108 protein-coding genes, 4 tRNA genes and 3 pseudogenes (2 of these 115 only partly in view) are annotated in these 113,347 nt (G+C 54.6%); 46 read left to right on the plus strand and 69 right to left on the minus strand.

The annotated features are described in order from the left end of the window. On the minus strand, positions 1-399 hold the 5' end (the start) of the coding sequence (gene tamB / locus N7V53_RS14235; protein WP_279793755.1) for an autotransporter assembly complex protein TamB. It extends 3,378 nt beyond the left edge of the window; only the first 399 of its 3,777 coding nucleotides appear in the window; its start codon is at positions 397-399; the stop codon falls past the left edge of the window. Continuing rightward, entirely contained in the window at positions 396-2,129 is a 1,734-nt protein-coding gene (gene tamA / locus N7V53_RS14240) for an autotransporter assembly complex protein TamA (RefSeq protein WP_023478416.1), read from the minus strand. Before tamA ends, tamB begins: the two co-directional genes overlap by 4 nt. Positions 2,130-2,375: 246 nt before the next feature. Between tamA and msrA the strand changes: the two genes are divergently transcribed. The 3 genes from msrA (at position 2,376) to N7V53_RS14255 (ending at position 4,968) form a co-directional block, all read left to right on the plus strand. After that, a complete protein-coding gene (gene msrA, locus N7V53_RS14245; RefSeq protein ID WP_279793756.1) occupies positions 2,376-3,020 on the plus strand; it encodes a peptide-methionine (S)-S-oxide reductase MsrA in 645 nt (214 codons plus the stop codon). Positions 3,021-3,076: 56 nt separating this feature from the next. Then, the gene (locus N7V53_RS14250) at positions 3,077-3,403 is read left to right on the plus strand and encodes a hypothetical protein (protein ID WP_279793757.1); all 327 of its coding nucleotides are present in this window, start codon (positions 3,077-3,079) and stop codon (positions 3,401-3,403) included. A 230-nt stretch (positions 3,404-3,633) separates the two neighbouring features. Further along, entirely contained in the window at positions 3,634-4,968 is a 1,335-nt protein-coding gene (locus N7V53_RS14255; protein ID WP_279793758.1) for a hemolysin family protein, read from the plus strand. Between the two features lie 75 nt (positions 4,969-5,043). Here N7V53_RS14255 and N7V53_RS14260 read toward each other — a convergent pair whose 3' ends face one another. Next, a complete protein-coding gene (locus tag N7V53_RS14260) occupies positions 5,044-5,250 on the minus strand; it encodes a DUF1107 domain-containing protein (RefSeq protein WP_023478541.1) in 207 nt (68 codons plus the stop codon). A gap of 336 nt (positions 5,251-5,586) precedes the next feature. Here N7V53_RS14260 and N7V53_RS14265 point away from each other — a divergent pair, with 336 nt between their 5' ends. After that, on the plus strand, positions 5,587-6,144 hold the full coding sequence (locus N7V53_RS14265; RefSeq protein ID WP_023478441.1) for a YtfJ family protein: 558 nt from the start codon (positions 5,587-5,589) through the stop codon (positions 6,142-6,144). Here N7V53_RS14265 and cysQ read toward each other — a convergent pair. Beyond that, positions 6,134-6,877 carry a 3'(2'),5'-bisphosphate nucleotidase CysQ gene (cysQ, locus tag N7V53_RS14270; RefSeq protein WP_023478483.1) on the minus strand — a complete coding sequence of 248 codons (744 nt, stop codon included), beginning with the start codon at positions 6,875-6,877 and terminating at the stop codon, positions 6,134-6,136. The two genes, N7V53_RS14265 and cysQ, sit on opposite strands and share 11 nt — an antisense overlap. Before the next feature lie 188 nt (positions 6,878-7,065). Here cysQ and N7V53_RS14275 point away from each other — a divergent pair, with 188 nt between their 5' ends. Continuing rightward, a complete protein-coding gene (locus N7V53_RS14275; RefSeq protein ID WP_279793759.1) occupies positions 7,066-9,009 on the plus strand; it encodes a bifunctional 2',3'-cyclic-nucleotide 2'-phosphodiesterase/3'-nucleotidase in 1,944 nt (647 codons plus the stop codon). Between the two features lie 37 nt (positions 9,010-9,046). On the opposite strand, the gene N7V53_RS14280 is transcribed toward N7V53_RS14275, so the two are convergent. Beyond that, the gene (locus N7V53_RS14280; protein WP_023478486.1) at positions 9,047-9,442 is read right to left on the minus strand and encodes a helix-turn-helix domain-containing protein; all 396 of its coding nucleotides are present in this window, start codon (positions 9,440-9,442) and stop codon (positions 9,047-9,049) included. An 83-nt stretch (positions 9,443-9,525) separates the two neighbouring features. Here N7V53_RS14280 and N7V53_RS14285 point away from each other — a divergent pair. The 3 genes and pseudogenes from N7V53_RS14285 (at position 9,526) to N7V53_RS14295 (ending at position 12,318) form a co-directional block, all read left to right on the plus strand. Continuing rightward, positions 9,526-10,390 (plus strand): annotated as a pseudogene (locus N7V53_RS14285) (SDR family oxidoreductase). Between the two features lie 64 nt (positions 10,391-10,454). Continuing rightward, a complete protein-coding gene (locus N7V53_RS14290) occupies positions 10,455-11,279 on the plus strand; it encodes an AraC family transcriptional regulator (protein WP_023478524.1) in 825 nt (274 codons plus the stop codon). 73 nt (positions 11,280-11,352) lie between these two features. Further along, positions 11,353-12,318, plus strand: coding sequence for a DMT family transporter (locus N7V53_RS14295; RefSeq protein WP_279793760.1), 966 nt, complete (start codon positions 11,353-11,355; stop codon positions 12,316-12,318). 27 nt (positions 12,319-12,345) lie between these two features. Here N7V53_RS14295 and N7V53_RS14300 read toward each other — a convergent pair whose 3' ends face one another. Then, positions 12,346-14,001 carry a methyl-accepting chemotaxis protein gene (locus N7V53_RS14300; RefSeq protein ID WP_279793761.1) on the minus strand — a complete coding sequence of 552 codons (1,656 nt, stop codon included), beginning with the start codon at positions 13,999-14,001 and terminating at the stop codon, positions 12,346-12,348. Positions 14,002-14,274: 273 nt separating this feature from the next. Between N7V53_RS14300 and ytfE the strand changes: the two genes are divergently transcribed. Continuing rightward, on the plus strand, positions 14,275-14,940 hold the full coding sequence (ytfE, locus tag N7V53_RS14305; RefSeq protein WP_279793762.1) for an iron-sulfur cluster repair protein YtfE: 666 nt from the start codon (positions 14,275-14,277) through the stop codon (positions 14,938-14,940). Between the two features lie 58 nt (positions 14,941-14,998). On the opposite strand, the gene cycA is transcribed toward ytfE, so the two are convergent. Both cycA and fklB read right to left on the minus strand, forming a co-directional pair. Beyond that, positions 14,999-16,411, minus strand: coding sequence for a D-serine/D-alanine/glycine transporter (gene cycA, locus N7V53_RS14310; protein WP_124970385.1), 1,413 nt, complete (start codon positions 16,409-16,411; stop codon positions 14,999-15,001). 296 nt (positions 16,412-16,707) lie between these two features. After that, on the minus strand, positions 16,708-17,328 hold the full coding sequence (fklB, locus tag N7V53_RS14315) for an FKBP-type peptidyl-prolyl cis-trans isomerase (protein ID WP_277173989.1): 621 nt from the start codon (positions 17,326-17,328) through the stop codon (positions 16,708-16,710). A gap of 263 nt (positions 17,329-17,591) precedes the next feature. Between fklB and N7V53_RS14320 the strand changes: the two genes are divergently transcribed. Further along, positions 17,592-18,233, plus strand: a complete 642-nt coding sequence (locus tag N7V53_RS14320) for a LysM-like peptidoglycan-binding domain-containing protein (RefSeq protein ID WP_279793763.1) — start codon at positions 17,592-17,594, stop codon at positions 18,231-18,233. Positions 18,234-18,254: 21 nt separating this feature from the next. On the opposite strand, the gene N7V53_RS14325 is transcribed toward N7V53_RS14320, so the two are convergent. The 5 genes from N7V53_RS14325 to rpsF all read right to left on the minus strand — a co-directional run bounded on the left by N7V53_RS14325 (position 18,255) and on the right by rpsF (position 20,832). Then, on the minus strand, positions 18,255-19,184 hold the full coding sequence (locus N7V53_RS14325) for a DMT family transporter (protein WP_279793764.1): 930 nt from the start codon (positions 19,182-19,184) through the stop codon (positions 18,255-18,257). Between the two features lie 208 nt (positions 19,185-19,392). Further along, positions 19,393-19,842 carry a 50S ribosomal protein L9 gene (gene rplI, locus N7V53_RS14330; RefSeq protein ID WP_042711846.1) on the minus strand — a complete coding sequence of 150 codons (450 nt, stop codon included), beginning with the start codon at positions 19,840-19,842 and terminating at the stop codon, positions 19,393-19,395. 41 nt (positions 19,843-19,883) lie between these two features. Further along, positions 19,884-20,111 (minus strand): 30S ribosomal protein S18, encoded by a 228-nt coding sequence (gene rpsR, locus N7V53_RS14335; RefSeq protein WP_005974788.1) that lies wholly within the window; start codon positions 20,109-20,111, stop codon positions 19,884-19,886. A gap of 4 nt (positions 20,112-20,115) precedes the next feature. Further along, positions 20,116-20,430 carry a primosomal replication protein N gene (priB, locus tag N7V53_RS14340; protein WP_023478447.1) on the minus strand — a complete coding sequence of 105 codons (315 nt, stop codon included), beginning with the start codon at positions 20,428-20,430 and terminating at the stop codon, positions 20,116-20,118. A gap of 6 nt (positions 20,431-20,436) precedes the next feature. Next, positions 20,437-20,832: a 30S ribosomal protein S6 gene (rpsF, locus tag N7V53_RS14345; RefSeq protein ID WP_023478405.1), complete on the minus strand. Its 396-nt coding sequence runs from the start codon at positions 20,830-20,832 to the stop codon at positions 20,437-20,439. Positions 20,833-21,099: 267 nt separating this feature from the next. On the opposite strand from rpsF, the gene N7V53_RS14350 reads away from it, so the two are divergent. Then, positions 21,100-21,312 carry a hypothetical protein gene (locus tag N7V53_RS14350; protein WP_279793872.1) on the plus strand — a complete coding sequence of 71 codons (213 nt, stop codon included), beginning with the start codon at positions 21,100-21,102 and terminating at the stop codon, positions 21,310-21,312. On the opposite strand, the gene yjfP is transcribed toward N7V53_RS14350, so the two are convergent. Continuing rightward, complete coding sequence (yjfP, locus tag N7V53_RS14355; protein ID WP_279793765.1) at positions 21,296-22,045, minus strand: esterase; 750 nt, start codon at positions 22,043-22,045, stop codon at positions 21,296-21,298. The genes N7V53_RS14350 and yjfP overlap by 17 nt on opposite strands. A gap of 214 nt (positions 22,046-22,259) precedes the next feature. Here yjfP and bsmA point away from each other — a divergent pair, with 214 nt between their 5' ends. The 3 genes from bsmA (at position 22,260) to N7V53_RS14370 (ending at position 25,079) form a co-directional block, all read left to right on the plus strand. Continuing rightward, positions 22,260-22,562: a biofilm peroxide resistance protein BsmA gene (bsmA, locus tag N7V53_RS14360; RefSeq protein WP_054803080.1), complete on the plus strand. Its 303-nt coding sequence runs from the start codon at positions 22,260-22,262 to the stop codon at positions 22,560-22,562. Between the two features lie 122 nt (positions 22,563-22,684). After that, positions 22,685-22,975: a DUF1471 family protease activator YjfN gene (gene yjfN, locus N7V53_RS14365; RefSeq protein ID WP_034811924.1), complete on the plus strand. Its 291-nt coding sequence runs from the start codon at positions 22,685-22,687 to the stop codon at positions 22,973-22,975. 169 nt (positions 22,976-23,144) lie between these two features. Next, positions 23,145-25,079: a methyl-accepting chemotaxis protein gene (locus N7V53_RS14370; RefSeq protein ID WP_279793766.1), complete on the plus strand. Its 1,935-nt coding sequence runs from the start codon at positions 23,145-23,147 to the stop codon at positions 25,077-25,079. On the opposite strand, the gene N7V53_RS14375 is transcribed toward N7V53_RS14370, so the two are convergent. After that, positions 25,076-26,695, minus strand: coding sequence for an isovaleryl-CoA dehydrogenase (locus N7V53_RS14375; protein ID WP_279793767.1), 1,620 nt, complete (start codon positions 26,693-26,695; stop codon positions 25,076-25,078). The two genes, N7V53_RS14370 and N7V53_RS14375, sit on opposite strands and share 4 nt — an antisense overlap. 192 nt (positions 26,696-26,887) lie before the next feature. Here N7V53_RS14375 and N7V53_RS14380 point away from each other — a divergent pair, with 192 nt between their 5' ends. Further along, on the plus strand, positions 26,888-28,177 hold the full coding sequence (locus N7V53_RS14380; protein WP_279793768.1) for an MFS transporter: 1,290 nt from the start codon (positions 26,888-26,890) through the stop codon (positions 28,175-28,177). Between the two features lie 131 nt (positions 28,178-28,308). On the opposite strand, the gene rlmB is transcribed toward N7V53_RS14380, so the two are convergent. After that, positions 28,309-29,040 carry a 23S rRNA (guanosine(2251)-2'-O)-methyltransferase RlmB gene (gene rlmB / locus N7V53_RS14385; RefSeq protein WP_023478470.1) on the minus strand — a complete coding sequence of 244 codons (732 nt, stop codon included), beginning with the start codon at positions 29,038-29,040 and terminating at the stop codon, positions 28,309-28,311. Between the two features lie 147 nt (positions 29,041-29,187). Next, entirely contained in the window at positions 29,188-30,942 is a 1,755-nt protein-coding gene (locus tag N7V53_RS14390; protein WP_279793769.1) for a methyl-accepting chemotaxis protein, read from the minus strand. An 860-nt stretch (positions 30,943-31,802) separates the two neighbouring features. On the opposite strand from N7V53_RS14390, the gene N7V53_RS14395 reads away from it, so the two are divergent. From N7V53_RS14395 to N7V53_RS14410, 4 genes are all read left to right on the plus strand, one after another. Beyond that, a complete protein-coding gene (locus N7V53_RS14395) occupies positions 31,803-32,348 on the plus strand; it encodes a YfaZ family outer membrane protein (RefSeq protein WP_279793770.1) in 546 nt (181 codons plus the stop codon). Between the two features lie 259 nt (positions 32,349-32,607). Beyond that, positions 32,608-34,605, plus strand: coding sequence for a choline BCCT transporter BetT (betT, locus tag N7V53_RS14400; RefSeq protein ID WP_279793771.1), 1,998 nt, complete (start codon positions 32,608-32,610; stop codon positions 34,603-34,605). Between the two features lie 99 nt (positions 34,606-34,704). Beyond that, a complete protein-coding gene (locus N7V53_RS14405; protein ID WP_076769000.1) occupies positions 34,705-35,226 on the plus strand; it encodes a DUF6882 domain-containing protein in 522 nt (173 codons plus the stop codon). Positions 35,227-35,799: 573 nt separating this feature from the next. Next, positions 35,800-36,084, plus strand: a complete 285-nt coding sequence (locus N7V53_RS14410; protein WP_023478429.1) for a hypothetical protein — start codon at positions 35,800-35,802, stop codon at positions 36,082-36,084. A gap of 53 nt (positions 36,085-36,137) precedes the next feature. Here the strand turns inward: N7V53_RS14410 and N7V53_RS14415 are convergent, their stop codons facing one another. After that, entirely contained in the window at positions 36,138-36,383 is a 246-nt protein-coding gene (locus N7V53_RS14415) for a biofilm development regulator YmgB/AriR family protein (protein ID WP_094192953.1), read from the minus strand. A 231-nt stretch (positions 36,384-36,614) separates the two neighbouring features. Here N7V53_RS14415 and N7V53_RS14420 point away from each other — a divergent pair, with 231 nt between their 5' ends. Beyond that, positions 36,615-37,004, plus strand: coding sequence for a hypothetical protein (locus tag N7V53_RS14420; RefSeq protein WP_279793772.1), 390 nt, complete (start codon positions 36,615-36,617; stop codon positions 37,002-37,004). Positions 37,005-37,079: 75 nt separating this feature from the next. Here the strand turns inward: N7V53_RS14420 and rnr are convergent, their stop codons facing one another. From rnr to nnr, 13 genes are all read right to left on the minus strand, one after another. Then, positions 37,080-39,515 (minus strand): ribonuclease R, encoded by a 2,436-nt coding sequence (gene rnr, locus N7V53_RS14425; RefSeq protein ID WP_124970421.1) that lies wholly within the window; start codon positions 39,513-39,515, stop codon positions 37,080-37,082. Positions 39,516-39,553: 38 nt separating this feature from the next. Further along, on the minus strand, positions 39,554-39,979 hold the full coding sequence (nsrR, locus tag N7V53_RS14430) for a nitric oxide-sensing transcriptional repressor NsrR (protein WP_023478375.1): 426 nt from the start codon (positions 39,977-39,979) through the stop codon (positions 39,554-39,556). Positions 39,980-40,131: 152 nt separating this feature from the next. After that, on the minus strand, positions 40,132-41,430 hold the full coding sequence (gene purA, locus N7V53_RS14435) for an adenylosuccinate synthase (protein WP_023478343.1): 1,299 nt from the start codon (positions 41,428-41,430) through the stop codon (positions 40,132-40,134). A gap of 104 nt (positions 41,431-41,534) precedes the next feature. Beyond that, entirely contained in the window at positions 41,535-41,732 is a 198-nt protein-coding gene (locus N7V53_RS14440; protein ID WP_023478406.1) for a DUF2065 domain-containing protein, read from the minus strand. A 71-nt stretch (positions 41,733-41,803) separates the two neighbouring features. Then, complete coding sequence (gene hflC, locus N7V53_RS14445) at positions 41,804-42,808, minus strand: protease modulator HflC (RefSeq protein ID WP_124970424.1); 1,005 nt, start codon at positions 42,806-42,808, stop codon at positions 41,804-41,806. Between the two features lie 2 nt (positions 42,809-42,810). Then, positions 42,811-44,067: an FtsH protease activity modulator HflK gene (hflK, locus tag N7V53_RS14450; RefSeq protein WP_279793773.1), complete on the minus strand. Its 1,257-nt coding sequence runs from the start codon at positions 44,065-44,067 to the stop codon at positions 42,811-42,813. A gap of 82 nt (positions 44,068-44,149) precedes the next feature. Then, positions 44,150-45,430: a ribosome rescue GTPase HflX gene (hflX, locus tag N7V53_RS14455; RefSeq protein WP_023478522.1), complete on the minus strand. Its 1,281-nt coding sequence runs from the start codon at positions 45,428-45,430 to the stop codon at positions 44,150-44,152. Between the two features lie 74 nt (positions 45,431-45,504). Then, positions 45,505-45,810, minus strand: a complete 306-nt coding sequence (hfq, locus tag N7V53_RS14460; RefSeq protein WP_023478362.1) for an RNA chaperone Hfq — start codon at positions 45,808-45,810, stop codon at positions 45,505-45,507. A gap of 96 nt (positions 45,811-45,906) precedes the next feature. Beyond that, the gene (gene miaA / locus N7V53_RS14465; protein ID WP_076769004.1) at positions 45,907-46,857 is read right to left on the minus strand and encodes a tRNA (adenosine(37)-N6)-dimethylallyltransferase MiaA; all 951 of its coding nucleotides are present in this window, start codon (positions 46,855-46,857) and stop codon (positions 45,907-45,909) included. Continuing rightward, a complete protein-coding gene (mutL, locus tag N7V53_RS14470; protein WP_279793774.1) occupies positions 46,850-48,727 on the minus strand; it encodes a DNA mismatch repair endonuclease MutL in 1,878 nt (625 codons plus the stop codon). Before mutL ends, miaA begins: the two co-directional genes overlap by 8 nt. 11 nt (positions 48,728-48,738) lie before the next feature. Beyond that, positions 48,739-50,067: an N-acetylmuramoyl-L-alanine amidase AmiB gene (gene amiB, locus N7V53_RS14475; RefSeq protein ID WP_279793775.1), complete on the minus strand. Its 1,329-nt coding sequence runs from the start codon at positions 50,065-50,067 to the stop codon at positions 48,739-48,741. 16 nt (positions 50,068-50,083) lie between these two features. Then, complete coding sequence (gene tsaE, locus N7V53_RS14480; RefSeq protein WP_023478430.1) at positions 50,084-50,545, minus strand: tRNA (adenosine(37)-N6)-threonylcarbamoyltransferase complex ATPase subunit type 1 TsaE; 462 nt, start codon at positions 50,543-50,545, stop codon at positions 50,084-50,086. After that, the gene (gene nnr / locus N7V53_RS14485; protein ID WP_279793776.1) at positions 50,538-52,049 is read right to left on the minus strand and encodes a bifunctional ADP-dependent NAD(P)H-hydrate dehydratase/NAD(P)H-hydrate epimerase; all 1,512 of its coding nucleotides are present in this window, start codon (positions 52,047-52,049) and stop codon (positions 50,538-50,540) included. The genes tsaE and nnr overlap by 8 nt, the downstream gene beginning before the upstream one ends. 14 nt (positions 52,050-52,063) lie before the next feature. On the opposite strand from nnr, the gene queG reads away from it, so the two are divergent. Then, a complete protein-coding gene (gene queG / locus N7V53_RS14490; protein ID WP_279793777.1) occupies positions 52,064-53,203 on the plus strand; it encodes a tRNA epoxyqueuosine(34) reductase QueG in 1,140 nt (379 codons plus the stop codon). A gap of 269 nt (positions 53,204-53,472) precedes the next feature. Here queG and N7V53_RS14495 read toward each other — a convergent pair. The 4 genes from N7V53_RS14495 to orn all read right to left on the minus strand — a co-directional run bounded on the left by N7V53_RS14495 (position 53,473) and on the right by orn (position 54,636). Further along, a tRNA-Gly gene (locus N7V53_RS14495) sits at positions 53,473-53,548 on the minus strand. Between the two features lie 73 nt (positions 53,549-53,621). Beyond that, positions 53,622-53,697 (minus strand) — tRNA-Gly (locus N7V53_RS14500). Positions 53,698-53,760: 63 nt separating this feature from the next. Further along, a tRNA-Gly gene (locus N7V53_RS14505) sits at positions 53,761-53,836 on the minus strand. Positions 53,837-54,090: 254 nt separating this feature from the next. Beyond that, positions 54,091-54,636: an oligoribonuclease gene (orn, locus tag N7V53_RS14510; protein WP_023478488.1), complete on the minus strand. Its 546-nt coding sequence runs from the start codon at positions 54,634-54,636 to the stop codon at positions 54,091-54,093. Positions 54,637-54,730: 94 nt separating this feature from the next. Here orn and rsgA point away from each other — a divergent pair, with 94 nt between their 5' ends. From rsgA to mscM, 3 genes are all read left to right on the plus strand, one after another. Beyond that, positions 54,731-55,786 (plus strand): small ribosomal subunit biogenesis GTPase RsgA, encoded by a 1,056-nt coding sequence (rsgA, locus tag N7V53_RS14515; RefSeq protein WP_279793778.1) that lies wholly within the window; start codon positions 54,731-54,733, stop codon positions 55,784-55,786. Between the two features lie 98 nt (positions 55,787-55,884). Further along, on the plus strand, positions 55,885-56,856 hold the full coding sequence (gene asd / locus N7V53_RS14520) for an archaetidylserine decarboxylase (RefSeq protein WP_124970445.1): 972 nt from the start codon (positions 55,885-55,887) through the stop codon (positions 56,854-56,856). A 22-nt stretch (positions 56,857-56,878) separates the two neighbouring features. Further along, entirely contained in the window at positions 56,879-60,211 is a 3,333-nt protein-coding gene (mscM, locus tag N7V53_RS14525) for a miniconductance mechanosensitive channel MscM (RefSeq protein ID WP_279793779.1), read from the plus strand. A gap of 87 nt (positions 60,212-60,298) precedes the next feature. On the opposite strand, the gene epmA is transcribed toward mscM, so the two are convergent. Further along, positions 60,299-61,276 carry an elongation factor P--(R)-beta-lysine ligase gene (gene epmA / locus N7V53_RS14530; protein ID WP_124970451.1) on the minus strand — a complete coding sequence of 326 codons (978 nt, stop codon included), beginning with the start codon at positions 61,274-61,276 and terminating at the stop codon, positions 60,299-60,301. Positions 61,277-61,583: 307 nt separating this feature from the next. Here epmA and frdA point away from each other — a divergent pair, with 307 nt between their 5' ends. The 5 genes from frdA to N7V53_RS14555 all read left to right on the plus strand — a co-directional run bounded on the left by frdA (position 61,584) and on the right by N7V53_RS14555 (position 65,491). Further along, positions 61,584-63,374, plus strand: a complete 1,791-nt coding sequence (gene frdA, locus N7V53_RS14535) for a fumarate reductase (quinol) flavoprotein subunit (protein WP_279793780.1) — start codon at positions 61,584-61,586, stop codon at positions 63,372-63,374. After that, positions 63,367-64,101: a succinate dehydrogenase/fumarate reductase iron-sulfur subunit gene (locus N7V53_RS14540; protein ID WP_054803043.1), complete on the plus strand. Its 735-nt coding sequence runs from the start codon at positions 63,367-63,369 to the stop codon at positions 64,099-64,101. Before frdA ends, N7V53_RS14540 begins: the two co-directional genes overlap by 8 nt. 10 nt (positions 64,102-64,111) lie before the next feature. Continuing rightward, positions 64,112-64,507 (plus strand): fumarate reductase subunit FrdC, encoded by a 396-nt coding sequence (frdC, locus tag N7V53_RS14545; RefSeq protein WP_054803044.1) that lies wholly within the window; start codon positions 64,112-64,114, stop codon positions 64,505-64,507. Positions 64,508-64,517: 10 nt separating this feature from the next. Further along, positions 64,518-64,877, plus strand: a complete 360-nt coding sequence (gene frdD, locus N7V53_RS14550) for a fumarate reductase subunit FrdD (RefSeq protein WP_279793868.1) — start codon at positions 64,518-64,520, stop codon at positions 64,875-64,877. 83 nt (positions 64,878-64,960) lie between these two features. Then, complete coding sequence (locus tag N7V53_RS14555) at positions 64,961-65,491, plus strand: lipocalin family protein (protein ID WP_279793781.1); 531 nt, start codon at positions 64,961-64,963, stop codon at positions 65,489-65,491. On the opposite strand, the gene sugE is transcribed toward N7V53_RS14555, so the two are convergent. Then, positions 65,488-65,805: a quaternary ammonium compound efflux SMR transporter SugE gene (sugE, locus tag N7V53_RS14560; RefSeq protein ID WP_023478475.1), complete on the minus strand. Its 318-nt coding sequence runs from the start codon at positions 65,803-65,805 to the stop codon at positions 65,488-65,490. The two genes, N7V53_RS14555 and sugE, sit on opposite strands and share 4 nt — an antisense overlap. Before the next feature lie 266 nt (positions 65,806-66,071). Between sugE and N7V53_RS14565 the strand changes: the two genes are divergently transcribed. Then, positions 66,072-66,671: a LuxR C-terminal-related transcriptional regulator gene (locus tag N7V53_RS14565; RefSeq protein ID WP_279793869.1), complete on the plus strand. Its 600-nt coding sequence runs from the start codon at positions 66,072-66,074 to the stop codon at positions 66,669-66,671. Positions 66,672-66,700: 29 nt separating this feature from the next. Here N7V53_RS14565 and ecnB read toward each other — a convergent pair whose 3' ends face one another. From ecnB to efp, 3 genes are all read right to left on the minus strand, one after another. Next, entirely contained in the window at positions 66,701-66,847 is a 147-nt protein-coding gene (gene ecnB, locus N7V53_RS14570; protein ID WP_023478333.1) for a lipoprotein toxin entericidin B, read from the minus strand. 108 nt (positions 66,848-66,955) lie between these two features. Continuing rightward, a complete protein-coding gene (locus N7V53_RS14575) occupies positions 66,956-67,087 on the minus strand; it encodes an entericidin A/B family lipoprotein (RefSeq protein WP_034811937.1) in 132 nt (43 codons plus the stop codon). Between the two features lie 57 nt (positions 67,088-67,144). Further along, positions 67,145-67,711 carry an elongation factor P gene (gene efp / locus N7V53_RS14580; protein ID WP_023478480.1) on the minus strand — a complete coding sequence of 189 codons (567 nt, stop codon included), beginning with the start codon at positions 67,709-67,711 and terminating at the stop codon, positions 67,145-67,147. Between the two features lie 41 nt (positions 67,712-67,752). Here efp and epmB point away from each other — a divergent pair, with 41 nt between their 5' ends. After that, positions 67,753-68,781, plus strand: a complete 1,029-nt coding sequence (gene epmB, locus N7V53_RS14585; RefSeq protein WP_279793782.1) for an EF-P beta-lysylation protein EpmB — start codon at positions 67,753-67,755, stop codon at positions 68,779-68,781. Between the two features lie 76 nt (positions 68,782-68,857). On the opposite strand, the gene N7V53_RS14590 is transcribed toward epmB, so the two are convergent. The 4 genes from N7V53_RS14590 to N7V53_RS14605 all read right to left on the minus strand — a co-directional run bounded on the left by N7V53_RS14590 (position 68,858) and on the right by N7V53_RS14605 (position 75,856). After that, positions 68,858-70,522 (minus strand): methyl-accepting chemotaxis protein, encoded by a 1,665-nt coding sequence (locus N7V53_RS14590; RefSeq protein ID WP_347882217.1) that lies wholly within the window; start codon positions 70,520-70,522, stop codon positions 68,858-68,860. A gap of 296 nt (positions 70,523-70,818) precedes the next feature. Continuing rightward, positions 70,819-71,172, minus strand: coding sequence for a DUF4156 domain-containing protein (locus N7V53_RS14595; RefSeq protein WP_023478338.1), 354 nt, complete (start codon positions 71,170-71,172; stop codon positions 70,819-70,821). A gap of 145 nt (positions 71,173-71,317) precedes the next feature. Further along, positions 71,318-75,337, minus strand: coding sequence for an Ig-like domain-containing protein (locus tag N7V53_RS14600; RefSeq protein WP_279793784.1), 4,020 nt, complete (start codon positions 75,335-75,337; stop codon positions 71,318-71,320). Between the two features lie 78 nt (positions 75,338-75,415). Further along, complete coding sequence (locus N7V53_RS14605; RefSeq protein ID WP_279793785.1) at positions 75,416-75,856, minus strand: hypothetical protein; 441 nt, start codon at positions 75,854-75,856, stop codon at positions 75,416-75,418. A 492-nt stretch (positions 75,857-76,348) separates the two neighbouring features. Between N7V53_RS14605 and N7V53_RS14610 the strand changes: the two genes are divergently transcribed. Continuing rightward, positions 76,349-77,044, plus strand: a complete 696-nt coding sequence (locus N7V53_RS14610; protein ID WP_161629330.1) for a winged helix-turn-helix domain-containing protein — start codon at positions 76,349-76,351, stop codon at positions 77,042-77,044. A gap of 88 nt (positions 77,045-77,132) precedes the next feature. Here N7V53_RS14610 and groL read toward each other — a convergent pair whose 3' ends face one another. Together groL and N7V53_RS14620 are read right to left on the minus strand one after the other, a co-directional pair. Continuing rightward, positions 77,133-78,779, minus strand: a complete 1,647-nt coding sequence (gene groL / locus N7V53_RS14615) for a chaperonin GroEL (protein ID WP_023478547.1) — start codon at positions 78,777-78,779, stop codon at positions 77,133-77,135. Positions 78,780-78,823: 44 nt separating this feature from the next. Further along, a complete protein-coding gene (locus N7V53_RS14620; RefSeq protein ID WP_007372708.1) occupies positions 78,824-79,117 on the minus strand; it encodes a co-chaperone GroES in 294 nt (97 codons plus the stop codon). A 237-nt stretch (positions 79,118-79,354) separates the two neighbouring features. Between N7V53_RS14620 and yjeH the strand changes: the two genes are divergently transcribed. Then, positions 79,355-80,611 (plus strand): L-methionine/branched-chain amino acid transporter, encoded by a 1,257-nt coding sequence (gene yjeH / locus N7V53_RS14625; protein ID WP_279793786.1) that lies wholly within the window; start codon positions 79,355-79,357, stop codon positions 80,609-80,611. 31 nt (positions 80,612-80,642) lie between these two features. Here yjeH and N7V53_RS14630 read toward each other — a convergent pair whose 3' ends face one another. Continuing rightward, positions 80,643-81,107, minus strand: coding sequence for an FxsA family protein (locus N7V53_RS14630; RefSeq protein ID WP_042718491.1), 465 nt, complete (start codon positions 81,105-81,107; stop codon positions 80,643-80,645). Between the two features lie 338 nt (positions 81,108-81,445). Here N7V53_RS14630 and aspA point away from each other — a divergent pair, with 338 nt between their 5' ends. The 5 genes from aspA (at position 81,446) to N7V53_RS14655 (ending at position 86,999) form a co-directional block, all read left to right on the plus strand. Beyond that, positions 81,446-82,882, plus strand: a complete 1,437-nt coding sequence (gene aspA, locus N7V53_RS14635) for an aspartate ammonia-lyase (protein WP_023478344.1) — start codon at positions 81,446-81,448, stop codon at positions 82,880-82,882. A gap of 115 nt (positions 82,883-82,997) precedes the next feature. Then, positions 82,998-84,299: an anaerobic C4-dicarboxylate transporter gene (locus N7V53_RS14640; protein WP_279793787.1), complete on the plus strand. Its 1,302-nt coding sequence runs from the start codon at positions 82,998-83,000 to the stop codon at positions 84,297-84,299. Between the two features lie 84 nt (positions 84,300-84,383). Further along, positions 84,384-84,707, plus strand: a complete 324-nt coding sequence (gene cutA, locus N7V53_RS14645; protein WP_023478491.1) for a divalent cation tolerance protein CutA — start codon at positions 84,384-84,386, stop codon at positions 84,705-84,707. Beyond that, entirely contained in the window at positions 84,683-86,377 is a 1,695-nt protein-coding gene (locus N7V53_RS14650; protein ID WP_279793788.1) for a protein-disulfide reductase DsbD, read from the plus strand. Before cutA ends, N7V53_RS14650 begins: the two co-directional genes overlap by 25 nt. 46 nt (positions 86,378-86,423) lie before the next feature. Then, positions 86,424-86,999 carry a transcriptional regulator gene (locus N7V53_RS14655; RefSeq protein ID WP_023478395.1) on the plus strand — a complete coding sequence of 192 codons (576 nt, stop codon included), beginning with the start codon at positions 86,424-86,426 and terminating at the stop codon, positions 86,997-86,999. Here N7V53_RS14655 and N7V53_RS14660 read toward each other — a convergent pair. Continuing rightward, a complete protein-coding gene (locus tag N7V53_RS14660; protein ID WP_279793789.1) occupies positions 86,996-87,601 on the minus strand; it encodes a LysE family translocator in 606 nt (201 codons plus the stop codon). The two genes, N7V53_RS14655 and N7V53_RS14660, sit on opposite strands and share 4 nt — an antisense overlap. Before the next feature lie 37 nt (positions 87,602-87,638). After that, entirely contained in the window at positions 87,639-88,484 is an 846-nt protein-coding gene (locus N7V53_RS14665; protein ID WP_279793790.1) for an AraC family transcriptional regulator, read from the minus strand. 182 nt (positions 88,485-88,666) lie between these two features. On the opposite strand from N7V53_RS14665, the gene N7V53_RS14670 reads away from it, so the two are divergent. Next, a tRNA-Phe gene (locus N7V53_RS14670) sits at positions 88,667-88,742 on the plus strand. A gap of 610 nt (positions 88,743-89,352) precedes the next feature. On the opposite strand, the gene N7V53_RS14675 is transcribed toward N7V53_RS14670, so the two are convergent. Together N7V53_RS14675 and N7V53_RS14680 are read right to left on the minus strand one after the other, a co-directional pair. Beyond that, positions 89,353-89,715 carry a hypothetical protein gene (locus tag N7V53_RS14675; protein ID WP_279793791.1) on the minus strand — a complete coding sequence of 121 codons (363 nt, stop codon included), beginning with the start codon at positions 89,713-89,715 and terminating at the stop codon, positions 89,353-89,355. A gap of 342 nt (positions 89,716-90,057) precedes the next feature. Further along, a complete protein-coding gene (locus N7V53_RS14680) occupies positions 90,058-90,390 on the minus strand; it encodes a hypothetical protein (RefSeq protein ID WP_279793792.1) in 333 nt (110 codons plus the stop codon). Between the two features lie 590 nt (positions 90,391-90,980). Between N7V53_RS14680 and N7V53_RS14685 the strand changes: the two genes are divergently transcribed. Continuing rightward, positions 90,981-91,298, plus strand: a complete 318-nt coding sequence (locus N7V53_RS14685) for a hypothetical protein (RefSeq protein ID WP_279793793.1) — start codon at positions 90,981-90,983, stop codon at positions 91,296-91,298. A 278-nt stretch (positions 91,299-91,576) separates the two neighbouring features. Here N7V53_RS14685 and N7V53_RS14690 read toward each other — a convergent pair whose 3' ends face one another. The 14 genes and pseudogenes from N7V53_RS14690 to N7V53_RS14755 form a co-directional block, all read right to left on the minus strand. Continuing rightward, positions 91,577-92,065 (minus strand): SMI1/KNR4 family protein, encoded by a 489-nt coding sequence (locus tag N7V53_RS14690; protein ID WP_279793794.1) that lies wholly within the window; start codon positions 92,063-92,065, stop codon positions 91,577-91,579. 94 nt (positions 92,066-92,159) lie between these two features. Next, positions 92,160-92,480, minus strand: a complete 321-nt coding sequence (locus tag N7V53_RS14695) for a hypothetical protein (protein WP_279793795.1) — start codon at positions 92,478-92,480, stop codon at positions 92,160-92,162. 354 nt (positions 92,481-92,834) lie between these two features. After that, positions 92,835-93,125: an SMI1/KNR4 family protein gene (locus N7V53_RS14700; RefSeq protein ID WP_279793796.1), complete on the minus strand. Its 291-nt coding sequence runs from the start codon at positions 93,123-93,125 to the stop codon at positions 92,835-92,837. Positions 93,126-93,573: 448 nt separating this feature from the next. Further along, entirely contained in the window at positions 93,574-93,903 is a 330-nt protein-coding gene (locus tag N7V53_RS14705) for a hypothetical protein (protein WP_279793797.1), read from the minus strand. A gap of 168 nt (positions 93,904-94,071) precedes the next feature. Then, positions 94,072-94,383, minus strand: a complete 312-nt coding sequence (locus N7V53_RS14710; RefSeq protein ID WP_279793798.1) for a hypothetical protein — start codon at positions 94,381-94,383, stop codon at positions 94,072-94,074. A gap of 458 nt (positions 94,384-94,841) precedes the next feature. Then, the gene (locus N7V53_RS14715; protein WP_279793799.1) at positions 94,842-95,432 is read right to left on the minus strand and encodes a DUF1629 domain-containing protein; all 591 of its coding nucleotides are present in this window, start codon (positions 95,430-95,432) and stop codon (positions 94,842-94,844) included. A 589-nt stretch (positions 95,433-96,021) separates the two neighbouring features. Beyond that, positions 96,022-96,459, minus strand: a complete 438-nt coding sequence (locus N7V53_RS14720) for a DUF6756 family protein (RefSeq protein WP_279793800.1) — start codon at positions 96,457-96,459, stop codon at positions 96,022-96,024. A 365-nt stretch (positions 96,460-96,824) separates the two neighbouring features. Further along, the gene (locus tag N7V53_RS14725; RefSeq protein ID WP_279793801.1) at positions 96,825-97,154 is read right to left on the minus strand and encodes a hypothetical protein; all 330 of its coding nucleotides are present in this window, start codon (positions 97,152-97,154) and stop codon (positions 96,825-96,827) included. 397 nt (positions 97,155-97,551) lie between these two features. Then, a pseudogene (locus N7V53_RS14730) lies at positions 97,552-98,133 on the minus strand (RHS repeat-associated core domain-containing protein); the annotation flags it as partial. A 259-nt stretch (positions 98,134-98,392) separates the two neighbouring features. Then, on the minus strand, positions 98,393-98,938 hold the full coding sequence (locus N7V53_RS14735; RefSeq protein WP_279793802.1) for an SMI1/KNR4 family protein: 546 nt from the start codon (positions 98,936-98,938) through the stop codon (positions 98,393-98,395). After that, a complete protein-coding gene (locus N7V53_RS14740; protein ID WP_279793873.1) occupies positions 98,932-99,315 on the minus strand; it encodes a hypothetical protein in 384 nt (127 codons plus the stop codon). Before N7V53_RS14740 ends, N7V53_RS14735 begins: the two co-directional genes overlap by 7 nt. 9 nt (positions 99,316-99,324) lie before the next feature. Next, a pseudogene (locus N7V53_RS14745) lies at positions 99,325-101,444 on the minus strand (RHS repeat-associated core domain-containing protein); the annotation flags it as partial. 193 nt (positions 101,445-101,637) lie between these two features. Beyond that, on the minus strand, positions 101,638-102,018 hold the full coding sequence (locus tag N7V53_RS14750) for a hypothetical protein (RefSeq protein ID WP_279793803.1): 381 nt from the start codon (positions 102,016-102,018) through the stop codon (positions 101,638-101,640). Between the two features lie 81 nt (positions 102,019-102,099). Beyond that, positions 102,100-102,570, minus strand: a complete 471-nt coding sequence (locus N7V53_RS14755) for an ester cyclase (RefSeq protein ID WP_279793804.1) — start codon at positions 102,568-102,570, stop codon at positions 102,100-102,102. 150 nt (positions 102,571-102,720) lie between these two features. Between N7V53_RS14755 and N7V53_RS14760 the strand changes: the two genes are divergently transcribed. Beyond that, entirely contained in the window at positions 102,721-103,101 is a 381-nt protein-coding gene (locus tag N7V53_RS14760; protein ID WP_279793805.1) for a helix-turn-helix domain-containing protein, read from the plus strand. A gap of 9 nt (positions 103,102-103,110) precedes the next feature. Here N7V53_RS14760 and N7V53_RS14765 read toward each other — a convergent pair whose 3' ends face one another. Next, positions 103,111-103,560 (minus strand): NUDIX domain-containing protein, encoded by a 450-nt coding sequence (locus N7V53_RS14765; RefSeq protein WP_279793806.1) that lies wholly within the window; start codon positions 103,558-103,560, stop codon positions 103,111-103,113. 140 nt (positions 103,561-103,700) lie between these two features. On the opposite strand from N7V53_RS14765, the gene N7V53_RS14770 reads away from it, so the two are divergent. The 3 genes from N7V53_RS14770 to N7V53_RS14780 all read left to right on the plus strand — a co-directional run bounded on the left by N7V53_RS14770 (position 103,701) and on the right by N7V53_RS14780 (position 106,214). Beyond that, positions 103,701-104,441: an SDR family oxidoreductase gene (locus tag N7V53_RS14770; protein ID WP_279793807.1), complete on the plus strand. Its 741-nt coding sequence runs from the start codon at positions 103,701-103,703 to the stop codon at positions 104,439-104,441. A 144-nt stretch (positions 104,442-104,585) separates the two neighbouring features. Further along, positions 104,586-105,197: a DUF2238 domain-containing protein gene (locus N7V53_RS14775; RefSeq protein ID WP_279793808.1), complete on the plus strand. Its 612-nt coding sequence runs from the start codon at positions 104,586-104,588 to the stop codon at positions 105,195-105,197. A gap of 69 nt (positions 105,198-105,266) precedes the next feature. Continuing rightward, positions 105,267-106,214, plus strand: a complete 948-nt coding sequence (locus tag N7V53_RS14780; RefSeq protein ID WP_279793809.1) for a nickel/cobalt transporter — start codon at positions 105,267-105,269, stop codon at positions 106,212-106,214. A 38-nt stretch (positions 106,215-106,252) separates the two neighbouring features. Here N7V53_RS14780 and proP read toward each other — a convergent pair whose 3' ends face one another. Continuing rightward, positions 106,253-107,755, minus strand: coding sequence for a glycine betaine/L-proline transporter ProP (proP, locus tag N7V53_RS14785; RefSeq protein ID WP_279793810.1), 1,503 nt, complete (start codon positions 107,753-107,755; stop codon positions 106,253-106,255). Positions 107,756-108,358: 603 nt separating this feature from the next. Here proP and kdgT point away from each other — a divergent pair. After that, a complete protein-coding gene (gene kdgT, locus N7V53_RS14790) occupies positions 108,359-109,354 on the plus strand; it encodes a 2-keto-3-deoxygluconate transporter (RefSeq protein WP_279793811.1) in 996 nt (331 codons plus the stop codon). On the opposite strand, the gene N7V53_RS14795 is transcribed toward kdgT, so the two are convergent. Beyond that, positions 109,351-110,232 (minus strand): diguanylate cyclase regulator RdcB family protein, encoded by an 882-nt coding sequence (locus N7V53_RS14795; protein ID WP_124970520.1) that lies wholly within the window; start codon positions 110,230-110,232, stop codon positions 109,351-109,353. The genes kdgT and N7V53_RS14795 overlap by 4 nt on opposite strands. After that, entirely contained in the window at positions 110,229-112,583 is a 2,355-nt protein-coding gene (gene crfC, locus N7V53_RS14800) for a clamp-binding protein CrfC (RefSeq protein ID WP_279793812.1), read from the minus strand. The genes N7V53_RS14795 and crfC overlap by 4 nt, the downstream gene beginning before the upstream one ends. Positions 112,584-113,191: 608 nt before the next feature. Between crfC and N7V53_RS14805 the strand changes: the two genes are divergently transcribed. Then, positions 113,192-113,347, plus strand: partial view of a zinc ribbon domain-containing protein YjdM gene (locus N7V53_RS14805; RefSeq protein WP_023478448.1) — the 5' portion only. It continues 180 nt past the right edge of the window; 156 of the gene's 336 nt are visible here — the first part of the coding sequence; its start codon is at positions 113,192-113,194; the stop codon falls past the right edge of the window.

A 113,347-nucleotide genomic window follows, 5' to 3' on the forward strand; every position in this document is an offset into this window, starting at 1 on the left:
GGTAATCGGATATGGCGTGGAGAGGTTCAGCGGCCCGCTATCTTCCTCTTCCACCTTCTGCGCAGGCGGCATCTTTTTGGTGTCGATCGCCACGTTGATATCTTTCAGCGACAGATCGTTGACGCAAACACTGCTGTTGCGCAGGCAGCCGAGGTTAAGCGCAAAGTGGATCTGCCCCGCGTCGACCGCCACGCCCGGCTGGGTATAACGGATATTTTTTAGCGACAGATCGCGCCAGCCGCCGGTAACCTGACCGATCTCCAGCCCCGGTACCCAGCGGTTCGCTGCTTTAAACAGCAGATGCAGGCCGCTGGTGGTGCCGACCAGAAAGATCGCCGTGCCCAGCAGTAACACAAGAAACGCCACCACGCCGAGGCTGATCTTCTTCCATAAACTCATAATTCTGGCCCCAACCCGATGTAAAACTGCAACCCGTGCTCCTCTTTATCGCCGACCGGTACCGCGAAATCGAGCTTGATCGGCCCGACCGGCGACTGCCAGCGCACGCCGACGCCGGTGCCGGTTTTAAAGTTGCTGCGGCGGATATCGCTCACCGCTTCGCCGCTGTCGACAAACACCGCGCCCCACCATTTGCCGGTGACGTTGTACTGATACTCCAGCGAGCCGGTCGCCAGTTTTGAGGCACCAATCAGTTTGCCGCGTTCGTTCTCCGGGGAGATCGATTTGTATTTATAACCACGAATGCTGCGATCGCCCCCGGCGAAGAAGCGCAGATCCGGCGGCACGCGCTGGAAATCACCGGTTTCGATCCAGCCAAGATTGCCGCGCGCGATAAAGCGGTGGCGATCGTAGAGCGTGCGGATCCAGACGTTTTGCGCCTGCAAGACGAGGAAGTCGACATCCGATCCCCAGGCGGTGTTGGAGTAATCGACCGAGTAGCGCTGGGAGTCGCCCCAGGTTGGCATCAGGCCGCCGCGCGAGCGGGTACGGCTAATCATCACGCCCGGATAGAGCAGCATGGTGGTGTTGGTGACGTTGGCCTGGGTAAAGTGATCGAGGCTCCAGCGTAGGTTAATCGCCCGCTGCCAGCCGCTGGAGAGATCCCAGTAGCGCGACAGCGCGAGCGTCGTTGAGTCCGCTTCCGTATCGTTAAGATCGGTGCGCTTAAACCCGCCCTGCACCAGGTAGTACTGCTCCAGCGGATTTTTCAGCAGCGGCATCTTGTAGCTGAAATCGAGCTGCTGCTCCGGCGCGGAGACGCTCATGCTGGTGGTAAAACTGTGGCCGTAGGAGTTGACCCACGGTTTTTTCCACGTCGCTTTGACGCGCGGCCCGACATCGGTGGAGTAACCGACACCGGTCTCAATGGTGTTTTCCGTGCGCGGCGAAACTACGCCTCTCAGCGGCAGCACTTTGGTCTTACGCGCTTTGTCGAACTCCGGCGCAACAATCACCGAGTTAAACCAGCCGGTGGCGGAGAGGCGGCGGTTAAGCTCGGCCAGATCCTGGGTCTGGTAATAGTCACCCTCGTGGAAAGGGATGAGGTTTTGCAGATACTCGTCGCGAATTTGCGAGCCCTGGAAGGTAACATCGCCGAAGCGGTAACGTTGACCGCTGTCATAGTCGATATCCCAGAACGCCTGGCGGCGATCCAGCGCAATGCCCAGCTGGCTTTTGTTGAACTGGCTGTCGAAGTAGCCTTTGCGCAGCGCGACGCTGGTCAGGGATTTTTTAAAGCTGTCGTAGTCGTGGTGGTTTAACACCGTGCCGATAGCCGGGCGCTTTTTCAGCAGCGAAAGGTAGTCGCTGTCGGTACGCGCGCCGCCGCGCAGGATCACGTTGTTACCGCCGATGCGCACAGGCTCACCCGCCGTAACACGGGCGATCAGCACCTGGCGCCCCTTCTCCGGCGGCGGACGCAGTTCGAAAACAATGGTTGGCTCGTAGTAGCCTAACGCTTTTAACCCTTCGCGGATGGCATCATCAACGCGCGCCTGGAAACGGCGGTCGGGCGTCACTTCATCACTCTGGATAGTCGACAGTTGGGCGCGCACATTTTTCTGCAGTTGCCCGGTTAACCCCTCAAGTTGCAATCGCACATTGGCGGCGAATGCCGTTTCGCTCACCAGCAACAAACCGGCAAAACATAAAAGACGGATCTTTGGCACGTTCTCTCCTGAATATCCTCGCTCCCACTCCTGGAAGGAAACGTAAGCGCAGCTCCGCGCTGGGCCTGATTGTGCCACGACAGCAGCAGCCAGGCTGATAAAAACCCGCATTATCGGGTTGAAAAACGGACGACTAGCCCAAAATTTCTTATGTTTAAATCTAGTCTGATTTAGGTCGTACATTGTGTTAAAACACCATCCTTAACACAACCCTAACCGCAATGACACTCGCCGGGAGGTATTACCGTGAGCCTGTTCGATAAAAATAACCTTGTTTCTCAGTCTGATGCTCTGCCCGGACGCCCGACGCCGATGCCTGTCGCCAGTTTACACGCTGTTAACGAGCACTCGATGACACACGTTCCGGAAGGGATGGAGGTGGCGATTTTCGCCATGGGCTGTTTCTGGGGCGTGGAACGCCTCTTCTGGCAGCGCGAAGGGGTCTACAGCACCGCCGCAGGCTACACCGGCGGCTACACGCCAAACCCGACCTACCGCGAAGTGTGCAGCGGCCAGACCGGGCATGCCGAAGCGGTACGCGTGGTTTACGATCCAAAAGTGGTGAGCTACGAGCAGCTGTTGCAGATCTTCTGGGAGAACCACGACCCAGCCCAGGGGATGCGTCAGGGCAACGATCGCGGGACGCAATACCGCTCCGCCATCTATCCGCTCACCCCGGAGCAGGACGCCGCCGCGCGCGAAAGCCTGTCGCGCTTCCAGGCCGCGATGCGTGAAGCGGGCGACGCGCGCACCGTCACTACCGAGATCGCCAGCGCCAAACCCTTCTATTACGCGGAAGATGAGCACCAGCAATATCTCTATAAAAATCCGCAGGGCTATTGCGGGATCGGCGGCATCGGCGTGTGTTTGCCGCCGCAGCTTAACCAGTAACGGGATAGTCGACCTGAAAAGGTCGGCTTTTTTTGGTGTTCATGGAAGTCAGATAAATGGAGCTATTTCAGCCGCTGCCTATATGGCCGATTATTATCTATTACACTCTTTCAATAGCGATATTCGCGCTACTTTTTACTATCAAAACTAAGATCAACAACAGAAATTATTATTGGCTCTTTGTGTTTTATACTTTTTTTGTCGTTGCGGTGGCTGCCATTCAGTTTTGTATTTTGATGCATGGCACCTCTTTTATGAAAGGCTTCTTGCATATCAATCTCGATGTCGATCGATACGACTCAATACGCTGGGGTGCCGGCTTTTTTGCCTTGATAAGCTATTTCGCTATGCCGCAAAACAAATACGTTAAAGTTGCCAAATAACCTTAATTATTGTGCGTAATTCTAACTATCAGGCGGTAAGTAATCCGGAAAAGACCCGATGTTTTTCTGCGCAGTAACAAAGCGACTACGCCTCTGGCAGCGTCACCGGAGCTTACGCTATACTAACGGCGCAATTGCCGGTCCACCGCTTCGGGCCGGCATTCATTGTGTTTACCACATGGATATTCCAAAAAAACCTTCCGAGGATCCGGTTAACAGCTGGATAAATTATGTTAAACAGTATCTTAGTCATACTCTGTCTGATCGCGGTGAGCGCGTTTTTCTCGTTATCTGAGATCTCGCTTGCCGCATCGCGAAAAATCAAACTTAAACTGCTTGCCGATGATGGCAACATCAACGCCCAACGCATCCTGAAGATGCAGGAAAATCCCGGCACCTTCTTCACCGTGGTGCAAATCGGCCTTAACGCCGTCGCCATTTTGGGTGGTATCGTCGGTGACGCCGCCTTCTCCCCCGCGTTTTACAATCTGCTGCTCAATGTCGTTTCACCGGAGCTGGCCGATCAGCTGAGCTTTATCATCTCGTTCACGCTGGTAACGAGTCTCTTCATCCTGTTTGCTGATTTGACCCCGAAACGCATCGGTATGATTGCGCCCGAAGTTGTGGCTTTGCGCATCATCAACCCGATGCGCTTCTGTCTCTTCGTTTTCCGCCCGCTGGTCTGGTTCTTTAACGGCATGGCGAACGTCATTTTCCGCATCTTCAAACTGCCGATGGTGCGCAAAGATGACATCACCTCTGACGATATCTACGCCGTGGTGGAAGCCGGTGCGTTAGCCGGGGTGCTGCGTAAGCAGGAGCATGAACTGATTGAGAACGTGTTTGAGCTGGAGTCGCGCACCGTTCCCTCGTCGATGACTTCGCGTGAAAACGTGATTTGGTTCGATCTGCATGAAGATGAGCAGAGCCTGAAAAACAAGGTATCTGATCATCCGCACTCGAAGTTTCTGGTCTGTAACGGTGATATCGACCATATCGTTGGTTATGTCGATTCGAAAGATCTGCTTAACCGCGTACTGGCGAACCAGAGTATGGCGCTGAACAGCGGCGTGCAGATCCGCACGACGCTGATTGTGCCGGACACGTTGACGCTCTCTGAAGCGCTGGAAAGTTTCAAAACTGCGGGGGAAGATTTCGCGGTGATCATGAACGAATATGCGCTGGTGGTCGGGGTGATTACCCTGAACGACGTAATGACCACGCTGATGGGCGATCTGGTCGGCCAGGTGGAAGAGATGATCGTCGCCCGTGATGAAAACTCGTGGCTGATTGACGGCGGTACGCCGATTGATGACGTGATGCGCGTGCTGGATATCGATGAGTTCCCGCAGTCCGGCAACTATGAAACCATCGGCGGTTTTATGATGTTTATGCTGCGTAAAATCCCGAAACGCACCGATGCGGTGAAGTTCTCCGGCTACAAGTTTGAAGTGGTGGATATCGATAACTACCGTATCGATCAGCTGCTGGTAACGCGAATTGATGCGCGCACCACGGTGCTGACGCCGAAACTACCGGATATGGAAGATAAAGGCGCGGCGTAAAGCCAGAAGCGGAAACATCAACGGCCCCTGTGGGGCCGTTTTTTATAGGACTTTATTACTGCATAGCACAACAGATTAAGCCATTTCGGTCTGCAGGCGCAGAACCTGGCGGTTAACTTCAGACATAACAGAAAAGTGCTGTTTGTCTTTCACTTTCGGCAGAAGGATTTTGCCCTTATCAAACTCGAAAGCGCCAACGTCCTTGATATACAACCGTCCACGGAACAGGATCTTGACGTACTTAGCCACCTGAAGTGGGTTGTAACGCTGGAAAATTTTCATTCTTCTATCTCTCCTGTAAAACAGATTACGCCCTTGCGGTACCACATTTGGTCCAACGTTGATGAGCGCAAATTTTGATGCCCAGTGACTATAGTCCACAACATGATCGATACATAGTCTGAATGGGTTTATTTACCTTTTGATGACAATTAATCAGAATTTTCTTTTCAAACCCTGAAACTTCGCAGTATAAGCCTACGTTTTTTAACCGATATGTGCGTTAACCCGCAAACTGGCATCCCGATTGCGGGAAAAGCGTATTGATCGCACATATGATTAAACTGCCGTACCGAGTGGTCGGATCACCTGCATATAAACATGAGAGACGGAGACACCATGACCCTACGTAACATTCTGGCAGCGACATGCTTGTTACTGCCGCTGGTCGCTTCAGCGCATAACTTTGAAACCAACCAGCGCGTGCCGCCTGTGGGCGTTGCCGACCGCGGGGAGCTGCTGCTGAATAATGACAAGTTTAGCTACAAAAACTGGAATAGCGCGCAGCTTGCTGGAAAAGTGCGCGTGGTGATGCATATTGCCGGTCGCACCTCGGCAAAAGAGAAGAATGCCGCGCTGATTGAGGCGATCAAAAGCGCCAACCTGCCGCACGACAGATACCAGACCACCACCATTGTGAACACCGATGATGCCATTCCGGGCAGCGCGATGTTTGTGCGCAGCAGCCTTGAGAGCAATAAGAAGCTCTATCCGTGGTCACAATTTATTGTCGACAGCGAAGGTTCCGTGCGTAAAGCCTGGCAACTGGAGGAGAAAGGCTCCGCGATTGTGGTGCTCGATAAAGAGGGTCGCGTCGAGTTTGCAAAAGATGGCAGCCTGAGCCAGCAAGAGGTGCAGCAGGTGGTTGCCCTGCTGCATAAACTGCTTAGTAAATAGAGACGCGAAAGCCGGGGTTGAGGAAGGATTCACGCGGGGTGTAATCGAGTGTGCGCCCCTTCCAGTCGTGAACGTGCGCCCCGGCCGCTACCGCCACCGCATGGCCGGCCGCCGTATCCCAGACGCTGGTCGGCCCAAAGCGCGGATAGAGCTGCGCTTTCCCTTCCGCCACCAGGCAGAACTTCAGCGATGAACCAATCGCCGTGGTTTGATGCTCGCCAAGCTGGTGCAGATACTCCTCCAGCTCCGGATCGTTCGAATGCGAGCGGCTGATAACCACCAGCGGCGGTCGCGCATCACGCACCTGAATCGGCTGGCGATGACCGCCCTCCTCTTTCCATGCGCTGCCCTCTGCGGCGGCGTACATCACATCAAGCACCGGGGCATAGACCACGCCCAGCACCGGTTTGCCCTGCTCAATCAGCGCGATGTTGACGGTAAACTCACCGTTACGCTTGATAAACTCTTTGGTGCCGTCGAGCGGGTCCACCAGCCAGAAACGCTGCCAATTCTGGCGCGTCTCCCACGCCGGGGGATCTTCTTCAGACAGGATCGGAATATCCGGGGCTAAAGCCTGTAACCCGCGCACAATCACATGGTGCGCGGCGATATCTGCCGCCGTCACCGGCGAGTCATCCACTTTACTGGTCACATCCATCGGCTGATGGCCGTCATACACCTGCATAATGGCATCGCCCGCGTCGCGCGCGAGCTGACAAATTGCATCTAACATATCCACCTCTCTCTGTGCAGTGGTGTGTAACTCATTGTTTTACTTATATCGCATTGCGCCGCGATCTGCCAACTGTGAGAGGGATTGCAGTTTTATTGCTCACTTTTATGGCACTATTCACAATTCTGTAAGCAACACACTGTACATAACAATTTCTTTTGTGGCTTAGATCGAAAAGGACGCCTCTGATGATTAAGTTTAGTGCAACGCTTTTGGCCACGCTGATTGCGGCCAGCGCGCAAGCGGCAACAGTGGATTTACGTATTATGGAAACCACTGATTTGCATAGCAATATGATGGATTTTGACTACTACAAAGATTCGGCAACGGAAAAATTTGGCCTGGTGCGCACCGCCAGCCTGATTAATGCCGCGCGCGGCGAAGCGAAAAACAGTGTGCTGGTCGATAACGGCGACTTAATCCAGGGCAGCCCGCTGGGCGACTATATGGCGGCGAAGGGGCTGAAAAAGGGCGATATTCATCCGGTCTACAAAGCGCTGAACACCCTCGATTACGCGGTCGGCAACCTCGGCAACCACGAATTTAACTACGGGCTGGATTACCTGCATATGGCGCTGGCTGGGGCGAAATTCCCCTATGTGAACGCCAATATCATCGATGCTAAAACCAACAAACCGCTCTTCACCCCTTATCTGATCAAAGAGACGCCGGTGGTGGATAAAGAGGGTAAAACGCACACCCTGCGTATCGGTTATATCGGCTTCGTGCCGCCGCAAATTATGGTGTGGGACAAAGCCAACCTGAGCGGCAAAGTGACGGTGAACGACATCACCGAAACCGCCCGCCACTATGTGCCGGAGATGCGCGCAAAAGGTGCCGATCTGGTAGTGGTCGTTGCCCACTCCGGCCTCTCGGCGGAGCCTTACCAGGCAATGGCGGAGAACTCCGTTTACTACCTCAGCCAGGTGCCGGGCGTTGATGCGATCCTGTTTGGTCACGCGCACGCCGTCTTCCCGAGCAAGGAGTTTGCCGCCATCAAAGGCGCGGATATCAGCAAAGGGACGCTGAACGGTATTCCGGCGGTGATGCCGGGCATGTGGGGCGATCACCTCGGCGTGGTCGACCTCGTGCTGAATAACGATGCCGGTAAGTGGAAAGTCAGCGACGCGAAAGCGGAAGCGCGACCGATTTATGACGCCGCCGCCAAGAAAGCGCTGGTCGGCGAAGATGCGAAGCTGGTGCAGATCCTCAAGCACGATCACGATGCTACACGCGAGTTCGTCGGTAAACCGATTGGCAAATCGGCAGACAACATGTACAGCTACCTGTCGCTGGTGCAGGACGATCCGACCGTGCAGGTAGTGAACAACGCGCAGAAAGCCTATGTTGAGCACTTTATTCAGGGCGATCCGGATCTGGCGAAACTGCCGGTGCTCTCTGCCGCTGCGCCGTTTAAAGCGGGCGGGCGGAAAAACGATCCGGCCAGCTTTGTTGAAGTGGAAAAGGGGCAGCTCACCTTCCGTAACGCCGCCGATCTCTACCTCTACCCCAATACGCTGGTGATGGTGAAAGCGACCGGCAAAGAGGTGAAAGAGTGGCTGGAGTGCTCCGCCGGGCAGTTCAACCAGATCGATCCCAATAGCGACAAGCCGCAGAACTTAATCAACTGGGACGGGTTCCGCACTTATAACTTCGACGTTATCGACGGCGTGAAGTACCAGATTGATGTCACGCAACCGGCGCGCTATGACGGCGAGTGCCAGAGCATCAATCCCAAGGCGGAGCGCATTAAGAACCTGACCTTTGACGGCAAGCCTGTCGATCCGAATGCGGTCTTCCTTGTTGCTACCAATAACTACCGTGCTTACGGCGGCAAGTTTGCCGGTACCGGCGACAGCCATATCGCCTTTGCCTCGCCGGATGAGAACCGCGCGGTGCTGGCGAAGTGGATCAGCGATGAGACGCAGCGCGCAGGGGAAATCCACCCGGCGGCGGACAACAACTGGCGTCTGGCACCGATCAGCAGCAGCCACAAGCTGGATATTCGCTTTGAAACTGCGCCAACGGAAAAAGCGGCGGCGTTTATCAAAGAGAAAGCGCAGTACCCGATGCAAAAAGTCGGCAACGACGAGATCGGTTTCGCGCTCTACAGCATCGATTTACGCAAGTAAGCAGGTCACCCGCCGCCAGGCACCGGCGGCGGGTTGATTACGCCACATCGCGTTCGCGGTGATGGGCCAGCACCTCGGGTAAGTTCAGCTCAATCCAGTCTGCCAGCGCGGCAACCTTTTCACTCACCTGCTCGCCGAGCGGCGTCAGGCTATATTCAACATGTGGCGGCACCACCGGAAAGGCGACGCGATTCACAAAACCATCCTGCTCCAGCCATTGCAGGCTCTGCGCCAGCATCTTCTCACTAACGCCGCCCATCTTGCGGCGCAGATCGCTAAAGCGGTGCGTTCCTTCGCGCAGGGCAACCAGAATCAAGACGCCCCAGCGGCTGGTGACGTGTTTCAGCACATCCCTGGAGGGGCACTGCTCGGCGAAGAGATTGCCGTCGCGCATCTGTTCGCTCAGGGTTTGCGGGCGAGTTTGCTGTTTCATACTTACCTTTTTGTACGTACTTACTAAAAGTTAGTTAGGGTGCTAGCCTACCACAACACTTACCCCCACGCAGGAGAAACATCATGATTGCACTCACCGGCGCCACCGGCCAACTCGGCCAGTTTGTTGTAGAAGCCCTGTTAAAAACCGTTCCCGCAAAAGAGATTGTTGCCATCGTGCGTAACCCGGCGAAAGCCGAAGCGCTCGGCAAACAAGGCCTTATTGTTCGCCAGGGCGATTACAACGATCAGGCCGCCCTCACTCAGGCGCTGGCGGGCGTCGAAAAACTGCTCCTCATCTCCAGTAGCGAAGTTGGTCAGCGCGCTGCGCAGCACCGCAATGTGATCAACGCGGCGAAAGCCGCAGGGGTGAAATTTATCGCCTACACCAGCCTGCTGCATGCCGACACCTCACCGCTTGGCCTGCACGTTGAGCATGTGGAAACCGAAAAGCTGCTCGCCGAATCCGGCATCCCGTTTGCCCTGCTGCGTAACGGCTGGTACAGCGAAAACTACCTCGCGAGCGCACCGGCGGCGCTGGCGCACGGCGTCTTCCTCGGTGCGGCGGGCGAGGGCAAAATCGCCTCGGCAACGCGTGCCGATTATGCCGCGGCGGCTGCGCGCGTCATCAGCGAAGAGGGTCACGCTGGCAAGGTTTATGAACTGGCAGGCGACAAGGCCTGGACGCTGAGCGAACTGGCGGCACTGCTGAGCGAGGCCAGCGGTAAAAAGGTGGTTTACCAGAACCTGAGTGAAGCGGATTTTGCCGCCGCGCTGAAAGGCGCAGGTTTGCCGGATGGGCTGGCAGAGATGCTGGCGGATTCCGATATCGGTGCCTCGAAAGGCGGGCTGTTTGACGACAGCCAGACCCTGAGCAAACTGATCGGTCGCCCGACAACCTCGATCGCCGACAGCGTTAACGATCTGCTGTAACGTTAATAATTGGTGAAATTTTATAGCCTCTCACCGGGTCATCCCTAATAATAGAGGGCATGTTCCGGGGGAGGTGAAGTGTGGAAGGCGTACCTGAGCAGTTTATTGATGAGCGCGACAGCGCGCGGTTTCGCCACCTGGCGCAGTTGCCGGGGGTGGAGTTGTACCATGCGCACATCTCCCGCTACGCCTTTGAGCCCCATACCCATGAAGCGTTTGGCATTGGCGCGATTGAATCCGGTGCCGAGCGCTTTCGCTATCGCGGGACGCAGCATGTCGCCCCGACCAACGCGATCGTCACCATGAACCCCGATGAGATCCACACCGGCGAAGCGGTAGGTGAAGAGGGGTGGCGCTACCGCATGGTCTATCTTGACCCCGATCTGCTCGAGCAGGTGACCGGCGTGCGTCACTGGTGGTTTCGCGACGTTACGCGGCTCGACGCGCTGCGCGCCCGCCAGATCTGCGGCCATATTTATGCCCTCTGGCACACCGACGATCCGCTGGCGCAACAGGGCGTGCTGCTCGATCTGATCGATACCTTTCGCCCGCTGGCGCAGCACGCGCCGCAGCGCCCGGAAGGGGCGCACCGTTTTGAGCGGGTGCGCGAGTATCTGCATGACAACTATATGCGCAGCCTGACGCTCGACGATCTGGCCAGCGTCGCGGCGCTCAGCCCCTACCATTTCCAGCGCCAGTTCAAAGCCCATTTTCACGTCACGCCGCACCAGATGCTGATGGCAATCCGCCTGTGGCGCGCCAAGCATTTTCTCACCCAGGGGATGCCTGCGGCAGATGTCGCTGCCCTCACTGGCCTGACGGATCAATCCCACCTCACCCGCGCCTTCACCCTGCGCTACGGCATTACCCCGGTACGCTACCAAAAGCAGGTTGCGCGCCGATAATGCGCAATCTCCTACAATACGCCCCCACCCTGCTCCCCTACACTGGTGTCAACCAGATAAAAGAGGTGAAGAGATGGTAAGTGGTGTGTTGTATGCCTTGCTCGCCGGGCTGTTTTGGGGGCTGATTTTTGTCGGGCCGCTGATCGTGCCGGATTACCCGGCAGCCCTGCAATCGACGGGGCGCTACCTGGCGCTGGGGCTGATCGCGCTGCCGTTAGCGTGGCTCGGGCGCGCGCGTCTGCGCCAGTTAACGCGAAGCGACTGGTGGACGGCGCTGTGGCTCACGTTAATGGGCAATCTGATCTACTACGTCTGCCTTGCCAGCGCTATCCAGCGCACCGGTGGCCCGGTGTCGACGATGATTATCGCCACGCTGCCGGTGGTGATCCCGGTGTGTGCCAACCTGCTCTACAGCCAGCGTGACGGCAAACTCGCCTGGGGCCGGTTGCTACCGGCGCTGATTGCCATCGCTATCGGGCTGGGGTGCGTGAACGTTGCCGAACTGCGCCAGGGCATTGCGGATTTTAGCTGGAGCCGGTATGGCTCAGGGATTGCGCTGGCCTTTGTTTCGGTGGCCTGCTGGGCGTGGTATGCGCTGCGTAACGCGCGCTGGCTGCGGGAAAACCCGGATAAGAACCCGATGATGTGGGCAACGGCGCAGGCGCTGGTGACGCTGCCGTTGTCCCTGGCAGGCTATCTTGCGGCGTGTCTGTGGCTTGACGTTCAGCAGCCCGACTTCGCGCTCCCCTTCGGCCCGCGCCCGCTACTGTTTATCGGCCTGATGTTCATCATTGCGGTGCTCTGCTCGTGGGTGGGCGCGCTGTGCTGGAACATTGCCTGCCAGCGCCTGCCGACGGTGATTGTCGGCCCGCTGATTGTCTTTGAAACCCTTGCCGGGCTGCTCTATACCTTCCTGCTGCGCCAGAGCCTGCCGCCGCTCTTAACCCTGATCGGTATTACCCTGCTGATTGGCGGCGTGGTGATGGCGGTGGTTTCGAAGCCGAAGAAAGCCCGCATCACTCAGATTGAGCAGCCATAAAAAAACCCGGCTTACGCCGGGTTTTAATCAGAAGGTTTCCCAGTTGGCTTCGTTAACGCCAGCCGTGGCCGGTGTCTTCGCCATCGCAACCGGCGAGCGCAACGCAGGACGCTGAACGTCACGGCTGCGGTTCACTTTGAACACCGCAACGGTTTCGGTCAGGCGAGCGGCCTGCTCTTCCAGCGCAGCGGCCGCAGCGGCGGACTCCTGCACCAGCGAGGCGTTCTGCTGGGTCACGCGATCCATCTCGGCAACAGCCTGGCCAACCTGGTCGATACCACGGCTCTGCTCATCGGACGCAGAGGAGATTTCGCCCATGATATCCGTCACACGCGTTACCGCGCTGACGATCTCAGCCATGGTTTCACCGGCTTCGTGTACCAGCGCCGAACCGGCGCTTACGCGGTTACCGGAGTCATCAATCAGCCCTTTGATCTCTTTCGCGGCCTGCGCGCTGCGCTGTGCCAGCGTACGCACTTCACCTGCCACCACGGCAAAACCACGACCCTGCTCACCGGCACGGGCAGCTTCAACTGCGGCGTTCAGCGCCAGGATGTTGGTCTGGAAGGCGATACCGTCGATCACGTTGGTGATCTGGGCAATTTTGCTGGAGCTGGCGGCGATTTCGTCCATTGTACGCACCACGCCATCCACCACTTCACCGCCTTTCTTCGCGGTACCGGACGCGTTAAGCGCCAGCTGCGTTGCCTGACGGGCGTTGTCGGCGTTCTGTTTCACCGTTGCGGTCAGCTGCTCCATGCTGGCTGCGGTCTCTTCCAGCGAGGCCGCCTGCTGCTCGGTACGCGAAGAGAGATCGTTGTTACCGATAGAAATCTCACCGGCACCGGTATAGATCGTGTCTGCGCCATCGCGCACCACGCTGACGGTTTTCACCAGCGACTGCTGCATCTCCTGCACGTTCTGCGCCAGACGCGCCATCTCGTTGGAGCCTTCGGCGTGGATCGCGTGGGTCAAATCACCGGTAGCGATATGGCGAATGTGGCTCATCACTTCATGCAGCGGCTTCAGCAGCACGCGCTGCATTGCCACCCAGCTCATGGCGATAACAGCCAGCACGACGATCATCACTGCCGCCAGGATCCAGAGAATGCGGATGTAGTCATGTTCGTTCTGCTTCACACCTTCGCTGGCAAGCTTAGCCTGCTCGGCGCGCCAGGCGCGGTAGCTCTTCTCCATCCCTTCCTGTTTTTTCTGCGCATTCTGACGGAACATATCTTCCAGCTTACCGGCCAGCAGCAGGCGGTTCATTTCAGTCAGCGTTGCGTGGTAGGTGCTGTACTGCTTCTCCAGCTCGTCAGAGAGCGCCTGATCCATACCCGGCGTCTGCGGCAGCTTGTAGTAAACATCGTAATGCTGCTGCGCCTGGTTAAGCAGGTCGGTGGCGTTTTGCACCAGTTCACCGAGCTGACCGCCGTTAATCTGGCTGGCGGTGCTGCTCTGTAAGCGCAGCATGCCGCGGTTCAGGGTCACACGCGCCTGGTTGAGGCTGATCCACGCATCGGTAAATTCGGATACGTTCTGGCTCGATACCTGAGAAACATTGAAGTTGTGCTTGTCATTGTTTAGCGCACTAATGAAAACGCCAGCTGAAATCAGCTGAAGTGCGCCAAGCACAACTAAAACCATGATTAATAAAGTTATAACTTTGATACGTTTGAACATCGTCGGCCTTTATTGCGTACAGAATATTGTCAGAACAGAGACTATCGGCAGCGATGAAAAGTTGTTTAATGTCAATAATTTGCCCTATCCAAAACTTTCCAGAAAAAGTAATTGTATTCAATGTGTTAATTTCGAAAGATTTTTTGTGATGCGTATCACGGTTTTTCACGCAAGAAAGGAATAAGGAGTGCCCCGTTCTCCGTAAGGGGTATATCATCGCGATAAAGATGCATTTAAAATACAACTTATAGACTCCACGATGAGGTAACTGCTATGGCTTTCCGCGATCAACCGCTGGGCGAGCTGGCGCTCTCCATTCCACGCGCTTCTGCCCTGTTTCGTAAATATGATATGGATTACTGCTGCGGCGGTAAGCAGACGCTGGGCCGCTCGGCGGCGCGTAAAGCGCTCGATATCGACGCCATTGAAGCCGAACTGGCGAAACTTGCTGAGCAGCCTCTCGACAAGGAGTGGCGCACGGCACCGCTGGCAGAGATCATCGACCACATCATTGTGCGTTACCATGATCGCCACCGCGAACAGCTGCCGGAGCTGATTCTGCAAGCCAGCAAAGTGGAGCGCGTCCACGCCGATAAGCCGAATGTGCCGCGCGGGTTAACCAAATACCTCACCATGCTGCACGAGGAGCTCTCCAGCCACATGATGAAGGAGGAGCAGATCCTCTTCCCGATGATTAAACAGGGCATGGGTGCGCAGGCGATGGGGCCAATCAGCGTGATGGAGAGCGAGCACGATGAGGCGGGCGAGCTGCTGGAGGTGATTAAGCACACCACGCAGAATGTGACGCCACCGCCGGAAGCCTGCACCACCTGGAAGGCGATGTATAACGGTATCAACACGCTGATTGATGATTTGATGGAACACATCAGCCTGGAAAATAACAACCTTTTCCCGCGTGCCCTCGCAGGTGAAAAATAAAAAGACGCCCGAGAGCGTCCTTGATATGGAAGTTTAGAGCCGCCTCGCGGCTCTTTTTTTATGGCTTGCGGTTAGCAATGCGCTTCTTCCCGGCAAAGAGCCAGCCCGCGCCCAGCACCACGAACCACAGCGGCGTCACGAGCAGCGCCTGGCGAGTGTCCGCTTCTAGCGTCAGCAGCACCAGCACAAACAGGAAGAACGCCATGCACACCCAGCACATCACTTTGCCGAGCGGCATTTTGTAGATCGATTTTTCGTGCAGCTGCGGGCGCTGTTTACGATAGACCAGATACGAGCAGAGAATGATCGTCCAGACGAACATAAACAGGATCGCCGATACGGTGGTGATCATGGTGAACGCCGCAATCGCGCTCGGGTTGAAATAGAGCATCACCACACCGCCCAGCAGGCAGATGCAGGAGAAGGTGAGCCCTTTCGCCGGTACCGCGCGTTTAGAGAGTTTGGCGAACGCTTTCGGTGCCACGCCATCCTGCGCCAGGCCAAACAGCATACGGCTGGTGGAGAAGACGCCGCTGTTGGCGGAAGAGGCGGCAGAAGTCAGCACCACAAAGTTGATGATGCTCGCTGCTGCCGGAATGCCGACCAGCACGAACAGCTCAACAAACGGGCTCTTATCTGCAACCACAGAGCTCCATGGCGTGACCGACATAATCACGATCAGCGCGAAGACGTAGAACATGATGATACGAATCGGAATCGAGTTGATGGCGCGCGGCAGGGATTTCTCCGGATCTTTCGTCTCCGCGGCGGTTGTGCCGACCAGTTCGATACCGACAAAGGCAAACACCGCGATCTGGAAGCCTGCAAAGAAGCCGCTGATACCTTTCGGGAACCAGCCGCCCTCATTCCACAGGTGGCTGAACGAGGCTTCAACGCCGGTCGGCGATTTGAAATGCATCAGCACCATACCGACGCCGACGATAATCAGCGCCACAATGGCGACGATTTTGATCATCGCGAACCAGAACTCCATCTCGCCGAACATTTTCACTGTCGCAAGGTTGAGGCTCAGTAGCACGACGACCACGGCCAGCGCGGCGACCCAGTCGGCAAGGCCGGGGTACCAGAATTGTGCATAGGCGGTAATGGCGACCACGTCCGCCATGCCGGTGACGACCCAACAGAACCAGTAGGTCCAGCCGGTAAAGTACCCCGCCCACGGCCCGAGCAGGTCGGCGGCGAAGTCGCTAAAAGATTTATATTCGAGGTTGGAAAGCAGTAATTCGCCCATCGCACGCATAACGAAAAACAGCATAAAGCCGATGATCATATAAACGAAGATGATTGACGGACCGGCGAGGCTAATTGTTTTGCCGGAACCCATAAATAAACCGGTACCAATGGCACCGCCAATAGCAATTAGCTGAATATGCCGGTTCGTAAGATTACGCCGTAGCGACTGTTCAGCCGGAGCCGCATTATCAGCGTCGGCTTTAACTTGATCTACCATGTTGTTTTCCTGTCTGTGTTGTTGGGCTCTGCTGGCCTTTACGTGTCTGCTTCGTCCTTAATGGACGGATCGATATTAGGTAAGAATCGGCGGGATGAATACTCTGAATTAAATTGAATGTTAAATATTTGTTTAAAGTGAGTGTTATATCACCTGGCAAATGCGAAACAGCTCACAAAAATACACCTGATTGTGCGCTTTGCAAGATAATATATTGCTAATAGTTCTGTTTACCAACGATTCACGAAGTTAAAACCCCTCTCCTCTATTAAAAGAGAGGAGTTTTGCGCCGAAACTTACAGAATTTCCAGCAGTTCCACTTCAAACACCAGCGTGCTGAATGGCGGGATGGATGCGCCAGCGCCGCGCTCGCCGTAAGCGAGGTTGTGCGGAATGGTCAGTTCCCATTTGGAGCCAACCGGCATCAGGGTCAGGGCTTCGATCCAGCCAGCGATCACGCCGTTAACCGGGAATTCAGCCGGTTCGCCGCGCGCGACGGAGCTGTCAAATACGGTGCCGTCGATCAGCTTACCGGTGTAGTGGACGCGTACACGGTCGGTGCGCGCCGGGATAGCGCCTTCGCCCTGGGTGAGAACGCGGAATTGCAGACCGGATTCGGTGCTGTTAACGCCTTCGCGCTCGCGGTTTTCATCAAGGTATTTCACGCCTTCTGCCGCCATCTCTTCGAAACGGGAGCGACGAACCGCGTCAGCACGTTCGTGGATTTCACGCAGCGCGCGATGAACAACGTCTACCGGTACAGCAGGCTGTTTGCCCGCCAGCGCATCGGCGATACCCGCGACCAGCGCTTCCGGTAACAGCCCCTCTAACCCGGATTCGCTCAGCTGCTGTCCTACCTGCAAACCAATGCCGTAGCTGGCTTGCGCTTCGATCGTGTCAAAAGTTGGGGTGGTCATGGGTTTTCCTTCCATCGCTTTTTAAAGTAGCGCGCAGCATAACAGCCGCCCTGGGCCGGGCACAACTTTGTCACGGGAAAGATGACAAAAGCGCGCGAAAGGGAAAGAATGGTTCACGTTAGCAAAACCCTGCATTGTGGTGACAAAATAGTACTTTATATGGGCTTTCATGCGCTTAAACGCCGCGAACGCCAATGCAGGAAGATAAAGTGTATATACTCAACGAGACAGGATATTAAATGACGCGGAGCAGGAGGAGAGCCATGCCCGGGCGATTTGAACTGAAACCTACCCTTGCGAAGATCTGGCATGCCCCGGACAATTTTCGCCTGATGGACCCGCTCCCGCCCCTTCACCGCCGCGGCCTGATTCTGGCGGCGCTGCTGGTTATTATCGGCTTTCTGCTGCCGACAACGGATGAGAGCGTGCCGCAGCGCAGCAGTGAGGCGCGCGATGCGCAGCTCGATCTGCAAAACTCGCCGAATGTCGCGCCGCCGCAGGTGGTCAACGATCCGCAGCTCAACGCCCCCAGCGCGGAAGCGTCGATGCAGCAGCAGGAGTCGATTGAGCAGCAGCCTTCAACCGAGCAGCAGCCCACCGCAGAGCAAAACAGCCAGCCGCTGGCGACCAACAGCGGCATTGAGCAGCAGTGGCGCACCTACCGGGTGGGCGAAGGGAAAACTCTCGCGCAGCTGTTCCGCGATCATAATCTGCCGCCAACGGATGTCTATGCGATGGCGAAGGTTGAGGGCGACGGCAAGCCGCTCAGCAATCTGCAAAGCGGCCAGATGGTGAAGATCCGCCAGAACGCCAGCGGCGTGGTCACCGGCCTAACGATTGAGACCAGCGGCCAGCAGGTGCTCTTTACCCGCCAGCCGGACGGCAGCTTTATCCGCGCCCGCTAAACTTTATGCGCCGGGCAGCAATTACCCGGCGCGCTTATTGACCCACGCGATCCCCGTACAGACCAGCACCAGCGCGACAGCGTATTTCCACTCCAGAATATTCTCGCCGAGGAAGATGGCCGACAGCACCGAGCCTGCCACCGGAATCACAAAGTTAAAGGGCGCTATCATGCTGACGCGGTTCACTTTCAGCAGCGCGCTCCAGAGAGCGAAGGCGACAGAAGAGAGCAGCGTCAGGTAGGCGAGCACCGCGACCGCCGCCGCGCTATCCATCACCAGCGTTCCGCCCGTAAAATAGCCGCCCGCCAGCAGCGCCAGACCGCCTATCGCCAGCTGCCAGCCGGTCATCACCGTTGGATCGACCGTTTGCGAAATCCGCTTACCGTACAGCGTGGCGGCAGAGAGGATAAACGCCGCCAGAATGACAAAGCCGTCGCCCTGCCAGACAAAGCGAAAATCCGCCAGCCCGCCGTGGAAGCTCACCAGCATCACGCCCGCGAAGCCCAGCACGCAGCCGAGCGTTTTGTTGTAGCTCAGCTTGTCATTGTGATAGATGAAGTGCGCCAGCAGCACGCTGAAGAAGGTGCCGGTAGCATTCATGATCGATCCGTTCACCCCCGTCGTATAGGCAAGGCCAATATAAAAGAAGGTGTATTGCAGCGAGGTCTGGGTCAGCCCGAGCAGCGTCAATTGCCCAAACTGCGAAGCGCTAAGCCTGGCGATCGGTTTACGCTGCGCCAGCGCGAATAGCAGCAGTAGCGCCCCGGCAAAGAGAAAACGGTACCCGGCAAACACCACTTTGGAGGGGATGTCGTCGGTAGCGATATGGAACAGTTCATAGCCGCTTTTGATCGCCGGATAGGAGCTACCCCATAACAGACAGCAGAGCGTGGCGCAGGCGTAAGCGATATGACGACGGGCAAAAACGGGGGCAGGCAGAGGGGAGTCCATGGCTAATCTCAAAAAATAAAATTGCGTTTCAATTTAGTATCTGAGAATGCGGCGTAAATAGCTACCGGGAAAGACGGGAATTGTCGGCGGAGCAGAAAAGCAAAACGCCGGCACAAGGCCGGCGCTTCGTCTCTCGTTGTCGTTCATGTTGCAGAGGCGTTAGCGCCTGCAGACCCGAACAACTCAGAGCGCAGTGAAGAGTAAAAAATTACTCAGCAACTACGTTTACAGTCAGCTTAGCGAATACTTCGCTGTGAACCTGGAAGTCCACTTCGTGCTCACCGGTGGTACGCAGAACGCCGTTCGGCATACGAACTTCGCTCTTCGCCACTTTAACGCCAGCTGCAGTTACAGCGTCAGCGATATCGCGGGTACCGATGGAACCGAACAGTTTACCTTCGTCGCCTGCTTTAGACGCGATGGTAACGGTGCCCAGTGCATTGATTTGCTCAGCACGAGCGTTAGCAGCCGCCAGAACGTCAGCCAGTTTGGCTTCCAGCTCAGCGCGACGTGCTTCGAAATACTCAACGTTTTTCTTGGTAGCCGGAACAGCTTTACCCTGCGGTACCAGGAAGTTACGAGCGTAGCCCGCTTTAACGTTAACCTGATCACCCAGGCTACCCAGGTTTGCTACTTTATCAAGCAGAATAACTTGCATTACCTTATCCTCTCAAAGTCGTATTAATGGACCGTGACCGATTACTGATGACGATCAGTGTACGGCAGCAGGGACAGGTAGCGAGCGCGTTTGATAGCGCGTGCCAGCTGACGCTGATATTTTGCACGGGTACCGGTGATACGGCTCGGGACAATCTTACCGCTTTCGGTGATGTAGTTTTTCAGCGTAGCGATATCTTTGTAATCAATCTCAACAACGCCTTCCGCGGTGAAACGGCAGAACTTGCGACGACGGAAATAACGTGCCATTTGGCTAGTCTCCAGAATCTATCAATTCAATCTGCTCGGCATGCAGAACCATTTTGCTCAGGCCGTTCTTTGCCTTGTGGCAACTGATGAACCCCTGAACGGTTACTGCGCTACCGACCGTTATACTGTGAGTAATGGCCTGGTTCTCCTGCCCGCTGATTATTACAGGCATTTGGCACCACGCCTGCCGGTGAAAACCGGCTTCCTCCTGCACAGAGCGGTGCTCAAGCACGAACTGGCAGTGTGGAATTCCTGACGGGCTGACCTTTCGCAGCGGCGTCCTGCACACGGTGCCGGACAACACCAGACGGTTGGTCATCAGGAATTACTCTTCAGAATCCCCAGCATCTGCATCATCTGCGGTTTCATTTGCGAAATCATCGCGACGCTCACGGCGCTCGTCTTTCGCTTTAACCATCGGAGATGCTTCGGTTACCGCGTTCTTAGTACGCATAACCATGCTACGGATAACGGCGTCGTTGAAGCGGAAGTTTGTTTCCAGCTCATCGATCGCTTCCTGCGGCGCTTCAACGTTCATCAGAACGTAGTGTGCTTTGTGCAGTTTGTTGATCGGGTAAGCCAGCTGACGGCGGCCCCAGTCTTCCAGACGGTGGATCGTACCTTCTGCTGCAGTGATTGCACCAGTGTAACGTTCGATCATGCCCGGAACCTGTTCGCTCTGGTCAGGATGGACCATAAAAACGATTTCGTAATGACGCATCGAATTGCTCCTTACGGATTATTCAGCCTCCTGTCTGGGTCAGCCGAGGCCCGGGGAGGCAAGGAACGTGTTAAAGGTCGGCTGAAAAATTGACGCGTCATAATACTGGCGTCCCCCCAGGAACTCAAGGTGAATTGCACAATTAATTCGCACTAAGCGCCAAGAGAAGCCGCCACGGCGAATTACACTTAACCAGCGCACCTCACAACCATAAGGAGAAGAGATGTACAGGCGATAGTTCCCGACGACGTACTGGAGCGTAACATCATGAAATACATCGCACTTTTACTAGCAACCCTGCTGCTCAGCGCCCAGGCTAGCGCAGCGATCAACCTTCCCCCACCGCAAGCCCGCAATATGGATGACGTGCAGAGCTTAGGTGTTATCTATATTAATCATAATCTTACCGACGAATGCGACGCCGAACCGGTGCTGATCCAACGCCCGGATCCCGCCCCGCCGCTTAAAGATGACGGCTAAAAAAGCCGACCGTCGCCTCCAGCGCCTGCGGCGTAATGCGATGAGCAACCCCCGCTTCCCACAGAGTGGTAAGCCTGGCGTCACGCTGCGTGTCGGCCAGCGCCTGCTGTAATCGGAAGGATTCAGCTGCGGGCACGACATCATCCGCTTCGCCATGCCACAGCAGCAGCGGGCGATCGGCGACTCTCTCCAGCTGGCCCGTCACTTCCCATTTCGCCAGCGGCGCGAGAATGGCATCGAAAGTTTCCTGTTGCGCGGCGTTAGTAACGTCAAGCGGCGGAAACAGCGTGCGGGCAAGCGAGGTGAAGTAGCCCGATCCCATCAGGCTGGCGACGCAGCGCACCTCCGGATGACGGGTCATAATGCCCAGCGCCGTCATTCCACCCATTGATGCGCCGCCCACCGCCAGCCGGTTCTCTTCAATCAGGTTGCGCTGGTGCAACGCATCGCGCAGCGCGGCAAACTCTTCAAGGTTGCCCTGCAGGATTTGCCAGAACTGACGCAAGCGGCGCTCGGCGTCGCCGCTAAAGCGCGCGCCGTGATCGGGTGCGTCGGGCATGATCACGCGAAAACCCGCCTGCGCCAGCGCGACGGCGAAATAGCTGTACACCAGCTTTGATGAGGTAAAGCCGTGATAGAACACGACGCAGGGGAGCGGTTGTTGCCCTTTTCCGACCGGAAAGGCGTGTAGCGCCTCATTACCGGCAAAGTGGTCTGTCTGAATTTCAATCATTTTTCCCTCCGTGATCTATAGTGCAGATATGCCACCCGCAGCGCGCTGGCGCAAGCCAGATTCCGCATAAGCATTGCGCATGATGAGAGCCAGCTTACGCTTTCAAAACACTTTCATTCGAAATCAGTGCTCAAGCTAACACTTCGGGAACATGACCCCCAAAGTGAAACCCATCAGGAACTACACTATGGCTATCAGTAGAGATAAGAAACCGATGCGCGCCCTGCTGCCGCTGTTATTTGCCCTGCTTATCAGCGGCTGTGCCGCGCTGGAAGGCAAACCGCAACCTGCGCCGCCGGCCACGGAAACGCCGCAAGAGATTAGTCGGAATCAGACGCAGGGATTGCGGGAGATCGGGGCGGTTAACGTCACGGTAATGGGCTCGCCCATGGATGTAGAAACAGCGCTCAAAGCCAAAGCCTCCGAGGCGAAAGCAGACTATTACGTCATCATAATGATGGATGACAGCGTATTCCCCGGCCGTTGGTATGGTCGCGCCCTGCTTTATCGATCGTAGCGAGGTATTGATTTTAAGGACTTTTACACTGCTTTGCGTCCATTGATGTTCTTCTGTGCACTATTGGGTTCTGACTTCTCTTGTGCGTAAGGAAGCCCCGATCCGACTCGGGGTAGCGAAAAATGGAGCTGACGACAATGAAACAATCTCTCGCCTTAAACTCGCTGTTACTCTCTGCCGGTATGCTGAACACCACCGCGCAGTCCGCCGAGTTTGCCTGCGCCGACCGCGTCACGGGGCTTAACGAAATTGGCCTTATCTCAGTCGATAACGTCGCCGGCAGCCAGCAAGATGTTGAGCGTGTCATTGCCCTGAAAGCGGATGAACAGGGTGCTTCCTGGTATCGCATTATTCGCATGCAGGAGGCGATGCAGGTTGATTCGTGGCAGGTGCAGGCGATTCTTTACGCCTGAGTGTCGTCAATAAAAGCCACTAATTCAGGGCGTTTCTTTATGCCCCTACTTTCTTTAAGATTATGTTATTCGGGTGATACATCCGTGTAACATATTGTTACACATCTACGCTAAATGTTGTCCGCGCCCTGCCGTTAAGGAGGCTCACACATACAAAAACGGACACATTATGAGCGCCCTCTTTCGTCGTGCCAGCCTTGGTGCAAAGCTCTCTTTGCTGACTGGTGCAAGCGTTGCGACGCTATTTCTTTTATTTACCTTTCTGATGAGCAACAACGCCAGCCAACAGCTGGAAACGCTGGCTATGGAAGATCTGCACAGCCAGTCCACAGGCGTGGTCGACATGGTAGAGATGTTCAACAGCAGCCTCACTGAAGAAGTTGAAAGCTACACCCGCTTGTTCGGCAGTTTCCTGCCGCAGCCGCTTGTCATTGACCCGCAACAGCGCCGCGAGATTAACGGCATCGACGTTCCGCTACTGAAAGCCGGTGACGTTGAACTGCATAACAACAATGCTATTCCCGATGATTTCCTTAACCGCACCGGCGCGATTGCCACCCTGTTTGTACGCAGCGGCAACGAATTTGTGCGTGTTGCCACGTCTCTGCGTAAAGAGAATGGCGATCGCGCGATCGGCACCAAGCTTGATCCCGCCGGCCCGGCGTTTGCTCCGGTGATGAAAGGTGAGGTTTATCGCGGCCTCGCGCTGCTGTTCGGCAAGCGCTATATCACCCAGTACCAGCCGGTAAAAGATGCCAGCGGCAACACCATCGCCATTCTCTTTGTCGGCGTTGATATCACCCGCTCCTGGCAGGTGATGCGCGGCAAAATTCTTGGACGCAAACTGGGCGAGAGCGGGCATTTCTTCGTGATTGACCGCAACCCAGGGAAAAACCTCGGCAACTACCTGTTCCACGGTGACCAAGAAGGCAAACGCCCGCAGTGGAGCGAAAGCGATCTGCAGGCGGTGCTGAACAACGAGAGCGGCACCCTGACACAGCAGAGCGCCGATGGCCGTACGCTGCTGCTCTCTTACACCGCGCTGCCCGGCTGGAACTGGGCGGTCGTCGGTGAAGTCGATAAAGCCACGCTGCTGCACGATGTTAACGCCATGCGTAACCAGTTCCTGCTGGCGGGCGTGATCGTCTCCCTGCTCTTCGCGACGCTGTTTGTGGTGATTATTCGCCGTTGGCTGTCACGTCCGCTGCGTAGCGTGATCGATCTGGCACAGCAGTATGCCGCAGGCGATCTGCGCGCCACGCTGGCAGTGGATCGTCACGATGAAGTAGGAGAGCTGATCGCCGCGATCAATGGCATTGGCGATGGGCTGCATAAAATTGTGCTGCAGGTGCGTGAATCCGCCGCCGAGATCAACCTCGGCACCAATGCACTGGCCGCCGACAGCAGTGAGATCAGCGATCAAATCAATAAGCAGGCCAGCAGCGTCGAAGAGACCTCCGCCAGCATGGAGCAGATTGCCGCCACCGTGCAGCAAAATGCGGCCAATATGGAGCAGACTCAGCACCTGGTAAATGAAACCACCGACGCGGTGAAAAAAGGCGGTCAGACCGTCGAACACTCCGTTGAGACAATGGAAAATATTCGCGCCGCTTCACAGCGTATCGCCGATATTACCCATGTGATCGAGTCAATTGCCTTCCAGACCAACATCCTCGCGCTTAACGCGGCGGTGGAAGCGGCGCGCGCAGGCGAACATGGCAAAGGCTTTGCCGTTGTCGCCCAGGAAGTTCGCGCCCTGGCGGCACGCAGCGCCAACGCGGTGAAAGAGATTGACGCGCTGATTGGCGATACGCTGAAAAAAGTGGGCGAAGGTCACTCTCAGTCAGAGGCGACCCGCATTGCGATGCAGGCGATCATCAATCACATGAACAATATCAACCAGTTGGTGCATGAGATTAACCATGCTTCTCATGAACAGTCTGCCGGGATTAATCAGGTGAACCTGGCGATGACGCACATTGGCGATGCCACGCACATCAACGCCGGACGCGTAACCCAGAGTGAAGAGACCGCGCGCATTCTGCGTGAGAAAGGGGCGCATCTGAGCGAGCTGGTCAGCCTGTTCCGCTTAAAAATGGATTAATGGGCTCCGCCCGTGGCGCGCAGCAGCAGGTCACTTTTGACCTGTTCATCAATCCGCGACGCGCCGCGGGTATCAAGCATCATCTGGCACCACGCCTGCGCTATCGGCGGCGATGCGTGCCGCAGCATTTGCGCACCGACGCCCAGTAGCCAGAGCTGCTGAGTAATCTCCCGCCCCTGCACTTCGTCCGGCTTACGCAGCCGCGGCTGGAGCTGTCGCCAGGCGCGTTCGAAATGGCGATCCCGCCCTTTGACCGCCGCAAACTCCTCGCTTAATAGCGCCAGCACGCCCGGCTGTTTGGCCAGCACGCGCAGCACATCCAGGCACATCACATTTCCCGAACCTTCCCAGATACTGTTGACCGGTACTTCGCGGTAGAGTCGCGGTAGTTCGCTCTCTTCGCAGTAGCCGATCCCGCCCAGCACCTCCATCGCTTCGGCAACGAACGGCATGCCGCTTTTACACACCGCAAACTTCGCCACCGGCGTAAAGAGCCGCGCCCATAACGCTTCCTGTGCATCCGCCCGGTTATCCCATGCGCGGGCGAGGCGAAAGATCATCGCCGTTTGCCCCTCCAGCTGTAATGCCATGCGGCTGAGCACATCGCGCATTAGGGGCTGATCGACAAGGTTTTTGCCAAATGCCTGGCGATGATGGGCATGATAGAGCGCCACGGAAAAGGCGCGGCGCATCAGGCCGTGACTACCGAGGGCGCAGTCAAAGCGCGTCAGCCCGCCCATTTTGAGGATCTGGCGTACGCCGTCGCCCTCTTCGCCGAGCAGCCAGCCGCAGGCGTCAACAAACTCCGCTTCGCTGCTGGCGTTCGAACGGTTGCCGAGCTTCTCTTTGAGCCGCTCAAGGCGCACGCCGTTACGCTCCCCGTCCGGCAGAAAGCGCGGCACAAAGAAGCAGGATAGCCCGCCCGGCGTCTGCGCCAGCACTAAGTGCGCATCGCTTTGCGGCACCGAAAAGAACCACTTATGCCCCACCAGCCGGTAGTGATCGCCACTCTTCTCCGCGCGTGTGGTGTTACTTAGCACATCGGAGCCGCCCTGCTTCTCCGTCATCCCCATGCCGATAAGCAGCCCGCGCTTCTCCCCGCCCGGCAGCAGATGAGGATCGTAACGATCGCTGAGCAGCGGTTGCTGCCAGCCTGCAAAAGCAGCGGGAAGTGCCTGCTGTAATAGTGGCGTGGCGGCAAAAGTCATGGTGATGGGACACAGCGTGCCGGACTCCACCTGCGCATGCAGCACGAAACGGGCACTGCGCGCAACAAACGATCCGGCGCGCGCCTGCTCTTCCCACGCCAGGTTATGCACGCGGTTGCTGCACAGTCCCTGTATTAAAAGGTGCCAGGCCGGGTGGAAGCGCACATCATCCAGCCGCTCGCCGGTGCTGCTGTAGCGCAGCAGTTCCGGTGGATTGGCATTTGCCAGCCGACCGAGTTCAAGAGATTCCGCTGTGCCGAGCTGCTGACCGATGCTGGCGAGCAGTTCCGCGTCCCACGCCGCGCCCTCGCGCATCACTGCGTCGTAGAGGGGACGGTCAGACAGAAACAGGTTGCTGTTATGCAGGGGAATGGGTTGGTTAAAAACGGTGTGCGTTTGCCAGCGCATGCTCTCGCCCTCCTTCAATGGCCACGCCGCTAAGTATGGACAGCCCGCGCTGGCGCTGCATGGGAGGGGAGTCACACAGCGGTAATATCGTTGCGATCAATCGTGAAACGGCTCACATTATTCAGGAATAATATATTTCCCGGCTGACATTCTAATGAATAATTTATTCTCACCTTCCCAACGAGAATCATTATGCATTCACCTCACCCTGCGCCAGATGCGCACAAGCGTGCGCTTATCGCCGGCTCGATTGGCAACTTTATCGAGTGGTACGAATTTGCGGTGTATGGCTTTCTCGCCACCGTGATTGCGAAAAACTTCTTCCAGCTGGCGGGCGACACGGGGTTGACCAGCCTGATCCTCACTTACGCGTCGTTTGCCATCGCCTTTTTCTTTCGCCCGCTGGGCGCGGTGCTGTTCGGGCGCATCGGCGATCGGCTGGGGCGTAAACCGACGCTGATTATCGTCCTGGTGCTGATGACGCTGGCGACCGCCGCCATCGGTATGGTGCCGGTCTATGCCTCGATTGGTATTGCCGCACCACTGATCATTACCGGGCTGCGCATTTTGCAGGGGCTGTTTGCCGGCGGTGAGTATGGCGGCGCGGTGTCGCTGATGACCGAGTTCGCCCCGCGCGGCAAACGCGGGCTATATGGTGCCTGGCAATCCTTTACCGTTGCGCTGGGGCTGCTCAGCGGCGCGGGGGTGGTGGCGCTGCTCTCGGCGATCCTCACGCCGGAAGCGCTGCACGAGTGGGGCTGGCGCATCCCCTTCTTCCTCGCCCTGCCGATGGGCGTGGTCGCGCTGTGGCTGCGGGTGAGCATGGAGGAGACGCCGAGTTTTGTGCAGCAGCAGGAGAAACCGCCCGCTCAGCGGGCTAACCGCGCCGCGACGTTGAAAGCGATTTTTATGGGCATCGGCCGGGTGATGGTGTGGTCCGCCGCCGGGTACACCTATCTGGTGATTATGCCGACCTACCTGCAATCGGCGCTGCATACCGGCTTTAACCAGGCGCTGCTGATTGCGGTGATCTCCAATGTCGGCTTTGCGCTTACCATCATACCTGCCGGAATAGCGAGCGACCGTTATGGCCGCCGCACGGTGATGGTGACAGCGACCCTCTTGCTGCTGATCCTTGCGCTGCCGCTGCTCAAAATCTTGCAGGCAGAGTCGAGCACGCTGGCGGTAAAAGCGGTGGTGGTGCTGATTGCGGGCGGGCTGGTGGGCGTGCTGGCAGGCCCCGGCCCGGCGATGCTGTCAGAGATGTTTCCAACGCGCGTGCGCTACACCGGCCTCGGCGTAGCCTATTCGCTCTCAAACGCGCTCTTTTCGGGCTGTGCGGGGTTAATCATTACCGGGCTGATTAAGGAGACCGGCAACCTGGATATTCCGGCCTATTACGTGATGGCGACTGCGGTGGTGAGCATTGCGGCGCTGATGACGCTCAATAAAGATGACCATTTGCGGTCGCTCGAGGAGTAACAGCGCGATTTTGCGTAGGCCGGATAAGCAAAGCACTATCCGGCATTATTGCGTAGGCCGGATAAGCGAAGCGCCATCCGGCATTGTTCCGTAGGCCGGATCAGCGAAGCGCCATCCGGCATTAAACGCACTTAACTGCGCTGGCGCACCGCTTCAAACAGGCAGATACCGGTCGCGACCGAAACGTTCAGCGAGGAGACGCTGCCCGCCATCGGAATGCTGATCAGCTCATCGCAGTGCTCGCGGGTCAGACGGCGCATACCTTCACCTTCCGCACCCATCACCAACGCCATCGGCCCGGTCATTTTGCTCTGGAACAGGGTGTGATCCGCTTCGCCCGCGGTGCCGACGATCCAGATACTCTCTTCCTGCAACAGACGCATGGTGCGCGCCAGGTTGGTCACGCGGATCAGCGGTACATTCTCCGCCGCGCCGCAGGCCACCTTTTTCGCCGTGGCGTTGAGCTGGGCCGATTTATCTTTCGGTACGATCACCGCATGGACGCCCGCCGCATCGGCGCTACGCAAACAGGCCCCGAGGTTATGGGGATCCGTAACGCCATCGAGGATCAAAAAGAAGGGTTGATCGAGGCTGGCGATCAGATCCGGCAGATCGTTTTCCTGATACTGACGGCCAGGCTTAACGCGTGCAATGATCCCCTGGTGCACTGCGCCTTCGCTCTTCTCATCCAGATACTGGCGGTTCGCCACCTGGATCACCACGCCCTGCGCTTCCAGCGCGTGGATCAGCGGCAGAAGACGTTTATCTTCGCGGCCTTTCAGAATAAAGACTTCCTGAAAACGCTCCGGGGCGCGCTCCAGCAGGGCCTGCACCGCGTGGATGCCGTAAATCATTTCACTCATTGATGGTACTCATTTGGGGCGGTTTGCGCCGGGTTGTTAGGGCCGTGATAGATATCACCGGCGCCCATTATAACCAACCCACGCCTCAGGTCGAACTTAACCCGCCGCACAAGGCGGCAGGTTCAGGTAACCCCCGGTCAATGCGCGTTAAAAACTTTCCCAGCTTGTCTCTGCCAGCGCCGGTTTAAGCGCGGCGGTCTTGCTTACCGCAGGCTTTTTCGCGGCCTGCGCTTTATGACCGGAGAGGGTAAAGATGGAGATGGTCTGCTCCAGCTCGCGCGCCTGCTCTTCGAGGGAGCTTGCTGCCGCAGAGGACTCCTCCACCAGCGCGGCGTTCTGCTGAGTGGTGGTATCCATCTCTGCCATCGCCTGACCGATCTGCGAGATGCCGCGGCTCTGCTCTTCTGACGCGCCGGCAATCTCGTTCATGATATTGCGGACCTGGGCCACAGAGTTGACGATCCCCTCCATCGCTTCACCGGCACCCGCCACCAGCTTAGAACCGTTCTCCACCTGGCTACCCGCTTCGTGGATCAGGGCTTCAATCTCTTTCGCCGCCGTGGCGCTGCGCTGCGCCAGCGTTCTCACCTCGCCTGCAACAACCGCAAACCCGCGTCCCTGTTCGCCCGCACGCGCCGCTTCTACTGCGGCGTTAAGCGCGAGGATATTGGTCTGGAAAGCGATGCTGTTAATAACGTTGATGATGTCGCCAATTTTGTGCGAGCTGGCGCGGATCCCCTCCATGGTGGTGACCACTTCACCAACAATCTTGCCACCGCGGTCGGCGCTGGAAGAGGCCTCTGCCGCCAGTTTGCTGGCATGGCTGGCGTTTTCCGCATTCTGTTTCACCGTCGAGGTCAGCTCCTCCATACTGGCGGCAGTTTCCACTACCGCAGCGGATTGCTGCTCAGTACGCGAGGAGAGATCGATATTGCCCGCGGCGATTTCCGCCGAGGCGCGCGACACGCTCTCCACGCCGCTACGCACACGGGAGATCACCTCTTTCAGGTTCTCATTCATCACGGAAACCGCTTGCAGCAGCAGCCCCGGCTCATCGCGACGTTGGGTGGTGATAGACATGGTGAGATCGCCCTGCGAAATGCGCTCGGCGATGTGCAGCGTTTCACGCAGCGGGCGGGTAATGTTACGGGTGATGCGCCAGGCAATCAGCAGCGCAATCGCAATGCCTACTGCGGCTGCAAGCAGCATGATAGTCATCGCATGAGACATGGTTTCCTTCACCTGCGCCTGCTGCCAGACGAAGAAATTCTCAACGGATTCGTTTAACTGGGTGGCGGTGCCGGTCAGGGTTTTGGACTGCGTTGCCTGATTGGCAAACGTAGTAACGAACTGGTCAATATTCCCCTGCAGGCTGGCAAGCTCGGTGGTCAAGGCGGCATTTAAAGAGGCGAGTTCTCCGCCCTGCCCGGCGAGCGCTTTACCATATTCCGCGCTTTGCTGAAGTGCGGTGCTGAGACGGGCAGCCGTATCAGCGCTGCCGGAGTCAATCAGCTCTTCAATTAATAGCGCCGACTGCTGCAACCGGGCTTCAAGGCGCACGGCCACCACCGCGCTTTCAGGTAGCAAGCTATCGCTGACGCTCAGTGAAGCGGCCTGCTGGGCGATATCTTCAATCTTTGCACTACGCAACGCGGCGGCCAGCTCATTACGGCGCTGTATTGACGAAACAAAGGTGCTCCTTTGTGCCATATAGGTTTCGGTTTGCTGTTGCAGGCTGTCAATTTTTGTCTGGCCTTCCTGGCTCCAGGAAAAGGTATCCAGCGTTTTCGCCAGCTCAATAATCTGTTGTAAAGCTTTGAGGTTTTTATCAGCGTTTTCTGCCGAGCCGGTATATTGATAAAGGGTGCGGTTAAGGCGTGCGGTGCTGAGTGTATTTACCATCTGGACGGTAACCGCTTCTTTGTCCGCATTTTCTTCAACTTTTTTAAAGCCAATAAGACCTGTTGCAACGGTAATCATCATAATAATAAGCACGATAATAAAACTGGAGGTCAGTTTTTTGCCGACGCTTAGATTATTCGCGATGTTTCCTATTAAAGCGGTAACGGACATACGGTTCACCATAAAGTTAGATTGGGGGCGCTATTTCCCAGTTATCGTCAGCCTTAAAATTTAACTTTATGATTTATTCTTCAGCTTATGCGTAAAGTACAGTATTCATGATCTAAATCACGTATTACTGCAACGCACAACGAATTCATTTCGGCATAAAATATTACCGCTTCGCTTAGGATATATCATATTTATTTAGCTTTTTAGCGATGGCACTTTATTAGGGTGCTATTAATGTCGTTAAAAATAATTTTACACCACGCGGTTGTGGGCTGGAGCAAGCGTGCTTTAGCGAAGCGGAGCAGCTCTTCAGCAATGGACGATAGATGATGCAAACTTGTAAGCAAGCAGGGTTATAAAGTTCGTGGCAGATATAATTATTTCAAAAAATGTAACTGCATATTAAAGTCAAAGAGAAATGATTATTATTAATTGCGATGGTAATACTTTTCACGTTTAAATCGATGATTAAAAAAAGAACAACCAGGATTAATATTCAATATTAATTGAGGTGGGGAATTAAACCAACGCTAAACCAGACGGGTAATCAGCATTGACATCGTTAAATAATAGCCACAAAGCGCATTAAATATCAGGCGTTACGCAATTTACATTTTGAGACCAGAGCAGTTTTTCAGACAGAAGCTCGCTTGATAAGTTCACTGCGAAATTATTGAGGAGTGACAAACGTGAAAAAATTATCTGTTCTTTTATCTTTATCTCTGGTGATGGCATCCGGTTCAGCGCTGGCAATGGGTTTTACTGCCGAACAAAGCAAGAACTACACCAATCTCAATGCTGAATTAGGCAAAAGCTCAGACGGCTTATATGCAGAGAGCAACTGGGTAAAAAATACCAAAGATGGCGCGCAGCTGGGCAGCCTGGGCGTGGGTTATAACTTTGGCCTCGGTCCGTTGACCCTCTCTGCCGGCACGAAAGCCGTCTACCTCGGGCCGAAAAAAGGTGATAACGGCGTAGCCTTCCCGATTGGCGGCGGTATCGACTGGGCGCTGACGGACAGCGTTCATCTCTATGGCGAAGGCTACTCCGCACCGGAGGGTCTGACCAACAGCGTGAAAAACTATGTCGAAGCGAATGGCGGCATTAAGTGGACACCTATCACGCCGCTTACGCTTAAAGCCGGTTACCGCCACGCAAGTGTCGATGGCAAAGATGGCCGTCCGGGCCATACCATTATCGATGGAGCCTATTTAGGCGCTGGCGTTACCTTCTAATATTCGTGCATATCGGGGAGAGCGCTTCTCCCCGACTCCTCCGCCTTAAAATTGGCATGCTGGCAGGATCGATTCTCTACTGCGCCTCTCCTTCCAATAACAAAGACAAAATCCTGCGAGCCAGGCATTACCGCATAAATCTTATTTTTTACATGGTTATATTTATTCGAATAATAACTTCTCATGACCATCATATTTGTTACTATTTCGCTGTTCTTTATATCCGTTCAGGGCAACTAACCTATGGAATGAATAGATTATGAGTGAACAAGATCTTTCGACAAAAAAGCCGGGTAACACGATTAATAAGCCGGTGTTTTTCACATCGGCGTTATTAATCGTGCTCCTTGTGGCTTTCGCATCGCTTTTCCCCGAGCTGGCTGACAGCAAATTCAAGCTGTTACAGCAGGAGCTTTTCACCAATGCCAGCTGGTTTTATATCCTTGCCGTCGCGCTGATCCTGCTGAGCGTGACCTTCCTGGGGCTTTCGCGCTACGGCGACATAAAACTTGGGCCCGACCATGCACAGCCCCATTTCAGCTACCACTCCTGGTTCGCCATGCTCTTTTCGGCAGGCATGGGAATCGGCCTGATGTTCTTTGGTGTGGCGGAGCCGGTGATGCACTATTTATCGCCACCGGTGGGGACACCTGAAACCATTGAGGCGGCGAAGCAGGCGATGCGCCTGACCTTTTTCCACTGGGGTCTGCATGCCTGGGCCATCTACGCGATTGTCGCCTTGATCCTCGCCTTCTTCAGCTACCGCCACGGTTTGCCGTTGACGTTGCGCTCCGCGCTCTACCCGATTATTGGCGATCGCATTTATGGGCCTTTGGGTCACGCCGTCGATATTTTCGCGGTGATCGGTACGGTCTTTGGCGTCGCCACCTCGCTGGGCTATGGCGTATTGCAGGTCAATGCTGGTCTGAATCACCTTTTCGGTGTGCCGATTAATGAAACCGTGCAGGTTATTTTGATCGTCGTGATCACCGGTCTTGCCACCATTTCCGTGGTATCGGGGCTGGATAAAGGGATTCGTATTCTCTCTGAACTGAACCTCAGCCTGGCGCTGCTGCTGCTGGCGTTAGTGATGCTGCTGGGTCCGACGGTGCTGCTGCTTAAATCCTTTGTCGAGAACACCGGCGGATATCTCTCCGAGCTGGTGAGTAAGACATTTAACCTTTACGCCTATGAACCGAAGTCGAGCAACTGGCTGGGTGGCTGGACGCTGCTCTACTGGGGCTGGTGGCTCTCCTGGTCGCCATTTGTCGGTATGTTTATCGCCCGCGTCTCCCGTGGCAGAACGATCCGTGAGTTTGTCACCGGCGTGCTGTTTGTCCCGGCAGGTTTCACGCTGCTGTGGATGACGGTGTTTGGTAACAGCGCGATCCATCTCATCATGACCGAAGGCGCACGCGACCTGGCTGACACCGTGCAGCAGGATGTCGCGCTGGCACTGTTTAACTTCCTTGAGCACTTCCCCTTCTCCAGCATCCTGTCGTTTATCGCCATGGCGATGGTGATCGTCTTCTTTGTCACCTCTGCTGACTCTGGTGCCATGGTGGTGGATACCCTCGCCTCAGGCGGCTCAAGCCATACGCCGGTCTGGCAGCGCATCTTCTGGGCAGGGCTAATGGGCGTGGTGGCGATTGCGCTGCTGCTGGCGGGCGGGTTAAGCGCGTTGCAAACGGTGACCATTGCCAGTGCGCTGCCCTTCTCGGTGATCCTGCTGATCTCGATTTATGGGCTGTTGAAAGCGTTGCGCCGGGATCTCACAAAACGTGAAAGCCAAAGCATGGCGACCATCGCGCCGACTGCGGCGCGCAACCCGATTCCGTGGCAGCGCCGGTTACGTAATATCGCCTATCTGCCCAAACGCTCGCTGGTAAAACGTTTTATGGATGATGTTATCCAGCCGGCCATGACGCTGGTGCAGGAGGAGCTGAATAAGCAGGGAACGCGCAGCACCATCAGCGACGCGGCGGACGATCGTATTCGCTTCGAAGTCGACCTGGGCGATGAGCTTAACTTTATCTATGAAGTGAGGCTGCGCGGGTATAACACCCCTACCTTTGCGATTTCGGGTCTGGAGAGCGATGAACAACAGGCGGAGCAGCATAAGTACTACCGCGCGGAAATCTACCTGAAAGAGGGCGGGCAAAACTATGATGTTATGGGCTGGAACCAGGAGCAGTTGATCAACGATATTCTTGATCAATATGAAAAGCATCTACACTTCCTGCATCTGGTTCGTTAACCACGACAACACCGCCTGCGGGCGGTGTTTTTTCATCTGGTTATCAAGCCCTGCGTGCTAAATTTTGCCGAAACGACAACGCGTTAATGGAGACCCTGGATGGCCAATTTTTTTAAGAAGTGGTTTGGCGGCGGTAATGATAAAGCGAAGGATGAAGTGCTTCGCGAACCCGACCTGACCATTGCCCGCGCCAATAATGAGATGCAGCAGCGTACGCAGGCGGCAACGGAGATGTGGGGGATCGACAGCGCCGAGTGGGGCGTCGATCTCGATGCAGGGACCATTACCTTTACCAATCATGAAAAGGGGTGGGTCATTACCGCGCCGGTTCAAGTAGTGGGCACCTATGATACCGAAGAGGGCTCCTGGCTATGGGGCTGGGATCACCCTTCCGTGCGCGAACCGCTGGGCGAATATGCCGCCTGCGTGCGCACGTTCGGCGAGCAGCATGGTCTGGAAGCGTTAACCACACGCCAGATTAGCGCCTCGACAGAAGATGCCTGGACCTTTACCGCACTCGCCTGCCATCTTGGCGGCGGTCAGGGTGGATATAGCGGCCTCGCTGGCACCACCAGGGTATTTATGGTCTATGACAATGTGACTATTAATAAACAAGCGTAACGGTATGTTGCAAATCTGGAAAATAACGACCAGAACGGCCTATTTTCCAGATTTAATGATTAAGCTAAATCTCAATTCACGCCCAACTGTTATCATAAAAATAGCGCAAACTGTTATGCTTTCTAATAACAAAATCAGCTGTTTTCTGATACACGCCAGCCTGACAAGGACATCACCTATCTCACTGAAAAATAAAATATTTAAAACCATACTTTTTCTGTTTTTTATTATCAGCAATAAAATAAAAAGCAGATAGTTCTCAAAAAAAGAAGAGAGCACAAATATCTTTTATAATTAAATAAACAGTGATTAATTCAAAATCGCGACTTATTATTTAATATACAAAGTGTTTCACCGCTTATAAGAAAACTTTTTTTAGCGACAATTCTTATAAGGCGATTTAAATATGCATCTTTATTCGTTCAGGGCGATTTTTTATTAATTAAAAGAGGCAGGTTTGACTCAGCTGGAGATCTTTTCCAGAGAACGCTCACCAACGCAGGGGTGGCAAAAAAAGCAGAGCGCACTGAAAGAGTGAGAGCCTCGCTTCGCAGCCCCTAACAGGAGGAGACCATGAGCACCATTGATACCGAAAAAAAGGCAGGCGTGCTTATTGAGAAGGCGGTTAAACAGCTGCTGAACACCGATGAGGCAATCTCTTTTCGCGCCGTGCTGGAAATACTCAATGACAAACGCAAACAGGCAGTAAACCGCGAAGGTATTGCCGCCTGCGACAGCGCTATTGATGAGATTCAGGCGATGATTGCCAAAACGTCGAACGAACGTTCGCGTGTGCCGGTGAGCCGTAAGAACTTCCTCGCACAGTGGAAGCCAGGCGCAGACGACAAGATCCATTAATAAAAAACGGCAGCCTCCACTTGCGCAGAGGCTGCCGTGCTAAATCCATTTATTTAGATATCATCCTGGGTGCGATGAACAATCATCTCCAGCGCGTTGCGCAGGATATCATTCTGGACAACATCGGATTCCGTCTCGAGGCGGCTAATAAGGGCCAGAATCAGATCCTTATTGGTTACCACGGTTTTCACTGATTTCAGTGCAAAGGTCAGCTCGTCAATAATCTGTTTTTCGGCCTCAAAGGCATGAAGCTTGCTGTCTGTAGTCTCAAATGTCTTAAAAGTCGCGTTATTCATCATAAACTCGCTAAAAAAAGTGACGTGGCTATCCTTTGCAGTCAGCCCAGTATGTTGTACAGATTTCCCCACGAAACTTGTACAACACCGACAAGTTAGACGTGAAAACGTTAGCGCGCAATCTTTTTAAAGATATATCCTCTGGTTTTGATACCCTTCCCCCTTTCCACCCCTTGTATAGCGCGCTCTGACGCGGCTTTGCAGCGCGGTGTCAACCTGCTCAGGAGAGAAGAGATGGGCTGCGATGAGTTCGATTTTTATGAAGATGATGAAGGTATAACGACAGATTTAACCCTGCCCGCTTTTGGCGCGCAGAAAGTGCAATGCACTGCCCTTGAGTGCGATGTGGTGGATGAAAATATAAGGGAGACAATCGCCTTTCTTATTCATCAGCAACACGCCATTTTTGATACCGCGATTATCGAAGCACAGAACTATACGGCGCGGATCTATTCCGCAGCGCTCAGCGATCTGACGCTAATAAAAATCTATCTACTGTCGCAGGAAGATAGGGAGTTCGGTTTACTCTTTTCGACGGAAATCGATCCAGAGCACGGCATCGGTATGAAATTCAATGGATATGACTTAAGGGAAATTGGTAGCGCCGAAACGGCTTTTCTCTGACGCGTTATTTCGCTGAGATTTACCACCCTGCCCCAATAAAGAAAAACCCCCTCTTTGCAGAAGGGGTTTTGATTATCAATCGGCTTTTTTCTTGCGCGACGCGCGTTTGGCTTTGGTCGCGGCGGCTATTTTTTGCGTTTTCTCAGAGGGCTTTTTCGCTTTTTTCGCCTTGCCCTTGGCTTTATCGCCGCGGAATTCGCTATCCGGCTCGAAATTCACCTTTTTATTGGCCTGGCGACGCGGCGGTTTTTTGCTCGCGTTGCTGCGCCCTGCGGTGCCTTTCTTATTACGCTCGCGATCGGTTTTACCCGGGTTACGCGGGGCGCGCTCGCTGGAGATGAGCGAGAAGTCGATCTTGCGCTCGTCCATATTGACCGCTTCAACCTTCACTTCAACCCGGTCGCCGAGGCGATAGGTCTGACCGCCGGATTCGCCAATCAGGCGCTGACCAACCTGGTCAAAGCGATAGTAGTCGTTATCCAGCGACGAGACGTGCACCAGACCGTCGATAAAGAGATCCACGAGACGCACAAAGAAGCCGAAACCGGTGACGCTGGCGATCACGCCGGAGAAGGTGTTACCCACCTGATCCTGCATAAAGTCGCACTTCAGCCAGTCCGCAACATCACGGGTCGCTTCATCGGCGCGGCGCTCGGCCATCGAACAGTGCTGACCCAGCTGGAGGATCTCTTCCATGCTGTAGTGCCAGCCGCCCGTCGCGGTGCTGTTGCCCTTCTCGCCGTTCTCTTTCGCCAGCAGATACTTAATCGCGCGGTGCAGCGAAAGATCCGGGTAGCGGCGAATCGGCGAGGTAAAGTGCGCATAGGATTGCAGCGCGAGACCAAAGTGGCCGCGGTTTTCCGGATCGTAGATCGCCTGTTTCATCGAGCGCAGCAGCATGGTTTGCAGCATCTCGTGATCGGGACGATCGGCGATCGATTCCAGCAGCGCGGCATAATCGCGCGGCTCAGGCTTGTTACCGCCCGGCAGCTCCAGACCCAGCTCGGCGAGCACGGTACGGAACGAGGTAATAGCGTCGTTGGTCGGTTTATCGTGAATACGGAACAGCGCTGGCTCTTCTGCCTTCTCAACGAAGCGTGCCGCAGAGATATTGGCGAGGATCATGCACTCTTCAATCAGCTTGTGCGCGTCGTTACGCTGCGTCTGTTCAATGCGCTCAATGCGGCGTTCGGCGTTGAAAATAAACTTCGCCTCTTCGCTCTCAAAGGAGATGCCGCCGCGCTCGGCGCGCGCCTGCTCAAGGGTTTTATAGAGGGTATGCAGCTCTTCAATGTGTTTCACCAGCGGCGCGTATTGCTCGCGCAGCTCGCCGTCGCCCTGCAGCATATGCCACACCTTGGTGTAGGTCAGACGCGCGTGGGAGCTCATTACCGCTTCGTAGAACTTATACCCGGTCAGACGCCCTTTGGCGGAGATGGTCATCTCGCACACCATACAGAGGCGGTCCACCTGCGGGTTCAGGGAGCAGAGGCCGTTGGAGAGCACTTCCGGCAGCATTGGAACGACCTGCGACGGGAAGTAGACCGAGGTGCCGCGATTACGCGCTTCGTTATCCAGCGGCGTACCGTGGCGCACGTAGTAGCTGACATCGGCGATGGCAACCCATAAGCGCCAGCCGCCGCCGCGTTTCTTCTCACAGTAAACGGCGTCATCAAAGTCGCGGGCGTCTTCGCCATCAATAGTGACCAGTGGCAGATTGCGCAGATCGACGCGACCCACTTTGGCCTCTTCCGGCACCTGTTCTTTCAGGTCAGCAATCTGTTTTTCAACTTCTGGCGGCCACTGGTAGGGAATTTCATGGGTGCGCAGCGCCATATCGACGGCCATGCCGGTGCCCATGTTGTCGCCCAGCACTTCAACAATTTTACCTACCGCTTTGGTGCGGCGAGTCGGGCGCTGGGTCAGTTCGACCACCACCACAAAGCCCATGCGCGCGCCCATAATCTCTTCAGGCGGGATAAGGATATCGAAGCTCAGACGGCTGTCGTCCGGCACTACAAAGCCGACGCCTGCGTCGGTGAAGTAGCGGCCGACAATCTGCCCGGTTTTCGGCACCAGAACGCGGACAATGCGCGCTTCGCGGCGCCCTTTGCGGTCCGCGCCCAGCGGCTGTGCCAGCACCTGATCGCCGTGAATGCAGGTTTTCATCTGCTCGCTGGAGAGATAGAGATCGTCTTTGCGGCCTTCAACGCGCAGGAAGCCGTAGCCGTCGCGGTGGCCGATAACAATGCCTTTCAGCAGGTCGAGACGTTCCGGTAAGGCGTAGCACTGGCGGCGGGTGAAGACAAGCTGCCCGTCGCGCTCCATGGCGCGCAGACGGCGGCGCAGGGCTTCATGTTGTTCTTCGCCTTCGATATTGAGCTCAACAGCCAGTTCATCGCGGCTGGCAGGCTTTTCGCGTTTGGAGAGATGGTCGAGGATAAATTCGCGGCTGGGAATAGGATTAGAGTATTTTTCAGTTTCGCGTTCGAGGAAAGGATCTTGTGACATAGCGGTTCCTCCGTTGTCAGCTCTGGCGGAGCGTTTCGTCATTCCACCAGCAATAATTTGTAAAGCGGTTGATTCTCTTCAACCAAATCGGCAAGCGTGTAGTTATCAAGTTCCTTCAGGAAACTCTGCACGGCTTTTGAGAGGGCGACTTTCAGTCGGCAAGCGTTGGTGATGTGGCAAAAATCGCTGTGGCAGTTCACCAGGGTCAGCGGTTCAAGGGAGCGCACAACATCACTGATACGAATATCTCGCGCTGGCTTACCCAGGCGGATACCGCCATTTTTTCCACGCACCGCCGCGACATAGCCTTCACGACTTAGCTGATTGATTATCTTAACCATATGATTACGGGAGACACCATACGTTTCTGTCACTGCAGAAATGTTGGTCATCTGCCCTTCCGGCAATGCCGCCATGTAAATCAAAGCGCGTAAACCGTAATCGGTAAAGCTTGTTAACTGCACACCAACCTCAATAACAGGAAAAAAAGCGAGATACCCGCAGGTATTGACTTTATTGATGATAAACCAGCCACCAGTCAGGTCGCTAATTTATTTGAACAGAAAGGTAAAAAAAGCGAGGAGAAAGGGCGCGGATTTCGCGCCCTTTAGCAGGATTATGCGTCGAACGGGTCGCGCAGAATCATGGTCTCAGTGCGATCCGGACCAGTAGAGATGATATCGATCGGTACACCAGTAAGTTCTTCAATACGTTTGATGTAATTGAGCGCTGCCTGCGGCAGACCGCTGCGCTCTTTCACACCAAAGGTGGTTTCAGACCAGCCCGGCATGGTTTCGTAGATCGGCTCGATACCTTCCCAGTTGTCGGCTGCCAGCGGCGTGGTGTCCACTTCGCGGCCATCCGGCATGCGGTAAGCGACGCAGATTTTCACCTCTTTCAGGCCATCCAGCACGTCCAGCTTGGTCAGGCAGAAACCAGAGAGGGAGTTGATCTGTACGGCACGGCGCACGGCAACGGCGTCCAGCCAGCCGGTACGACGACGACGACCGGTGGTCGCGCCAAATTCGTTACCCTGCTTGCAGAGGAACTCGCCGGTTTCATCAAACAGTTCGGTCGGGAACGGACCTGCACCCACGCGGGTGGAGTAGGCTTTGATGATGCCCAGCACGTAATCAACGTAGCGCGGGCCAAGGCCGGAACCGGTGGCAACACCGCCTGCGGTGGTGTTAGAGGAGGTGACGTACGGATAGGTACCGTGGTCGATATCCAGCAGCGTACCCTGCGCGCCTTCGAACATCACGAAGTCGCCGCGCTTACGCGCTTGATCCAGCAAGTCGGAAACGTCAACAACCATGGCGGTCAGGATGTCGGCAATTGCCATCACATCGTCCAGCACTTTCTGGTAGTCAACCGCTTCAACTTTGTAGTAGTTCACCAGCTGGAAGTTGTGATATTCCATCACTTCTTTCAGTTTATCGGCGAAGGTCGCTTTATCGAACAGGTCGCCAACGCGCAGACCGCGACGGGCAACTTTATCTTCATACGCCGGGCCGATACCACGACCGGTAGTGCCGATCGCTTTCGCACCGCGCGCTTTCTCGCGAGCAACGTCCAGCGCAACGTGATAATCAAGGATTAACGGGCAGGCTTCAGAGAGCAGCAGACGTTCGCGAACCGGGATACCACGGTCTTCCAGTTCTTTCATCTCTTTCATCAGCGCAGCAGGCGACAGCACAACACCGTTACCGATGATGCTGGTGACGTTTTCGCGAAGAATGCCTGATGGAATAAGATGGAGGACGGTTTTTTCACCGTTGATTACGAGAGTATGGCCTGCGTTGTGACCGCCCTGGTAGCGCACAACATATTTAGCCCGTTCAGTCAGAAGATCGACAATCTTCCCTTTACCTTCGTCACCCCATTGGGTGCCCAGTACGACGACGTTGTTACCCATTTTTTCAAAATCACCGTTTGCTTAAAAATGGATTCTACCACCGCTTTTTTAGAGAATCAGCACTTTTTCCGTGCAAAATTCCCGCGAGTTAGCCGATTATTGCCTCAGCCAATCGTTTTCCTCAACATGTAGTAGACAACGATGCCTGCGACCACAAGTCCGCCGCCAAAACGGCGCAAAATATTATCCGGAAGCTGGCTCAATGAGGCGATCATTCGCCGCCAGGCACGCGGATAGAGCATCGGGCCAAGCCCTTCAAGCACCAAAACTAACGCCAGCGCGAGCCAGATTGTTGCGTTCATGGGTCATCCTTACAAAAGAAAAACCACCGCCTGAGGCGGTGGTTTTCATTATCAAAACCGTTGACGCGATATTAGCGCGCGGTGGACGCCGGCGTCTTCATATAACGGAAGAAATCGCTATCCGGGCTCAGCACCATCACATCCTGGTTGCTGTCGAAGCTGTTTTCGTACGCACGCAGGCTACGGATAAAGGCGTAGAAGTCCGGATCCTGGCTGAAGGCATCAGCAAACAGTTTCGCCGCTTCGGCATCGCCTTCACCACGCATGATGCGACCCTGACGCTCGGCTTCTGCCAGCGTTTTCGTCACTTCATAGTCCGCAGTAGCACGCAGTTTTTCCGCCTCTTCCTGGCCCTGTGAACGATGGCGACGTGCAACCGCTTCACGCTCGGCGCGCATACGGTTGTAGATCGCATCCGACACTTCAGTCGGCAGGTTGATCTGCTTAATGCGCACATCGACCACTTCAATGCCCAGCGCCGCCATACTGTTCGGGTTGATGACCGGCACTTTGCCGTTCGTTTCAGCCTGAACGCGTTCCGCTGCTTTCGCGATAGCGTCATCCGCCGCTGGCGTGACCACTTCATCTTCAGTGCCCGCAGAGCCGGAGTTCAGCGCGTCGCGCACTTCCGAGGTCAAACGGCCGCGGGAGTCGGTGACGATATCTTTAACATCCAGGCGACCAATCTCAGAACGCAGACGGTCAGAGAACTTACGTTTCAGCAGCACTTCTGCCTGGGAGACGTCACCGCCGCCGGTAGCCAGGTAGTAACGGCTGAAATCGCTGATGCGCCACTTGATATAGGAGTCGACGATCAGGTCTTTCTTCTCTTTGGTCACAAAGCGATCCGCCTGGTTATCCATGGTCTGGATACGCGCATCGAGCAGTTTGACTGATTCAATAAACGGCAGTTTGAAGTGCAGGCCCGGTTCGAAGACTAACGGCTTGTTGTCGCCGTCACGCAGCACTTTACCGAAGCGCAGCGAAATTCCGCGCTCGCCTTCTCGCACCACGAAAATCGAGGTGAAAAACACTACCAGCACGATGATGATGATCGCGATTACTGACTTACGCATCGTTATTCCCCCTGACGCTGGTAGTCGTTACGCTGCGCGTTGACGCGGCGTTGATCCATGATATCTCCCGCTGAGGAAGTCGAACTGCTGTTGGCGCTGCTGCCGGAGTTGGAGGCAGGCGGCAGACGCAGCAGATTATTTGCGCCGTTGCTGTCGCTCTTCGCCGCCGGCGCGTTACCGCCTTTCAGCATCTGATCCAGCGGAAGCACCATCAGGTTGCCGCCTTTATCATTCACCAGCACTTTACGGGTGTGGCTCAGCACTTTCTCCATCGCTTCGATATAGAGACGCTCGCGGGTAATTTCCGGGGCGGCTTTATACTCAGGCAGGATCTTGGCAAAACGCGCCACTTCACCCTGCGCTTCCAGCACGGTCTGCGTTTTGTACGCGCGCGCCTCTTCGAGGATACGCTGCGCCTGGCCGTTCGCACGCGGCTGCACTTCGTTGGTGTAGGCTTCCGCTTCACGAATGAACTGCTGCTCGTTCTCACGGGCGGCAATCGCATCATCAAACGCGGCTTTCACCTCTTCCGGCGGACGAGCGGCCTGGAAGTTGACGTCCAGCAGGGTAATACCCATGTTGTAAGGACGAATGGTCTCTTCCAGCTCGCGCTGGGTATCGCTACGAATAACGGTACGCCCTTCGGTCAGAATACGATCCATGGTGTATTTACCGATTACGCCGCGCAGGGCGCTGTCGGTCGCCTGGCGCAGACTGTCATCGGCGCTGGCAACGCTAAACAGATAGCGCTCAGGATCGGTCACACGGTACTGCACGTTCATCTCAACGCGCACGACGTTTTCATCAGAGGTGAGCATCACGCCAGAGGCCGCCAGTTCACGAACGGATTCGACGTTTACCGCCGTCACGTTGTCGATAAAGGTCGGCTTCCAGTTCAGACCCGGTTCAACCAGGTGACTGAATTTACCAAAGCGTGTTACCACGCCGCGCTCCGCTTCTTTAATGGTGTAGAAGCCGGTTGCAGCCCAGATCACCACGGCAGCAACGGCAGCGATGCCGAACACGCGCCCGCCCAGTGGACTGCGAGGGCCAGAAGCGCCTGGATTACTCCCGCCGGTGCCTTTGCCACCGCCCAGACCGCCGAGCTTTTTGCTCAGCTTGCGGAAGATATCATCCAGATCAGGTGGCCCCTGATCGCGACCGCCTTTGTTTCCATTTCCCTCAGAGTTGCCGCCTGGTTTGCTGCTTCCCCACGGGTCGCGGTCTTGTCCGTTGTTACCGGGCTGATTCCACGCCATGTATGTGCTCCATATTTATTTTGCGGTGTATGCCCGCGCGGGCGGGCACCCCCAAAGGGGAAAAATCTTCAGGCTTTGCCGATCAAACGATGTACTCTTCGAGCGCCGGTTCTTGTTTACAGAGTCGACGCCAGTCAACGATGGGCATCCGTATCTGCATACCTACGCTGCCATCCTCTTCCGTCCACTCTTTTTCTATTGCCTGAAGCTGATAAAACCGGCTTCTTAAACGCCCCTCTTCCGCTGGCAGTCGCAGCGTGTGCTGCGCAACTTCGCCGGCAAGACGTTCTGTCAAAGCCTGGAATAACAGTGGTACGCCAGCCCCCGTCTGGGCGGAGAGCCAGACGCGGGTCGGTTTGTTCTCTTCATCTCTGTCGATACGCGGTTCAAAATCCTCCAGCATATCGATCTTGTTCATCACCAGCAGCGTCGGGATTTCGTGTGCGTCGATCTCTTCGAGCACCGTGTTCACCGCGTCGATATTTTCCTGCACGCGCACATCAGCGCCGTCAATCACGTGCAGCAGCAGCGTCGCCTGGCGCGTCTCCTGCAGCGTTGCTTTAAACGCGGCAACCAGATCGTGCGGCAGGTGACGAATAAAGCCGACGGTATCGGCCAGTACGGTTTCACCGACATCGGCAACGTCAATGCGGCGCAACGTCGGATCCAGCGTGGCGAACAGCTGGTCTGCTGCGTAGACCTGCGCTTCGGTTATCTGGTTAAACAGCGTCGATTTACCGGCGTTGGTATAACCCACCAGTGAAACCGTAGGAATATCCGCCTTAGTACGGGAACGACGCCCCTGTTCACGCTGTTTCTCAACCTTTTCCAGGCGCGAGAGGATTTGAGTAATGCGATTACGTAACAAACGACGGTCGGTTTCGAGCTGGGTTTCACCCGGACCACGCAAACCAATCCCGCCCTTCTGTCTTTCAAGGTGGGTCCAGCCACGCACAAGGCGCGTAGCCAGATGGCGCAACTGCGCCAGTTCTACCTGCAATTTCCCCTCGTGCGTTCGTGCACGCTGGGCAAAAATATCCAAAATCAGGCCGGTGCGATCGATAACGCGACATTCGCACAGTCGCTCCAGGTTACGTTCCTGGGCAGGGGATAGCGCATGATCAAAGAGTACGACGGACGCACCCGTTGCTTTTACGGCTTCTGCAATCTCGACTGCTTTACCTTCACCAACGAAATATTTGGGGTGCGGTGCTTTACGGCTACCGGTAATCACCTGCATTGCTTCGACACCGGCGGAAGAGACCAGAGCTTCAAACTCCTGGAGATCTTCCATATCTTTGTCTTGCGAAAAATAGATGTGTACCAGCACCGCCTGCTCACCGGCGTCATAACGGTCAAACAAGCGTAAACCCTCATTAAATACCAGCGGGGAACACAGCTAAACTGGCTCCCCGATCTGGAAATCAGCCTTCAACCTTACTCGGTTTCTTCGCTGTCCTGCTGTGCAGAGCCTTGCGCGTTGCTACCATGATGGTAGTTGTTGTTGGAGCCGCCACCCGCATTGTTGCTGTGATGTGAAACCGGGCGGGACGGAACAACAGTTGAAATCGCGTGCTTATAAACCATCTGGCTAACTGTATTCTTCAGCAAAATTACGAACTGATCGAAAGACTCAATCTGTCCTTGCAGTTTGATACCATTCACCAAATAAATTGAAACTGGAACACGTTCCCGACGCAGTGCGTTCAGGAACGGATCTTGTAAAGATTGCCCCTTAGCCATTCTATCTTTTCCTTATATGCTTGTTTTGTACTTAGAACCCGGAAGCTCTGAAAACTGCGTAAAAATTTGCGCACGATACGCGGTAATTGTACACATTCACCCTGCGATAGCACTAACTACCTGTAACACGTCATGGTAAGACTTTTCTGGCTTTTCACTCTCTAACCAGTGAACCTCACTCCATCCGCGTAGCCAGGTCATCTGTCGCTTGGCTAACTGCCTCGTCGCGCAAATACCTCGATAAACCATTTCATCGTATGAAATCTCGCCTTCAAGATAGGACCACATCTGGCGGTATCCCACACAACGAACGGAAGGCATATCCGTATGCAAATCTCCGCGAGCAAATAGCGCCCGCACTTCTGCTTCAAAACCTGAAGCTAACATCTGGTGAAAACGCTGCTCGATTCGCTGATGGAGCAGTTCACGGCTCGCCGGGGCGATGGCGAACTGATGCACCTGGTAAGGCAGAGCGTCTCCTGACGTTTGCGTCAGATCTGTTAAAGTTTTACCCGAAATGAAAAAAACTTCCAGTGCCCGGGAAAGCCTTTGCGGATCATTCGGATGGATTCGTGCTGCAGCGACAGGATCGATTATCTGTAACTGCGCATGTAACGCATCCCATCCACGCTCTGCAGCCTGCTGTTCAATCTCGGCTCGTACCTTCGGATCGGCTGATGGCAAGGGGGATAATCCTTCCAGCAGCGCCTTAAAGTAGAGCATCGTGCCGCCCACCAGCAGAGGAATACGGCCTGCATCGGTGATCGCTTTCATTTCGGCCAGCGCATCGCGGCGGAAATCAGCTGCCGAGTAGGCCTGCGCCGGATCCCGGATATCAAGCAACCGGTGCGGCGCAGCGCGAAGCTCTTCCGCGTTCGGTTTAGCTGTACCGATATCCATGCCTTGATAGATAAGGGCTGAATCAACGCTTATCAACTCAACTGGCAAAACTTTACGTAACGCGATTGCGAGCGCCGTTTTACCGGAGGCCGTTGGGCCCATCAAAAAAATTGCCTTCGGCAGGCTTGCCTTACTCACTTCACTCATCGTTCAGGGCGTTCATCGCCTTTTGTAAATCAACAGGTTGTAATAAACCATCCGGCGGGGTCTTTACCAGATGCGGACAAAGCCGTTCAACGTCGGCTAATAAGGTGATCGCCTGAGCGATACTCCACTGCGCATGTTCAGTCGCCAGACGGCGCGCCAGCCAGTGGGAGATATTCACCGCGTCAATGCTTGTCTGCTGCGCCAGGTAGCCTAACAGTTCAGGAATCAAGTTTTGTAAATTTTGTTGGCGCAAGGGTAAAGGCACCGCGCGAATGGTCACGTGATGGCCATCCGGCACAAATTCAATGCCCATTTGCGTCAGCACGGGCTGCGCGCGCTTAAGCGCTGCGCTCTCCTCGGAAGAGATTTTCAGGCGTACCGGAATCAATAGCGGCTGCCCGCAGCCCGGCGCATTATCAGGCGAGAGCTGCGCATGACGCAGCCAACGCTCGGCCACCGGCAATGCCAGCAGCACCAGCTTGCCGTCGCGCTCAAGCAGCGCGTAGTGCGGCGCAATCAGCGTCAGCACGCGGCCAAAACTCTGGCTATGCCCGTCCAGCGCTGGCGTTGCAGCGGGTGCTCGCTTCTCCGCTTTCGGCTCAACCACCGGCGTTTCCAGCAGCTTCTGGTAGAGCGCGCCCTGCTGTTTCTGATAACCCGGCTGCGCATTCGGCCAGCCGCGATCGCTGCTCGCAGGCGAACGGGAAGATGCACCGGAGGAGGATCCGCCGCCGGAAGAGGGCGAATACGATCCTGCCTCGGGTTCGCGCGCGGCGCGCGGTTCGGCAAACTGATTGCGCCCGGCGGCCACGCGGTTTTCCGGCAGCGCGCGCGGCGCGGGTTCGTCCGAGAGCGGCAGCGTCGCGTCAAGCTGTTGCTGCAACACGCTCAGCACGCCCTGGTAGATAAAGTCATGCACCAGCCGCGACTGGTGAAAGCGCACTTCATGCTTGGCCGGATGGACGTTCACATCCACCTGATGCGGGTCGATCTCCAGATAGAGCACAAAAGCGGGTTGCTGATCGGCCCCGAGCTTATCTTCGCAGGCCTGGCGAATAGCGTGGTTAATCAACCGGTCGCGCATCATGCGCCCGTTCACATAGCAATATTGAATATCGGTAAACGCAGCGGTGTTACTCTTCGGATCGGCGACCCAGCCGCGCAGGGCTAAATCGCCGTGCTGCCACTCAATCGCCAGCGCCTTTTCAAGAAAAGGCATCCCGCAAATAGCACCCAGACGACGCTCCTTCTGCCCGCCCTGCGCCACCGCGCGGTACTGGCGCACCATCTTGCCGTTATGGTTAAGGTTGATGGTGACATCGAAGCGCGCCAGTGCGATGCGGCGGATCACCTCATCAATATGGTTGAACTCGGTCTTTTCCGTGCGCATAAACTTGCGCCGCGCCGGGGTGTTATAGAAGAGATCCAGCACTTCAAGCGTGGTGCCAACCGGGTGGGCGGCCGGTTTTACCGTGACCGCCATCTCGCGCCCTTCGGCGTAGGCCTGCCACGCTTCCTGCTGCTCAGCGGTGCGCGAGGTGAGCGTTAAGCGCGAAACCGAACTGATACTGGCCAGCGCTTCGCCGCGAAAGCCAAGGCTGATGATCGCTTCTAAATCATCGAGAGAGGCAATCTTGCTGGTGGCATGACGCGCTAACGCCAGCGCCAGCTCCTCTTTTTTGATCCCGCAGCCGTTATCGCGAATGCGGATAAGCTTGGCGCCGCCGCGCTCAATATCGATATCGATGCGCGTCGCACCGGCATCCAGGCTGTTCTCCACCAGCTCTTTCACTACCGACGCAGGGCGCTCAACCACTTCGCCTGCGGCGATCTGGTTCGCAAGCTGTGGCGGTAGAACCTGTATCGGCATGAAAAGAATCCTTAGTTAAGCAGACCATCTGCGGGCGCGCCCGCATTCGCCATTTGCGCACCGCCCTGCGGGGCTGATTGCAGAGGATGCGCAAGGAAGTAGTTACGCAGGCCGCCATAAATGGCCGCCGCGATTTGCTGTTGGTAATCGTCGCTGGCAAGCAGGCGCTCTTCGCTGCGATTACTGATAAACCCGGTTTCCACCAGCACAGAGGGGATATCCGGCGAGCGCAGCACGCCAAGGCTCGCATGCTCCGGGCGGCGTTTATGCAGCGCGCCCACGCGTTGAAGCTGGCTCAGCATATTGGTGGCGACATCATAGCCGACGCGCTGGGAGTGGCCGAACTGCAGATCGAGCACCGCCTGGCTGAGATAAGGGTCGGACTGGCTGTTAGCCAGCACATCGCCCGCGCCGCCCAGCAGTTCCGACTGCTTCTCGTGCTGCTCAAGCCAGCTTGCCATTTCGCTGTTGGCACGGCGGTTAGAGAGCACCCACACCGAGGCGCCCGTCGCGTCGCGGTTCGGCGCGGCATCCGCATGAATCGAAACCAGGAAGTTGGCGTTCTGTTTACGCGCCACGTCGGAACGGCCCATCACTGAAATAAAGTAGTCGCCGTCGCGGGTCATCACCGGTTTAAACATTGGGTCGGCATTCAGCAAAGCGCGAAGCTTACGGGCAATGGCAATCGTCACGCTCTTCTCCTGCGTGCCGCCAGCGCCAATTGCGCCGGGATCCTGACCGCCGTGACCGGCATCAATGGCAATAATCACTTTATCGCCCGAGGCCGCGCGCGTCTGTGCGGCGGGCCGGGTGGTGGTATTACTGCTTACCACGCTGGTGATGCGATCGTTGTCCGGTTTAAACGGATTGCGCGCAGGCGCAGTCGGTTGCGGCCTCATAACCGGGGTCTCGGCGCGCTTCACCACCACGGGCGGCGGCGGAGGCGGAGGTGGCGCATCGGCATCGATGGTGAAGACCACCGTATATCCTGCCCCGCTCTGCTGTTTTACCGCGCGGGTTTTGCCGTTTTGCGTCAGGTCGACCACCAGGCGGATCGACTGGTTATCTTTCGCCGTCCCGGCACGGATGCTCTTTACCAGGTTACTACCGCTAAATTGCAGCGGCAGCCCCTGGATAATGCCGGTCTGCTTAATATCGAGCGCCACGCTGCGCTTGCCCTGCTGGCTAAACGCATAGTCAGGATCGCCCATAAAACTGAAGGTGATACGTGCCTGGTTCTCGCCATTCGATACCTGAATATCCGCTAAACTCGCGGCGTTAACCTGGAAACAGAGCATCAACAGCGTAAGCGCCAACCAACTTGTTATGCGAGAGATCATCCCGTCACCTTTCCTGTTAACCAGCCATACGTGCCAGTAACGACTCGCCCGATGAGGATACCGCGCCAATGCGCGCCTCACGCCCCTGCGCCTGATAATCTAAATGGATTTCAATATCCGGCTCCGGCAATACGCCTGTGCCCTGCTGCGGCCACTCGACGAGGCAGATCGCGTCGTTGGCAAAATAGTCGCGGATGCCCATAAACTCCAGCTCTTCCGGATCGGCGAGCCGATAGAGATCGAAGTGATAGACCTTCAGCTTATCGAGGTCGTACGGCTCCACCAGCGTGTAGGTCGGGCTTTTCACATTCCCGTTGTGACCCAGTGCCTGCAGAAAGCCGCGGCTAAAGGTCGTTTTGCCGGCACCAAGATCGCCATACAGATAGATCACCGTTGCGCCCGCGCACGCTTGCGCCACGCGCTGGCCGAGATCGAGGGTGGCTTGTTCATCAGGTAAAGGGATCACGCGATTAATCATTTTCTGTATCAATTACATCCGGGTTAACAACACGCAGCAGCGTGCTAAAAAGATCGGTAGCCAGCATGCCGCGCTGGCCATACTGAGCCGCCCGCAGATCCGCCGCCGCGCCGTGCGCGACGCAGCCTGCACAGGCAGCATCATACAAACTGAATTTCTGTCCGAGCAGCGCGCCGATAATACCAGAGAGCACGTCGCCCATGCCGCCGCTGCCCATTCCGGCATTGCCGGCATCAATAATACCGCATTCGCCTTCCGCGCTCGCCACCACCGTGCCTGCACCTTTCAGCACTACCACGCCCGCATAGCGTTTTACCAGACGCTGCGCCGAAAGTAAGCGATCACTCTCAATTTCCGCCACGCTGCAGTTAAGCAGACGCGCCGCTTCGCCGGGGTGCGGCGTTAATACGCGATTGTGACGTTTATCGGGGTTGATTGCCAGAAGGTTCAGCGCATCCGCATCCCACAGCATCGGTTTACGGAAGTTCTCCACTTTTTGCAGGGCTTTTTTGCCCCACTCCTGCTGACCGAGGCCGGGACCAATCACCACCACGTCGGCCCATTCGAGGCTCTCATCAAGAGACTCTGGCGTAAGTTCATCAACCATAAGTTCCGGCCGCTGGGTGATGATGGGGGCAATGTTCTCGCGGCGCGTCAGAATACGCACTAAACCGGCACCGGTACGCAAAGCCGCTTCGCCCGTCATGCGGATAGCGCCCGCCGTACCGTGGTCACCGCCAATAATCACCAGCCGCCCGTTATCACCTTTATGAGACGTTGGCAGGCGCGGCGTAAACCATTCTGAAAGTTGGCTGGCGTCAAAACGGGAAAGGGATGGCTGCTGCCCATCAAGCCAGGCTTCAAGGCCCAGCGCATGATGATGCAGTTGCCCTACCACATCGCGCGCTTTGCCGGTAAGCAGACCCGGCTTCAGGGCGATAAAAGTGATGGTGTGGCGCGCCTGAATCACTGCACCGGGTATGGTGCCGGTCTGTGCATTAAGACCAGAAGGGATATCAAGGGCAATACGCGGCGCAGCGTGCTGGTTGGCGCGCGTAATCAGCGCCGCAACGTTGTCGCGCGGTGCGCTGCTCAATCCGGTGCCGAGCAGGCCGTCGATAATCAGATCAACACCTTCAGGCCAGAGTACCTCTTCGGCGTGGATTGTGCCGCCAGCACTGAGCCAGGCCTCACGTGCCTGCGCCGCCTCTTCAGGGAGCGGTTTATCGCTCTCTAGCGCGATGAGGGTAACCTCAATGCCCGCGGCGGCGGCAAGACGCGCAACAACATAGCCATCGCCGCCGTTATTGCCATGCCCGCAGAGCACCAGCCAGTGCTTTGTATCGGGATAATTATCCCGCGCCACCTGAAAAGCGGCCTGGCCTGCGCGCAGCATCAATTCATATAGCGTAATGCCAAGGCTGTCCGCCGCCTCTTGCTCGAGACGTTTCAGGTCGTCAGCAGGCCAGATAGAGTGTGGTATACTTGCGGCGTTTTTTTTCATCTCTATGGTCCGTCATGTCACAGCCCCTCGATCTCAATCAGTTAGCGCAACAAATCAAGCAATGGGGCACTGAATTAGGTTTTCAGCAGGTCGGTATTACCGATACCGATCTCACCGCCAGCGAGCCGAAGCTGCAGGCGTGGCTGGATAAGCAGTATCACGGCGAGATGGAGTGGATGGCGCGTCACGGTATGATGCGCGCCCGCCCCCATGAGCTTCTCCCCGGCACGCTTCGCGTTATCAGCGTACGGATGAACTACCTGCCGCCGAACGCGGCCTTCGCCAGCACGCTGAAAAACCCGGCGCTCGGCTATGTCAGCCGCTACGCGCTGGGTCGCGATTATCATAAGCTGCTGCGCAGCCGCCTTAAAAAGCTCGGCGAGCTGATCCAGCAGCAGTGTGCTTCGCTGAATTTTAGACCGTTTGTCGACTCTGCGCCCATTCTTGAGCGGCCGCTGGCGGAAAAAGCCGGCCTTGGCTGGACAGGTAAGCACTCACTTATTCTCAGCCGCGATGCGGGGTCGTTTTTCTTTCTTGGCGAACTGCTGATTGACCTTCCCCTGCCCGTCGATCAACCGGTCGAGGAAGCGTGCGGGCGCTGCGTCGCCTGTATGACCATCTGCCCAACCGGGGCGATTGTCGAGCCCTATACCGTCGATGCGCGTCGCTGTATCTCCTATCTCACCATTGAGTTAGAGGGCGCGATCCCCGAGGAATTCCGCCCGCTTATCGGTAACCGGATTTACGGCTGCGATGACTGCCAGCTTATCTGCCCGTGGAACCGCTTCTCACAGCTTACGGATGAGCCGGATTTCAGCCCGCGCAAAGCCCTGCATGCGCCAGCGTTGGTTGAACTGTTTGCCTGGAGTGAAGCGCACTTTTTGAAAGTCACGGAGGGGTCGGCTATTCGCCGTATCGGTCATCTGCGCTGGCTGCGCAATATTGCGGTCGCGCTGGGCAATGCGCCGTGGGATGAGGCGAATATCGTGGCGCTGGAACAGCGGCTGGGTGAGCACCCACTTCTTGATGAGCACATAGCCTGGGCGATTGCGCAGCAAATTGAGAAGCGTAATGCCTGCGTCGTTGAGGTGCAGCTGCCGCAAAAACAGCGTCTGGTGCGGGTGGTAGAAAAGGGTCTGCCGCGCGATGCCTGAGCCATCCACAGCTTGTGAATAAAATAAAAAACACATTACGTTTCAACGTTAACAAATTCGTCAAGCGATCGCGTTAACATTTTGAAATGTTATTTTTATTTTATAATTCAGTGGGTTACAAATAAATAATTTGATAAGCGAAGCGATAGAATCCAGGCTAAGCAAAGCTCGCCCTGTGGATAACTCTGTTCACAATACTTTTTTAGCACGAAAGGAAATCGCCCGCAGCGCGGTTCTTCGCTGTGGATAATTTTTTGGAGATGAAAGATTGGAGCGGGAAACGAGACTCGAACTCGCGACCCCGACCTTGGCAAGGTCGTGCTCTACCAACTGAGCTATTCCCGCATACTTATCTGGCCTGGCTGATTGCCGTGAACCAGTAAATCTGGATGGTGCGTGCCTTGCGGCATTTCAAATTTGGAGCGGGAAACGAGACTCGAACTCGCGACCCCGACCTTGGCAAGGTCGTGCTCTACCAACTGAGCTATTCCCGCATATTTATCAGAGTTCAGTGTCAAAAAACCGAAGCCTGTAAATTGGATGGTGCATTTCAAATTTGGAGCGGGAAACGAGACTCGAACTCGCGACCCCGACCTTGGCAAGGTCGTGCTCTACCAACTGAGCTATTCCCGCTTATCAGCGCTATTTCAAGAAGTTAAAGCATTTAACCGCTGAAATTTCGTGATGCCGTGTTTCACATTTCTGTGTCTTCACGGGAGGCGCATTATACGAGAAAACATTCCTGCTGCAAGCCCCTGAAAGCAAATTTTCGTTTTTTTTGTTTAACTGCCGATTTAATCGACAAAACGCGCATTTTTGCAGCAAAACCGCGCCAGCACTGGTTTGCAGAGCCGAAAACGACATATCGGCTCTGCACACGCAGACGCTTACAGTTTAATAAAGTGTTCGCGGTAGTAAGCCAGCTCCGCCACCGATTCGCGGATATCATCCAGCGCCTGGTGGGTATTCTGCTTTTTCAGGCCGGTCAGCACTTCCGGTTTCCAGCGGCGCGCCAGCTCTTTCAGGGTGCTGACATCCAGATAGCGATAGTGGAAGTAAGCTTCCAGCTCCGGCATGTACTTAAACAGGAAACGGCGATCCTGGCCGATGCTGTTGCCGCAAATGGGCGATTTCCCGGCCGGTACCCACTCTTTCAGAAACTCAATCGTCGCCAGTTCTGCCGCGCGATCGTCAAAGGTGCTCGCTTTAACGCGTTCAACCAGGCCGCTGCCGGTGTGGGTTCGCACGTTCCACTCATCCATCAACGCCAGCTGCGCGTCGGATTGATGCACTGCCATCACCGGCCCTTCCGCCAGGATATTGAGGTTGGCGTCGGTCACCAGTGTCGCGATCTCAATAATGCGATCGCGCTCGGGATCTAAGCCCGTCATTTCGAGATCAATCCAAATGAGGTTGTTTTCATTTGCGCTCATGCTATTTTCCACCCTTATCGCGTCACTATATTCATCCAGAATTGAGTGTATCATAGAGGTTTTGCCCATCCGGGGCGACCAGGAGCCAGCACGATTGAGTAAAAATAAACTCTCCAAGGGACAGCAGCGCCGCGTTAAAGCGAACCACGAGCGCCGACTGAAAACCTCGACGGAGAAACCCGATTACGATGACAACCTGTTTGGCGAAACGGCCGAAGGGGTGGTCATTAGCCGCTTTGGTATGCATGCCGATGTAGAATCCGCCGATGGCGATGTGCATCGCTGCAACATTCGCCGCACTATCCGCTCGCTGGTTACCGGCGATCGCGTGGTCTGGCGGCCAGGCAAAGCGGCCGCAGAAGGCGTCAACGTGAAAGGGATCGTCGAAGCGGTGCACGAGCGTACCTCGGTGCTTACGCGCCCGGATTTCTACGATGGCGTTAAACCCATCGCCGCCAATATCGACCAAATCGTTATCGTCTCGGCGATCCTGCCAGAACTCTCACTCAACATTATTGACCGCTATCTGGTGGCCTGCGAAGCGCTGGACGTTGAACCGCTGCTGGTGCTGAATAAAACCGACCTGCTCGATGAAGAGGGCCTGGCGTTCGTTAACGAGCAGATGGATATCTATCGTCATATTGGCTACCGCGTATTGATGGTCTCCAGCCATGCGAAAGATGGCCTTGATCCGCTGATCGCAGCCTTGACCGATCGCATCAGCATCTTTGCCGGCCAGTCCGGCGTCGGCAAATCGAGCCTGCTGAATGCGCTGCTCGGCCTCAACGAGGAGCAGATCCTCACTAATGACGTCTCTGGCGTCTCAGGTTTGGGCCAGCACACCACCACCGCCGCGCGCCTCTACCACTTCCCGCAGGGCGGCGATGTGATTGACTCTCCGGGCGTACGCGAGTTTGGCCTCTGGCATCTCGAACCGGAACAAATCACCCACGGTTTTGTCGAATTCCATGATTATCTCGGTCACTGCAAATATCGCGACTGCAAGCACGATACCGATCCCGGTTGTGCGATCCGCGAAGCGGTAGAGAATGGCAAAATCGCGGAGAGCCGCTTCGAAAATTATCACCGTATTCTCGAAAGCATGTCGCAGGTAAAGACGCGTAAAAGCTTTTCTGAATCAGATGACTGACAACTAAGCTAAGCGTCGTTAGAATCGTCCCCCATTTTAAGACTCCGACGCCGGGCGTCGGGTCAGGAACGACAGTAAACAATGGCCTGGAGGCTACCTTGTTAAACTCATTCAAACTTTCGCTTCAATACATTCTGCCGAAACTGTGGCTCACTCGCCTGGCGGGCTGGGGCGCAAGCAAACGTGCAGGCTGGCTGACCAAACTGGTTATCGATCTGTTCGTGAAATACTACAAGGTCGATATGAAAGAGGCGCAGAAGCCGGATACCGCCAGCTACCGCTCTTTTAACGAATTCTTCGTTCGCCCGCTGCGCGACGAGGTACGCCCGCTTAATACCGATCCGAACGTGCTGGTGATGCCGGCGGATGGCGTAGTGAGCCAGCTTGGCGCAATCGACAATGACAAGATCCTGCAGGCTAAAGGCCATAACTACAGCCTCGAAGCGCTGCTGGCAGGCAACTACCTGATGGCGGACCTGTTCCGTAACGGTAGCTTTGTCACCACCTATCTTTCACCGCGCGACTACCACCGCGTGCATATGCCGTGCAACGGCATCCTGCGTGAAATGATCTATGTCCCGGGCGACCTTTTCTCCGTTAACCACTTAACGGCGCAGAACGTACCTAACCTCTTCGCCCGTAACGAGCGCGTCATCTGCCTGTTCGACACTGAGTTTGGCCCGATGGCGCAAATTCTTGTCGGCGCGACCATTGTTGGCAGCATCGAAACCGTCTGGGCGGGTACCGTTACGCCGCCGCGCGAAGGGATCATCAAACGCTGGACCTTCCCGGAAGGTGAAAGCGAAGGCGCGGTCGCGCTGCTGAAGGGCCAGGAGATGGGCCGCTTTAAGCTCGGCTCCACCGTTATCAACCTGTTTGCGCCGGGTAAAGTGCAGCTGGTTGAAGCGCTACGCAGCCTCTCAGTGACCAAAATCGGTCAGCCGCTGGCGCTCTCCACCGAGCCGTTTGTGCCGGTTGATGCGCAGGAGCCTGCACCGCTGCCGGAAGAAGAAATTAAAGCGGAACATGACGCCAACCCGCTGGTTGACGACACCAAAGAAGACGTTTAAGCCTCACCCCAGGGAGACTGTAGTGCGCCTGATTATCGCTTTTCTGATGGCCTGGTGCCTCAGCCAGGGAGCCGTTGCCGCAACGGCTCCCGATGCCCGTCAAATTGCCCAGGAGCTGGAGCAAGCCAAAGCGGCGAAAAACACGCCGGACCAGGCGGAAATTGTTGAAACGCTGCAAGGCGCGCTGAACGCCCTCGACGAGCGTAAAGGCTCCCTTGAACGCGCCCAGCAGTATCAGGACGTGATTGACAACTTCCCTAAACTTTCCCGCACCCTTCGCGCCCAGCTCGATAATCTGCGCGACGATCCCCCTTCTGTTTCACCCGGCATGAGCAGCGATGCGCTCAACCAGGAGATCCTGCAAGTCAGCAGCCAGCTGCTGGAGAAGACGCGCCAGGCGCAGCAGGAGCAGGAGCGCGCACGAGAGATCAGCGACTCCTTAAGCCAGCTTCCCCAGCAGCAAACCGATGCCCGCCGCCAGGTGACGGAAGTGGAGCGTCGCCTCGGGGCGCAAACCAGCAACTCGGCGCTTGCCCAGGCGCAAAATTTTGCTGCCCAGGCGGAGTCATCAAAGCTGAAAGCAGTGGTTGATGAATTAGAGCTGGCGCAGCTTTCTGCCAATAATCGCCAGGAGCTTGCGCGTATGCGCTCAGAGCTGGCGCAAAAGCAGAGCGAGCGGCTGGACGCTTATCTACAGGCGCTGCGCAATCAACTCAACAGCCAGCGTCAGCGCGAAGCCGAGCAGGCGCTGGAGAGCACGGAAATGCTGGCGGAGAACAGCGCGAATCTGCCCGCCAGTATCGTCGAGCAGTTCCGTATCAACCGTGAACTCTCACAGGCGCTGAACCAGCAGGCACAGCGTATGGATCTTGTCGCTTCGCAGCAGCGCCAGGCAACCGGGCAAACGCTACAGGTGCGCCAGGCGCTTACGACTCTGCGCGAGCAGTCCCAGTGGCTCGGCGCATCGAATATGCTCGGCGAAGCGCTGCGCGCGCAGGTGGCTCGTCTGCCGGAGATGCCGAAACCGCAGCAGCTGGATACCGAAATGGCGCAGCTGCGCGTGCACCGCATGCGTTATGAAGATCTCCTCAACAAGCAGCCGCAGCTGCGACAGATTCGCCAGGCGGATGGCAAGGTTCTGACCGCTGAGCAAAACCGTATTCTTGAAGCCCAGCTGCGCACGCAGCGCGAACTGCTCAATTCGCTGTTGCAGGGCGGCGATACGCTGATTCTGGAGCTGACCAAACTTAAAGTTTCCAATAGCCAGCTTGAAGATGCGTTAAAAGAGGTGAATGAGGCAACTCACCGCTATCTCTTCTGGACGGCAGATGTCAGCCCGATGGGCTTCTCCTGGCCACTTGAGATTGTGCAGGATCTGCGTCGCCTGCTGTCGCTGAACACCATCAGCCAGTTAGGCAAAGCCAGCGCAATGGTGCTGACCAGCAAAGAGACGCTCTTCCCGCTGTTTGGCGCGCTGGTTCTGGTGGGGGTGAGTATTTACTCACGTCGCCACTTCACCCGCTTCCTGGAGCGCTCCAGCGCCCGCGTCGGCAAAGTGACCCAGGATCACTTCTGGCTCACCATGCGCACCGTCTTCTGGTCCATTCTGGTGGCGTCACCATTGCCGGTGCTGTGGGCAACGCTCGGCTACTGTTTGCAGGAGGCGTGGCCCTATCCGCTGGCGGTAGCGATTGGCGATGGCGTCACCGCCACCGTGCCGCTGCTGTGGGCAGTGATGATCTGTGCGACCTTCGCCCGCCCAACCGGGCTATTTGTCGTCCACTTCGGCTGGCCGCGAAACCGCGTGGCGCGCGGGTTACGTTACTACCTGATGAGCATCGGCTTTATCGTGCCGCTGATTATGGCGCTGATTATGTTCGATAACCTGAACGACCGGGAATTCTCCGGCTCGCTCGGGCGGCTCTGCTTTATCCTGATTTGCGGTGCGCTGGCGATTGTCACTCTCAGCCTGAAACGCGCCGGCATTCCGCTGTATGTCGATAAGAGCGGCAACGGCGACAATATGGCTAACCATCTGCTGTGGAACCTGCTGCTCTGCGCCCCGCTGTCGGCGATTCTCGCTGCCGCGGTCGGTTATCTGGCAACCGCGCAGGCGCTGCTGGCAAGGCTGGAAACCTCTGTTGCGATCTGGTTCCTGCTGCTGGTGGTCTATCACATTATTCGCCGTTGGATGTTTATCCAGCGCCGCCGTCTGGCCTTTGAGCGCGCACGCCATCGACGCGCAGAGATCCTTGCGCAGCGCGCACGCGGTGAAGAGGATGCCGCCCATCAGCTCAGCACTGAAGGCACCGCCGACATTGACGAGCCGGAAGTCGATCTTGACGCCATCAGCGTGCAGTCCCTGCGCCTGGTGCGCTCCATCCTGATGCTTATCGCCCTGCTGTCGGTGATTTTCCTCTGGTCTGAGATCCACTCTGCCTTCGGCTTCCTCGAGAACATTCCGCTGTGGGATGTCACCTCCACGGTACAGGGCGTTGAAAGTCTTGAACCGATTACCCTCGGCGCGGTGCTGATTGCCATCCTGGTGTTTATTATCACCACCCAGTTGGTGCGCAACCTTCCTGCTTTGCTTGAGCTGGCGCTGTTGCAGCACCTTGAGCTGACGCCGGGGACAGGTTACGCCATCACCACTATCACCAAATATCTGCTGATGCTGTTTGGCGGGCTGGTGGGCTTCTCGATGATTGGTATTGAGTGGTCGAAGTTGCAGTGGCTGGTGGCCGCGCTCGGTGTTGGTCTCGGGTTTGGTTTACAGGAGATCTTTGCCAACTTTATCTCTGGCCTGATCATTCTGTTTGAGAAACCGATCCGCATCGGCGATACGGTGACGATCCGCGATTTGACCGGCAGCATTACCAAGATCAATACCCGCGCGACCACCATCAGCGACTGGGATCGCAAAGAGATCATCGTGCCGAATAAGGCCTTTATCACCGAGCAGTTTATCAACTGGTCGCTCTCGGACTCCGTCACGCGCGTGGTATTAACGGTGCCCGCGCCGGTCGATGCCAACAGCGAAGAGGTGACGCAGATCCTTTATACCGCCGCCGAGCGCTGTTCGCTGGTGATTGATAATCCGCCGCCGGAAGTGTTCCTGGTGGATTTGCAGCACGGGCTGCAGCTGTTTGAGTTGCGCATCTATGCGGCTGAGATGGGCCATCGCATGCCGCTGCGCCACGAAATCCACCAGCTTATTCTGGCGGGCTTCCGTGAACATGGCATCGACCTGCCCTTCCCGCCGTTCCAGATGCGCCTTGAGAGCCTCGACGGTAAACGCGCGGCCAAAACGTTGTCTTCAGCGGGGAGAAGCAGCCGCCCGGCGGGCAGCCTGTAACTCTTTGAGTGCCGGCTTATCCGGCCTGCGGAGGGGTTACTCTTCAGGCCGGGTGAGGCGTAGCCGCCACCCGGCACAAACGGGCAGTTACGACCGGTCGACGCTAAACGCCATCACTTCCGCCAGCGTTTCAGCCTGCAGCGCCAGCATCACCAGACGATCAACGCCCAGCGCGACGCCGGAGCAGTCCGGCAGGCCTGCTTTTAACGCTTCCAGCAAATTATGATCCACCGGCTGCTGCGGCAATCCGCGCGCGGCGCGCTTGCGGTTATCCTGCTCAAAACGCTGCTGCTGCTCGCGGGCGTCGGTCAGCTCATGGAAGCCGTTCGCCAGCTCAATGCCTTTGAAGTAGACCTCAAACCGCTCCGCGACGCGGTGATCTTCGGTGCTGATCTGCGCCAGCGCCGCCTGGCTTGCCGGGAAGTGGTAAACAAAGGTCGGACGATCTTTGCCGATCTGCGGCTCCACACCCATGGCGAACAGCAGTTGCAGCAGGGTGTCGCGATCCTCTTCCGTATCGGCGATATTGCTCAGATCCAGCTTCGCCGCCACTTCACGCAACTGGGCTTTATCCGCCGAAAGCGGATCGACCTCCAGATAGCGCTGGAATGCCTGCTGATAGGAGAGCGACTCTGCTGCCGGACACTCCAGCACCTGTTGCAGCAAATCATCCACCTCATTCATCAAACGGTACATGTCATAGTGCGGACGATACCATTCGAGCATGGTGAATTCAGGGTTGTGATGACGCCCCATCTCTTCATTACGGAAGCTGCGGCAGAGCTGGAAAACCGGGCCACAGCCCGCTGCCAGCAAGCGCTTCATATGGTATTCGGGGCTGGTCATCAGGTAGAGATTGATGCCCTGAGAGTGGCCGGGGCCAACAAAACGGGTTTCAAACGGGACCAGATGTACATCGGTCACCGTTGCCTGACTCATACAGGGCGTCTCCACCTCCAGTACGCCGCGATCGGCAAAGAAACGGCGAATTTCCGCCATAATTGCCGCGCGTTTCAATAAGTTGGGGATGGATGCGCTCGGCTGCCAGGTTGCCGTCTCGCTCATGGTTCTTTCTCCGATTTCTAACAAGGGCACGAAGTCTACCCGCATCGATCTGGTTAGACAAATTTTGCACAAATAATTTTCATAGCCCTCGTCAATAAATAGATATGAGCTATTTAGAGATGATATCGATCAAGCTGGAAGCCGTATCACGCGGAAGAACAGCAAAACACTCGAACACGTCAAATTTCCCCTCAGTCAATATGGATATACTGCCCGCTACCCCAAAAGGAGCAGTGGACCTCTTCCGTAATGAAGGCAAGCGCACCTGGCTTATCGTTGCGGAACAACAATAATCTGGAGGAATGTCGTGCAAACCTTTCAAGCCGATATCGCTGTGATTGGCGCAGGCGGAGCAGGATTACGCACCGCGATTGCCGCGGCGCAAGCCCACCCCAACGCTAAAATCGCACTGATTTCAAAAGTCTATCCCATGCGCAGCCACACCGTTGCCGCCGAGGGCGGTTCCGCCGCCGTCGCCCAGGATCATGACAGCTTCGAATACCATTTCCACGATACCGTGGCAGGTGGTGACTGGCTTTGCGAACAGGATGTCGTCGACTACTTTGTCCATCACTGCCCCACGGAGATGACCCAGCTTGAACAGTGGGGCTGCCCGTGGAGCCGCCGCGACGACGGCACGGTCAACGTGCGTCGCTTTGGCGGCATGAAGATCGAGCGCACCTGGTTCGCTGCCGATAAAACCGGCTTCCACATGCTGCATACGTTGTTTCAAACCTCGTTGCAGTTCCCGCAAATTCAGCGTTTCGACGAACATTTCGTGCTCGATATCCTGGTGGATGACAACCATGTGCGCGGCCTGGTCGCGATGAACATGATGGAAGGCACACTGATTCAGATCCGCGCCAATGCGGTGGTAATGGCCACCGGCGGCGCAGGCCGCGTTTACCGCTATAACACCAACGGCGGCATCGTCACCGGCGACGGCATGGGCATGGCGCTGTCGCACGGCGTGCCGCTGCGCGATATGGAGTTTGTGCAGTATCACCCGACCGGCCTGCCCGGCTCCGGCATTCTGATGACGGAGGGCTGCCGCGGCGAAGGCGGTATCCTGGTGAATAAAAACGGCTATCGCTATTTGCAGGATTACGGCATGGGGCCGGAAACACCGCTCGGCGAGCCGAAAAACAAATATATGGAGCTTGGCCCGCGCGACAAAGTGTCGCAGGCCTTCTGGCACGAGTGGCGCAAAGGCAACACCATCTCCACGCCGCGCGGCGATGTGGTGCATCTCGATCTGCGTCATCTGGGCGAGAAGAAGATCAAAGAGCGCCTGCCCTTTATTTGCGAGCTGGCAAAAGCCTATGTCGGCGTCGATCCGATCAAAGAGCCGATCCCGGTGCGCCCGACCGCGCACTACACCATGGGCGGCATTGAGACGGATCAGAATTGCGAATCGCGCATCGCCGGGCTGTTTGCCGTCGGTGAGTGCTCCTCGGTCGGCCTGCACGGTGCTAACCGTCTTGGCTCTAACTCGCTTGCGGAGCTGGTGGTCTTTGGCCGTCTGGCGGGCGAACAGGCGGTTGAACGCGCCTCCACGGCCAGCCCGGCAAATGACGATGCGCTCAACGCTCAGGCCGCCGATGTTGAACAGGGTCTGAAGGCGCTGGTGAATCAGAACGGCACTGAGAGCTGGGCGAAAATCCGCGATGAGATGGGCGAATCGATGGAAGAGGGCTGCGGCATTTATCGTACGCCGGAGCTGATGCAGAAAACCGTCGATAAGCTTGCTGAGCTACAGGAGCGCTTCAAACGGGTACGCATTACCGACACCTCCAGCGTCTTCAACACCGATATTCTCTACACCCTCGAGCTGGGTCACGGCCTGAACGTTGCCGAATGTATGGCCCACTCGGCGCTGGCACGCAAAGAGTCGCGCGGTGCCCATCAGCGTCTCGACGAAGGCTGTACCGAGCGCGATGACGTTAACTTCCTCAAACATACGCTCGCGTTCCGCGAGGCGGACGGCACAACCCGCCTTGAATATAGCGACGTGAAAATCACCACGCTGCCACCGGCGAAACGCGTTTATGGGGCGGAAGCGGAGTCGGGTGAGAAGAAGGAGACGAACAATGTCTGAGATGAAGAACCTGAAGATTGAAGTGGTGCGCTACAACCCGGAGGTCGACAACGCGCCGCACAGCGCCTTCTATGACGTGCCTTACGATGAAGCCACCTCGCTGCTCGATGCGCTGGGCTATATCAAAGATAACCTCGCGCCGGATCTCAGCTATCGCTGGTCCTGCCGGATGGCGATTTGCGGCTCCTGCGGCATGATGGTCAACAAAGTGCCGAAGCTGGCCTGCAAAACCTTCCTGCGCGACTACACCAAAGGGTTGAAAGTCGAGGCGCTGGCCAACTTCCCGATTGAGCGCGATCTGGTGGTTGATATGACCCACTTTATCGAGAGCCTCGAGGCGATTAAGCCCTATATCATCGGCAATACGCGTACGCCGGATCAGGGGCCGGGCAAGCAGACCCCGGCGCAGATGGCGAAGTATCACCAGTTCTCCGGCTGCATCAACTGCGGTCTCTGCTATGCCGCCTGCCCGCAGTTTGGCCTCAATCCGGAGTTTATCGGCCCGGCGGCGATTACGCTGGCGCACCGCTATAACCTCGACAGCCGCGACCACGGCAAACAAGAGCGCATGGCGCAACTCAACGGCCAGAACGGCGTGTGGAGTTGTACGTTTGTCGGTTACTGCTCGGAAGTCTGTCCGAAGCATGTCGACCCGGCCGCTGCCATTCAGCAGGGCAAGATTGAGAGTTCGAAAGACTTTCTTATCGCCACCCTGAAACCTCGCTAAGGAGTGCATGATGACGACTAAACGTAAGGCCTGGGTTCGCCCCATGCCGTCAAGCTGGTGGAAAACCCTGCCGTTTTATCGCTTCTATATGCTGCGCGAAGGGACGGCGATCCCGGCGGTCTGGTTCAGCCTTGAGTTGCTGTATGGACTTTTCGCGCTGAAAAACGGGCCGGAGAGCTGGATGGGCTTTGTCGCTTTCCTGCAAAACCCGGTTGTGCTGCTGCTCAACCTGATCGCGCTGGCAGCGGCGCTACTGCATACCAAAACCTGGTTCGATCTGGCACCGAAAGCGTCGCTTATCATTGTGAAGGGCGAAAAAATGGGGCCAGAGCCGGTGGTAAAAGGGCTATGGGTGGTGGCTGCCGTGGTCACGGTGGTTGTGCTGTTTATCGCCCTGTTCTGGTGAGGAATTGATGATGATTAACCCAAATCCAAAACGTTCTGACGAACCGATGTTCTGGGGGCTGTTTGGCGCAGGCGGTATGTGGAGCGCCATCTTCGCGCCGGTGATGATCCTGCTGGTCGGCCTGCTGCTGCCGCTCGGTCTCTTCCCCGGCGAGGCGCTGAACTACGAGCGCGTTATCGCCTTTGCCCATAGCTTTATTGGCCGCGCCTTTCTCTTCTTAATGATTGCGCTGCCGGTCTGGTGCGGTCTGCACCGCATCCACCACATGATGCATGATTTGAAAGTGCACCTGCCCCAGGGGAAATGGATTTTCTACGGCCTCGCGGCGATTATTAGTGTCGTTGCGTTAGTCGGCGTGATTTTCCTGTAAATCCTGTCGCTCTCCTGCACGTGCAGGAGAGCAAATTTCCCGCCATCTTCTACACTTACGTAAAAGCCAGGAGGGAGAATACCATGCGTTTACTGCCTATCTTCGCAGCGGTCACCGCTGCCTTTTTAGTCACGGCCTGCAGCACGCCAACGCCGCCAAAAGGCGTCACCGTAGTGCAGAATTTTGATACGCAACGCTACTTAGGGAAATGGTACGAAATTGCCCGCTTCGATCACCGCTTTGAGAGCGGTCTGGAGCGCGTCACTGCGACCTACAGCCTGCGCGACGATGGCGGCTTAACCGTTATCAACCGGGGTTATAACCCGGATCGCGGCAAATGGCAGGAGTCCGTCGGGAAAGCCTACTTTACCGGCGACCCACGCACCGCATCGCTGAAGGTCTCATTCTTTGGCCCGTTCTATGGCGGCTACAACATCATCTCGCTGGATAAAGAGTATCGCCATGCGCTGATTTGCGGCCCGGATCGCGACTACCTGTGGATCCTTTCCCGCACGCCGACCATTTCGGCCGACGTGAAAGAGAAGATGCTGGCAGAAGCGACCCGCCAGGGCTTCGAAGTGAACAAGCTAATCTGGGTCGATCAGCCCCATTAATGGGCGCTGATTTTTAAGCCAATAATTCCGGCCACAATCAGACAGAGGCTAACGATACGCGCCAGGCTTGCGGACTCGCCGAGTAATACAATCCCGGCGATCGCCGCGCCAACGGCGCCAATGCCGGTCCAGACCGCATAAGCGGTTCCGACCGGCAGGGTTTTCATTGCCCATGAGAGCAGTACGACGCTAATAAGCATCGCCACGACGGTAATAATGCTGGGAGTGATGCGGGTAAAACCGTGGGTATATTTCAGGCCGATAGCCCAGACGACTTCAAGAAGACCGGCGATGACGAGAATAAACCAGGACATGGTTGGCTCCAGTACGGGGCCGTCCCCGAATTAAAAGTGACGCTGTCGGGTCGTCCCGCCAGCCAGGTGAAGAAGGTCAGATTTTCTCCTCTTTGCCGGCGGATTTCAACCCCACAAACCCCCATTCAGTTTCAGGAAGTTAAAGCAAGAAATAGCCCCTCTTCGCAGCGGAATTCAGGCATTTATTCATCATATCCAGCGAATATGATGAATCGCTTTCCTGGGTACAGGAAGCCGTGCGCCCTCCTCTGACTGCGAAGAAAAATATGTTCAAAATGCTTGTGATTGATCGCTGTTACTTCACCCGCTCAGGGATGGAAACCTGGCTCAATCAAATTGATTTATTTCCTGCCTCTTTTATTGTCACCGCTCTGCATAACTTGATGCTGGCGAAAGAGCATATTGTTCAATGGCAGCCGGATTTGGTGATTATTGATTTACACGGTTTTAAAGATGAAATTCATCATATTCAACAGCTTGCTTCGCTCTTCTCGGTGTGCGGCACATCCTGCCAGGTGATGCTGCTGGAGTCGGGTCACGACACCCAGCTGTCGGCATTTTGTGCGCAGTTCCCCATCGCGGCGATCTTGCAAAAGACGGATCCGCTGGAAAAAGTGGCACAGGCCATTGATAACATGATGCAGGCGCGCCCGGTCAGGCAGTCACGGCGAGTCGTGACGCCGCTATTAACGCGTCAGGAAGAGAAAGTATTAACCCTGTGGATGGAAGGCAGAGATAACGCGGCAATCGCAGCAAACATGCGGATCAACGGGAAAACCGTTTATACCTACAAAAGAAACATTCGTATGAAATTGGGGATGGGAAACCGCTTTACGCCGTTTTTGTCACTACCAGAGGCAAACTAACGGTACGGCACAGGCCGTACCGGCAGTCATCACTGTTGTGCTTTGGTCGCAGCGCCAGAAATTGCGCTACCGCCATCGGAGATATCTTCGCCGACGCCACGGGTGGTATTACACGCCGTCAGCACGGATGAAAGAACCAGTACAGAAAAGATCGCAACAAATGTCTTCTTAACCATAATATCTTCCTTTTATTGTCAATATCGTTTGTGTATAGCCACTTAAGCATAGACAAATTCCCGAAAAGCGACGGGAAAAAAGCGGATTTTTAAGACGAGAGGAAGTTATTAACTGGCGGCGTGCGAAATGATATGACCAAGCGTCTGCACATCTTCGCCGATACCGCGCGCGGTATTGCAGCCTGCGAGCAGTGCGCAGCTGATAAGCAGCAGTGAGAGGAGTTTTGCGAGACGTTGCATTATCCGGGCCTCAACGAACCCGCGACGCAGCAGAGCGCTACGCCGCGGTTGCGCGCATTACTTCACGCGAGATACATATTCGCCGGAGCGGGTATCAACTTTGATCACTTCGCCAACCTGTACGAACAGCGGCACTTTAACCACAGCGCCGGTGCTCAGGGTAGCCGGTTTGCCGCCGGTACCTGCGGTATCACCTTTCAGACCCGGATCGGTATCAACGATTTCCAGTTCAACGAAGTTCGGCGGCGTGACGGAGATCGGCTGGCCGTTCCACAGAGTCACGATGCACTCGGCCTGATCCAGCAGCCATTTTTCGCTGTCGCCAATCGCTTTTTTATCAGCAGAGAGCTGTTCAAAGGTTTCGTTGTTCATGAAGTGCCAGAACTCACCGTCGTTGTAGAGGTAAGTCAGGTTCATATCCACAACGTCCGCGCCTTCAGCCGAGTCGGTAGACTTGAAGGTTTTCTCAACGCGGGTACCGGTCAGCAGACGACGCAGTTTAACGCGTGCGAACGCCTGGCCTTTGCCCGGTTTCACGAATTCGCTGGCCTCAACCGCGTACGGTTCGCCGTCCATCATGATTTTAAGACCGGCACGAAAATCGTTGCTATAGTAAGTCGCCATAAGGCCCTCTGAAATTGTTAACTGGTAGCTTAGCCAAAAAAATGGCACACATTGTAACCCTAAAATCCCCTTCCAGAGAAGATTGGTTATTGCAACTTGCCGATGTAATCACCGATCCCGATGAACTGCTACATATTTTAAATATAGAACCTGATGAAGCGCTGCTGCGAGGACGCGAAGCAAAGCGGCTTTTCCCGCTGCGGGTGCCGCGTGCATTTGTCGCGCGCATGCGCAAGGGCGATGTTAACGATCCGCTTTTGCGTCAGGTACTTACCACCAGCGAAGAGTTTATCTCCGCGCCGGGTTACAGCACCGATCCGCTCGATGAGCAGAGCAGCGTGGTGCCGGGGCTGCTGCACAAATACCGTAACCGCGCGCTGCTGCTGGTCAAGGGCGGCTGTGCGGTAAATTGTCGCTACTGTTTCCGTCGCCACTTCCCGTATGCCGATAACCAGGGCAACAAGCGGAACTGGCAGGGCGCGCTGGACTATATCGCCGCGCACCCGGAGCTGGATGAGATCATTTTTTCCGGCGGCGATCCGTTGATGGCCAAAGATCACGAGCTTGAGTGGCTAATCGCCCAGCTGGAAGCCATTCCACACCTTAAGCGCCTGCGTATTCATAGCCGCCTGCCGATTGTGATCCCGGCGCGTATCACCGACACGCTGGTTGCCCGCTTCGCCCGCTCCTCGCTGCAAATTTTGCTGGTGAACCATATCAACCACGCGCAGGAGATTGGCGACGATTTCCGCGCGGCGATGGTGCAGCTGCGCCAGGCGGGCGTCACGCTGCTCAACCAGAGCGTGCTGCTGCGCGGCGTGAATGACAATGCGCAGACGCTGGCGGATCTCAGCAACGCCTTATTTGATGCGGGCGTGCTGCCTTACTATCTGCATGTGCTGGATCGGGTAGAGGGCGCGGCGCACTTTATGGTGAGCGACGAAACGGCGCGGGAGATTATGCGGGAGTTACTGACGCTGGTGTCGGGGTATATGGTGCCGAAGCTGGCGCGGGAGATTGGCGGTGAGCCGAGTAAAACGCCGCTGGATCTACAACTGCGTCAACAGTAAAAAAAAGCACGGTCGCGAAATACGCAACGCGACCGTGAAAAAGCGCTTGCACGGGAAACAAGCGCGTGTCGGAACTTTAAAATGTCTCCCAGCCCTCATCGCTGCCGCCGGCAGGTGCCAGACGCGCACGCTGTACGGGTGCTTTCACGGAGCTGGCGCTGGTGCGAGTCGGCTGCTGGCCCGGTAAACGGAACACATCCACCAGCTGCTGCAGTTTCGTGGCCTGCTCTTCAAGGCTACCCGCTGCCGCCGAGGACTCCTGTACCAGCGAGGCGTTCTGCTGGGTAGTGGTATCCATTTCAGACATCGCCTGCGCAATCTGACCGATGCCACGGTTCTGCTCATCAGAGGCAGCGGCGATCTCCTGCATCAAATCCTTCACCTGCATGACGGAGTTAACGATACCGCTCATGGTTTCGCCAGCCAGATCCACCTGACGGGAACCCTCCTGCACATAGTTCACCGATTCGCTGATCAGCGTTTCAATCTCTTTGGCTGCCTGCGCGCTGCGCTGAGCGAGCGAGCGAACTTCGCCTGCCACCACCGCAAAGCCGCGGCCCTGATCCCCTGCTCTTGCCGCTTCTACCGCCGCGTTCAGTGCGAGGATGTTGGTCTGGAAAGCGATGCCGTTAATCACCGAGGTGATTTCAGAGATGCGTTTTGAGCTCTCCATAATGTCTTTCATGCGGTTAACTGCCACGCTGACTACGGTGCCGCCCTGTGCAGCGGTGTCGGAAGCGGTAATCGCCAGCTGGCTCGCCTGATGGGCGTTCTCGGCGTTCTGTTTCACCGTCGAGCTAAGCTCTTCCATGCTGGCGGCCGTTTCAACCACTGCCGCCGACTGCTGTTCAGTACGTGCTGAGAGTTCGTTATTGCCTAACGCAATCTCGTTCGCTGCCGTATTCACCGAGCTAGAAGCGGCGCGCACCATCTTCAGCGATTCAGAGACACGCTCGACCAGCAGGTTAAACGCGGCGACCGCACGACCAATCTCATCCATACGCCCGGTTGTCAGCGCCTGGCTCAGATCCAGTTTCTCGCTGATATTTTCCATGCCATCGCGCATATCGTTAAGGCGACGCTTGATGTTAAGCACGGTAAAGAGACCAAACAGACCGAGAATCAGTGTCGCGACCAGCGTGGCGCTAATCGATAAAACCATTGAGCGGTTAATCAGGCTGGAGTTAGCAGACACCGCGTTATTGACCAAATTGCTGTTATAGGCGACCTGATCGGTAAAGTCGTTAATTAATACGGCAATACTGTCAGCAACCGGCCCGCCTTTACGCATAGCCTGAATAATGGCAGCCCGATCATTACTCTCTGAGACTTTAAAAAATTGATCCATCACTGCGCGAAACTTTTCTAAATCGCTCAGCGTTTTATTCGACATCTCCTGATCGTGTTGATCGGAAACCAGATCTTTAATGTAACCCTGGTGCATGGCGTAAACGTCGTCATACAACTTTAATGCGTTCTGTTTGATTTCCGCCATTCCGGCGGGTTCTTCAGTCAGACCGTGAACGAAGAGCTGGCCGCGAATCGTCAGCACTTTCAGCATCTCTTTATTCATCATGTCCAGGCTGGGTAAGGTATTTTCTTTAAAGTTCGTTTGCGACTCACCCAGTTTCGATAAAGAAAATATCGCAATCAGGTTTGTGCCGATAAGGCTTAAAATCAGTAATGAGAAAGCGAGTAACAATCTCTTTGTAATATTCATTGGTAACTCCCGACACTTCATGCAAGAAATAGTATTGTTTTTTCACACTCCCTCGCGTTTCGTCCTGAAGTGAATATCGGCAGCGAAAATTATTACTTTATCTCGATATATCCTCTTTTTTAAAAAAAGATCGAATTCATGGAAATATAATTAAAAAAAGCATCAAGCTTAAGAAAACTTAATATTCAGAGAGGAGAAATTTAATTAGCAGGAAAATTATAATCGTCTTATTTACAAGCAGAGAATAAATAACAGCGATGGGAAAAATATCAGTTCTTTCAGCGCGCCCGCCATCACTGACGGGCAGAAGGGAAAAATCAGTTAGGGCACTTGTAAACCTGAGCGTTCATTTCGCTGGCGGTCGGCACAAAGCTCGACAGCACGCCCTGCGTCGGGCTGCTTACGTTGTAAAGCACATTACCGCCCATAGCGGCAGCCTGGTTGCGCAGGGCATTTGCCGCGCCGCGCATTGAGCCGCCCTCTTCGCCGTGCTGGCCAGAGAGCCAGTTGCTCTGCTTGCCGCTGGCGGTGCCGAGATACTGGCACTGTGCAGCCGGTTTATCTTCCACAAAACGCACGTTCTGGCCGCCTGCGGTGAGATCATTACTGCTGCTGCAACCCGCCAACAGAAACGCTGCGCCAACCATTCCCGCCAAATATTTTACCGACATGTTATTCCCCGTAATCAATGAGCTGGACGCGGTTCGTCCGTGTCTAAACCTTATACTAAAAAGATGACTAAAAGAAAAACGCCGCCATCGCAGGTCAGATAAATCAGTGAAGCCCCGCCGTGATGGCCGGGGCTTAAGTGCAGCATTAGCAACGATTTATGTTACTGCCAGAGAAAAGCTTATTGATCGGCACAACATCGACGGTTCCGTCCTGGGCGACAACGAACTTCACAATCGCCCAGACTCGGTCATTGAGATACCCGTTGGCATTAACAGACTCCCAGTCATAGGAGCGACCATCAGCAAGATAGAGCTTCACTTTCGCACCGCTTATATCGTTATGATCGGTCGAATAACGGTAAACCGCGTAGCAGTAATTTCCAGGATGCATTCGGTTGATGGTAATCGTTTCCGGGCCATAGCCCTGCGTATTATCCACATCCAGTTCCGCATCTGCTCCTGCTGGCTTACGGGAGGAGTACTGGACATGAGCAGTACTGTTACCTACCGGCACAAACAGGTGTGAATCGAGATCTTTCGGCCTGGCGTCCCAGGTCAACACCATACGCGCCGCCTTACCGTTAAGCAGCGGGGAGAGCACAAAGTTTTTTGTGTAATCAGTGACGCCCAGCAGACTCGCCACTAAGTCCGTTTCCAGCGTGATATAGCCCGCCAGACTCGCCTCCACAAAGTAATCTCCTTGTTTAAGCGTCAGGGAGTATTTACCGCTACTGTCCGACACTATGGTGTGAAGCGGTTGTGCATCGCCCTGCGAACGGAAGATCTTCACCGTGACACCCGAAATCGCGCTGCCGGTAACGGCGTTTATGGTGGTGCCATGCACCAGCACTGGCGGTAGGGTGAAACTTACCTTCTTGTTGGCATTGACATGGTTCGCGTTACTGAGCGACGCGGCGACCTGGACGTTTATCGCCTCTGCGCGCGTACTGAGCAGCGTCCCCACGGCGACACCGGCGCTGTCGGTTACACTCTGGCTGGTGATAGTGACATCTGACCCTTTATCCTGCGCCCAGTTAACCGTTACCCCGCCGATGGCGTTGCCGTTCGCATCCTTAACCGTTGCCCTGAAGTCAAAGCTGTCGGTGCCGTTGGCATCTTTCTCTATCGCCGGGCCATCCAGCACAACGCTGGCGATAGCCGCCGTTGTGACATCACCCGTGAAGTTAACCGGCTTGCTGGCGTAAGTGGTGCCTACGCTGGCCGTCACGGTGTAGCTGCCTGCGCGCAGGCTGGTGACGCTGGTACTCACTTTGCCATCGTCATCGCTTACCCCCTGGGCCGTGGTCAGTGCCGCCCCGGAGCTGACGGTAAATTTCACCAGCATGCCGCTCAGGATGTTCCCGCTGGCATCTTTCACAATAGCAGTGAGGTTATTCATGGCATTGCCATCCGCCACCGCGTTATTGGTATCAACCAGCAGATGGGCGTCGTCGATACGCGCCGTCGCGGTGTCAGCTACGAAGAGAGTAGACTTGCTGATAGTTGAGCCGTTTACCGTAGCATTCACCGTATAAACTCCGGCGGTACTGCTCACCACCGTCGTGCTCACTTTGCCATCTGCGCCAGTAAGACCGGCACTCGCCGCCAGCGTTGCCCCAGAACTGACGCTGAATCTGACCGCCACACCGGAGAGCGGGTTGTCATAGGCATCCACCACCGTCGCGGTCACACCGTTTGTATCCCTGCCGTTAGCCGCTGCGCCATCGGGCGAGATCGCTAAATTTTCATCCGGCAGCTGCGCGGAGTTGCCATCCGGGAGAAAAGTCGTGGTCAACCTCGCCGAATGGGAAGTGCCCACCAGATTCGCAGCGGCATTAAAGCTCCCCGCCCTGCGGCTGGTTAACGCCGTTTGCGCTTCCCCTTGCGCGTCCGTAACAGCCTGCGCTGGGGAGACTTTCACCGGGCTATCGGGCACAAACTGGATCGCCATGCCGGGAATCGGGTTGCCGAGCGCATCCGCCACTCTAACCTGCATCATGTTGATGTCGTTGCCATTGGCGAGGGCATTTTGCGCCACGCTGCTCTGCACAAAGTGCGCCGTTGCGCGGTCAACCTCAAAGGTCACCGTTTTACTGAGTGAGAGATTGTTAGCATTCGCCGTGACGGTGGATATCCCCGCGCGAGTATGGGTCAGCGACAGCATCACCTGCCCTTGCGCATCCGTCAGCACCGGGCTGCCTTCCACCAGCGTGGCACCGTTGTCTGCCGAAAACATCACAGGGTAACTGGCCAGCGGGTTGCCGTAGCGGTCGGTGACCGTGGCGCGAAGTTTGTTGGTTTGCACGCCGTTTGCCACCGCGTTATCAGCGAGCACGGTAAGCTCGGTGAGCCGCGCTGACGCGACATCGGCAATAAACTCGACTCGCGCGCTACGCTCATTACCGTTACGCAAAGCGGCGGTCAACACACCATTGCCGACCACCCGGCTTCGCAGTTGTACCGCTGCGATCCCCTGGTTATTGGTGTCGACCTCCAGCCACTCTTTATCAGAGGCATGATCGGTAAAGAGGGTCGCCGCCGGCACATTGTTACTGTCAGTCAGTTGTGACACGCGAAATGCCACGCGCTGTCCAACAAGCGGCTGCCTGTCACGGTTCACAATTCTGGCTTTCACCGTGAAGGCGTGCTGATTATCAGCGATCTGCGCCGCGTCAGGGGTGAGCGTGAGCTGATCCACCACAACACTTGAGCGCATCACGTGGAGAGTGGTTGTCACCGGCTCAGAGCGATTGCCTTTTTCATCTACGCCGATGGCGGTTAAAACATAATCCTGCGATGCACTGGCTGCCCGGCTGTGGCTGGGAGCATACGCCGGAACCTGCACCTCCAGCGCCGTCATTGACGGTTGGCTGAAGCTGCCACCATTGACGCTGAAATTCGCCGATGCCTGCCATTCAATACGCTTCAGCCCATATTTCGCTTTTGCCACCGTCACAGGAATAGAGAGCGTCGAACCCGCCTCAACCGTATAGTGCTGCGGAATGGAAAGCGCCACCAACAGCTGCTTTCGGTACTGCATCACAATGTTGTAGTTACGATCCACCAATGCATATCTGCTTCCCATCAGGCTACGCTGGATATCCAGATTATCGGCATCGAGCTGACGCCACAGCGGCACGCCGAGGCGATAGTTCATCGACAGATCAAAGCGGGTGTCACGGGTGTCTCCAAATGAGCGCTCTCCGGAGAGCGTTAACAGCGGAAAGGGCGAGTAGTTCAGCCCCAACGTTAACGCCCAGGGATCGTTTTTCAGATCTCCGCTGCTGGTCAGCGCGATATTTTTGCCTAAGTAGCGCTCATACTTTACCGAGCCGCCCCACTGGGGTTGCGATGGCAACCAGCCATCAAGACGAAGATCAAATCCGTTCGCCGGGCGTTCGTCGTAATCTTTCATCTTTTCAATCGTCGAGGGGTGCCAGTCGGTAAGACGGTGATAGGCGTTCGCCGACAGCTTCAGGAAATTCCCCCACGCTTCGCCACCCATCCCTAAACGGGCGTTTTTGCCCGTGTAGTCGTAGTCATAGAAGGTGTTGACGCCGTACATCCAGGCATCGATCTGCTGGCGATAGCCGAGACCAATATTGGTAATGTTGCGTTCATCATTTTTACGCAGCCCCAGTTGACCGAATAGCAGTTGATCCTCGGTATCATGCAGGGGTAAAAGCACATCGCCGCCAATGTTGCCGTCGCTATCCAGCGTGGCATTCACCGTGCCTTTTTGCCCCACCCAGTCCTGAAGCTGCTGGTTAATCAACCCGCCCCCTACGCTGCGAGCGAAATCAGCAGACGCTTTCCCGACATCTTCCGACATCAGTAATTGACCGGTCTGCGCGACTTTCGGTGCCAGCCACGCATCGGCTGCGGCAGGTTCAACTGCCTCCTCCGCCTGCATATCGAGCGTTGGCAAAGGCGGGTTATTTTGCGCCTGGGATGCAACCGTCGGTGAAAGGGTGTGGGATAACATTCTGGGCTCGCTAATTAGCGCCTGTAGCCCGGCCATCGTTTCATCCATGCTGCGATAATCGGCATATTCTTTTGCCTGTGCCGCAGGAGTGAAGGAGAAAAAGAGTGGGCTGAATAACTGGAGCGCGATAATTACCCACGCGGCACCACGCTTCCAGCCGGGAAGTTGTCTGGTTTTCATTATTAAGTCATCAAGGAAAAAAGACGAAAAAGCCGTTTTTAAAAACGGCATTCAAAATAAAAACTGGCGATGCCTCTGTCAGATGCTGGCAAGGTTTCGCATCTTTTCTTTAACGATTTGGTAACTCGTGTAGTGCGCCTTCGCACACAGGGTATCCAGCTTGAGATCGAGCTGCATGGTGTAGATCTCTTTCGCCTCTTTACCCATGATGTTTTTATTAATGTTCAGAAACTTGTAGCCTTCGCCTATTTTTGAGTAATCATCAGAGTAATTTTTATAGGTTGACGTATCAGTGCCGCGAATGAAGTTAAATTTGTCGATACAGGAGTTGTTAGTTGATGCAATAACGATCCCATCGAAAAAGGGTGATTTGCGCTCCGCCGCCGCGCCTTGTGGCGCGCTGACGTTACTGGCGCTGAGTGCCGAAACGCTCTCTTTTGGGCTGTTTTTATTACCCGCACAAGCTGAGAGAAGAAATACGCACGCGCTGCTTAATATAATGGCATTTAAATTGTTCATTTTATTTTTTCCCTTAAAATTTAACCATTAAAAAAATATCAGGATTTAAACGTGCGAATGCCGTGAGAATATTCCCACTCACACATCACACGCACCTAATAAGGTTGTATAATAAATTCACAATTTAGCTTTAAGCTATTTATATCGGAATATTAGACACAAACAAGATAAATTATCGCGATATAAGCCACTTCCAGCGCAACGCATAATTATTATAAGAAAAATAATAACAAAATCCCGCCCCTTCGCTGAGAATTATCTGGTAAATTGTCGGGATGCGTCTCTTAAAACAGAAAAAAAGCGGCTTTATTTATTGACAATATAGGTAGCATCGACAATATGGTTACATTTTTTAAGCAGTCTCATCATTCTGAATAGAGTGATTTAATTAACAGGTTAAAGTAAGCATTAATTAATTTCTTTATTACAGAAGCATCTAACTTTTTCTTTTTAATTTATTCCATGATCGACGGCATCATGAAAGGTATCAATATGCTCTTTATTATAGATAAGGAAATCTATTTCAGACCCGCCGATGGCGCGATATGGGGCGCGGGCACTGAAAATGAAAAACGGTTTTTAACCCTTGCCGGCAGCCGTTTGCTGCTATTTTTTATCGAGCATCGCGGCGAGATCGTGACCCGCGATGCGATCTTTCAGGCGGTCTGGGAGCGGTATGGTTTGCACTCCACCAATAACACGCTCAACCAGTACATCTCACTGCTGCGCAGAACGATGACGGACTTTGGCTTAGGCGCGCAGGTGATTAAAACCATCCCCAAAACCGGCTTTATATTCAGCCGCGATATCTCTGTTATCGCCGTCACGGAAAATCGTGACGTGGCAGTACCAGCGCCTGCGGCTGCACCAGCCGCGCCTGACCCAATGATTGCGCGTAAACAGTACGGCGCGCTGGCGCTGCTGGTGCTGTTTTTGCTGTGCACCTTTATGCTCTTTGGCCTGTGGCAGAGCCGTACCCTCAGCGCGCCGCTGCCTGAATTTGGCAAAAGCGTGGTGACGTTCACCCAGTGCGATTTTATGCCAGCGGAGAGCGAGGAGGAGCCCCGGTTGCTGGCGTCGAGTGACAAACTCAAATTTATGACGCTGGTAGACGATTTGGCCGTTGAGCAGGAAGCAACCCGCGATAAAGCCCCGTTGGCCTGCCCGGCCAACTCGCCTGCGGGCTGAAAAGCAGGCAAAAAAAAAGAGCGGGCATGAAGCCCGCTCCTCTTCGTTGAACGCGCGCCCGGTTTTTCGGGCACGTGTCCGGCAGCAATTACATCATGCCGCCCATACCGCCCATGCCACCCATACCGCCGGCAGCACCTAAATCAGGCGCGTCGCTTTTCGGCAGATCGGTAACCATGCACTCGGTAGTGATCATCAGACCGGCTACGGATGCCGCGTACTGCAGTGCAGAACGGGTCACTTTAGTCGGATCCAGGATACCCATATCGATCATGTTGCCGTACTCTTCGGTCGCTGCGTTGTAACCGTAGTTACCATCGCCCGCTTTAACCATGTTCGCAACAACAGACGGCTCTTCGCCGCAGTTCAGCACGATCTGACGCAGCGGAGCTTCCATTGCGCGCAGCGCAACTTTGATACCCACGTTCTGGTCTTCGTTCTGGCCTTTCAGCTCAGCCAGTTTGCTGGCTACGCGGATCAGCGCTACGCCACCACCGGCAACCACGCCCTCTTCAACGGCAGCACGGGTTGCGTGCAGCGCATCTTCAACGCGGGCTTTCTTCTCTTTCATCTCAACTTCGGTCGCAGCGCCAACTTTGATTACCGCAACACCGCCTGCCAGTTTCGCTACGCGCTCCTGCAGTTTTTCACGGTCGTAATCGGAAGTAGCTTCTTCGATCTGCTGACGAATCTGCGTTACGCGACCCTGAATAGCGGTCTCTTCACCCACGCCATCGATGATGGTGGTGGTGTCTTTGTTGATCACAACGCGTTTCGCCTGACCCAGATCTTCCAGGGTCGCTTTTTCCAGCTCCATACCGATCTCTTCAGAGATAACGGTACCGGCAGTCAGGGTTGCGATATCCTGCAGCATTGCTTTACGACGGTCGCCGAAGCCCGGTGCTTTCACCGCAGCCACTTTCACGATGCCGCGCATGGTGTTAACTACCAGAGTTGCCAGCGCTTCGCCTTCCACATCTTCAGCGATGATCAGCAGCGGTTTGCCTGCTTTCGCAACGGCTTCGAGAACCGGCAGCATTTCGCGGATGTTGGAGATTTTTTTATCAGCCAGCAGGATGAACGGGCTTTCCAGTTCTACTGCGCCAGTTTCCGGCTTGTTGATGAAGTAAGGGGAGAGGTAGCCACGGTCGAACTGCATACCTTCAACCACGTCCAGCTCGTCCTGCAGACCGGTACCGTCTTCAACGGTGATCACGCCTTCTTTACCGACTTTATCCATCGCTTCAGCGATCAGTTTACCTACGGTTTCGTCGGAGTTAGCGGAGATGGTACCAACCTGAGCGATAGCTTTAGAGTCAGAGCACGGTACGGAGAGCGCTTTCAGCTCTTCAACGGCAGAAGCGACAGCTTTGTCGATACCGCGTTTCAGATCCATCGGGTTCATGCCCGCAGCAACGGCTTTCAGACCTTCAGTGATGATGGACTGTGCCAGAACGGTCGCGGTGGTGGTACCGTCGCCCGCAGCGTCGTTCGCTTTGGAGGCCACTTCTTTCACCATCTGCGCGCCCATGTTTTCGAACTTGTCTTCCAGCTCGATTTCACGTGCTACGGAAACACCATCTTTGGTGATGGTTGGTGCACCGAAAGATTTATCCAGAACCACATTACGGCCTTTAGGACCGAGGGTAACTTTCACTGCATCTGCCAGAACATTTACGCCGCGCAGCATTTTTACACGAGCGTCGTTACCGAATTTTACGTCTTTAGCTGCCATTTTCTGTATTCCTTAAATTCGTTCAGGTTCGTTCGCGCGCGTTGTTACGCTTCAACAATTGCCAGAATGTCGCTTTCGGACATAATCAGCACTTCTTCGTTGTCGATCTTCTCAGCCTTCACACCGTAACCATCGTTGAAAATCACGATATCGCCCACTTTCACGTCCAGCGGCTGAACAGTACCGTTTTCCAGGATGCGGCCCTTACCGACAGCGATGATTTCGCCACGAGTTGATTTGCCTGCCGCAGAACCGGTCAGAACGATACCGCCAGCAGATTTAGACTCAACTTCCTTACGTTTGACGATCACACGATCATGTAACGGACGAATACTCATTTGATAGCTCTCCTTTGAGAAAGTCTTTATCAGTTATGGTGAGGCCGGGTCCATGCGGTTATCCGGCTGGTGACCTGAGAGATGGGGTTAGGCCTCTCCCCCTTCAAGGGGTAAAACAAAAAAAATTTTCGAAAATGCAATCGACTGCCCCCTCCCTTTGCTGGCGGGGAACGGCGAGCCATAAGTAAAACAGCTTGTGCTACCATCGACGCTCCCGATAAGAGACAGACAGAAAAAATGAGCGGATTAAAACAAGAGCTGGGGCTGGCGCAGGGTGTTGGATTACTCTCTACCTCGTTACTGGGCACCGGGGTCTTCGCCGTTCCGGCGCTGGCGGCACTGGCCGCCGGTAACAGCAGCCTGTGGGCGTGGCCATTACTCATCGTGCTGGTCTTCCCGGTGGCGATTGTCTTTGCCATTCTCGGACGCCACTTCCCCAGCGCTGGCGGCGTCGCCCACTTTGTCGGCATGGCGTTTGGCCCGCGTTTGCAGCGGGTGACCGGCTGGCTGTTTCTCTCGGTGATCCCGGTTGGGCTGCCTGCGGCCCTGCATATCGCTGCCGGTTTCTGGCAGGGGCTCTTTGGCTGGCAGGGGCCGATGCTGCTGATGGCGGAGCTGATGACGCTGGCGCTGATTTGGCTTATCGGTACGCGCGGGGCCGGCTCCAGCGCCAACCTGCAATCGATTATCGCCGGGCTGATCGTTGCCCTGCTGGTCGCCATCTGGTGGCGCGGCGGCATTACGCTGCGCGATATCCCCTTCCCCCCGCTGGGCGACGTTTCCCTCTCTGAGATGTCCGCTTCATTAGCGGTGATGTTCTGGTGTTTTGTCGGGCTGGAGGCGTTCGCCCATCTCGCCTCGGAGTTTAAAAACCCGGAGCGGGATTTCCCCCGAGCGCTGATGATTGGCCTGCTGCTGGCGGGCACCGTCTACTGGGCCTGTACCGTGGCGGTGCTGAAGTTCGATCTCTGGCATCACCTGGGCGCAGCGGCTTCGCTACCGGTGATTGTCGTCGATCTCTTTGGTAAGCAGGCGCTGTGGGTGGCCTGCATTATTGGCTATCTCGCCTGTTTCGCCAGCCTCAATATCTATATTCAGAGCTTCGCGCGGCTGGTGTGGTCGCAGGCGGCGTACAAACCCGACAGCGCGCTGGCAAAACTCTCGGCGCGCCAGTTGCCACTTAACGCCCTCAACGCGGTGATTCTCTGCTGCGTGGCCTGCACGCTGGCGATTTACGCCTTCAACATCAATCTCGACACGCTGATCATCTATGCCAACGGCATCTTTATCATGATCTACCTGCTCTGCATGCTGGCGGGATGTCGCTTGCTGAAAGGGCGCTATAAGGCGCTGGCGGCGTTGGGGAGCGTGCTCTGCCTGCTGTTGCTGATCATTCCAGGCTGGAAGAGTTTGTATGCGGTGGTGATGCTGGCGGTGCTGTGGCTCTTTTTACCGAAGCGGCGCACGACAACGGTTCGTTCGCTGCCGGAATAAAAAAATGCCCGGCAAGGCCGGGCAGCGGAGCTTAACGATCGTCTTTATGATCCAGACGGTTGTTGGGGTCATCTTTACGCTGATATTCGCCTTCAAAGGTGTCGCCACCGCCAAACCCGGCGCCCGCGCCAGGCCCGCGTGAAAAGCGCAGATGCGGCATCAGCTTGAGGGTGATCAGCTTCTGCACCGGCGGCACCAGCAGCAGCAGGCCGAGGAAGTCGGTAAAGAAACCGGGCAGCAGCAGCAACAAGCCAGCGATCACCAGCGACACGCTCTTGATCATCTCGGCCGCCGGGCTTTCACCCGCCGCCATCTTCTGCTGCATCGCCATCAGGTTTTTAAAGCCCTGGTTGCGCACCAGCGACATGCCGATAACCGAGGTGAAGAGCACCAGGATAAGGGTCATCAGCACGCCAAAGACGTGAGCCACCTGGATGAAGATCGAAATTTCGATGTAAACGTATAAGAAAAAAGCAATAAACGGTATCCAGCGCACTGGCTTCTCCTGTGAACGAGCAACGGTCATCTCACCGTTGCTAAAATGAGTCTGCGAATTCGCATAGAGATGAGATGGTGGCAAAGCTGAAAAATTCAATTTCCCTAGCGGTGTAAAGTTTTGTTTGTTACGCAGCGGTGACTTATTTCACATATTGGTAATTATGATGGGTCCAGTAAGATAATAAGTGATCCCGATTACGGCAATTCGCCCGCGCCAGCATATAATTTCACTCTTCTGGCCGATTGAGGGAATAATCGTCGGTCGAAAAAGACACATAACCACATAAATATTGTGTGATTGGTGTATTCATTCGTAGCTTGCAAAAGAAGGTTCACATGTTAAACAACATTCGTATCGAAGAAGACTTGTTAGGTACCAGGGAAGTGCCAGCGGATGCCTACTACGGCGTGCATACTCTGAGAGCGATTGAAAACTTTTATATCAGCAACAACAAGATCAGCGACATCCCTGAGTTTGTTCGTGGCATGGTGATGGTAAAGAAAGCCGCAGCGCTGGCGAACAAAGAGCTGCAAACCATCCCTAAAAGTATTGCTAACGCTATTGTTGCCGCATGTGATGAGGTGCTGAACAACGGCAAATGCATGGATCAGTTCCCGGTTGACGTCTATCAGGGCGGCGCGGGCACGTCTGTGAACATGAACACCAACGAGGTGCTGGCGAACATCGGCCTTGAGCTGATGGGCCACCAGAAAGGGGAGTATCAGTTCCTCAACCCGAACGATCATGTCAACAAATGCCAGTCTACCAACGATGCCTACCCGACCGGGTTCCGCATCGCGGTCTACACCTCGGTGGTCAAACTGATCGACGCCATCAAACAGCTTGGCGAAGGCTTTGAAAACAAAGCGGTGGAGTTCAAAGATATCCTGAAAATGGGCCGTACCCAGCTGCAGGATGCGGTGCCGATGACCCTCGGCCAGGAGTTCCATGCCTTTAACGTGCTGCTGAATGAAGAGACCAAAAACCTGCTGCGTACCGCGGAACTGCTGCTCGAAGTGAACCTCGGCGCAACGGCTATCGGTACCCGCCTCAACACGCCGGATGGCTACCAGCAACTCGCCGTGCAGAAGCTGGCGGAAGTGAGCAACCTGCCGGTAGTTGCCGCAGAAGATCTGATCGAAGCGACCTCCGACTGCGGTGCCTATGTAATGGTGCACAGCTCGCTGAAACGCCTGGCGGTAAAACTGTCGAAAATCTGTAACGACCTGCGCCTGCTCTCCTCCGGGCCGCGCGCCGGGCTGAACGAGATTAACCTGCCGGAATTGCAGGCGGGCTCCTCTATCATGCCGGCCAAAGTGAACCCGGTTGTGCCGGAAGTGGTAAACCAGGTCTGCTTTAAAGTGATCGGTAACGACATCACCGTCACCATGGCTTCCGAAGCGGGTCAGCTGCAGCTGAACGTGATGGAGCCGGTGATTGGCCAGGCGATGTTCGAGTCGATCCACATCCTGACCAACGCCTGCTACAACCTGCTGGAAAAATGCATTAACGGCATCACCGCCAACAAAGAGGTGTGTGAAAGCTACGTCTATAACTCCATCGGTATCGTCACCTACCTCAACCCGTTTATCGGCCACCACAATGGCGATATCGTCGGCAAGATCTGCGCCGAAACCGGGAAGAGCGTGCGTGAAGTGGTACTCGAGCGCGGATTGCTGACGGAAACGGAGCTGGATGATATCTTCTCTGCCCAGAACCTGATGCACCCGGCCTATAAAGCGAAACGCTATACCGATGAAAGCGAACAGTAACCTCCCCCCAGGTTAAAAAATATGAAAGGCACGTCCTCCGCGACGTGCCTTTTTCTTTTGGGTGGTTACTTACCAATAACAATTTCATATCACTTGGAAAACAAGGAAGCCCACTATGTTTGCTGCAGAGCTTGTCCTCGTCTTACTTGCCATCTACCTTGGCGCCAAGCTCGGGGGGATCGGCATTGGCTTTGCCGGTGGCCTCGGGGTGCTGGTGCTGACGCTCTTCTTTCAAATTAAGCCCGGCGCCATCCCGTTTGACGTCATCGAGATCATCATGGCGGTCATCGCTGCGATTGCCGCCATGCAGGTGGCGGGCGGAATGGATTACCTGGTCAGCCTCGCCGAGCGCATGCTGCGCCGCCATCCGAAGTACATCACCTTTCTCGCCCCGCTGGTCACCTGGTTTATGACCATTCTGGCGGGTACCGGCCACACAGCTTTCTCCACGCTACCGGTAATTACCGAAGTGGCAAAAGAGCAGGGCATCCGCCCGTCGCGCCCGCTCTCTATCGCCGTGGTGGCGTCACAAATCGCTATTACCGCCTCGCCCATCTCTGCGGCGGTGGTCTTCTTTGCCGGTATCCTTGAGCCGCTGGGCGTCAGCTACCTGACGCTGCTGGCGATCTGTATTCCCGTCACGCTGATTGCCGTGATGCTGACCGCCATTGTCTGTAACTTCCTCGGCTGCGAGCTGAAGGACGATCCGGTCTACCAGGAGCGGCTGGCGAAAGGGGAAGTGAAGCTGCGCGGCGAGCAGGTGTTCGCCCTGAAGCCCCACGCCAAACGCTCGGTGATGCTCTTTCTGGTCGGTATTATCGCCGTCATGCTGTACGCCACCGCCATCAGCCCGACGGTTGGGCTGATCAATAACCCGGTGCTGCCGCGTAACGAAGCGATTGTGGTGTTTATGCTGACTATCGCTACGCTTATCTGCCTGAGCTGCAAAGTCGATACCGGCGAGATCCTCAACGCTGGCACCTTTAAATCCGGCATGAGCGCCTGTATCTGCGTGCTCGGCGTCGCGTGGCTCGGCGATACCTTCGTCAAACACCATATTGAAGATATCCAGATGGTGGCAGGCGATCTGCTGCATAGCTACCCGTGGCTGCTGGCGGTGGTGCTCTTCTTCGCTGCTACCCTGCTCTATTCGCAGGCGGCGACCACCAAAGCGCTGATGCCCGCCGCGCTGCTGCTTGGCGTCTCCCCGTTGACCGCCGTGGCTTCATTTGCCGCCGTTTCGGCGCTGTTTGTGCTGCCGACCTACCCGACGCTGCTGGCGGCGGTCGAGATGGATGACACCGGTTCAACGCGCATCGGCAAATTCGTCTTCAACCACCCCTTCCTGATCCCCGGCGTGATCGCCATTGCGCTCTGCGTGGTGCTCGGCTTTATCTTCGGCACTATCTTGTTGTAAAAGTCTATAAATCGGGCTGCCCGGCGGCCCGATCTTCCCGCGTCGCATGCTATAGTCCCTGCTTTCGCTTTCAGGAGGTTGAGAATGAACACGCCCGACGCCGTTGTTGTACTCTGCACCGCCCCGGATGAAGCCACCGCCCAGGATCTGGCGGCCAAAGCGCTGGCGGAAAAACTCGCCGCCTGCGTGACGATCCTGCCCGGAGCGACCTCGCTCTACTACTGGGAAGGCAAGCTGGAGCAGGAGTATGAAGTGCAGCTGCTGCTGAAAACCGACGTCGCGCATCTGGACGATCTCTTCGCCTGCCTGAAATCGCATCACCCTTATCAAACCCCTGAACTGCTGGCGCTGCCGGTTTCTCACGGAGAGCACGACTACCTCACATGGCTCAACGCATCCTTACGCTGATCCTGCTGTTATGCAGCACATCCGCTTTCGCCGGGCTGTTCGACGCGCCCGGCCGCTCTGACTTTGTGCCTGCTGACCAGGCTTTCACCTTTGATTTTCAACAGCATCAACATGACCTGACGCTCAACTGGCAGCTGAAAGAGGGTTACTACCTCTACCGCCAGCAGATCCGCGTCACGCCTGCGCAGGCGCAGATCGGCGCGCTCGAACTGCCGAAGGGCGAGATGCATGAAGATGAGTTCTACGGCAAAACCGAGATCTATCGCCAGAAGCTGAACCTGCCGCTAAGCATCGCGCAGGCCGGGAAAGGCGCGACGCTCACCGTCACTTATCAAGGCTGTGCCGATGCCGGTTTCTGCTACCCGCCGGAGACCAAAGTGGTGCCGCTGATGGAGGTCGCCGCCGCGCCGGTGGTCGCGCCAAAAGCCGCACCGGCAACGGAAACCGCGCCCGAGCGCCCGCTGCCCTTCTCCGCCCTCTGGGCACTGCTGATCGGTATCGGCATCGCTTTCACCCCCTGCGTATTGCCGATGTACCCGCTGATCTCCGGCATTGTGCTCGGCGGCAAACAGCGCCTTGCCACGCCGCGCGCGCTGCTACTGGCCTTTATTTATGTGCAGGGGATGGCGCTGACCTACACCGCGCTGGGGCTGGTGGTGGCCGCGGCCGGGCTGTCGTTCCAGGCCGCGCTGCAACACCCCTACGTGCTTATCGGCTTGTCGCTGCTGTTTAGCCTGCTGGCGCTGTCGATGTTCGGCCTCTTTAACCTGCAACTGCCTTCCGCGCTGCAAACCCGCTTAACGCTATGGAGCAACCGCCAGCAGGGCGGCTCCGTTGGCGGCGTGTTTGCCATGGGGGCGATTGCAGGGCTTATCTGCTCGCCCTGCACTACCGCGCCGCTCAGCGCCATCCTGCTCTATATCGCTCAGAGCGGAAACCTGTGGCTCGGCGGCGGCACGCTCTACCTTTATGCCCTCGGCATGGGCCTGCCGCTGATCCTTGTGACGGTATTCGGCAACCGCCTGCTGCCGAAAAGCGGGCCGTGGATGGAGCAGGTCAAAACCGCCTTTGGCTTTGTGATCCTCGCCCTGCCGGTCTTTCTGCTTGAGCGCGTGCTGGGTGAAGCCTGGGGGCTGCGGCTCTGGTCATTGCTTGGCGTCGCCTTCTTCGGCTGGGCCTTTATCACCAGCCTCAACGCCACGCGCCCCATCATGCGGGTGCTGCAAATCGCTCTGCTCGGCGCGGCGTTGGTTTGCGCTCGTCCGTTGCAGGACTGGGCCTTCGGTGCGCCAGCGGCGCATACCGCAGCGCCTTTGGCCTTTACGTCGGTGAAAACCGTCGACGATCTCAACCGGGCGCTGGCGCAGGCCAACGGTCGGCCTGTCATGTTAGATCTCTATGCTGACTGGTGCGTGGCCTGTAAAGAGTTTGAGAAGTACACCTTCAGCGACCCAAAGGTACAGGCGGCGCTGAAAAACACGCTGTTATTACAGGCCAACGTGACGGCTAATGACGCACAGGATGCCGCGCTGCTGCGCCATCTGAATGTGCTGGGGTTGCCGACCCTGCTCTTTTTTGACGCGCAAGGGCGAGAGCAGCCAGCGGCCCGGGTGACCGGGTTTATGCCTGCCGACGCCTTTGCCGACCATTTGCGCAAACGCGCCCCGTAAACAACACTTGGTGGGGAAGTTTGACGCAGTAACGGAGGAGACCACTGTGCAACGCGAAGACGTTTTAAGCCAGACATTGCAACTGCTTGAATTAAGAGGCATTGCGGACACCACTCTTGAAATGGTTGCCGAGCGCGTCGACTATCCGCTGGAGGAGTTCCGCCGTTTCTGGCCCGATAAAGAGGCGCTGCTCTATGATGCGCTGCGCTATTTAAGCCAGCAGATCGATACCTGGCGCCGCCAGCTGCTGCTGGATGAGAGCCTTAACCATGAACAAAAACTGCTGGCGCGTTACGCCGCGCTGACCGAGTGCGTGAGCAACAACCGCTATCCGGGCTGCCTGTTTATCGCCGCCTGCGCCTTCTTCCCCGCCCCGGATCACCCGATTCACCAGCTGGCGGATCAGCAGAAGCTTGAAGCGTATAACTTCTCTCACAAGCTGCTGAACGAGCTGGAAGTGGACGATGCGGCGATGGTGGCGAAGCAGATGGAGCTGATCCTGGAAGGGTGTCTTAGCCGTATGCTGGTCAACCGCAGCCAGGCGGATGTCGACACCGCCCAGCGGCTGGCAGAAGATATTCTGCGCTTTGCCCGCTGCCGCAAGGGCGGCGCGCTGACCTAAGCGCTTAGTAGCCCCGCCCACGCGGAGATAAACAGACCCAGCGCCATCACGCGCTGGAAGGTGATGAGCGAGGCCGGGGTACGAAAGAGCCGGTTAACGGCTTTGCCCAACAGCGCCCAGCCGAACAGGCTCACCACCGAGATGATGAAAAAGAGCAGCGCCATCACCGAGACCTCGCGCAGCGGATGACCGCTGTGTGGGGCAAACAGGCTCACCACCGCTAAGGCCATCATCCAGGTTTTCGGGTTGATCAGTTGCAGTATCGCCGCCGCGCGCGCAGTGAACGGCTGCTGCGCCTCGCCGTGCAGATCGGTGGCCGGCGCACGAAACAGCTGCCAGCTCATCCAGCTTAACCACGCCACGCCCGCCCAACTCATCACCGTTCTCACCAGGACATGTTCCTGCAATATCTGCCCTGCGCCTGCACCGGAGATAAAGACAATCACGCTGGCGGCAACGCAGGCGCTCACCACCGCAGGCAGCGTGGCTTTGACGCCAAAGCGCTGGCTGCTGGCGAGGATCAAAATATTGGTCGGGCCAGGAGTGATCGACGCGACAAAGGCAAAGAGTAAAAACGGTAGGAAGGTTGAGATCAGGGTCATTGTCAGGCTCCTTAGGTATCAGCCTGTCAATGTCGCGTTATTTTATGTCATCGTCTGGAAGGTTTGTGCAGAGCCTGCGGTAGTGCGCCGGAGAGAGACGATAAGCGCGCTGGAACCAGCGCCCAAGATGGCTCTGATCGGCAAATCCCACGGCGGCAGCAACATCCGCGGGCAGATCGCCCCGCGCCAGCTGCGCACGCGCGGTGGTCAGGCGCAACTGAACAAGCCAGGCGTGTGGGCTTAAACCGAACTCGCGCTTAAAATAGCGCGTCAGCGTAAAGCGATCGGTGCCGGTTTCGCGCGCCAGGTCCGTTAAGCCAATATTGTCGCCGATATGCGCATGAAGATAATCCCGCGCGCGGTGGGCAATCGCCACGCTCTGGATCTGCGTCGGGATGCGTTTACGCCACTGGCAGTGGTGCGTCAGCTCGCCAAGCAGCGCATCCATCGTCCCCTGCTGGACAATGCGCATCTCGTCGCTGTGCAGCGCAGAGAAGGTTTGCGCAATGGTGCGAATCAGCCGCGGTTCGCGCGCAATAGTGTGGGAAAAGTGCAGCGCATAGCTGGAGGGCACGGCGTCATACAAGCCGCGCAGCGTGGTGTTGAGCCAGCGATCGTCGAGGTAAAAGGTGAGATAGGTAAAGCCGCCCTCTACCGGCGCGTCGCCATCGTGGATCTCGCCCGGCTCGAGTAAAAAGGCGTCGCCTGGTCGGCTATGGTGCCGCTCGCGACGGCAGTGAAACTGCTGAGTGCCAGACAGCGTAATGCCCACCAGATAGCTGTCATGCCAGTGCGGGTCGTACGCATGCCCTTCAAAATGGGCGCGGATGGTCTCAATCCCCGTATCCGCATGCTGTCGCAGCTCAAGCCAGTCTTTAGACATTTCGCCTCCGTATACTATCGAAAAGTAGCATTCATCACCGTAATGTAAAAGTCTGGAAGATTTGTGCAGCCCCCGATTTTCGGCGCGGTTTTGCGCGCTTTGCCGCAAAGTTGAGCAACTGAAAGGGATTTCGGGAAATTTGGTTGACGCCCACGGGCGATTACGGTTTAATGCCGCCCGTTGCCCGGATAGCTCAGTCGGTAGAGCAGGGGATTGAAAATCCCCGTGTCCTTGGTTCGATTCCGAGTCCGGGCACCACTATTTAAAGAACCCGCCCAAAAGGCGGGTTTTTGCTTTTCTGCAACCGGACTCTCCATCGAACTCCGTTCGATTATTCGCCGTCAGCGGCTCACCCCTTCGGGGCCAGCGCGGCAAGCGCGCTGTTCAACGCCTTCGGCGTTAGTCCGAGTCCGGGCACCACTATTTAAAGAACCCAGCCTATGGCTGGGTTTTTGCTTTTCTGCGACCGGACTCTCCATCGAACTTCGTTCGATTATTCGCCGCAAGCGGCTCACCCCTTCGGGGCCAGCGCGACAGGCTGGTCTCCCCACATATGACTTCTACGGATTACAGCTTCACTTCCACCACTTTCATGCCCCGAGATCCCCTGTGCCAGATGCATAAAGTAGCATCTGGGCTAACATGCTTGCGGAACTGCAACCCGGCTTCGTTCTCTTGAAGAATGCTGACGGTCTGTTACCCAAAAAGCGCCTGTTCGTAGGAATGCTTTCTCAGCGCTGATTATCATTAATGGGTATAGGAGTGTACTAATCACCATTGAGGAACTTATTCAAACCACACAGTTAATATTAATTTTTTACTGATTTCGTTTGGCTGACATTTTATCTAATGATACGAATGAGAGGTATCAGCAGGCCGTTTGAAAATAAAATTTTCCACTCTTGAAGCAGTACTCTAACCAGTTACCAGATTCCCTGCTAAATCCTTGCAGTAATAAATAATCTTCATAAGCTTCAATTCCCTGGATAAAATCAAAAAACTCCATCTTATCGGGGGTCAGGTTTACTTCTACAAATGACTCCCTTGGTGCATTGGCAATATAAAGTTTTGCTTCAAAACTGGACCAGTCATAAATAACAAGATCAACATTTTCAATGAATTGCTTTATTAAAATATCATAAATTGATTCGAATTTTATTATAAACTTATTAGCGATTATAGATGTACTTTGCACACGACAATCAGCGGTTTCAATATTTTTGATTTCCATAAAATTCAACAACCTCTTTTATTATCAGCCGCAGGAAATTCAGAATCAGCAATATTACTATTAAGAGCCCATATTTTACCATATTTATCATATAGTTGTGCATACGCATATAATATTAGTTAACTGGCAGTTCAAGCCTTACAGCCGTTGTGCCCCGGTAGGTTAAAAGGTAAGTATAAATTTTTAGCTATCCGCTCCACCAATAGGATCCTGAACGATACACTACACGCCCAGTCTGCAGGCCAATGTCGCGGGAAAGATAGTAGTAAAAGCTGGTTTCGGGCTTTACATATCCAATTTTATAAAAAATGAGCACCTGTAAATACCAGCTTTTTATACCCCTCATTTTTTTGCAAATGGATAAAGGCATTCACTAAATACCTGCTCCATAATGGCATCATCATGTGGTCTGCCACTCTCCTTTTCCATCATCGTTAATTTGCGTGAGATAAACTCCTCATTTATTTCATGGCGTTTACTATAAAATTCTTTTGCCGCCCATCCCAAATCATCGACCTCGATAATTTTAGAAAAAGCAGAGTTGATTAGGGGACTTCCTGCATACATCAACGACTCTGTTTCTTCACATGAAAACTTCAAGTACATAATTGCTTTTTTTAAAGCCACTATTTCTCCCTGGCTTAGATGTAATGCTTTCTCTTTTTCTTCTACCATACCTTTCTCCTCAGGACTTGATTTGCTCAGCTTGAAGTTTATGCCTCCGATCTTATGGCAGATGAGAGACGATGTCAGAAGGATATCCTACCGCGTAAAGCACTCCAGCTTTAATCGATCAACATGAATTTTTTAGAAGGCGGTACAGTTCCCGACTTTATACTTTCGTGAAATTGGGGTTTGCAAACAGTAGAGTGTTCAACTAATGCATTACGCAGAAACTTTGATACATAACTATTATTAATAATTGTTAGACGAGTGCTTTTTTAAAATGCTGCCTGGCCGAAGCTTACCCCTACCGCAGCGCACCGAACCAGAAGAGAATGGAAAGAGTGCGCATCTGATTAAAACCCGGTAGACGTGTTTTGGGCTTTTATACTTTAGGGTTGCGAATTTGCTTAGAAAGCAAGCTCTAATTAACGTAGCATCGGTATGGGAAAACTGAAGCATTCTGTCAGCGAAGATACGTTGAGTTTGATCGCTTCGGTGCGCGATACCTATGATGCGCTGGCTAAGATAAGTACGGATTTTCAGGTTGTTTTCTTTGAGTTAAGATAAAACATATTAATGTTTTGGCTGCAGGAGCACCCATGATCGAGTTTGAAAAAGAGCTTATTGAATCAGGTTTCACTGAAAGGGAATTATGCTATTTCAAAAAGAACATTGATCGACACGGATCATCACTGCAGAGCGTTGTGATGGAGCTTAGCAACCGTTTTAGGGTTATTGTGGGCATCACACTTGGGGCAACGGTGATCTTTATCGCTTTAATCGCCTTTGCTGCAAGGCACAACATCATTTCCGGAGGCGTTTCGCTGGTTATAGGATTGCTAATCGCCTGGTTCTCTCAGCCTCCGGTTATCATGTACAAAGCGTGGCGTTTTCAAACGCAGCGCATCAATCCTTAGTCAAAGCGTTTGGCATCAGGTCACAAACGATTTTGTTGAAATGCCATAGTGCATAACGACTTTATTAGTCTCGCGCGGCTCTTGCGATACAAATCCAGCAGTACCACCGGAAGGATATTCATGCTCTAAGTTTGGGGCGAATGATAAGGTAGATGAAATGTAATAATCATCCTTCCTTTTAGTTGTTAAGTATTCTTTTGATATAAAAACCCTGTAAAGCCTCAGACGTGGATAATTCGACTATGATATCCATACTCCTTTTTTCGTTTACCCCGAGCTCAAGCAAACAACTCCTCCAAAAATTCAGAAAATGAATCAGATATAAATACAACTTCCTTTTCATCCATCAAAAAGACAAAAACCTCTCCGAAAGAATCATCTTCTCTCAATGAGAGCAGAAAAGAATTTCCTCCATAGTCATAAGCAAAGGGCAACATATCTTTTATTTCTACAAATGACTCAAAAAGGTCATAATACAGCCTTTCGATAGGAAGTTTTCCATAGGTAATTGGTACAAACCCACCCAACATAAAAATGTTTCCATCTTCGTAATTCAGAGGATAGCCACCGTTATTTTTAAGATAAAAATTCTTAAAAGATTCCGGAAGTTTATTTTTAAAGAGCTCATTAAATTTACTTATGTCATCTGAAGTCAGTGGTTTCTCAGAATCTGAAAGGTACATTAGAAGTTCTCCGGTGGGTTTGTAGGCACTTTTTAAGGTCGGGTACAAATTCTTTACCTGTTGCAACCACCATTTTCTCGCCACAGATGTCACTTGTAGGGAAAGCAGGCCTCAATGGTGATACACGCAGTTTAAGCATACCTGTACTCAAGGTGGGTGGTGAGGCTATTGAAGGACTTCAAAATTGTATAAAAGCATCATTATCGAAATAGAATTTGAATGCCTGAAAAAGGCTATTTTCGCCTGGAGTACCGAGTTGTTCCTGAGCGTTACAGACTATATCTTCGATAGTGGCATTATCCAGAGATTCAATCCAACCCTCTTGCTTAATCTGCTCTGGAAGATGGTTCTCCGACCCCGGTTCGTAATCACTACTATCAGAAGAGAAAACGCCTTGCGTGTCTAACGACCATTTTTCGCTCTCTGGCGGCAGGAAAAGCCAGCCTTCCGGATTTGTTTGCGGATTTAAGAGTAATTCTCTAATCGAGATTAATGGCATGCTTTCTCCTGGATTTAGTTACTTTGTGCATCTGATTGTAGATGAAGAGCTACCTAAGGAAGCAACATGGTAGTCGCTGCAGGAGTTTAATTAATAACAACCATTAGTATATTGCAAATGCATAAGTTGAGGCTAAGACGTTGATCTCCGGGGGATTATCGTCTGTTTACAGATATAGTCATTAAAGCTGCTTAATAGACGACCGCTCAAATCACTTACAGCGCTGACTGGTTTCACCATTTGCATACTGCCGGTTTACTTGTACGAACTCATAAAAGTTAATATCGCCATTAGACAACAAACATTTATAGTAAACCACGGGCTTATTTACGATTACATTTCAATACATTATCACTACAGATCATCTAATCCTTTTAAGAAAGATGAAAAAGAATCGGCTACGAAATCTAACTCCGCTTCATCCATTAACCATATATAGGTGTTGCCAAAATCCTGATGTCTTGTAGACAATAAAAATAAATTCCCTCCGTAATCATAAACAAATGATATTAATCCTTTTAATTCAGGAAACCCTTCGATGAGATCTTTATAATTTTCCTCAACCAGGACTCGTCCATATTTTATAGATATAAAAGCACTAAAAAATGTAAGGAGTTTTTTCATCTGAAGCAGGAAGATAACCATCGTTGTAGCTCAGGTAATTTTTTACAAAATGCTTAAGCAGAGAAAATTATATTGCTATTCAAGCTATGTTAAGTCCTCTGGTCTAAGGTTTTTTTAAGATTCTTCTAAAAATATGGACATGTTTGATTACTCCTGAATCTTTTTGGATGAATGTATGCTCTACCAATTGCCAGCTTGTACTGACTAACACCGCTTTTTGGCGGCGTAGCCCAATGTGCGTCCTGATACTGCTGCAGACCGCTGTCAGTGACCGGGTCATCGTTGGCGGCCATGTTATCGGCGGTGTCATAGGCAAACGCACTGCTATTACCCTGGCAGGACTCATAATCCTTCAACAGGCGGCCTCCAGTATCATCGCTGTAATTTATATCGCCGTGCCCACTTTAGCGCTACAGATGCTCCAGTATCGCAGGTTCAACAAGAGCTCAAAAAAGCACTATTATTCGCCTTACTTAAACGGATGCATACAACAACGAACATATTCTTTATCAATTAAATTTTCTTCGCTGTCCCTTTCATTAAAACCTTCTTGCCGTTTAATTTTCTTCTCAATAAAATCCTTGGCATCCGGATTTCCTCTGGAATAAAATTTCATTTCACGCTCATATGAATCACTATTAATTAAAAGCTTATCAAAGGCTGAGTTTAATAACTCACTGCCCGAAAAAATTAATGAACTTGTCTCCTCACACTCAAACTTCAAATAAAGTATGGCTTTTTTCAAAGCGTTAATCTCACCTTGATTAAGCTTTACATCTTTTTCAGTTAATTCATCCACAGTATTTACCTTTTCCTGCATCAACTTGTGTATTGGTCATGCCTAAGCGTTACTCATATGAGAAGCCCTTCATTATACCGTAAGGATTCTTCCCTGCATGAATCACGTGCTTATCTTTCAACGACGCTTTGGCAATCCATTCTAAATAAGAAATTGAAATTTCCTTATCTAGATACACGGCCCAATAAAAACCTTGGCTACTATTTTGTGACCTTCATATATAAAGAAATATTCATTCTTTTCCATTCTTTCATGTGGGGCATCTTCCACAAGGAAGTGAACAGTTCCTTCACTTACATACTCATCGTTACCCTGATCTTTCTTTCTTATCGATTGAAATTTGAAAGCAACGCTCCAGGCATTATTCTGCCAATTTGTATCCTCGGGAAATCTCGGCACAGCAAAATAATCGCCGACTAGAGGAGGGGTTTCCCTTCCTCCATCTTGCGCTGATATCCATTCAACTTTGACCTCATACATTGTTTAGCGCCTCTTGGCCTGGACTCGTTTGCTCAATGTGACTTTAACTCTCGGATCATTTAATTGTTCCAGTTCAGCATATCCCGAAGCACCAATTCCATCTAATTTTGGATAAAAATGCATATTTTTTGCTATATTGCCTGAAACATCCACTGAACAACCTGGAATGATTCCCCTCCATGACCCCTTTTGGTTACTTCATCGTCTTGCAGAAAATCAGTCCTACCGCGCTGAATGAGTCCTGTTACGGCAATTTTTTGACGATAGAAACATTGTCTGAATTTCTTTTGCCATTATCTCCAGTAATAAAGAAGAGCGCTACAGACTGACTTGATTCAGGAAGAAATGAATCATATTTCCTACTCTTATTAGCCGGGAAAAGGCTCATCCTTACCCGACAATTTATGTTAATACTTTGCTTATCTTAGTTTTTACAGTGAACTTATTCTTCAATGTATTTAACTTGCCTCACATATAGACCGGCCACCATAGGTCAGATCAATCGCGCGACAGAACTTGATACCCTTCAAGCCAGCATTTAAGATAGCCGATTTCACTTTATCACTAATTACAATTAGATTCGGCTGTTCATTGCACCTAACAATATTAGCTCCACCAGATATTTCGCTCAATATTACTGTATATAGAAACATATAAGTGGGATGATTTGGATCGAAATTAGTCAACTCATATTCGCTTTTAACCATATCGCAACAATCTATCTTTGCTAAAGGGTTTATCACACTAAAACCATCTAAGATCTCGTTTCCATAAATTATTTCAGCGTCAAAAAATTCAACTTCCATTGGTATTTCACTTTCGAGAACATTCTTCAATTGCGGGCTAACCAAGTCTGGACCAGTTGTAGAGATCATATGACAATTTTTTATTTTATTAAAGCTGACTTTATTCTTGGCTTTATATTTTAAGATGCAATCAACACCACCAAGGCTAATACCTTCATTGAATAACGAAAAATCCGTTGATATATTGTGAAGATAATCAACCATGTTATATGTATTCTCTTCCTCTGAAATTATATAATTCATTTTTTCACCTCTGTTCATATTATGCGCATATTGATATAAGTTAAGGCCCCATGCCAGCCTTATAGGATTCAGGAAGATGAAGCGGCCGTTGTGCGGGTCATAGTAGAGGAACATATTGTAATGCAGCCGGTTTCGCTGTCGGCATACCACAGGGGTTGCTGCGCCAACCGTGCGAAGCCGCCAGTCTGGTGGCGGACCTCATAAAAGCTGCCATAATGAATAGCAATTAAGTGCAACAAAAATGATGATGCAGCGTCCCCGAGATTCAGATCGGGAGCTTACATGAAAAGTACTTGACCTGTTAAATTGATTTAAATTTTAATGATTTCATTTTCATTTAACCAGGTTTGTTACTGTTTAGATATAAAGTGTGCTTGCGAATGCTTTGAGGAGGAATTTAATTTTGCCAGGGACTTATTGTTGAATAAAAAGATCTTCCCGGATAGCGTTCTGAAGATTTTAATGTCATGTATTCCTCATATTAAAGTTAACATGTCAATATTTACAATAAAGGCTAATCCATCCAGAAAACCCAATATTAACTTTTTATTATCTCCACATTTATGATCCTCTTGAAATACCTGGTTAATCAGTTGGCTGAACAGACGATAATCTCACTATGATCGTTTTCACAAACTAACCATGACAGTTCTTTAGAAACCACATAATATTCGAAATATCGGCATTGCTCTATAACAAAGACTAACGCGCTGAGAGGTGTCTTGTATAAGTACATTTGTCCATTATCTTCATCAGCCAAGAAGAAAACGTACGAGTTATGAGCTTGAGAAAATTTATTTTCTACGATCTCGGAGATATATTTGTATCCAGCATTATCTTCGTAATGCAAGGTATCAATTTTATTTTCAAGAGATAACCACCAGGCTCGTGGGTTTCCAGAGACATAATTTTTTTTAATCTTTTCAATTATGGCAGTTGCGTTGACCACAACATAGTCATCAATACCTGCTTTACTAAACGCATCCTCAATTTCTGCTCTTAACTCTGAGTTTTGTTCATTCAACATTGGCCTGTTCCTTTCGTATTTGAACGGTGTGGATGTTGGGGGCCTTTATAATGAATGTTTCAACAATTAGCCCCTCCGGCTCTTCTTGCAGAATCAAAATCTGGCTTGTGTTCAACAGTAACAAGACCAAATGGATCGATCCGTGTTAGCGGGTTTATCGCATATTAATAAAGATCCAGCCCCCAGCCAACCCTATCGGATACTGAATTATGAATCATCCGGCCTGTGGGTTTTAATAGCGAAACAGATTATAGTGCAGTCCGGCTGCTGATACGCCATTGCTATGCTTTTCGCAAGCATTAAAAAGAGTAAATTATTAAAATTGGGGGAATTTAACAACCCCCGACTCAAATAAATTAAATCACTTAATATAGTTCCCGATACCCTTGACCTGTTGGATATTTTGTAAAAAAAGAAATCTCTTTTTTATCTTTTATAACAATGCAAAACATCCTTTGCTTTGCATTTTTTAGCCTAAGGTCATAACTTTGTATTTTCTCTTCCACTTCATCTGAAATTGATAAAGCCATCGCACTCACAATTTCATCATAATCCAGAATAAGATCGTACAAAGCATCAGGGAATTTAAACTCCAATATAGTCCCTTCATGGAAATAGTCTATGTTGCTATGTTTTTCGTAATTAATTGTTGCGTATATTTCATTGGTCTTATGAGAAATAACATAATCGAACATTCTACACCCCGCAATTTTTGAACTTACTGGAAAGCTTTCCTTTATTAGCACTAAATCCATCGAATCCGTCAGGATGGATTAACCTTGCATGATTTTGCCCCAAAGCTCCTTTTGAAGATGGATCATGAATAACCTCAAAACCAACTTTCCTGAGTTCTTCAGCATCAACCTCTCCAGCACTAACTGCGGGACGATTTGGAAATGCATCATTCCATATTTTCACAGCCCCATCTGCACTATCAGCTCTGATAACAGATACGCCTGGGGTATTTAATTTACCTTTGTTGATGGCATCAATTTCCCGCGGATTAAAATCGAAGTTATAAGGGCCATCAAAAGTAATTCTGTAAACTTTAGTTCCATCAGGAAGTGGAGCGCCTTTAACAAGAGACGTTTCAGTCAATCCTAGCAGATCAATATAACTTAAAGGATTGGGCGCATAGGTATATAAGTTCAGCCCACCACTTAACCCTATCGGGTCCTGAACGGTGAACCGTCCGGTCTGTGGGTCGTAATAGCGGAACAGGTTGTAGTGCAGCCCGGTTTCGCTGTCTGCATACTGCCCGGCATAGCGCAGGGGCTGGTGCGCCAGCGCGGTGCTCTGCTCCAGCCGCGTGAAGCCGTCTGTCTGATGCCGAACTTCGCCGAAGCTGCCGTACTGACCGCTCCATCGGAGGCTGCCTTCTTCATCTGTCATTTCCAGCGGCGCGCCGTTCAGGTCGGTACTGAACCAGAATATCTCTCCGGTCCTGTCCTCCCGCAGATGCTCACTCCGTGCCAGCGGGCTCCAGGCCTCGTTCGGGTCGTAAATATACGTGCTGCACTGCCCGCCTTGATGCTGCTCCTGCAAGAGAAAACGCGTTTCACTGATGCCGTGTCCGGTGGTGACCGTCTTGCAGATGCGCCTGCCGAGCGCGTCATAATCATAGTGTGCTTCAAAGCGTCCCTGCGGCCCCGTTCAGCGGGCAAGTAGGGTGCGTGCAGCTGCACAGGAAATGGTGTTAACGCCATTAACTATAATGATAGTGCCACTAAGCACGCCCAGCGGAGTCATGGTGGTCATCATCATAATCCCGTCGTAGATAGCCACGCTGCCACTGCAGATTTGATGTAGCCGTTGATTTCGTTCTCCTCCCTGACGACTGTTATTTCAGCACGAAGTTTTGCATAGCTTGGTTTCAGCGCGCGGAATTGCTTAAGGAGGCTGTCATTTTCTGCATGAAGCGTTTTAGTGAACCTTAAAAATACAGATCAACTTTAACCACACCTGACATATCTACTTCTTCATCCCGGGATTCAAGCAATCCAATAAATTCTTCAAAAGTATTTGCTACCTTGGTCATGCCAGAAACAACTTCCGCATAATTGAAGACAGGATCGGCCTCGTGATCCCAGTACCAGACCTGCCCGAACAGGGCTCCTTTGAGGCAAATACAAATCTGGTTATCCCCCGCCGAAGCTCCTATAGGAAGCCATTGGTCATGCAAATCTTCCCGGTAGGTATCTAAGGCTTCAAAAACCGTATATTCATTACTACCTTTACAAAGACCGTATAAGGACTCTAGTGAATCAAAGCCTTTGCTGTCTGCCAAGGGCGAGGCTTGTCGTGCTCTGAAAACAACCGTCACATTGAACAGTATAGACGTACCAAAATGCAGCAAAAAGTCTTTATAGTTGGCAGGGAGTTTAGTCGTAGCACTCTCAAGCGTATTGACGTTTTGCCTCAATACATCCTTCGATAAGGATGTTGGCACTGGTCCGAAGCTTTCTAACTTTCTTAGCATCTTCCGGTTCTCCTCATATCTGATGCGGAGCCTATATGTGGCACGTTGCCATGAAGGTCTCCCGGAACGAGAATTATAGTATTTGTGCTCAGATGATGTGGGGTAAGTCCTTTTTCCCGCAATAAATTCTGGGCTGCTTTCTGAGTAATGCCTTTTTGTACAGCAATAGCGCTATAACCTTTTGCAAAATCTTTATCCGTTCCATTTAGCACTCCATCCTCAAAAGTAATCCTACCCTTTGACCAGGTAGAAAAATCTGGTCTTCCATTACTAAATGGAATTGGTTGATTCGAAGTTACTGCATTCACCTTTTCATTATATGAGTACCAGTTACTTTCTCCTGGTACACCATCCCAGTGACCATTGGTTCTTGGCAACCGGGAACCCGCCAATCCCAATGGATCTATCCATTCCAGCGGGTTCGGCGCATACTGGTACAGGTTCCAGCCGCCATTTAACCCAATTGGGTCCGGAACGGTAAACCGTCCGGTCTGTGGGTCGTAATAACGGAAAAGGTTGTAGTGCAGGCCGGTTTCGCTGTCTGCATACTGCCCGGCATAGCGCAGGGGCTGGTGTGCCAGCGCGGTGCTCTGCGCCAGCTTCGTGAAGCCGTCCGTCTGGTGTGGGTCACTTCCCGGTGCAGACGGTCGCGGGTGAATTCAGTGGGCAGCTGCGAACCGAAGCGGATGGCACCGACGTGGCCGGAGCCATAGTGCAGCCAGGAGAGCGGCTGCCCGCCGGGGAGCGTCATATTTGTCAGATTGCCCAGCGCATCCCATTCATAGCTGAGTTCGCCGTTAACACCAGACTCATTTACCAGACGACCCGCCGCATCGCGGGTAAAGGCGATGTCATCGGCTTCAATGCCCAGGGCAACACCTTCAGCCGTCGGGGTGCGCCGGATACGGGTGAGCTGGCCGTTCAGGTCGTGGTCATAGCGGTACTCCGCATGGCGCGTAGTACGCCCGGTAAGCAGGCCACTTTCATCGTAACTGAAGGTTCGTATACGCCGGGCGATGCCGCCATCGACGGCAGGCCTGCCATTTTCATGCAGTTCGCTGAGGAAGCCACGGCTGTCCCATATCATCTGGCGCGACGTGTCGTCCGGGCGGATTTCGCTGAGCGGACGGCCTGCGGCGTCGTATGTAAAGCGGTATTCGCCGCCGTTGCCGTTTTCGAGTCTGAGCAGGTTGCCGCGCGGGTCGTAATGCCAGCGTCGGGTGCGTCCGATGCGGTCGGTGATGCTCACCGGCAGGCCGAGCGGATTATAGTCCCAGCGTACCTCGCTCTCCAGCGGGTCGCGCCACGCGGCAAGCTGACCGCGTGCGTTCCACTGTAATGTTTCGCGGCTGCCGTCCGGGCGGATAACGGCAGAAAGTTGTCCCGCGTTATTCCATTCTCGCCGTGTAATGTTCCCTTCGGCGTCTTCGCTGCTCAGGAGCTGACCGAACCTGTCATAGCTGAAACGCGAGACACTGCCGGAGCAGTCGGTGCGGCCTGTCAGCAGTCCCTGACGGTTCAATGCCAGCCGCACCACCCCGCCTGTCGCATCGGTGATGCTGTCCGGTAAAGGTTCTTCATCATCCGGGTAGTGATAAGTGGTCCGGCTGCCTGCGGCGTCGGTTTCCGAAATCAGTCGTCCCTGCAGGTCATACAGGCTCTGTTCAGCTGTTCCGTCAGGGTAAACAGTGCGCGTGAGGCGATCGGTGAGGCGGTACCAATAATATTCTGTCCGCCGCCCTGCCGGGTCCGTCTCCTGGACCATGCGCCCGTACCTGTCCCACCAGCTCTGGCGCAGGGCACTGCCCAGCAGGATGACATCACACAGCTCGCCGTCTCGGTAAATAAAGGTGGTCTTCCGGCCATCGAAGTCGGTGAAGGCGGCGACGTTATCATCGTCATCAACCAGCCAGTGCGCCTGCGCCCCGTCATCACGGATGGCCCGGCGGGTGCCATTGTCAAAATCATACTCAAAAGTTAACTGCTCACTGCCGCTGTGGCGGAAAGCCGTGACGCGCGGCAGACCGGCAATCTTCTGCCAGCGGTATTCGCTCACCAGGCCGTTTGCATCCTCGTGGGCGCGCATCAGGCCATCTTGCCCGCTGAAACGCCTGCGCACGCTACCGCCCCGCCCGGTCACTGAGACCAGCTGGCGCTGTTCGTCATAAGCATAACTGATCAGGCAGATGTCAGCATCCAGCCAGGCACCGGCGATCCTGTCGCCATCATAGCGGCAGACCACGCGCTGCCCGGCGCTGTCCGTCAGGTCATGCAGGGTGAAGTTATCGTTCCACTCGAAGAGGATATCGTTGCCGCAGGGTCCGGAGATGCGCTGCAGCAGGGAGGGTTTATCGCACTCAAGCGGGGCGTAGTGCCGGTGCTCGCCGCTGATGTCATACACCGACCAGGTATCGTCCTGATGGTGCTCCAGCCAGCGTTTTTCCGCTTCGCAGTAGGTCCAGTACCCCTTCGGCACCTGCGGGAAGGAGATATAATCCCTGGTCGGGTTGGCTGGCTGGCTGGCTGGCGTAGCCTTCCATTTTTAATGACTGGCGCTTTGAAAGAGCGGCTTTAGAAGAGAAGCATTTCTTTCCGCTTACCTTATTAAGTGGACGCTAACACCATAAATTTATGGTTTTGGCGTTCACTTAGACTTTCATTATATTTATGTGGACACGAAACCCACATAAATATGGCTCTTACGTCCACTTATGAATCGCACACCTGCTCTGCAAAAGATGATGAAATGGGATAAACAGGGGCGTTACGTCTTTACCCTGGCCGATCTCACCAAAATTTTTGCTGAAGACAGTCCTGAAGCGCTTCAGCCATTTGCCGCTCAGGTTGAGGCAAGGCGTGCTGGTATCGCCCTGATTGGGGGCATAGCCGACGGTGTAACGGCGTTCGGTTTTGGGGAATGGGTGAGTCTGGGTAGGGATCGTAGCCATAAGGGCAGACTCCGATGAGTAATGATTATTACCGTCACCAGAGGTTCCAATCCCGGCATCTGATTTTGCAGGTGCCGGTGAAAAATAGCGCTGATGCCCAAAGCCGACAAGCGGTTTTACTTCTTCCTGCAAAACAAAGTGTTATTCCGGAATTTGCCTCGCAAAATGGGTGTTCTTCCCCTGCCCTCGTTTGCACGCAGCCGGGATCGCTCTTCAGAACATCGTGTTGGCGTTGGCGGACTTCTCCGGCACCGACTGAATGATGTCCCAGTGTTCAACAATTTTCCCGTTGCTCACACGGAAGATATCCAGTACCGCCTGGCCGCGATCTTTACTGTCATTGGTCGAGTGAACCTGCAACCAGACTAAATCGCCGTCGGCGGCGCTACGCACAATCCGCGCGGCAGAGTGCGGGTTCTCCTTGAAGAAACCGGTGAAGTAATTCACAAACGGCGCTTTGCCGTCCGGCACATCGGGGTTGTGCTGGCGGTAATGCTCATCAACCACCTTCGCGGCCTCTTTTACCTCGTGGCGGTTGAAGAACTTATCATAAAAATCAATTACCAGCTGTCGGTTAGCCTCTTCTGTCGCCACATTGCGCGCATTTGCCGCAGGGGCCGCCACAGCACTGCCAGAAGTGATGAGAACTGCCGTTAACAGCGCACCGCTAATAAACTTTTTCATTGTGCTCTCCTTTAGTACATTACCTTTGGTCACAAAAATAGACCGTTGAAAACGCGGATGGTACATTGCCCGCAAAACCTCAACAAGAGGTCAAAATTCAGGTACTTAGTCACACGAAGCTGACTATTGGCGGCAAAAGAGAGATAACGAATGAGTGACAACGACCAGAATGATATCGCCGAGTTTGGGCAGCCCTGCCCGATCCGCGATGTGCTTAATCAAATCGGCGATCAGTGGAGCCTGCTGATTCTGGAAGCGCTGGCGGAACGCACGCTGCGCTTTAATGAACTGAACCGGGAAATTGGCGATATCTCCCGCCAGATGCTCTCCCGCACGCTAAAACGTCTTGAAACAGACGGTTACGTCAGCCGCACCGTTTATGCGGAAGTGCCGCCGCGCGTGGAGTACACCTTAACGCCGCTGGGGAGATCGTTTCTGGAACCGATGCAGAAACTTATTCAGTGGGCGGATGAAAATCATGCTGATATCTGCCGTTCCCGCCGACGCCAGCATGAACAGCAGCAGGAGTAGGCGCAGAGGCTATCTCCTGCTCTCCCAGCCATACTCCGAGTAGTGTTGACCAACATTGATAGCCTCCAGCGCCTGGCGCACATAAGGAATGGTCTGCTCCGGCAAGGCCGCAAGCCTTTGCCAGCCCATCTCACTGTGTTTTTCCGGCTCGGCGAGAAAAGGCGTGCCCTGCCACTGGCGGCAGATAAAATAGTGCCCCATCCAGGAGCGATCTTCTGTCCACACATGCATGGTATGCGCCAGCTGCATATCGCCGGCAGCCGCTTCAACGCCGGTTTCCTCCCGCAGCTCTCTGGCGGCAGCAGCCGCAAGGGTTTCACCCAACTCAAGGCCACCTGCGGGCAAACTATAATTCCCATCCATCCAGCCGGTCTGCGATCGACGCAGCATCAGGAGGTCATCTCCGCGCAATAGCAGCACAAACAGGGCAATCGAAAGGTGGTAGCGCTCTCTGCTCATCGTGTCATGATCCATAAATGAAGTACTGATTTTTTATACAGCCATTTACCGCAGAAATGGAACTACCATTTTTCGTCTCGAAACGGCTGGCGCGGTTGCGTAAGGTAAACGTCCATTTCAGGAACCAACAGGGGCTATTTATGAGCAGATTTAAAGGCAAACGCGTGCTGATCACCGGTGGCACCAGCGGAATGGGGCTAGCGGGTGCACAGCGCATCGTCAGCGAGGGGGGCGAGGTCGCCATCACCGGGCTGAACGAAACGCGCCTGGCTGAGGCCCGCAAGCTGCTGCCCGCCTCATCGCTGATCCTGAAAAGCGATGCTGCCAGCGAAGCAGATATCGAGTCGCTGGCAACGGCGATTAGTCAGTGGGGATCCCTCGACGGCCTGTGGCTGAACGCCGGTTATGCCGAAGTTGGCGCGCCGGAATCGGTCACCGCCGAGAGCTTTAACCGCATGATGAATGCCAACGTGCGCGGCCCAATGCTCCAGTTGGCAGCGCTTTCTGGCGCATTAAACTCCGGCGCGTCAGTGCTGGTCACCGCCTCCTCTTCCGTCTACGAAGGCGCGGCGATGACCAGCCTTTATGCCGCCACCAAAGGCGCGGTCGTTGCGATGGTCAAGAGCTGGGCCAGTGCGCTGGCACCGCGCGATATCCGCGCTAACACGCTGGTGCCGGGGCCGATAGAGACCAACTTCAGGCACTTTATGCCCGAAGAGTCGCGCCAGCAGTTTGAGGATTTTGTGGTAAGCCAGGTACCGCTCAGACGCGCAGGCAGTGCACAGGAAGCCGCCGCCGTCGCACTCTTTTTGCTCTCGGATGATGCGTCATACGTCACCGGCAGCCAGTACGCGGTGGATGGCGGGCTGGTGCATTACTGATTCGATAAGTGCCTTAACGTGCTGAAAAATTGGATCCGCTGTTAAGGCGGATTTTTTTCATCATCGTCACCCGTTCTCAACCATTTGTCTTTTCCCCCTTTTCAGCCGATAGTCTCTTTCCCTGTTACCGAAACGGACATTCGTATGCTCAAGAGCGTTAACCGCCCTGCGCTGTACGGCGCAGCGCTGATCCTGTTACTGATCCTTATCTATACCGGTCTCTTTACCCATGACCGCGCCACCTGGCTGATGGAAGTGATCCCGGTGATGATCGTGGTGCCGCTGCTGCTCGTTACCTGGCGGCGCTATCCGCTGACTGCCCTGCTTTACACGCTGATTTTCTTCCACGCCATCATCCTGATGGTTGGCGGGATGTACACCTATGCGAAAGTGCCGATCGGCTTTGATGTGCAGCACCTGTTCAACCTTAGCCGCAACCCATACGACAAACTTGGCCACTTCTTTCAGGGACTGGTTCCGGCGCTGGCGGCGCGGGAGATTTTACTGCGCGGGCAGTACGTGCGCGGTGGCAAGATGCTCGACTTTATCGTCTGCTGTATTGCCCTTGCTATCAGCGCCACCTATGAATTGATTGAGTGGTGGGCCGCGCTGGCAATGGGCCAGGGTGCGGATGACTTCCTCGGTACGCAGGGCGATCCGTGGGATACCCAGTCGGATATGCTCTGCGCCCTGCTCGGCGCGCTGACCACCGTGCTGCTGCTCGGGCGCTGGCACAAACGCCAACTCAATCTCTGACCCCAAACTGGAGCCCGCACCCAACGACACCTATACTGCGGGCTATCCCTTCTTAATCGCTGAACGCCTATGACGACGCAACTTCTCACCCGCGACTGGCGCCTGCCAGCGGCGCTTACGCTGCTGGCGGCAGGGCTGGCCGCCGCTTTCGCGCTGCACACGCACTGGGGCGCTTTTTTGCAGTGGTGCCTGGCGGCGCAAATCACTCTTCATCGCTACCTGGTGATGTACTTGCTGCAACTCAATAATCATCAGTACAGCGGCGGGCTGTGGCTGCTGACCGGGGCGTTCTTCTACGGCGTACTACACGCTATCGGGCCGGGGCATGGCAAATTTATTGTCGCCACCTATCTCAGCACCAATAAAGAGAGCGAGGCCGCCGCGCGCGTGGTTCCGCTGCTCGGCAGCCTGATGCAGGGCGTCAGCGCGATCCTGTTTGTCTTTATCCTCGCGGTCGGGTTTAACCTCGCCTCGGGCGATCTCAGCGAAAGCCGCTGGTATGTCGAGAAGGTCAGCGCGGTGCTGATTGGCGGCTTTGGGGCCTATATCATCTGGCGTGCGGTGAAGAGCCTGCGACCGCGCGCGCTGCGCATCCGCTCCCTGACACATGTTCACGGCGCGCAGTGCGGCTGCGGCCATCACGGCGTGGATGTGTCGACGCAGGGCGACTGGAAAACTCGGCTGGGGGTGATCCTGGCGATTGGCGCGCGGCCGTGCAGCGGAGCCATTATGATTTTGCTCTTCTCGAATGCGCTCGGCATTGTCACGTGGGGAATGGCGGCGGTGATGACCATGGCCTTCGGCACAGCGCTCTCGATCATGGGGCTGTCGCTGGCGGTGCGTTATGCGCGTAACCGCACGGCAGCCTTTTTTGGCAGTGAGTCAGGTCGCTTACGCTGGCTGGTTCCGGGGCTTAAAATCGCGGGTGGCGTGGCGCTGATGCTCTTTGCGCTGGTGCTGTTTTTAACGGTGATCCCGGTGAGTGCAAACGGGGATTATATTGCGGCAGGGTGTTAAAAAAACCCGGAGGGCAGCGCCTTCCGGGTTTTATTTAGTTACTCGTCAATCTTCGGATGCTGCTGCACCAGGCGGGAGCGTTTCTCCTGCAACTGGGCAATCTCTTCATCCAGATCTTCGATTTTCTGTTCGATGTTGTCGTGATGTTCTTGCAGAATTTCACGCGCTTCCTGCATATCCGACGCTGCCGGGGTTGCCCCTTTCAGCGGCAGGTTCGCCGTCTCTTTCATCGTCAGGCCGGTAATCAGGCCAATCACCGCGATCACCATCAGGTAGTACGCCGGCATCATCAGATTCGTTGAGGTCTCCACCAGCCAGGCGGTCAGCGTTGGCGTCAGACCCGCAATCAGGATGGAGATGTTAAAGGCGCTGGCGAGCGCGCTGTAACGGATATGCGTCGGGAACATCGCTGGCAAGGTGGAAGCCATCACGCCGGTGAAGCAGTTAAGGATCACCGCCAGCAGCAGCAGGCCCGCGAAAATCATGCCGGTCACACCGCTGTTGATCATGCTGAATGTCGGAATCGCCAGCGCCAGCAGCGCGATACTGCCGATCAGCACAAACGGGCGGCGGCCGAAGCGGTCACTCAACAGCCCCATCACCGGCTGCACAAACAGCATGCCGATCATAATGGCGATGATAATCAGCACCCCATGATCTTCCGAGTAGTGCAGGTTATGCGACAGGTAGCTCGGCATATAGGTCAGCAGCATGTAGTAGGTGACGTTGGTGGAGATCACCAGACCAATACAGGTCAGCAGGCTGCGCCAGTGTTTGCTGGCAATCTCTTTAAAGGAGACGCGCGGCCCTTCCTGCAACCCTTCGCGGTCGCCCTGCTCGAGCTTATCGACATGCTGCTGGAACGCCGGAGTCTCTTCCAGCGCATGACGCAGGTAGAGGCCAATCAGGCCCAGCGGCAGCGCCAGGAAGAACGGAATACGCCAGCCCCAGTCGAGGAAGTTCTGCTCGCCGACAATCGTCGACAGCAACACCACCACGCCCGCGCCGAGAACAAACCCGGCGATGGAGCCGAAGTCCAGCCAGCTGCCCATAAAGCCGCGTTTACGGTCCGGGGAGTACTCGGCCACGAAGATCGATGCGCCGGTATACTCGCCGCCGACGGAGAAGCCCTGCGCCATCTTACATAACAGCAGCAGAATCGGTGCCCAGATACCGATCGACTCATACGAAGGTATAAGCCCGATAGCAAAGGTACTGACGGACATGATCACTATCGTGATCGCGAGGATTTTTTGCCGTCCATATTTATCCCCCAGCATGCCGAAGAAGAGGCCGCCAAGTGGACGAATCAGGAATGGAACGGAGAAGGTCCCGAGCGCGGCTATCATCTGCACGCTGGGATCTGCATCGGGGAAGAACACTTTGCCAAGAGCGTAGGCCACAAAGCCATAAACACCGAAATCGAACCACTCCATCGCGTTACCTAACGACGCGGCGGTGATGGCTTTACGCAGTTTCGCGTCGTCAATAATCGTGACGTCGCGTAGCGTTATCGGTTTGATTTTTTTCCTTTTTAACATCTCTGTTTTCCTCTTAAGACTCTCGCCCTGTATCGCCCGTTTACCCATCCGTGGCAGGCGTTTTTTATCGGCCTTACGGCCATTCTTTCAAGCGTAGCAGGTTTACTTACACTAACTGTTCAAAGCCTGTACAACCGAACCTGTTGACGCCTGTTGGGCAGTGATTGAGCGAATTACCCTATCAGGGTTTATAAATGTGATCAAATTCACATAGTTGTAACCGGTAATCATCAACCACCGTTTTTACCTCACTTTTTGCCTCATTTCAAAAAAGCGCGATCGGCTTTCAACCCTCCTTTTTACAAGCCATTTACATCGAAAATAAATAAAGAAACATCGATAAATGTTTACGCGAATTATGTGATCGGTGTAACTAAAACACCGTTTCATTCTTATTGAATAGATATTCCAATCGCCTCATGATAGCCCCACTAATAGCAGCGTTAAGGGCTAACTCATCGGTATTGATGAGTCTGTTCAGGCCGCTCCGCCGCCGCCCATCGTCAATACGCTGGCTTCTGAATGCTTTAAAGCTTTGAAACATCGAATGATTCATTTTTTAGCTTTCTCGTTCATCTGAATGACGAGTCGTGAGGATTGAGTATGAAAATTAAGGCCACGATTGAACGTATTCCTGGCGGGATGATGTTAGTTCCGCTCTTGTTAGGTGCCATTCTTAATACCCTGGCACCCGATACCGGAGCCTATTTTGGCTCCTTTACTAAAGGCATGATTAGCGGAACAGTACCGATTCTGGCGGTGTGGTTTTTCTGTATTGGCGCGTCGATTGACCTGCGCGCGACCGGTACGGTGCTGCGCAAATCGGGCACGCTGGTGCTGACAAAAATTGCTGTCGCCTGGCTGGTGGCGATGATTGCCGCTTCCTTTATTCCCGATACCGGCATTCAGACCGGCTTTTTCGCCGGGCTGTCGGTGCTGGCGATTGTCTCGGCAATGGATATGACCAACGGCGGGCTCTATGCCAGCCTGATGAATCAGTACGGCAGTAAAGAGGAGTCAGGGGCATTTGTCTTGATGTCGCTGGAGTCTGGCCCGCTGATGACCATGGTGATCCTCGGCTCCGCTGGTCTCGCCTCGTTTGAACCGCACCACTTTGTCGGCGCGGTGCTGCCGTTCCTGATCGGCTTTGCCCTCGGCAACCTCGACCACGATCTGCGCGCCTTCTTCAGCAAAGCGACGCCGGTGCTGATCCCCTTCTTCGGCTTCGCGTTGGGTAACACCATCAACCTGAAAGTGATTATGGAGACCGGTCTGCTGGGGATTTTCCTTGGCGTGGCGGTAATTATTATCACCGGCATTCCGCTGATTATGGCGGACCGACTGATTGGCGGCGGGAATGGTACCGCGGGCGTGGCAGCCTCTTCCGCAGCGGGTGCGGCGGTGGCTAACCCGGTAATTATCGCCCAGATTAACCCGGCCTTTGAACCGGTTGCCGCATCAGCGACCGCGCTGGTCGCCGCAAGCGTGATTGTCACCGCCATCCTGGTGCCGATTATTACCGCGCTCTATGCACGACGCTTCGGCAAGGTGCCGACGCCGGAAGAGATGGCGACGCGAACCGAGTCGACGAGCCACTAAAGGTCGTCGAAAACCTCATCGACCATTGCCGTCGCCAGACGGGCTGCCGAGCAGAGTCTCGGCATCCCCAACGCGACGGGTTGCCAGCTCTGCGTCACCGACCAGCAAATCGGGTGGCGCTCTGCATCACACCAGTCCCCGAGCCAGCCCAGCAGATCTTTATACTCCATCACCCCTGGCGTCGACGGCGCGGCCAGCCATTGATGATAGAAGTGGCGCGTCCCCTGCGACGCATCGATGCCCTGCGCCAGAAACTCTGCCGCCATCACCCGCAGGTTATCTTTCAGCATTGTCGCCACATCTTCATTCGCCAGCCGACAGGCATCGCCAAACGCCCCCCAGCGCAACTCCTCCAGCGCGACGTAGCAGCGTCCGGCCATTGACCAGCCGTTGTAGCTTCCCGCCCGCCAGTGGGTAAAAACTTGTTCACTGTGATGACCCGCCTGCACCGCCAGCCCGCGCTGCGTCAGCGCTTTCTCCTTAAACGCCGCGCGCTGGCTAAAGTGCTCCAGCAACACGTCGTACTGCTGCTGCGCGCCGGGCGTGACGCCGCCGGGACGCCGCTCGGCGTGCTGCATCGCCTTCAGCCGCTGCGTAATGCGCGTCAGCGCCAGATAACCGGGATCGAGCATGCTCGCCAGTTTTTCTGCCAGCCCGAGCCGCAGGGCGTCGTTCTCCTCAAGCTTGCCGGAGATGGCCCACGGGCGCAGCTGCGTCTGGGCCATGATCTCCTGCGCCAGCCGCTCACGGAAAATCTGCTGCTGTGGCGCGATCGTCGTCTGACGCGGCGCATCGATGCCCTGCACCAGATCGACAATAAATTTCGGATGGATAGATTCCAGCACCCGGCCGGGGCCGTCGAGCAGTCGATTTTTCATGGTTGCTCCGCCGCGAAGAGCGTCTGGATATCGTCACGTAACAGCCGCGCATCCTCATGGATCCAATGCGCCGTCCTGATACAGTGCAGCAAATGGCGACGCAGCGCGCTCACCGAGGACTCATTCTGCTGGCGGATCGCCATGCTCTCGCGCAGGCTCTCCTGCAACCCGGAGAGACTCTGGGAGAACTCGGCAAAAAAGGTCGCCATGCCTGCGGTGACGGAGACATCAACCTGCGCGCTTAGCGCTTTGCGGATCTGCTCGCAGAAGTGCGCCACATGGGCAGTCAGCTTCTTATGCAACGTGCCGAGGTCGATCACATACCGGGTACGCGTCGCCACATAGTCGTCCCAGCCCCAGTTGGGGTTATTGAGCCAGCGCGAGACCGTTTCGCGCACGCCACCAATGCGGCTGGCCTGTGCGGCGCTGGTCTCTTCCGGCGCGATGACATTGTTAAACAGCGTGCGGGCATTGAAGTTGAGCGTGCTCGGCTGAAACGCGGGAAAAGAGATGCGGGCACGAAAACCGGCATGGCTCAGCTCCGCTTTGATGCGCGTTTCAATCGGGCGCATGGCATCGTTCAATGAGCGCGTCAGCGTGTTCTCCAGCTCATCAAAACGTAGCGCCAGTTCACGGCTGATGCGCTCCTGCGCCGCCAGCAGGATCGTTTCGCAGGCGGAGCGCATTTTGCTTAGGGCGATCTGCGCCTGGCCTTCATCTTCCAGCACCAGTTGGCCTGGGCTTAAGCGCTCATCAAGTCGTAAATCCGCCTGGCTTTCGCTGGCCATCTCCATCAGTTGACCATCATGGAACCAGGCATCGATCGCTTCGACAATTTCAAACTGCTGGCCGTTGAGAAAGATCTCCGCCGCCGCCAGCGCCTCTTCCACTTCATGATCGACTTCATCACGTACCCGCGTCTGGCTGGTGCGCAGCAGGGTCATATCCTCTTCCAGCCGGGCGATATTCTGCTCCAGCTGCTCATAGGCGACGGTCAAACCCTGATAGCGGAAATCGAGATACTCCCGCGCGCTCTGGGTGTAGTTGAGGAGTTTATGCGAGGCGGATCGCAGCGCATAGAGAGAAGCGTTGGCGTGAGCCGCGTGCAGCAAGTTGCGGATCGGCAGCTCAAACAGCGAATCCTGCCACAGCAGATCGGCGGCGTGACGAATATGTTCAGTATCATCCAGATCCGCCATGCGCCAGCGCCGACCGAGCGCCGCTTCGGCAAAGTCCTGCACCCAGGGTTGTTCGTTCGGATCGGGCAAGCGCCCCTTTTTCTGCAACTCGTGACGGGCGCGGTTCGCCAGGTAGCCCCACATTGAGGAGACCGGGTAGATCTGCGTTGGGGTGATATTGCCCTTCATTAAGGTGCCAGAGATAAGCGCGCGAACCTGGTGCTCATCGTCGCTGTTGCGATCTTTCTGGTCGAACTTATTCACCAGCGCGTAGAGCGGAACCGAGCGGCCAACGGCAGAGATCGCCTGGCGCACCTCTTCATCGGAGATCGATTTCAGCTGGGTATAATCCATCACCGCCAGCACCGCCGAGGCGCGTGCCAGCTGCTCGCTAAGCATCTTCTGTAAATGGGGCTGCCCGGCTTCGTTCGGCCCCGGCGTGTCGAGCAGAGTCAGCTGACCAAGGTTGCTCTCCAGTCCCGCAAGGTGAACAAACTCCACTTCGATAACCGGAATATGTTCAATCGCCGCGTAGGCCGAGAAGGGAAAATCGACGCCCAGCGCTTTCGACAGGCGCACCAGGTCGTTGAGGCTTTTCAGGCAGTGGAAGATCGGCTGCGCGCCGAGATAGTGCTTATCAAACGCGTCGCCCTGCGCAATGCGCGCCAGCAGCGAGTCCATATCGCGATCGATCTCAATCTTCTGCGCCAGCTTGCCGCGATCGTAATTAAACAGCCGCGTCTGCAACTGCTGCGCAAGCGCATCAATCGGGCCGACGTGGGAGAAATGGAGCACAGGCTCTTTCTGGCCGGGCGTATGGCGGATCAGCGTCGGCAAGGCCGTCATCGGGCGGTTGCGGTTCGGCAACACTTCCGTGCCGACAATCGCGTTGATAGTGGTCGACTTGCCCGCTTTCATGGTACCGACAATCGCCAGCACCATCTCCAGCCGGGTAATTTTACGCAGTTCGTTCTGTAAGGTCGCCTCTTGCGCCTCAACGCCGCGGGTGCTGAAGTGCAGAGGCATCACGTTATTATTTTGCGCCGCGCCGCTGATATTTGTCTCATCAAGCGCCGCCGCCGGCATTTTTTTCAGGGCCAGCAGATTGTGCAAAGAGAGTTGTAACAGCCGTTCTGCTTCCTGACTTAATTCAAATATTGTCTGTGTGTGCATGTCAAAAGTCTTTCCTTAACGCAAATTTTCTTTGTTTTATTTAGCCGTGGAGTTTTATTAGTGAAGTTTCGGCTTTTATAATTACGTGTAGAAAATATCTTCGAAAATATAAACACCTGATGGCATTCGGGAAAATAATAATTTCCCCGTAAAAAGGAACAGCAATAGTACTCTGGTCTTTAAAAACCAAAGGGTTAGAGCTTAGCGCATTTTTATGAATAGCCAGGATATATCATCATTGATTTACCCACCCGATCTGAGAGGTAATTATTCGCCGGGAATGGCGCATTTAACAGGTGTGACAGCCTGGTTACAAATAACACCGGTTGCTAACTGTCACCATATCTGAATTAGTAAATGCTGGCAATTTCAACCCGCAAATATTGCAATTATCACACATAAGTAGATTCTCAATGATGTGATGAGATAAGCATCGCTTAAGCGAATGTCAGAGGGTGTCGCGAGGGCTGTCTTTTTATCTCCGGGATTAAAAAAATAATAACAACGGCAACTGTACGGTTTTGCTGTATAATCGCGCCCTTTCAGGCACTGCGCCTTTTGTGCCGGTAAACATCCGGCTCTCTCTGCTCTTGTTTGAGGTAACCCCTATGCAACTTCCCCACTGCCCAAAATGTAATTCCGAATACACCTATGAAGATAATGGCATGTTCGTTTGCCCGGAATGCGCCCATGAGTGGAACGATGCCGAACCCGCGTCGGTGAGCGATGAATTAATCGTCAAAGACGCAAATGGTAATCTGTTA

This window comes from Kosakonia sp. HypNH10 (assembly GCF_029850615.1).
Taxonomy (GTDB): domain Bacteria; phylum Pseudomonadota; class Gammaproteobacteria; order Enterobacterales; family Enterobacteriaceae; genus Kosakonia; species Kosakonia cowanii.

Bases quoted from the DNA above. Each gene is read 5' to 3' on its own strand.
- rlmB (WP_023478470.1), bottom strand. From the start codon at position 29,040: ATGAGTGAAATGATTTACGGCATCCACGCGGTGCAGGCCCTGCTGGAG.
- N7V53_RS14390 (WP_279793769.1), bottom strand. From the start codon at position 30,942: ATGGTAAATACACTCAGCACCGCACGCCTTAACCGCACCCTTTATCAA.
- groL (WP_023478547.1), bottom strand. From the start codon at position 78,779: ATGGCAGCTAAAGACGTAAAATTCGGTAACGACGCTCGTGTAAAAATG.
- fklB (WP_277173989.1), bottom strand. From the start codon at position 17,328: ATGACCACCCCAACTTTTGACACGATCGAAGCGCAAGCCAGCTACGGC.
- miaA (WP_076769004.1), bottom strand. From the start codon at position 46,857: ATGAGTGAAGTGAGTAAGGCAAGCCTGCCGAAGGCAATTTTTTTGATG.
- N7V53_RS14640 (WP_279793787.1), top strand. From the start codon at position 82,998: ATGTTTGCTGCAGAGCTTGTCCTCGTCTTACTTGCCATCTACCTTGGC.
- N7V53_RS14795 (WP_124970520.1), bottom strand. From the start codon at position 110,232: ATGAAAAATCGACTGCTCGACGGCCCCGGCCGGGTGCTGGAATCTATC.
- yjeH (WP_279793786.1), top strand. From the start codon at position 79,355: ATGAGCGGATTAAAACAAGAGCTGGGGCTGGCGCAGGGTGTTGGATTA.
- rnr (WP_124970421.1), bottom strand. From the start codon at position 39,515: ATGTCACAAGATCCTTTCCTCGAACGCGAAACTGAAAAATACTCTAAT.
- priB (WP_023478447.1), bottom strand. From the start codon at position 20,430: ATGACCAACCGTCTGGTGTTGTCCGGCACCGTGTGCAGGACGCCGCTG.
- rpsF (WP_023478405.1), bottom strand. From the start codon at position 20,832: ATGCGTCATTACGAAATCGTTTTTATGGTCCATCCTGACCAGAGCGAA.
- N7V53_RS14725 (WP_279793801.1), bottom strand. From the start codon at position 97,154: ATGTTCGATTATGTTATTTCTCATAAGACCAATGAAATATACGCAACA.
- proP (WP_279793810.1), bottom strand. From the start codon at position 107,755: ATGTTAAAAAGGAAAAAAATCAAACCGATAACGCTACGCGACGTCACG.
- N7V53_RS14695 (WP_279793795.1), bottom strand. From the start codon at position 92,480: ATGCCATTAATCTCGATTAGAGAATTACTCTTAAATCCGCAAACAAAT.
- hflC (WP_124970424.1), bottom strand. From the start codon at position 42,808: ATGCGTAAGTCAGTAATCGCGATCATCATCATCGTGCTGGTAGTGTTT.
- N7V53_RS14675 (WP_279793791.1), bottom strand. From the start codon at position 89,715: ATGGAAATCAAAAATATTGAAACCGCTGATTGTCGTGTGCAAAGTACA.
- N7V53_RS14320 (WP_279793763.1), top strand. From the start codon at position 17,592: ATGCCCGGGCGATTTGAACTGAAACCTACCCTTGCGAAGATCTGGCAT.
- N7V53_RS14250 (WP_279793757.1), top strand. From the start codon at position 3,077: ATGGAGCTATTTCAGCCGCTGCCTATATGGCCGATTATTATCTATTAC.
- N7V53_RS14600 (WP_279793784.1), bottom strand. From the start codon at position 75,337: ATGAAAACCAGACAACTTCCCGGCTGGAAGCGTGGTGCCGCGTGGGTA.
- N7V53_RS14295 (WP_279793760.1), top strand. From the start codon at position 11,353: ATGGTAAGTGGTGTGTTGTATGCCTTGCTCGCCGGGCTGTTTTGGGGG.
- N7V53_RS14595 (WP_023478338.1), bottom strand. From the start codon at position 71,172: ATGTCGGTAAAATATTTGGCGGGAATGGTTGGCGCAGCGTTTCTGTTG.
- N7V53_RS14665 (WP_279793790.1), bottom strand. From the start codon at position 88,484: ATGTCTAAAGACTGGCTTGAGCTGCGACAGCATGCGGATACGGGGATT.
- purA (WP_023478343.1), bottom strand. From the start codon at position 41,430: ATGGGTAACAACGTCGTCGTACTGGGCACCCAATGGGGTGACGAAGGT.
- N7V53_RS14660 (WP_279793789.1), bottom strand. From the start codon at position 87,601: ATGACCCTGATCTCAACCTTCCTACCGTTTTTACTCTTTGCCTTTGTC.
- rpsR (WP_005974788.1), bottom strand. From the start codon at position 20,111: ATGGCACGTTATTTCCGTCGTCGCAAGTTCTGCCGTTTCACCGCGGAA.
- orn (WP_023478488.1), bottom strand. From the start codon at position 54,636: ATGAGCGCAAATGAAAACAACCTCATTTGGATTGATCTCGAAATGACG.
- N7V53_RS14760 (WP_279793805.1), top strand. From the start codon at position 102,721: ATGAGTGACAACGACCAGAATGATATCGCCGAGTTTGGGCAGCCCTGC.
- mutL (WP_279793774.1), bottom strand. From the start codon at position 48,727: ATGCCGATACAGGTTCTACCGCCACAGCTTGCGAACCAGATCGCCGCA.
- N7V53_RS14565 (WP_279793869.1), top strand. From the start codon at position 66,072: ATGTTCAAAATGCTTGTGATTGATCGCTGTTACTTCACCCGCTCAGGG.
- N7V53_RS14685 (WP_279793793.1), top strand. From the start codon at position 90,981: ATGATCGAGTTTGAAAAAGAGCTTATTGAATCAGGTTTCACTGAAAGG.
- N7V53_RS14380 (WP_279793768.1), top strand. From the start codon at position 26,888: ATGCATTCACCTCACCCTGCGCCAGATGCGCACAAGCGTGCGCTTATC.
- N7V53_RS14540 (WP_054803043.1), top strand. From the start codon at position 63,367: ATGTCTGAGATGAAGAACCTGAAGATTGAAGTGGTGCGCTACAACCCG.
- N7V53_RS14680 (WP_279793792.1), bottom strand. From the start codon at position 90,390: ATGGTAGAAGAAAAAGAGAAAGCATTACATCTAAGCCAGGGAGAAATA.
- yjfN (WP_034811924.1), top strand. From the start codon at position 22,685: ATGGAGCTGACGACAATGAAACAATCTCTCGCCTTAAACTCGCTGTTA.
- betT (WP_279793771.1), top strand. From the start codon at position 32,608: ATGAGTGAACAAGATCTTTCGACAAAAAAGCCGGGTAACACGATTAAT.
- N7V53_RS14735 (WP_279793802.1), bottom strand. From the start codon at position 98,938: ATGCTAAGAAAGTTAGAAAGCTTCGGACCAGTGCCAACATCCTTATCG.
- ecnB (WP_023478333.1), bottom strand. From the start codon at position 66,847: ATGGTTAAGAAGACATTTGTTGCGATCTTTTCTGTACTGGTTCTTTCA.
- cycA (WP_124970385.1), bottom strand. From the start codon at position 16,411: ATGGTAGATCAAGTTAAAGCCGACGCTGATAATGCGGCTCCGGCTGAA.
- N7V53_RS14370 (WP_279793766.1), top strand. From the start codon at position 23,145: ATGAGCGCCCTCTTTCGTCGTGCCAGCCTTGGTGCAAAGCTCTCTTTG.
- yjfP (WP_279793765.1), bottom strand. From the start codon at position 22,045: ATGATTGAAATTCAGACAGACCACTTTGCCGGTAATGAGGCGCTACAC.
- N7V53_RS14700 (WP_279793796.1), bottom strand. From the start codon at position 93,125: ATGGTTATCTTCCTGCTTCAGATGAAAAAACTCCTTACATTTTTTAGT.
- N7V53_RS14405 (WP_076769000.1), top strand. From the start codon at position 34,705: ATGGCCAATTTTTTTAAGAAGTGGTTTGGCGGCGGTAATGATAAAGCG.
- N7V53_RS14610 (WP_161629330.1), top strand. From the start codon at position 76,349: ATGCTCTTTATTATAGATAAGGAAATCTATTTCAGACCCGCCGATGGC.
- N7V53_RS14255 (WP_279793758.1), top strand. From the start codon at position 3,634: ATGTTAAACAGTATCTTAGTCATACTCTGTCTGATCGCGGTGAGCGCG.
- crfC (WP_279793812.1), bottom strand. From the start codon at position 112,583: ATGCACACACAGACAATATTTGAATTAAGTCAGGAAGCAGAACGGCTG.
- N7V53_RS14280 (WP_023478486.1), bottom strand. From the start codon at position 9,442: ATGAAACAGCAAACTCGCCCGCAAACCCTGAGCGAACAGATGCGCGAC.
- N7V53_RS14755 (WP_279793804.1), bottom strand. From the start codon at position 102,570: ATGAAAAAGTTTATTAGCGGTGCGCTGTTAACGGCAGTTCTCATCACT.
- N7V53_RS14765 (WP_279793806.1), bottom strand. From the start codon at position 103,560: ATGAGCAGAGAGCGCTACCACCTTTCGATTGCCCTGTTTGTGCTGCTA.
- frdD (WP_279793868.1), top strand. From the start codon at position 64,518: ATGATTAACCCAAATCCAAAACGTTCTGACGAACCGATGTTCTGGGGG.
- bsmA (WP_054803080.1), top strand. From the start codon at position 22,260: ATGCGCGCCCTGCTGCCGCTGTTATTTGCCCTGCTTATCAGCGGCTGT.
- N7V53_RS14650 (WP_279793788.1), top strand. From the start codon at position 84,683: ATGGCTCAACGCATCCTTACGCTGATCCTGCTGTTATGCAGCACATCC.
- N7V53_RS14590 (WP_347882217.1), bottom strand. From the start codon at position 70,522: ATGAAGTGTCGGGAGTTACCAATGAATATTACAAAGAGATTGTTACTC.
- N7V53_RS14260 (WP_023478541.1), bottom strand. From the start codon at position 5,250: ATGAAAATTTTCCAGCGTTACAACCCACTTCAGGTGGCTAAGTACGTC.
- N7V53_RS14575 (WP_034811937.1), bottom strand. From the start codon at position 67,087: ATGCAACGTCTCGCAAAACTCCTCTCACTGCTGCTTATCAGCTGCGCA.
- tsaE (WP_023478430.1), bottom strand. From the start codon at position 50,545: ATGATTAATCGCGTGATCCCTTTACCTGATGAACAAGCCACCCTCGAT.
- N7V53_RS14555 (WP_279793781.1), top strand. From the start codon at position 64,961: ATGCGTTTACTGCCTATCTTCGCAGCGGTCACCGCTGCCTTTTTAGTC.
- epmA (WP_124970451.1), bottom strand. From the start codon at position 61,276: ATGAGCGAGACGGCAACCTGGCAGCCGAGCGCATCCATCCCCAACTTA.
- N7V53_RS14770 (WP_279793807.1), top strand. From the start codon at position 103,701: ATGAGCAGATTTAAAGGCAAACGCGTGCTGATCACCGGTGGCACCAGC.
- N7V53_RS14620 (WP_007372708.1), bottom strand. From the start codon at position 79,117: ATGAGTATTCGTCCGTTACATGATCGTGTGATCGTCAAACGTAAGGAA.
- N7V53_RS14325 (WP_279793764.1), bottom strand. From the start codon at position 19,184: ATGGACTCCCCTCTGCCTGCCCCCGTTTTTGCCCGTCGTCATATCGCT.
- cutA (WP_023478491.1), top strand. From the start codon at position 84,384: ATGAACACGCCCGACGCCGTTGTTGTACTCTGCACCGCCCCGGATGAA.
- hfq (WP_023478362.1), bottom strand. From the start codon at position 45,810: ATGGCTAAGGGGCAATCTTTACAAGATCCGTTCCTGAACGCACTGCGT.
- N7V53_RS14410 (WP_023478429.1), top strand. From the start codon at position 35,800: ATGAGCACCATTGATACCGAAAAAAAGGCAGGCGTGCTTATTGAGAAG.
- N7V53_RS14775 (WP_279793808.1), top strand. From the start codon at position 104,586: ATGCTCAAGAGCGTTAACCGCCCTGCGCTGTACGGCGCAGCGCTGATC.
- N7V53_RS14710 (WP_279793798.1), bottom strand. From the start codon at position 94,383: ATGTATGAGGTCAAAGTTGAATGGATATCAGCGCAAGATGGAGGAAGG.
- efp (WP_023478480.1), bottom strand. From the start codon at position 67,711: ATGGCGACTTACTATAGCAACGATTTTCGTGCCGGTCTTAAAATCATG.
- rplI (WP_042711846.1), bottom strand. From the start codon at position 19,842: ATGCAAGTTATTCTGCTTGATAAAGTAGCAAACCTGGGTAGCCTGGGT.
- N7V53_RS14420 (WP_279793772.1), top strand. From the start codon at position 36,615: ATGGGCTGCGATGAGTTCGATTTTTATGAAGATGATGAAGGTATAACG.
- N7V53_RS14275 (WP_279793759.1), top strand. From the start codon at position 7,066: ATGATTAAGTTTAGTGCAACGCTTTTGGCCACGCTGATTGCGGCCAGC.
- N7V53_RS14265 (WP_023478441.1), top strand. From the start codon at position 5,587: ATGACCCTACGTAACATTCTGGCAGCGACATGCTTGTTACTGCCGCTG.
- N7V53_RS14350 (WP_279793872.1), top strand. From the start codon at position 21,100: ATGAAATACATCGCACTTTTACTAGCAACCCTGCTGCTCAGCGCCCAG.
- kdgT (WP_279793811.1), top strand. From the start codon at position 108,359: ATGAAAATTAAGGCCACGATTGAACGTATTCCTGGCGGGATGATGTTA.
- N7V53_RS14440 (WP_023478406.1), bottom strand. From the start codon at position 41,732: ATGAACGCAACAATCTGGCTCGCGCTGGCGTTAGTTTTGGTGCTTGAA.
- N7V53_RS14375 (WP_279793767.1), bottom strand. From the start codon at position 26,695: ATGCGCTGGCAAACGCACACCGTTTTTAACCAACCCATTCCCCTGCAT.
- amiB (WP_279793775.1), bottom strand. From the start codon at position 50,067: ATGATCTCTCGCATAACAAGTTGGTTGGCGCTTACGCTGTTGATGCTC.
- N7V53_RS14715 (WP_279793799.1), bottom strand. From the start codon at position 95,432: ATGAATTATATAATTTCAGAGGAAGAGAATACATATAACATGGTTGAT.
- hflK (WP_279793773.1), bottom strand. From the start codon at position 44,067: ATGGCGTGGAATCAGCCCGGTAACAACGGACAAGACCGCGACCCGTGG.
- N7V53_RS14605 (WP_279793785.1), bottom strand. From the start codon at position 75,856: ATGAACAATTTAAATGCCATTATATTAAGCAGCGCGTGCGTATTTCTT.
- N7V53_RS14720 (WP_279793800.1), bottom strand. From the start codon at position 96,459: ATGTTGAATGAACAAAACTCAGAGTTAAGAGCAGAAATTGAGGATGCG.
- sugE (WP_023478475.1), bottom strand. From the start codon at position 65,805: ATGTCCTGGTTTATTCTCGTCATCGCCGGTCTTCTTGAAGTCGTCTGG.
- N7V53_RS14415 (WP_094192953.1), bottom strand. From the start codon at position 36,383: ATGATGAATAACGCGACTTTTAAGACATTTGAGACTACAGACAGCAAG.
- queG (WP_279793777.1), top strand. From the start codon at position 52,064: ATGTCACAGCCCCTCGATCTCAATCAGTTAGCGCAACAAATCAAGCAA.
- aspA (WP_023478344.1), top strand. From the start codon at position 81,446: ATGTTAAACAACATTCGTATCGAAGAAGACTTGTTAGGTACCAGGGAA.
- ytfE (WP_279793762.1), top strand. From the start codon at position 14,275: ATGGCTTTCCGCGATCAACCGCTGGGCGAGCTGGCGCTCTCCATTCCA.
- nnr (WP_279793776.1), bottom strand. From the start codon at position 52,049: ATGAAAAAAAACGCCGCAAGTATACCACACTCTATCTGGCCTGCTGAC.
- cysQ (WP_023478483.1), bottom strand. From the start codon at position 6,877: ATGTTAGATGCAATTTGTCAGCTCGCGCGCGACGCGGGCGATGCCATT.
- N7V53_RS14300 (WP_279793761.1), bottom strand. From the start codon at position 14,001: ATGTTCAAACGTATCAAAGTTATAACTTTATTAATCATGGTTTTAGTT.
- N7V53_RS14780 (WP_279793809.1), top strand. From the start codon at position 105,267: ATGACGACGCAACTTCTCACCCGCGACTGGCGCCTGCCAGCGGCGCTT.
- frdC (WP_054803044.1), top strand. From the start codon at position 64,112: ATGACGACTAAACGTAAGGCCTGGGTTCGCCCCATGCCGTCAAGCTGG.
- epmB (WP_279793782.1), top strand. From the start codon at position 67,753: ATGGCACACATTGTAACCCTAAAATCCCCTTCCAGAGAAGATTGGTTA.